100 protein-coding genes and 1 tRNA gene (1 of these 101 only partly in view) are annotated in these 115343 nt (G+C 64.9%); 36 read left to right on the top strand and 65 right to left on the bottom strand.

Features of this window, described 5'->3' with window-relative positions; all coding sequences use genetic code 11:
- Positions 1–597, bottom strand: partial view of a polyprenyl synthetase family protein gene (locus tag ATE59_RS08380; RefSeq protein ID WP_003039135.1) — the 5' portion only. Its footprint begins 417 nt before the window's first position; only the first 597 of its 1014 coding nucleotides appear in the window; the start codon lies at positions 595–597; the stop codon falls past the left edge of the window.
- A 104-nt stretch (positions 598–701) separates the two neighbouring features.
- On the opposite strand from ATE59_RS08380, the gene ATE59_RS08375 reads away from it, so the two are divergent.
- Positions 702–989, top strand: a complete 288-nt coding sequence (locus ATE59_RS08375; RefSeq protein ID WP_058812022.1) for a chorismate mutase — start codon at positions 702–704, stop codon at positions 987–989.
- Complete coding sequence (locus ATE59_RS08370) at positions 986–1684, top strand: glutathione S-transferase N-terminal domain-containing protein (protein ID WP_058812021.1); 699 nt, start codon at positions 986–988, stop codon at positions 1682–1684. The genes ATE59_RS08375 and ATE59_RS08370 overlap by 4 nt, the downstream gene beginning before the upstream one ends.
- A 112-nt stretch (positions 1685–1796) precedes the next feature.
- Here ATE59_RS08370 and rpoC read toward each other — a convergent pair whose 3' ends face one another.
- Complete coding sequence (gene rpoC, locus ATE59_RS08365; protein WP_058812020.1) at positions 1797–6077, bottom strand: DNA-directed RNA polymerase subunit beta'; 4281 nt, start codon at positions 6075–6077, stop codon at positions 1797–1799.
- A gap of 52 nt (positions 6078–6129) precedes the next feature.
- Positions 6130–10308: a DNA-directed RNA polymerase subunit beta gene (rpoB, locus tag ATE59_RS08360; protein ID WP_058812019.1), complete on the bottom strand. Its 4179-nt coding sequence runs from the start codon at positions 10306–10308 to the stop codon at positions 6130–6132.
- Positions 10309–10718: 410 nt separating this feature from the next.
- On the opposite strand from rpoB, the gene ATE59_RS08355 reads away from it, so the two are divergent.
- Positions 10719–11336 (top strand): hypothetical protein, encoded by a 618-nt coding sequence (locus ATE59_RS08355; protein ID WP_058812018.1) that lies wholly within the window; start codon positions 10719–10721, stop codon positions 11334–11336.
- A 66-nt stretch (positions 11337–11402) separates the two neighbouring features.
- Here the strand turns inward: ATE59_RS08355 and ATE59_RS08350 are convergent, their stop codons facing one another.
- The gene (locus ATE59_RS08350) at positions 11403–13202 is read right to left on the bottom strand and encodes a sensor domain-containing diguanylate cyclase (RefSeq protein WP_231737215.1); all 1800 of its coding nucleotides are present in this window, start codon (positions 13200–13202) and stop codon (positions 11403–11405) included.
- 91 nt (positions 13203–13293) lie between these two features.
- Positions 13294–13914, bottom strand: coding sequence for a TetR/AcrR family transcriptional regulator (locus ATE59_RS08345; protein WP_003039152.1), 621 nt, complete (start codon positions 13912–13914; stop codon positions 13294–13296).
- Positions 13915–13965: 51 nt separating this feature from the next.
- Between ATE59_RS08345 and ATE59_RS08340 the strand changes: the two genes are divergently transcribed.
- Together ATE59_RS08340 and ATE59_RS08335 are read left to right on the top strand one after the other, a co-directional pair.
- Positions 13966–15408, top strand: coding sequence for an 8'-apo-carotenoid 13,14-cleaving dioxygenase (locus ATE59_RS08340; RefSeq protein WP_058812016.1), 1443 nt, complete (start codon positions 13966–13968; stop codon positions 15406–15408).
- A gap of 144 nt (positions 15409–15552) precedes the next feature.
- The gene (locus ATE59_RS08335; RefSeq protein ID WP_058812015.1) at positions 15553–16572 is read left to right on the top strand and encodes a hypothetical protein; all 1020 of its coding nucleotides are present in this window, start codon (positions 15553–15555) and stop codon (positions 16570–16572) included.
- Positions 16573–16710: 138 nt separating this feature from the next.
- Here ATE59_RS08335 and rplL read toward each other — a convergent pair whose 3' ends face one another.
- Both rplL and rplJ read right to left on the bottom strand, forming a co-directional pair.
- Positions 16711–17085: a 50S ribosomal protein L7/L12 gene (gene rplL / locus ATE59_RS08330; RefSeq protein WP_003039166.1), complete on the bottom strand. Its 375-nt coding sequence runs from the start codon at positions 17083–17085 to the stop codon at positions 16711–16713.
- 56 nt (positions 17086–17141) lie between these two features.
- Complete coding sequence (gene rplJ, locus ATE59_RS08325; protein ID WP_003039169.1) at positions 17142–17657, bottom strand: 50S ribosomal protein L10; 516 nt, start codon at positions 17655–17657, stop codon at positions 17142–17144.
- A gap of 450 nt (positions 17658–18107) precedes the next feature.
- Between rplJ and ATE59_RS08320 the strand changes: the two genes are divergently transcribed.
- Entirely contained in the window at positions 18108–18674 is a 567-nt protein-coding gene (locus ATE59_RS08320) for a PadR family transcriptional regulator (RefSeq protein ID WP_003039172.1), read from the top strand.
- Positions 18674–19000 carry a DUF2218 domain-containing protein gene (locus tag ATE59_RS08315; protein WP_058812014.1) on the top strand — a complete coding sequence of 109 codons (327 nt, stop codon included), beginning with the start codon at positions 18674–18676 and terminating at the stop codon, positions 18998–19000. The genes ATE59_RS08320 and ATE59_RS08315 overlap by 1 nt, the downstream gene beginning before the upstream one ends.
- A 67-nt stretch (positions 19001–19067) precedes the next feature.
- Here the strand turns inward: ATE59_RS08315 and grxD are convergent, their stop codons facing one another.
- Genes grxD through ATE59_RS08300 form a run of 3 tightly spaced genes read right to left on the bottom strand, consistent with a single transcriptional unit; the run spans position 19068 to position 20032 of the window.
- Positions 19068–19397, bottom strand: coding sequence for a Grx4 family monothiol glutaredoxin (gene grxD / locus ATE59_RS08310; protein WP_003039178.1), 330 nt, complete (start codon positions 19395–19397; stop codon positions 19068–19070).
- Positions 19398–19445: 48 nt separating this feature from the next.
- The gene (locus tag ATE59_RS08305; RefSeq protein WP_058812013.1) at positions 19446–19679 is read right to left on the bottom strand and encodes a BolA/IbaG family iron-sulfur metabolism protein; all 234 of its coding nucleotides are present in this window, start codon (positions 19677–19679) and stop codon (positions 19446–19448) included.
- A 26-nt stretch (positions 19680–19705) separates the two neighbouring features.
- Complete coding sequence (locus ATE59_RS08300) at positions 19706–20032, bottom strand: DUF1476 domain-containing protein (RefSeq protein ID WP_003039183.1); 327 nt, start codon at positions 20030–20032, stop codon at positions 19706–19708.
- Positions 20033–20247: 215 nt separating this feature from the next.
- Between ATE59_RS08300 and ATE59_RS08295 the strand changes: the two genes are divergently transcribed.
- The 8 genes from ATE59_RS08295 (at position 20248) to ATE59_RS08260 (ending at position 39105) form a co-directional block, all read left to right on the top strand.
- Positions 20248–23358 carry a CHAT domain-containing protein gene (locus ATE59_RS08295; RefSeq protein WP_058812012.1) on the top strand — a complete coding sequence of 1037 codons (3111 nt, stop codon included), beginning with the start codon at positions 20248–20250 and terminating at the stop codon, positions 23356–23358.
- A gap of 4 nt (positions 23359–23362) precedes the next feature.
- On the top strand, positions 23363–25450 hold the full coding sequence (locus tag ATE59_RS08290; RefSeq protein ID WP_082657352.1) for an adenylate/guanylate cyclase domain-containing protein: 2088 nt from the start codon (positions 23363–23365) through the stop codon (positions 25448–25450).
- Entirely contained in the window at positions 25437–26201 is a 765-nt protein-coding gene (locus ATE59_RS08285; RefSeq protein ID WP_003039191.1) for a hypothetical protein, read from the top strand. Before ATE59_RS08290 ends, ATE59_RS08285 begins: the two co-directional genes overlap by 14 nt.
- 177 nt (positions 26202–26378) lie before the next feature.
- Positions 26379–28172: a ShlB/FhaC/HecB family hemolysin secretion/activation protein gene (locus tag ATE59_RS08280; RefSeq protein ID WP_058812011.1), complete on the top strand. Its 1794-nt coding sequence runs from the start codon at positions 26379–26381 to the stop codon at positions 28170–28172.
- Positions 28173–28174: 2 nt separating this feature from the next.
- Positions 28175–35674 (top strand): hypothetical protein, encoded by a 7500-nt coding sequence (locus ATE59_RS08275; protein ID WP_058812010.1) that lies wholly within the window; start codon positions 28175–28177, stop codon positions 35672–35674.
- A gap of 52 nt (positions 35675–35726) precedes the next feature.
- Complete coding sequence (gene cysS / locus ATE59_RS08270) at positions 35727–37202, top strand: cysteine--tRNA ligase (protein ID WP_058812150.1); 1476 nt, start codon at positions 35727–35729, stop codon at positions 37200–37202.
- A 108-nt stretch (positions 37203–37310) separates the two neighbouring features.
- The gene (locus ATE59_RS08265; RefSeq protein ID WP_003039200.1) at positions 37311–38270 is read left to right on the top strand and encodes a D-2-hydroxyacid dehydrogenase; all 960 of its coding nucleotides are present in this window, start codon (positions 37311–37313) and stop codon (positions 38268–38270) included.
- A gap of 73 nt (positions 38271–38343) precedes the next feature.
- Positions 38344–39105 (top strand): haloacid dehalogenase type II, encoded by a 762-nt coding sequence (locus ATE59_RS08260; RefSeq protein WP_058812009.1) that lies wholly within the window; start codon positions 38344–38346, stop codon positions 39103–39105.
- Here ATE59_RS08260 and ATE59_RS08255 read toward each other — a convergent pair.
- From ATE59_RS08255 to pyk, 6 genes are all read right to left on the bottom strand, one after another.
- Positions 39102–39950 (bottom strand): metallophosphoesterase, encoded by an 849-nt coding sequence (locus ATE59_RS08255; protein ID WP_058812008.1) that lies wholly within the window; start codon positions 39948–39950, stop codon positions 39102–39104. The genes ATE59_RS08260 and ATE59_RS08255 overlap by 4 nt on opposite strands.
- Positions 39951–39988: 38 nt before the next feature.
- The gene (locus ATE59_RS08250) at positions 39989–41926 is read right to left on the bottom strand and encodes a cytochrome c3 family protein (RefSeq protein ID WP_058812007.1); all 1938 of its coding nucleotides are present in this window, start codon (positions 41924–41926) and stop codon (positions 39989–39991) included.
- Positions 41927–41936: 10 nt separating this feature from the next.
- Positions 41937–42830 carry a hypothetical protein gene (locus ATE59_RS08245; protein ID WP_231737214.1) on the bottom strand — a complete coding sequence of 298 codons (894 nt, stop codon included), beginning with the start codon at positions 42828–42830 and terminating at the stop codon, positions 41937–41939.
- Positions 42830–45265, bottom strand: a complete 2436-nt coding sequence (locus ATE59_RS08240; RefSeq protein ID WP_058812005.1) for a cyclic nucleotide-binding domain-containing protein — start codon at positions 45263–45265, stop codon at positions 42830–42832. Before ATE59_RS08240 ends, ATE59_RS08245 begins: the two co-directional genes overlap by 1 nt.
- Positions 45266–45519: 254 nt before the next feature.
- Positions 45520–46293 carry an arginyltransferase gene (locus ATE59_RS08235; RefSeq protein WP_003039216.1) on the bottom strand — a complete coding sequence of 258 codons (774 nt, stop codon included), beginning with the start codon at positions 46291–46293 and terminating at the stop codon, positions 45520–45522.
- A gap of 205 nt (positions 46294–46498) precedes the next feature.
- Positions 46499–47953, bottom strand: coding sequence for a pyruvate kinase (gene pyk / locus ATE59_RS08230; protein WP_003039219.1), 1455 nt, complete (start codon positions 47951–47953; stop codon positions 46499–46501).
- A 113-nt stretch (positions 47954–48066) separates the two neighbouring features.
- Here pyk and ATE59_RS08225 point away from each other — a divergent pair, with 113 nt between their 5' ends.
- The 14 genes from ATE59_RS08225 to pal all read left to right on the top strand — a co-directional run bounded on the left by ATE59_RS08225 (position 48067) and on the right by pal (position 57527).
- Positions 48067–48387: a DUF1244 domain-containing protein gene (locus ATE59_RS08225; RefSeq protein WP_058812004.1), complete on the top strand. Its 321-nt coding sequence runs from the start codon at positions 48067–48069 to the stop codon at positions 48385–48387.
- 63 nt (positions 48388–48450) lie between these two features.
- Positions 48451–48693, top strand: coding sequence for a DUF2312 domain-containing protein (locus ATE59_RS08220; RefSeq protein ID WP_003039223.1), 243 nt, complete (start codon positions 48451–48453; stop codon positions 48691–48693).
- Between the two features lie 28 nt (positions 48694–48721).
- The gene (locus ATE59_RS08215) at positions 48722–49039 is read left to right on the top strand and encodes a YbjQ family protein (RefSeq protein ID WP_058812003.1); all 318 of its coding nucleotides are present in this window, start codon (positions 48722–48724) and stop codon (positions 49037–49039) included.
- Positions 49040–49121: 82 nt separating this feature from the next.
- Entirely contained in the window at positions 49122–49868 is a 747-nt protein-coding gene (locus ATE59_RS08210) for a YebC/PmpR family DNA-binding transcriptional regulator (protein ID WP_003039229.1), read from the top strand.
- Positions 49869–49973: 105 nt separating this feature from the next.
- A complete protein-coding gene (ruvC, locus tag ATE59_RS08205; RefSeq protein WP_058812002.1) occupies positions 49974–50447 on the top strand; it encodes a crossover junction endodeoxyribonuclease RuvC in 474 nt (157 codons plus the stop codon).
- A 113-nt stretch (positions 50448–50560) separates the two neighbouring features.
- The gene (gene ruvA, locus ATE59_RS08200) at positions 50561–51160 is read left to right on the top strand and encodes a Holliday junction branch migration protein RuvA (RefSeq protein WP_058812001.1); all 600 of its coding nucleotides are present in this window, start codon (positions 50561–50563) and stop codon (positions 51158–51160) included.
- Entirely contained in the window at positions 51157–51567 is a 411-nt protein-coding gene (locus ATE59_RS08195; RefSeq protein WP_058812000.1) for a GFA family protein, read from the top strand. The genes ruvA and ATE59_RS08195 overlap by 4 nt, the downstream gene beginning before the upstream one ends.
- A 267-nt stretch (positions 51568–51834) precedes the next feature.
- Entirely contained in the window at positions 51835–52917 is a 1083-nt protein-coding gene (gene ruvB / locus ATE59_RS08190; protein WP_003039239.1) for a Holliday junction branch migration DNA helicase RuvB, read from the top strand.
- A gap of 102 nt (positions 52918–53019) precedes the next feature.
- Positions 53020–53484, top strand: coding sequence for a YbgC/FadM family acyl-CoA thioesterase (locus ATE59_RS08185; protein WP_058811999.1), 465 nt, complete (start codon positions 53020–53022; stop codon positions 53482–53484).
- Positions 53478–54176 carry a protein TolQ gene (gene tolQ, locus ATE59_RS08180; protein ID WP_003039244.1) on the top strand — a complete coding sequence of 233 codons (699 nt, stop codon included), beginning with the start codon at positions 53478–53480 and terminating at the stop codon, positions 54174–54176. Before ATE59_RS08185 ends, tolQ begins: the two co-directional genes overlap by 7 nt.
- Positions 54176–54691, top strand: a complete 516-nt coding sequence (tolR, locus tag ATE59_RS08175) for a protein TolR (RefSeq protein ID WP_058811998.1) — start codon at positions 54176–54178, stop codon at positions 54689–54691. The genes tolQ and tolR overlap by 1 nt, the downstream gene beginning before the upstream one ends.
- Positions 54692–54749: 58 nt before the next feature.
- Positions 54750–55526, top strand: a complete 777-nt coding sequence (locus tag ATE59_RS08170) for a hypothetical protein (protein WP_231737212.1) — start codon at positions 54750–54752, stop codon at positions 55524–55526.
- A gap of 5 nt (positions 55527–55531) precedes the next feature.
- Positions 55532–56899: a Tol-Pal system beta propeller repeat protein TolB gene (gene tolB, locus ATE59_RS08165; protein ID WP_058811996.1), complete on the top strand. Its 1368-nt coding sequence runs from the start codon at positions 55532–55534 to the stop codon at positions 56897–56899.
- A 112-nt stretch (positions 56900–57011) separates the two neighbouring features.
- Positions 57012–57527 carry a peptidoglycan-associated lipoprotein Pal gene (gene pal, locus ATE59_RS08160; RefSeq protein ID WP_174531846.1) on the top strand — a complete coding sequence of 172 codons (516 nt, stop codon included), beginning with the start codon at positions 57012–57014 and terminating at the stop codon, positions 57525–57527.
- Here pal and ATE59_RS08155 read toward each other — a convergent pair.
- From ATE59_RS08155 to ATE59_RS08085, 15 genes are all read right to left on the bottom strand, one after another.
- Entirely contained in the window at positions 57514–58287 is a 774-nt protein-coding gene (locus tag ATE59_RS08155) for a prepilin peptidase (protein WP_058811995.1), read from the bottom strand. The two genes, pal and ATE59_RS08155, sit on opposite strands and share 14 nt — an antisense overlap.
- 1 nt (position 58288) lies before the next feature.
- Complete coding sequence (locus ATE59_RS08150; RefSeq protein ID WP_058811994.1) at positions 58289–59008, bottom strand: type II secretion system protein N; 720 nt, start codon at positions 59006–59008, stop codon at positions 58289–58291.
- Entirely contained in the window at positions 59008–59490 is a 483-nt protein-coding gene (gene gspM, locus ATE59_RS08145) for a type II secretion system protein GspM (RefSeq protein ID WP_003039264.1), read from the bottom strand. Before gspM ends, ATE59_RS08150 begins: the two co-directional genes overlap by 1 nt.
- Entirely contained in the window at positions 59487–60632 is a 1146-nt protein-coding gene (gspL, locus tag ATE59_RS08140) for a type II secretion system protein GspL (RefSeq protein WP_058811993.1), read from the bottom strand. Before gspL ends, gspM begins: the two co-directional genes overlap by 4 nt.
- A 1-nt stretch (position 60633) precedes the next feature.
- Positions 60634–61641: a type II secretion system minor pseudopilin GspK gene (gene gspK, locus ATE59_RS08135; RefSeq protein WP_058811992.1), complete on the bottom strand. Its 1008-nt coding sequence runs from the start codon at positions 61639–61641 to the stop codon at positions 60634–60636.
- Positions 61638–62249: a type II secretion system minor pseudopilin GspJ gene (gspJ, locus tag ATE59_RS08130; protein ID WP_269434527.1), complete on the bottom strand. Its 612-nt coding sequence runs from the start codon at positions 62247–62249 to the stop codon at positions 61638–61640. Before gspJ ends, gspK begins: the two co-directional genes overlap by 4 nt.
- Positions 62250–62362: 113 nt before the next feature.
- Positions 62363–62740 carry a type II secretion system minor pseudopilin GspI gene (gspI, locus tag ATE59_RS08125; RefSeq protein ID WP_058811991.1) on the bottom strand — a complete coding sequence of 126 codons (378 nt, stop codon included), beginning with the start codon at positions 62738–62740 and terminating at the stop codon, positions 62363–62365.
- The gene (locus ATE59_RS08120) at positions 62730–63218 is read right to left on the bottom strand and encodes a GspH/FimT family pseudopilin (RefSeq protein WP_058811990.1); all 489 of its coding nucleotides are present in this window, start codon (positions 63216–63218) and stop codon (positions 62730–62732) included. The genes gspI and ATE59_RS08120 overlap by 11 nt, the downstream gene beginning before the upstream one ends.
- Positions 63193–63672 (bottom strand): type II secretion system major pseudopilin GspG, encoded by a 480-nt coding sequence (gene gspG, locus ATE59_RS08115; protein ID WP_040589238.1) that lies wholly within the window; start codon positions 63670–63672, stop codon positions 63193–63195. The genes ATE59_RS08120 and gspG overlap by 26 nt, the downstream gene beginning before the upstream one ends.
- Positions 63673–63684: 12 nt before the next feature.
- The gene (gene gspF / locus ATE59_RS08110) at positions 63685–64902 is read right to left on the bottom strand and encodes a type II secretion system inner membrane protein GspF (RefSeq protein WP_003039285.1); all 1218 of its coding nucleotides are present in this window, start codon (positions 64900–64902) and stop codon (positions 63685–63687) included.
- The gene (gene gspE / locus ATE59_RS08105) at positions 64895–66397 is read right to left on the bottom strand and encodes a type II secretion system ATPase GspE (protein WP_156416738.1); all 1503 of its coding nucleotides are present in this window, start codon (positions 66395–66397) and stop codon (positions 64895–64897) included. The genes gspF and gspE overlap by 8 nt, the downstream gene beginning before the upstream one ends.
- Entirely contained in the window at positions 66394–68586 is a 2193-nt protein-coding gene (gene gspD / locus ATE59_RS08100; RefSeq protein ID WP_058811989.1) for a type II secretion system secretin GspD, read from the bottom strand. The genes gspE and gspD overlap by 4 nt, the downstream gene beginning before the upstream one ends.
- A 5-nt stretch (positions 68587–68591) precedes the next feature.
- Positions 68592–69470 carry a type II secretion system protein N gene (locus tag ATE59_RS08095; protein ID WP_082657350.1) on the bottom strand — a complete coding sequence of 293 codons (879 nt, stop codon included), beginning with the start codon at positions 69468–69470 and terminating at the stop codon, positions 68592–68594.
- 173 nt (positions 69471–69643) lie between these two features.
- Positions 69644–72394 carry a TonB-dependent receptor domain-containing protein gene (locus tag ATE59_RS08090; RefSeq protein ID WP_058811988.1) on the bottom strand — a complete coding sequence of 917 codons (2751 nt, stop codon included), beginning with the start codon at positions 72392–72394 and terminating at the stop codon, positions 69644–69646.
- Between the two features lie 79 nt (positions 72395–72473).
- Positions 72474–74096 carry a hypothetical protein gene (locus tag ATE59_RS08085; protein WP_003039299.1) on the bottom strand — a complete coding sequence of 541 codons (1623 nt, stop codon included), beginning with the start codon at positions 74094–74096 and terminating at the stop codon, positions 72474–72476.
- Between the two features lie 318 nt (positions 74097–74414).
- Between ATE59_RS08085 and ATE59_RS08080 the strand changes: the two genes are divergently transcribed.
- Positions 74415–74501: transfer RNA gene (locus tag ATE59_RS08080), tRNA-Leu, on the top strand.
- A gap of 352 nt (positions 74502–74853) precedes the next feature.
- Here the strand turns inward: ATE59_RS08080 and ATE59_RS18325 are convergent.
- The 13 genes from ATE59_RS18325 to ATE59_RS08020 all read right to left on the bottom strand — a co-directional run bounded on the left by ATE59_RS18325 (position 74854) and on the right by ATE59_RS08020 (position 86993).
- The gene (locus tag ATE59_RS18325; RefSeq protein WP_082657349.1) at positions 74854–75087 is read right to left on the bottom strand and encodes a helix-turn-helix domain-containing protein; all 234 of its coding nucleotides are present in this window, start codon (positions 75085–75087) and stop codon (positions 74854–74856) included.
- A gap of 4 nt (positions 75088–75091) precedes the next feature.
- Entirely contained in the window at positions 75092–75304 is a 213-nt protein-coding gene (locus ATE59_RS08075) for a DUF2274 domain-containing protein (RefSeq protein WP_058811987.1), read from the bottom strand.
- Positions 75297–76532, bottom strand: a complete 1236-nt coding sequence (locus ATE59_RS08070) for a TrbI/VirB10 family protein (protein WP_058811986.1) — start codon at positions 76530–76532, stop codon at positions 75297–75299. The genes ATE59_RS08075 and ATE59_RS08070 overlap by 8 nt, the downstream gene beginning before the upstream one ends.
- A complete protein-coding gene (gene trbG, locus ATE59_RS08065; RefSeq protein WP_058811985.1) occupies positions 76529–77380 on the bottom strand; it encodes a P-type conjugative transfer protein TrbG in 852 nt (283 codons plus the stop codon). Before trbG ends, ATE59_RS08070 begins: the two co-directional genes overlap by 4 nt.
- Positions 77377–78219 (bottom strand): conjugal transfer protein TrbF, encoded by an 843-nt coding sequence (trbF, locus tag ATE59_RS08060; protein ID WP_058811984.1) that lies wholly within the window; start codon positions 78217–78219, stop codon positions 77377–77379. The genes trbG and trbF overlap by 4 nt, the downstream gene beginning before the upstream one ends.
- Positions 78220–78222: 3 nt before the next feature.
- Positions 78223–79530 carry a P-type conjugative transfer protein TrbL gene (trbL, locus tag ATE59_RS08055; RefSeq protein WP_058811983.1) on the bottom strand — a complete coding sequence of 436 codons (1308 nt, stop codon included), beginning with the start codon at positions 79528–79530 and terminating at the stop codon, positions 78223–78225.
- Between the two features lie 136 nt (positions 79531–79666).
- Positions 79667–80419, bottom strand: coding sequence for a P-type conjugative transfer protein TrbJ (trbJ, locus tag ATE59_RS08050; RefSeq protein ID WP_017499932.1), 753 nt, complete (start codon positions 80417–80419; stop codon positions 79667–79669).
- A 6-nt stretch (positions 80420–80425) separates the two neighbouring features.
- Positions 80426–82894, bottom strand: coding sequence for a conjugal transfer protein TrbE (gene trbE, locus ATE59_RS08045; protein WP_017499933.1), 2469 nt, complete (start codon positions 82892–82894; stop codon positions 80426–80428).
- Entirely contained in the window at positions 82888–83118 is a 231-nt protein-coding gene (locus tag ATE59_RS08040; protein ID WP_051035683.1) for a VirB3 family type IV secretion system protein, read from the bottom strand. Before ATE59_RS08040 ends, trbE begins: the two co-directional genes overlap by 7 nt.
- Positions 83119–83168: 50 nt before the next feature.
- Positions 83169–83522: a TrbC/VirB2 family protein gene (locus ATE59_RS08035; RefSeq protein ID WP_017499935.1), complete on the bottom strand. Its 354-nt coding sequence runs from the start codon at positions 83520–83522 to the stop codon at positions 83169–83171.
- The gene (gene trbB, locus ATE59_RS08030; protein WP_017499936.1) at positions 83519–84541 is read right to left on the bottom strand and encodes a P-type conjugative transfer ATPase TrbB; all 1023 of its coding nucleotides are present in this window, start codon (positions 84539–84541) and stop codon (positions 83519–83521) included. The genes ATE59_RS08035 and trbB overlap by 4 nt, the downstream gene beginning before the upstream one ends.
- Complete coding sequence (locus tag ATE59_RS08025) at positions 84538–84963, bottom strand: hypothetical protein (protein WP_017499937.1); 426 nt, start codon at positions 84961–84963, stop codon at positions 84538–84540. The genes trbB and ATE59_RS08025 overlap by 4 nt, the downstream gene beginning before the upstream one ends.
- Positions 84964–84965: 2 nt before the next feature.
- Entirely contained in the window at positions 84966–86993 is a 2028-nt protein-coding gene (locus ATE59_RS08020) for a conjugal transfer protein TraG (RefSeq protein ID WP_038292469.1), read from the bottom strand.
- A 342-nt stretch (positions 86994–87335) separates the two neighbouring features.
- Between ATE59_RS08020 and ATE59_RS08015 the strand changes: the two genes are divergently transcribed.
- From ATE59_RS08015 to ATE59_RS07995, 5 genes are read left to right on the top strand one after another with little or no spacing between them, the layout of a single operon-like run.
- Positions 87336–87674 (top strand): hypothetical protein, encoded by a 339-nt coding sequence (locus ATE59_RS08015; protein WP_017499939.1) that lies wholly within the window; start codon positions 87336–87338, stop codon positions 87672–87674.
- Positions 87671–88045 (top strand): helix-turn-helix domain-containing protein, encoded by a 375-nt coding sequence (locus ATE59_RS08010; RefSeq protein WP_017499940.1) that lies wholly within the window; start codon positions 87671–87673, stop codon positions 88043–88045. Before ATE59_RS08015 ends, ATE59_RS08010 begins: the two co-directional genes overlap by 4 nt.
- Positions 88046–88048: 3 nt before the next feature.
- On the top strand, positions 88049–89059 hold the full coding sequence (locus ATE59_RS08005; RefSeq protein ID WP_017499941.1) for an ImmA/IrrE family metallo-endopeptidase: 1011 nt from the start codon (positions 88049–88051) through the stop codon (positions 89057–89059).
- A 6-nt stretch (positions 89060–89065) separates the two neighbouring features.
- Positions 89066–89746, top strand: a complete 681-nt coding sequence (locus tag ATE59_RS08000) for a C1 family peptidase (protein WP_017499942.1) — start codon at positions 89066–89068, stop codon at positions 89744–89746.
- Positions 89718–90497 (top strand): hypothetical protein, encoded by a 780-nt coding sequence (locus tag ATE59_RS07995; protein ID WP_017499943.1) that lies wholly within the window; start codon positions 89718–89720, stop codon positions 90495–90497. Before ATE59_RS08000 ends, ATE59_RS07995 begins: the two co-directional genes overlap by 29 nt.
- On the opposite strand, the gene ATE59_RS07990 is transcribed toward ATE59_RS07995, so the two are convergent.
- The 12 genes from ATE59_RS07990 to ATE59_RS07935 form a co-directional block, all read right to left on the bottom strand.
- Positions 90464–91168: a uracil-DNA glycosylase gene (locus ATE59_RS07990; RefSeq protein ID WP_017499944.1), complete on the bottom strand. Its 705-nt coding sequence runs from the start codon at positions 91166–91168 to the stop codon at positions 90464–90466. The two genes, ATE59_RS07995 and ATE59_RS07990, sit on opposite strands and share 34 nt — an antisense overlap.
- Positions 91165–92343 carry a nucleoside triphosphate pyrophosphohydrolase family protein gene (locus ATE59_RS07985; protein ID WP_017499945.1) on the bottom strand — a complete coding sequence of 393 codons (1179 nt, stop codon included), beginning with the start codon at positions 92341–92343 and terminating at the stop codon, positions 91165–91167. Before ATE59_RS07985 ends, ATE59_RS07990 begins: the two co-directional genes overlap by 4 nt.
- Positions 92340–92540, bottom strand: a complete 201-nt coding sequence (locus ATE59_RS07980) for a hypothetical protein (RefSeq protein WP_017499946.1) — start codon at positions 92538–92540, stop codon at positions 92340–92342. The genes ATE59_RS07985 and ATE59_RS07980 overlap by 4 nt, the downstream gene beginning before the upstream one ends.
- Positions 92541–92591: 51 nt before the next feature.
- On the bottom strand, positions 92592–94556 hold the full coding sequence (rlxS, locus tag ATE59_RS07975; RefSeq protein ID WP_017499947.1) for a relaxase/mobilization nuclease RlxS: 1965 nt from the start codon (positions 94554–94556) through the stop codon (positions 92592–92594).
- 346 nt (positions 94557–94902) lie between these two features.
- Positions 94903–96708, bottom strand: a complete 1806-nt coding sequence (locus ATE59_RS07970) for a ParB/RepB/Spo0J family partition protein (protein WP_058811982.1) — start codon at positions 96706–96708, stop codon at positions 94903–94905.
- An 85-nt stretch (positions 96709–96793) separates the two neighbouring features.
- Positions 96794–97228 carry a DUF2958 domain-containing protein gene (locus ATE59_RS07965; protein ID WP_017499954.1) on the bottom strand — a complete coding sequence of 145 codons (435 nt, stop codon included), beginning with the start codon at positions 97226–97228 and terminating at the stop codon, positions 96794–96796.
- Positions 97225–98196, bottom strand: coding sequence for an ArdC family protein (locus ATE59_RS07960; protein ID WP_017499955.1), 972 nt, complete (start codon positions 98194–98196; stop codon positions 97225–97227). Before ATE59_RS07960 ends, ATE59_RS07965 begins: the two co-directional genes overlap by 4 nt.
- Before the next feature lie 515 nt (positions 98197–98711).
- On the bottom strand, positions 98712–99155 hold the full coding sequence (locus ATE59_RS07955) for a hypothetical protein (RefSeq protein WP_136175471.1): 444 nt from the start codon (positions 99153–99155) through the stop codon (positions 98712–98714).
- 66 nt (positions 99156–99221) lie between these two features.
- Positions 99222–99524, bottom strand: coding sequence for a hypothetical protein (locus ATE59_RS07950; RefSeq protein WP_443029277.1), 303 nt, complete (start codon positions 99522–99524; stop codon positions 99222–99224).
- A 112-nt stretch (positions 99525–99636) separates the two neighbouring features.
- Entirely contained in the window at positions 99637–100383 is a 747-nt protein-coding gene (locus ATE59_RS07945) for a LuxR family transcriptional regulator (protein ID WP_017499962.1), read from the bottom strand.
- A gap of 86 nt (positions 100384–100469) precedes the next feature.
- Complete coding sequence (locus tag ATE59_RS17530) at positions 100470–100796, bottom strand: helix-turn-helix domain-containing protein (RefSeq protein ID WP_017499963.1); 327 nt, start codon at positions 100794–100796, stop codon at positions 100470–100472.
- A gap of 487 nt (positions 100797–101283) precedes the next feature.
- On the bottom strand, positions 101284–102429 hold the full coding sequence (locus ATE59_RS07935; RefSeq protein ID WP_026108913.1) for a CaiB/BaiF CoA transferase family protein: 1146 nt from the start codon (positions 102427–102429) through the stop codon (positions 101284–101286).
- Between the two features lie 80 nt (positions 102430–102509).
- Between ATE59_RS07935 and ATE59_RS07930 the strand changes: the two genes are divergently transcribed.
- Positions 102510–103511 carry a LysR family transcriptional regulator gene (locus tag ATE59_RS07930; RefSeq protein ID WP_017499965.1) on the top strand — a complete coding sequence of 334 codons (1002 nt, stop codon included), beginning with the start codon at positions 102510–102512 and terminating at the stop codon, positions 103509–103511.
- A gap of 164 nt (positions 103512–103675) precedes the next feature.
- Here the strand turns inward: ATE59_RS07930 and ATE59_RS07925 are convergent, their stop codons facing one another.
- The 9 genes from ATE59_RS07925 to ATE59_RS17780 form a co-directional block, all read right to left on the bottom strand.
- Positions 103676–105829 carry a TonB-dependent receptor gene (locus ATE59_RS07925; protein ID WP_231737209.1) on the bottom strand — a complete coding sequence of 718 codons (2154 nt, stop codon included), beginning with the start codon at positions 105827–105829 and terminating at the stop codon, positions 103676–103678.
- A 190-nt stretch (positions 105830–106019) separates the two neighbouring features.
- The gene (locus tag ATE59_RS07920) at positions 106020–106922 is read right to left on the bottom strand and encodes an SDR family oxidoreductase (RefSeq protein WP_011415065.1); all 903 of its coding nucleotides are present in this window, start codon (positions 106920–106922) and stop codon (positions 106020–106022) included.
- Between the two features lie 105 nt (positions 106923–107027).
- Complete coding sequence (locus ATE59_RS07915; protein ID WP_017499968.1) at positions 107028–108173, bottom strand: acyl-CoA dehydrogenase family protein; 1146 nt, start codon at positions 108171–108173, stop codon at positions 107028–107030.
- A 37-nt stretch (positions 108174–108210) separates the two neighbouring features.
- Positions 108211–109449 (bottom strand): thiolase family protein, encoded by a 1239-nt coding sequence (locus ATE59_RS07910; protein WP_011415063.1) that lies wholly within the window; start codon positions 109447–109449, stop codon positions 108211–108213.
- Between the two features lie 43 nt (positions 109450–109492).
- A complete protein-coding gene (locus ATE59_RS07905; protein ID WP_011415062.1) occupies positions 109493–110287 on the bottom strand; it encodes an enoyl-CoA hydratase/isomerase family protein in 795 nt (264 codons plus the stop codon).
- 66 nt (positions 110288–110353) lie between these two features.
- Positions 110354–111898, bottom strand: coding sequence for a class I adenylate-forming enzyme family protein (locus ATE59_RS07900; RefSeq protein ID WP_026108915.1), 1545 nt, complete (start codon positions 111896–111898; stop codon positions 110354–110356).
- 129 nt (positions 111899–112027) lie between these two features.
- Positions 112028–113662 carry a GMC family oxidoreductase gene (locus ATE59_RS07895; RefSeq protein WP_082657348.1) on the bottom strand — a complete coding sequence of 545 codons (1635 nt, stop codon included), beginning with the start codon at positions 113660–113662 and terminating at the stop codon, positions 112028–112030.
- Between the two features lie 76 nt (positions 113663–113738).
- Positions 113739–115163: an aldehyde dehydrogenase family protein gene (locus ATE59_RS07890; protein WP_067678632.1), complete on the bottom strand. Its 1425-nt coding sequence runs from the start codon at positions 115161–115163 to the stop codon at positions 113739–113741.
- A 1-nt stretch (position 115164) separates the two neighbouring features.
- A complete protein-coding gene (locus tag ATE59_RS17780; RefSeq protein ID WP_011415058.1) occupies positions 115165–115308 on the bottom strand; it encodes a hypothetical protein in 144 nt (47 codons plus the stop codon).
- Between the last annotated feature and the right edge of the window lie 35 nt (positions 115309–115343).

Here is a 115343-nt window from a genome sequence, read left to right as displayed (position 1 = left end):
GGCAACGACCGCGGCGATCTTGCACGCGCTGGCAAACAGTTCGGCGGTCTTGGCGTTGATGATCGCGAGATATTGGTCCTCGCTGGTTTCGACACGGCGCTGCGCCGAAAGCTGGTTCACTTCGCCTTCCGCGATCACCGCCGAAGCATGGCTGAGGATCTTGAGCACCTTGAGCGAGCCGTCCTCGACCATCAGTTCGAACGAACGCGCGAACAGGAAATCGCCGACGAGCACCGACGCGCTGTTGCCCCAGATGATATTCGCGGTCTTGCGCCCGCGGCGCAGGTCCGATCCGTCGACGACATCGTCGTGGAGCAGGGTCGCGGTGTGGATGAATTCGACCGCGGCGGCGAGCTTGCAATGGCGGCGCCCGGGATAGTCGAGCAACTGCGCGCAGGCGAGCGTCAGCATCGGGCGCATCCGCTTGCCACCGCCCGCGATCAGATGTCCGGCGAGTTCGGGAATGAGCGGAATTTCGGACTGCATTCGGTCGAGGATGACCGAATTCACCTCGTTCATGTCGGCGGCGACAAGCGCCATCATCGGATCGAGCGAGGGCGGACGGTCGCCGTGGAGCTGATGGATTTCGGCAGTCATGACACGGGCTGCCTTGGCCGTGCGCCTGCAATTTTGCAACGACTTTCGGCTTGCCACCCGCCCCCTGCCGGTGCCAAGCGTGCCCGACGCAAGAGGAGCCGCGCATGGACGATCAACTCAGCCGCTACCGCCAGAGCATCGACAATATCGACGCAGCGCTCGTCTACATGCTCGCCGAACGGTTCAAGGTGACGAAGGCGGTCGGCGAACTCAAGGCGAAGATCGACCTGCCCCCCGCCGACCCCGACCGCGAGGCACGGCAGGTCGAACGGCTGCGCGCGCTGGCGCGCGAGGCCGACCTCGATCCCGAATTCAGCGAGAAATTCCTGCGCTTCATCATCGACGAGGTGATCCGCCACCACGAACATCTGAAGCGGGAGGCCGGCGCATGACCGCTGCGCATCCCGTCTTCGCCAAATGGCCCGCACAGCATCCCGAGCGGCTGCAGCTTTTCACCGCGCCGACCCCGAACGGAGTCAAGCCCAGCATCATGCTCGAGGAATGCGGCCTGCCCTATGAAGCGCATCGCATCGACATCATGGCCAACGAAAGCCATGACCCGGCCTTTCTGGCGCTCAATCCGAATGGCAAGATTCCCGCGATCTACGATCCCGACGGACCGAACGGCACCCCGCTGGCGCTGTTCGAATCGGGGGCGATCCTGATCTATCTCGCCGACAAGACCGGCCAGTTCCTGCCCGCCGACGCGAACCGGCGCTACGAGGCTATCCAGTGGGTGATGTGGCAGATGGGCAGCATGGGACCGATGTTCGGCCAGCTCGGCTTCTTCCACAAATTCGCCGGTCGCGACTATGAGGACAAGCGCCCGCGCGATCGTTACGCGGCGGAATCGGCGCGGTTACTCAGCGTCCTCGACGCGCGGCTCGATGGCCGGGACTGGGTGATGGATGCCGATTACAGCATCGCCGATATCGCGATGCTCGGCTGGGTGCGCAACCTGATCGGTTTCTATGACGCGGCCGACATCGTCGGTTTCGATCGCTTCAAACATGTGCAGGCATGGCTCGACCGCGGCCTTGCGCGCCCGGCCGTCCAGCGCGGGCTGGAGGTCGGAGCGAGCTGTTAGCGGCGCAGGCGGCACCCGGCCTAAACCCTCAAGGATAAAGAAAAAGCCCCGCCGGATCGCTCCGGCGGGGCTTTTCTTCGGTGGCGTATCTGCAGCCCCAGGGCGCGAGGACTTAGTCCTCGTCGCTCTGGATCAGATAATCGCCGGCATCGGCGTCGGTGCCGTGGGTTTCCCCTTCGACCGCGCCGAGCGGATCGTCGCCCATCGCCGCTTCGGGGCCCTGCGCCAGTTCGGCGGCATGCTCTTCGGCCGCGGTTTGCGGCGCGATGAGATGCGCTTCATTGGCGGCGCGCATGGCGGCACGCAGCGCCGCGTCCTTCGACGAGGCGGTGACGCGGATGCGGTTCATCGCCGCGCCGGTACCCGCCGGGATAAGGCGGCCGACGATGACGTTTTCCTTGAGGCCCATCAGCGAGTCGACCTTGCCCTGCACCGACGCTTCGGTGAGGACGCGGGTCGTCTCCTGGAACGATGCCGCCGAGACGAAGCTGCGCGTCTGCAGGCTCGCCTTGGTGATGCCCAGCAGAACCGGGCGCCCTTCGGCGGGCTTGCCGTTCTTCGGCAGCTTGGCGTTATATTCCATCATCTCCAGATAATCGAGCTGTTCGCCCGGCAGCAGCGTGGTGTCGCCGCCGTCGGTGATCTCGACCTTCTGCAGCATCTGGCGAACGATCACCTCGATGTGCTTGTCGTTGATCTTCACGCCCTGCAGTCGGTAGACCTCCTGGATTTCCGCGACGAGGAATTCGGCCAGCGCTTCGACACCCATCACGTCGAGGATGTCGTGCGGGTTCGGCGAGCCCGAGATCAGCGCGTCGCCGCGCTTCACATAGTCGCCTTCCTGCACTTCGAGCACCTTGGATTTCGGGATCAGATACTCGACCGCATCGCCCTCTTCCGGAACGATCGCGATCTTGCGCTTCGCCTTGTAATCCTTGACGAATTCGATGCGACCCGAAAGCTTTGCGATGACCGCATTGTCCTTCGGAATGCGCGCTTCGAACAGCTCGGCAACACGCGGCAGACCGCCGGTGATGTCGCGCGTCTTCGACGCTTCGCGGGTGACACGGGCCAGAACGTCGCCCGCCTTCACTTCCTGACCGTCTTCGACCGAGATCATCGTGCCGACCGCGAGCAGATAGCGCGCTGCTTCACCCGACGCATCGTCGAGCAGGGTCAGCCGCGGCTGAAGGTCTTCCTTCTTGCCGCGACCGGTGGTGCGATATTCGATCACGACGCGCTGGGCGATACCTGTCGCTTCATCGACCTGTTCGGTCAGCGTCTTAGCATCGACCAGATCCTGATATTTCACGATGCCGTTCTTTTCGGTGATGAGCGGCATGGTGAACGGATCCCATTCGGCAATCCGGTCGCCCTTCTTCACCTTCTCGCCATTCTTGTGCATGATCTGCGCACCATAGGGCAGCTTGTGCGTCGCGCGTTCGCGACCTTCGCTGTCGATGACCGCGATTTCGCCCGAACGCGACAGCGCCAGACGGCGACCGCGCTGGTCGACGATCGTTTCCATGTCGCGATATTCGATCGTACCGTCCGAAATCGCTTCAAGGTTCGACTGTTCGTTGACCTGCGCCGCACCGCCGATGTGGAAGGTCCGCATCGTCAGCTGCGTGCCCGGTTCACCGATCGACTGCGCCGCGATGACGCCGACCGCTTCGCCGATGTTCACCGGCGTACCGCGCGCAAGGTCGCGGCCGTAGCATTTGGCGCAGACGCCCAGGCTGGCTTCGCAGACCAGCGGCGAGCGGATCTTCACCGCCTGCACTTCGGCTTCCTCGATCTTGGCGACCGTGGGTTCGTCGAGCAGCGTGCCGACGGGGGCAATGACATTGCCGTCCTTGTCGACAACATCCTCGAGCGTCGTGCGGCCCAGGATACGCTCGCCCAGCGAGGCGATCGTCGAACCGCCCTGGATGATCGCGCGCATTTCCATGCCGCGGGTCGTACCGCAATCATCCTCGATCACAACGCAATCCTGCGACACGTCGACCAGACGGCGGGTCAGGTAACCCGAGTTCGCCGTTTTGAGCGCGGTGTCGGCCAGACCCTTACGGGCACCGTGGGTCGAGTTGAAATACTCGAGAACGGTCAGGCCTTCCTTGAAGTTCGAGATGATCGGCGTTTCGATGATCTCGCCCGACGGTTTGGCCATAAGGCCGCGCATACCGGCAAGCTGCTTCATCTGCGCCGGCGAACCACGCGCGCCCGAGTGCGCCATCATGTAGATCGAGTTGACCGGAGCAAGCCGGCCGTCGTCGAGCTTCGGCGTCGCCCGGATTTCGTCCATCATCGCGTTCGCGACCTTGTCGCCGCACTGCGACCAGGCGTCGATCGCCTTGTTGTACTTTTCCTGCTGCGTGATCAGGCCGTCCTGATACTGCTGCTCGAAATCCTTCACTAGCGCGCGGGTCTCGTCGACCAGCTTTTCCTTGGCGTCGGGGATGATCATATCATCCTTGCCGAACGAGATGCCTGCGCGGAACGCGTGGCGGAAGCCCAGCGCCATGATCGCGTCGGCGAACAGCACCGTCTCCTTCTGGCCGGTGTGACGATAGACCTGATCGATCACGTCGCCGATTTCCTTCTTGGTCAGAAGGCGGTTGACGACGTCGAAGGGCACGGTGTGCGACTTCGGCAGGCATTCGCCGATCAGCATGCGGCCCGGCGTTGTTTCGAAGCGGCGCAGATATTCATTGCCGGCTTCGTCGGTCTGCGGAACGCGGCTGGTGATCTTCGAGTGCAGCGTAACCGCGCCCGTGTAGAGCGCCTGGTGTACTTCGGCCATGTCGGCCAGCAGCATGCCCTCGCCCGGTTCGCCTTCGCGTTCCATCGACAGATAATAGAGGCCGAGGACCATGTCCTGCGACGGAACGATGATCGGCTTGCCGTTCGCGGGGCTGAGGATGTTGTTGGTCGACATCATCAGCACGCGCGCTTCCAGCTGCGCTTCGAGGCTCAGCGGGACGTGCACGGCCATCTGGTCGCCGTCGAAGTCGGCGTTGAACGCGGCGCAGACCAGCGGGTGAAGCTGTATCGCCTTGCCCTCGATCAGCACCGGTTCGAACGCCTGAATGCCGAGGCGGTGGAGCGTCGGGGCGCGGTTCAGCAGGACGGGGTGCTCGCGAATGACTTCGTCGAGGATGTCCCAGACTTCCTTGCGTTCCTTTTCGACCCACTTCTTCGCCTGCTTGAGGGTCATCGACAGACCCTTGGCGTCGAGACGGGCATAGATGAACGGCTTGAACAGCTCGAGCGCCATCTTCTTGGGCAGGCCGCACTGGTGCAGCTTGAGTTCCGGACCGGTCACGATGACCGAACGGCCCGAATAGTCGACGCGCTTGCCGAGCAGGTTCTGACGGAAGCGGCCCTGCTTGCCCTTGAGCATGTCGCTGAGCGACTTCAGCGGACGCTTGTTGGCACCGGTGATCGTACGGCCGCGGCGGCCGTTGTCGAACAGCGCGTCGACGGCTTCCTGCAGCATGCGCTTTTCGTTGCGGACGATGATGTCCGGCGCACGCAGCTCCATCAGGCGCTTCAGACGGTTGTTACGGTTGATGACGCGGCGATACAGGTCGTTGAGATCCGACGTCGCGAAGCGGCCGCCATCGAGCGGCACCAGCGGGCGCAGTTCGGGCGGGATGACCGGAATGACTTCGAGGATCATCCACTCGGGACGGTTGCCCGATTCGATGAAGCTTTCGACGACTTTCAGACGCTTGATGATCTTCTTGGGCTTCAGCTCCGACTTGGTCGTCGCCAGCTCTTCCATCAGATCGACGCGTTCCTGTTCGAGGTCGAGCCCTTCGAGGAGCACGCGGATCGCTTCGGCGCCGATGCCGGCCGAGAAGGCGTCCTCGCCATATTCGTCCTGCGCGTCGAGCAGTTCGTCCTCGGTCAGAAGCTGGAACTTCTCGAGCGGCGTCAGGCCGGGTTCGAGAACGATATAGGCTTCGAAATAGAGGACGCGCTCAAGCTGCTTGAGCTGCATGTCGAGCAGCAGGCCGATGCGCGAGGGCAGCGACTTCAGGAACCAGATGTGCGCGACGGGCGCGGCGAGCTCGATATGGCCCATGCGTTCGCGGCGGACCTTGGTCACCGTGACTTCGACACCGCATTTTTCGCAGACGATGCCCTTGTATTTCATGCGCTTGTACTTGCCGCACAGGCATTCATAATCCTTGATCGGACCGAAGATGCGCGCGCAGAACAGGCCGTCGCGTTCGGGCTTGAACGTGCGGTAGTTGATCGTTTCGGGCTTCTTGATCTCGCCGAACGACCACGAGCGGATACGCTCCGGGCTCGCGATGCCGATCTTGATCATGTCGAAGGTTTCGGGCTTCGCGACCGGGTTCATGAAGTTGGTAATCTGGTTCATATTCTAGCTCCACTCTTCCCCCTCCACCGCCGGCGGAAGGGGGTGAGGAAAATCATTCGGCGGCTTCGGGAAGAGCGTCCGGACCATCTTTGTCGTCTTCGTCCGTATAGGACGACAGTTCGACGTTGAGGCCCAGCGAGCGCATTTCCTTGACGAGCACGTTGAAGCTTTCGGGAATGCCTGCCTCGAAGGTGTCGTCGCCCTTGACGATCGCTTCGTAAACCTTGGTGCGGCCGATCACGTCGTCCGACTTCACCGTCAGCATTTCCTGCAGCGTGTAGGCGGCGCCATAAGCCTGGAGCGCCCACACTTCCATTTCACCGAAGCGCTGGCCGCCGAACTGCGCCTTACCGCCCAGCGGCTGCTGGGTGACGAGGCTGTACGGCCCGATCGAGCGCGCGTGGATCTTGTCGTCGACCAGGTGATGGAGCTTCAGGATATACATATATCCCACCGTCACCTTGCGGTCGAAACGATCGCCCGTGCGGCCGTCGTACAGATCGACCTGACCCGACCGGTCGAGACCGGCACGTTCCAGCATCGTCGACACATCGCCTTCGCGCGCGCCGTCGAACACCGGCGTCGCGAACGGAATACCGAGCGACAGGTGGCCCGCCATCTCGACAATCTGATCATTGCTGCGACCCTTGATGTCGTCGGCATAATCGTCGCCATAGGCGGTGAGCAGCGCCTCACGTACCGCTTCGGGCGGCGCGCCCGCTTCGGGGTTCGGGTTTGCCGCACGCCAATCTTCGAGCGCCGCGGTAATCTGGCGGCCGAAACCGCGCGATGCCCAGCCGAGGTGCGTTTCGAGGATCTGACCGACGTTCATACGCGACGGCACGCCCAGCGGGTTGAGCACCACGTCGACATGCGTGCCGTCTTCGAGGAACGGCATGTCCTCGATCGGCAGGATGCGGCTGATGATACCCTTGTTCCCGTGACGGCCGGCCATCTTGTCGCCCGACTGCAGCTTGCGCTTGATGGCAACGAAGACCTTGACCATCTTGAGCACGCCCGGCGCGAGTTCGTCGCCGCGCTGCAGCTTTTCGACGCGGTCCTCATACTTCGCGTTGATCCGCTTGATCGCGTCGTCATACTGCGCCTTGATCGCTTCGAGCGCGGCCTGCGCCTTGTCGTCGACGACCGCGAGCTTCCACCAGTCGCCGCGATCGAGTTCGGCGAGCTGATCTTCGGTCAGCACGTCGCCCTTCTTCATGCCCTTGGGCACTGCGCTGGTGGCCTGGCCGACCAGCAGTTCCTTGAGGCTGGAGAAGGTCGCGCGGTTGAGGATCGCGCGCTCGTCGTCGGCGTCCTGCTTCAGACGCTCGATTTCCTCGCGTTCGATCGCGATCGCACGTTCGTCCTTGTCGATGCCGTGACGGTTGAAGACGCGGACTTCGACGACCGTACCCGACACGCCCGGCGGCAAGCGAAGCGAGGTGTCGCGCACGTCGCTGGCCTTTTCGCCGAAGATGGCGCGCAGCAGCTTTTCTTCCGGCGTCATCGGGCTTTCGCCCTTCGGCGTGATCTTGCCGACCAGGATGTCGCCCGGGCCGACTTCGGCGCCGATGTAGACGATGCCCGCTTCGTCGAGGTTGCGGAGCGCTTCTTCGCCGACGTTCGGAATGTCGCGCGTGATGTCCTCCGGCCCGAGGCGCGTGTCGCGGGCGGTGACTTCGAATTCCTCGATGTGGATCGAGGTGAAGACGTCGTCCTTCACGATGCGTTCGGAAATGAGGATCGAGTCCTCATAATTGTAGCCGTTCCACGGCATGAACGCGACGAGCACATTCTTGCCGAGCGCCAGTTCGCCAAGCTCGGTCGACGGACCGTCGGCGATGATGTCGCCGGTGCGGATCACGTCGCCCACCTTCACCAGCGGACGCTGGTTGATGCAGGTGTTCTGGTTCGACCGCTGGAACTTCTGGAGGCGATAGATGTCGACGCCCGACTTGCCGGGTTCGACAAGGTCGGTCGCACGGATGACGATACGCGTCGCATCGACCTGGTCGATGATGCCGCCGCGGCGTGCCGCGATGGCCGCGCCCGAATCGCGTGCGACGGTGCCTTCCATGCCGGTACCGACGACGGGCGCTTCGGCCCGCAACAACGGCACGGCCTGACGCTGCATGTTCGATCCCATCAGCGCGCGGTTGGCGTCATCGTTTTCCAGGAACGGAATGAGCGAGGCCGCAACCGAAACCAGCTGCTTCGGCGACACGTCCATCAGCGTGATCTGTTCGCGCGGCGCCATCAGGAATTCGCCGGCTTCACGCGCCGAGATCAGCTCCTCGACGAAGCTGCCGTCGGGGTTGAGGTCGGCGTTCGCCTGCGCGACCGTGTGCTTCGATTCCTCCATCGCCGACAGATAGACGACTTCGCTCGTCACCTTGCCGTCGACGACGCGGCGGTACGGGGTTTCGATGAAGCCATATTTGTTGACGCGCGCGAAGGTCGCGAGGCTGTTGATCAGACCGATGTTCGGCCCTTCCGGCGTTTCGATCGGGCAGATACGGCCATAGTGCGTCGGATGGACGTCGCGGACTTCGAAGCCCGCGCGTTCGCGGGTCAGACCGCCCGGCCCGAGCGCCGAGACGCGGCGCTTGTGGGTGACTTCCGACAGCGGGTTAGTCTGGTCCATGAACTGCGAAAGCTGCGACGAGCCGAAGAATTCGCGCACCGCAGCAACCGCCGGCTTCGCGTTGATCAGATCGTTCGGCATCACGGTCGAGACGTCGACCGACGACATGCGCTCCTTGACCGCACGCTCCATGCGCAGCAGGCCGACGCGATACTGGTTTTCGAGCAGTTCGCCGACCGAACGGACGCGGCGGTTGCCGAGATTGTCGATATCGTCGATCTCGCCCTTGCCGTCCTTCAGGTTCACCAGTTCCTTGACCACGGCGAGGATGTCCTCGCTGCGCAGCGTCGTCACCGTGTCCTCTGCGTCGAGGCCGAGGCGCATGTTGAGCTTGACGCGGCCCACCGCCGACAGGTCATAGCGTTCGGGATCGAAGAACAGGCCCGCGAACAGCGCGTCGGCGGTTTCGCGCGTCGGCGGTTCGCCGGGGCGCATGACGCGATAGATGTCGCTCAGCGCCTGATCGCGATCCTCGGCCTTGTCGGCCTTCAGCGTGTTGCGGATCCACGGACCGGTGTTGTTGTGGTCGATGTCGAGCAGCACCAGCTTGTCGATGCCGGCGGCGTCCATCTTTTCCAGATTTTCCGCGGTCACTTCGTCACCGGCTTCGATGTAGATCTCGCCGGTCGATTCATTGATCAGGTCATAGGCGCTGTAACGGCCGAAGATTTCCTCGGTCGGGATCAGCAGCGTTTCAAGACCGTCCTTAGCCGCCTTGTTGGCGAGGCGCGGGCTGATCTTGTGCCCAGCGGCGAACACGACTTCGCCGGTCTTGGCGTCCACGATATCGAACGCCGGCTTCGCGCCGCGCCAGTTTTCGAGGACGAACGGAATCTTCCAGCCATCGGCCGCACGTTCGAAGATCATGCGGTCGTAGAAGAAGTTCAGGATTTCTTCGCCCGACATGCCCAGCGCATACAGCAGGCTGGTCACCGGAAGCTTGCGCTTGCGGTCGATACGGACGTTGACGATGTCCTTGGCGTCGAATTCGAAATCGAGCCACGAACCGCGATACGGAATGACGCGCGCGGCAAAGAGATATTTGCCCGACGAGTGGGTCTTGCCGCGGTCATGGTCGAACAGCACACCCGGCGAACGGTGCATCTGGCTGACGATGACACGCTCGGTGCCGTTGATGAAGAAGGTGCCGTTCTCGGTCATGAGCGGCATGTCGCCCATGTAGACGTCCTGCTCCTTGATATCGAGAACCGAACGCGTGTCGGTTTCGCTGTCGACTTCAAAGACGATCAGGCGCAACGTGACCTTCATCGGCGCTGCATAGGTGATGCCGCGCTGACGGCATTCCTCGACGTCATATTTGGGCTCTTCGAGCTCGTAATGGACGAAGTCCAGCTCCGCGGTCCCGGCAAAGTCGCGGATCGGAAACACGCTGCGCAGCGTCTTTTCAAGGCCCGAGACGTAACCGACCGACGGATCGGAACGCAGGAACTGTTCATAGGATTCGCGCTGCACCTCGATGAGGTTGGGCATTTCCACGGCTTCGTGGATATTGCCGAACAGCTTGCGGATTCGCTTGGTTGCGGTTGCTTCGAGGGCCTTGCCCACCGACTTCGCCTTGGTCGCCATAAAGGATTGTCTCGCCTGTAAAAATTCGACTCGCGAGCGCGATAGAGACGCAAAAAAGCCGCAGGCAACCGTTGCCGGTTTACCGCAGCTTTCCAACGCATCTCGAAATCCCGACCGCCCTATTCGTGCCGCCTGCTGCGCAAAGTCAGGCCGCTTCCCGGACGGAAAGGTGTGAGGCGGATATAGGATCGGGGCCCGCCACTGTCAATTGTCGTCCCCCAATATAAGCTTTGCATCAGGCCCGCCGGCTCCATGACGTCGCCCCGCAGCGAATATTCCGTGCCGATTGCGCGCTGCGGCTCGCTTCGTCGCGGCTCTGCCACGGTTCGGCAGCTTTGGCATGGCCTTCGCGTCGCGGCATGCGTTCAAGGTCCATGTCAATCCGAAAACCACCAAGGAGAAAAGAAGCTATGCGCAAGATCGCAGGCATTGTCACGTCCCTCTCTCTCGGCCTCGCAATGGCCGCTGGCGCGCCGGCATTCGCGCAGGGCGCGCCCGCCGCGGCGCCGACCATCAACCTCGCGCCCGGCACGACGGTCTATGACTCGGCCGGCAAGGCGATCGGCCCGATTGCCAGTGTCGCCGACCCCAACGTCGTCATCACTGTCGATGGCAAGTCGGTCGCACTGCCCAAGACGTCGTTCATGGAAACCGACAAGGGCCCGGCGATCACGCTGACCCTCGAACAGCTCACCGCCTGGCTCGACCAGCAGGCCGCCGCCGCCACCGCGGCGCTGAACGCCGCGCTCGTCCCCGGCGCCGACATCCGCAGCGCCAAGGGCACCGCTATCGTTGGCAAGGTCAAGGTTGTCGAAGCCGACGCCGTCGTGCTGACGACCGCCGAAGGCGACATGCGCTTGCCGAAGTCGGCTTTCTTCCAGTCGCAGCAGGGTCTGGCCACGAGCTTCACCGCCGAGCAGTTTGCGGCGGCGATTGCCGAAGCCAAGGCTGCAGCGCAGCCCGCGGCGACCGCCGAAGCGGCAGCCGATCCGGCGCCCGCGGAAGCGACGGCAAAAGAAGCCAACTGATCGCAGCGCGATTGGTTAAAGGTGGGCGCGAGGGACATCCCTCGCGCCCTTCTTTTTGCCCGCGGATCAGGCCGCCATGCGGAGCCGGTTGCGCCCCTCGCGCTTGGCGAGATAGAGCGCCTTGTCGGCGCGGTGGAGCAATTCCTCGACGCTGGTGTCGGCAGCGTAGGCCGCGAGGCCGATGCTGATCGTGACATGCGCCGGCCCTTCGGCATCGACATCGGCCTTTTCGATCGAAGCCCGAATGCGCTCGGCGACCAGTTCCGCCGACCGGGCGCTCGGCCCCTGAAAGATGCACACAAATTCCTCGCCGCCATAGCGGCCGACGACATCCTCTTCGCGCAGCGTAGCCTTCGCGCGCTGCCCCACCCAGCGGATGACCTCGTCGCCCACTGCATGACCGTGACGATCGTTGATCTGCTTGAAATGATCGATGTCGAAAATCGCCACTGCGAGTTGCGTCCGCCCCTCGCCTGCCGCCAGCAAGGCGCGATTGAGCAGCGCGAGTGTCGAGCGCCGGTTGGGCAGCCCAGTGAGCATGTCGGTGTTCGCCGCTTCCTCGGCGATGCTGCGCGCGGCTTCCAGGCTGCGGGCATTTTCGACCGTTGCTGTGACATCCTGCACTGTACCGAAAATGCCGACGCTGCGCCCGCCGCGCCCGCGCTCGATCGAACCGTGCGATTTGACATAGCGTATCGCGCCGTCGGCGCGGATGATCCGTCCCTGATATTCGAAGGGTTCGCCGGTGCGCACCGCCTCTTCCAATATCGCCCTCACCGCGGGCTGATCCTCTTCGACATATTGCTCGACGCTGGTCGTCACGCTGACCGGCGCGCCGGGTTCCAGCCCGTGGATGCGATAGGTCTGGTCCGACCAGTGAATCGTCCAGCGCATCAGATCGACGCGCCAATGGCCCACCAGCGCAGCCGCTTCGGCCTGCACCAGCCAGCGATTGCTCTGCTCGAGCCGTTTGGCGAGCCGGCGCTGGACGACGAGCGATGCAGCGAGCGGCAGCGCGGTCGACTGAAGCGCGAGCAGATAGAATTGCAGGAAGAAGACCTGCTCCTTGACGCTGGCCTCCATCGCCGCGACCGGCCCGTGCCCCTGCCCGGTCAGCCAGGCCGCGATGCCGGCGATGATGAGCATGCCGGCCGCGGCGCCGAACGGACCGACGCGATAGGCGGCGACGATCACCGCGATGACCGGAAGGAATGTCGCCGGAAAATGCGATTGTTCGAAGCTGACCGCGGTGATCAGCGCCGCAAGCGCGAGCACTGCGATCGCTTCGATCTTCATGCGCATCGTCGCATTGTCGAGCGCTTTCGACGCGACAAGCCGCGTCAGCATGATCAACGGCGGCGCCACGATCAGCATGCCGAGCGCCACGGTCGTCATCCACGAGAGGAAGAAGTCGAGGCCGATGCCGCCGAAAGCCAGCATCGTACCGCCCCCCGCGATCAAGGCACTGGCCATGCTGGCCGCGATCACCGCAAGGCAGAAGCTGGCGACGGCGCGCGGCACCATGAACGAGAGGTCCTCGCCCTCGCGGCGGCGAACGATCCAGAAGGCGAGCCCCGCCTCGACCGAATTGGCGAGCGTGAAAATCGCCGCCATCAGGAAGGGCGCCCCGCTCAGCATGTTCGCGGCAAGGCTGGCCGCCGCTGCGGCGCCGATCGCCGCCGGTCGTGCGCGCCCCGGCATCAACAGCAGCAACGCCAGGAAATAGCCGCTCGGCGGCCAGATCGCGGCGATATTGTCCTCCCCCTTCGTCGTATGCAGCGACAGGCTGGCGAGCATGAAATAGCCAAGCGCCATCAGCAGCGACCAGAACGTCGCTTCTACTCGTGGGGGGAGTGTCCGCGTCATGCCCGTTATCTGGCAAAAACTGGAAAACAAATGGCTAACATCGCCACCTGTTTAGCCGGGAACGGGCGCGAAATCTCTGCAAATCATCGCGTTAGTCGAACCCGCCGAAAGTCATTGCGACGACCTGTTCGACCCGCGCTTCGTCCCATTCGATCCGGCGGTCGAGAATCAGCATTGCCAGCCCGTGCACCAATGACCAAGCGTGGAGCGCCGCGACGTCGGGCGCATCGAGCTGCGGCAGCGCCTGCGACACCCCGACGCGCAGCAGGTTGAAGGCGGTTTCGCCGCCATCGGTCCCCGCTTCGCGATAGCGTTCGGGCATCTGGCGCGTGAAGCTGAGCCGAAAGATAGCGGGGTCTTCGTGCGCAAAGCGGACATAGGCGATACCGATCGCAAGAAAGCCCGCCTTGCCGCCGCCCGCCTTGAGCCACGCCTGCGCCTGCAACGCCCCCAGCCGCCGCAATCCTTCGTCGGCCAGCGCGTCGAGCAGCGCCTCCTTGTCGGGGAAATGCCGGTAAAGCGCGGTGGCGCTGACGCCGACGTCGCGCGCCAGCGCGCGCAGGCCGAGTTCCGCATCGTCGCCCTCGGTCAGCCGCTTCATCCCGGCGGCGATCACCGCAGCGCGCAGGTCGCCATGATGATAGCCCTTGCCACGCGGCGTCGCCACCGCATCGACATTTTCCATGTTGACACTGTTATCTTCGTCGATCATGTTTGCACTGTAAACATCGCGAGTCGGTCGCGCAAGCGAAAGGAGAAGGGCATGGCGAGCAATATGGAAACGCTGATCCGCGGCGCGGTCACCAAGGGCATCGGCAAGGTCGCCGATTTCAACCGCAAGCGCCTGCCCCGCCCCACCGAAGCGCATCCCTATCTGACCGGCATCCACAAACCGATGACCGAGGAATTGACGATCGAGGCCCTGCGCGTCGACGGGGACATTCCCGCGGCGCTTTCGGGGCGTTATCTGCGCAATGGCCCCAACCCGGCTCTCCCCCCCGATCCCGCGAGCTACCACTGGTTCACGGGCGCCGGCATGGTCCACGGGCTGCGCATCGGCGACGGCAAGGCGCACTGGTATCGCAACCGCTGGGTGCGCGGGACCGAGGCGTGCGCAAAGCTCGGCGAGCCGATCCCCCCCGGCCCGCGCACCGACGGCTTCGATGCCCCCAACACCAATGTCGTCGGATTGGCGGGACGTACCTTTGCGATCGTCGAGGCGGGCGGCAAGCCTGTCGAGCTCGACGATCAACTCATGACGATCGCCCATAACCCCTTCGATGGCACGCTCGTCGGCCCCTATACGGCGCACCCGCATCATGACCCGCTCACCGGCGAGACGCATGCGATCACCTACCGCGGCGACGAAATGAACAAGGTCTGGCACGTCGTGCTCGACGACAAGGCGCAGGTGATCCGCGAGGAAGCGGTCGCAGTGAGCGACGGTCCGTCGATTCACGACTGCGCTATCACCGAACATTACGTGCTGGTGTTCGATCTGCCCGTCACCTTTTCGATGAAATCGCTGCTCGCCGGCTATCGCTTTCCCTATGCGTGGAACGAAGCCCATCCCGCGCGGGTCGGCCTCCTCCCCAGGAAAGGCCGTGGCGACGAGGTGGTGTGGGTGCCGGTCGATCCCTGCTATGTCTTTCACCCCGCCAATGCGTTCGAAACCGCCGACGGCAAGGTGGTGGTCGATGTCGTCGCGCACGACACGATGTTCGCGCGCTCGACGCGCGGCCCCGACAGCGAACGGTCGCGCATGGAACGCTGGACCATCGATCCGGCGGCGGGGACGACGACGCGCACGGTTCTACACGATCATCCGCAGGAATTTCCGCGCTACGACGAGCGCCTGACCACCCGCCCCTATCGCTATATCTACAGCGTCGCCATTCCGGGCGGTGACGCGGTCGAAATGGCGATCGCCGATACCCGGCTGTTCCGCCACGATCTGGAAAAGGGTGTGACCGAGGCGCGCGATTTCGGTCCTGGACGCCACCCCGGCGAGTTTGTCTTCGTCCCGCGCAGCGCCGCCGGGGCCGAAGATGACGGCTGGCTGATCGGCCTGGTGGTCGACATGACCAACGAGACCAGCGAGCTCGTCATCCTCAACGCCGACGAATTTACCGGCGCGCCGCAAGCGGTAATCCATCTGCCGCACCGGATCCCGCCCGGCTTTCACGGCAATTGGGTCGCTGACTGAGCCGCGGCGCGGCGGCCGGCCGCAACCCCGACTCGGTTCGCCGACGCGCCGAATCTTCGTCCAATCGCCGGGCCGCCACGGCTCGTCGTGAAAAGCGCTGTCATTTGGCAGCGCTTTTCACGCGCGGTTCGTTTTCCTTTCACTATGACGAAGAAGCTCCCCCTCCTCCGCCCTGCCACGAGCGCGATGGCCGCGTTCCTGGTCCTGCCCACCCCGGCCGCCTTTGCGCAGACCGCGCCGGCCGAAACCACGCCCCCCGCGATGGCGCCCGAACCCGTCGCGCCGCCGGTTGTGATGGTCCCGCCGGTCGCCGCACCGGCTCCGCAGACGACGCAGCCTGCGACGACCGCACCTGCGCCGGTCATCCGCGTGCCGCTCGACGTCGCGCCCCCCGCTACCGAAGCAACGCCGAAGGTGGCGGAGCCGCAGGCCGAGGCGCTCCCCGCGCCGCGCGCCGAACGTCAGGCGAAAGCCGCACCGGCCGAGCGGACCAGCGAGCCCGCCGCAGCCCCGGCCAGCCCCGCAACCGAACCAGCCGCACCGGCTACCGCAGCCGCATCGACGCTCGCCGAAGATAGCGCACTGACGCCGCCGCTCGCGGCGCCGGTTGCCGAACCGGCAGATCCTGTGGTCGCGCAGCCCGCCGATGCCGGCGGCGACGCCTTCCCCTGGGAAATCGCAGGCGGTGCCGCAGCGCTGCTGCTCGCTGGCGGCGCAGCGTTCGCGTTGATGCGTCGCCGCCGCGCCGACTTAATTGTCGAGGAAACGCGCTACGAAGATGGGCCGGTCGCGGCCCCTGCGCCCGAAGCCTATCGCGCGCCCGTTATTACGGTGCCGCCCGCCAAACCGCGTTCGACGCCCGCATTCGCCACCGCGCCGCACGGCAGCATGGGCCGCCATGAGGCGCTGGCCATGGCCGGCCCGAGCGAGGACAATCCCTTCCTGACGCTCAAGAAGCGGCTGAAGCGCGCGCGCTTCTATGACCGCCGCGAACGGATGGACTATGATGCGCTGCTCGCTGAACAGAAGGATATGCGCCGCCAGCCGGCCAGCGCGTGGGACATCGCCCAGCGTCCCGAACCGGCCCCGGCGCAGCAGGACGTGCATCGTCCCGATATCCGCCCCGCGCGCCCGGGCCTGCGCCCCGGTTTCGCCAAGGGCTGAGCCAGAGGCTGACTAGCCGCGCGCGCCAAGTTTGTTCGTCGCGCAAGGAAAAAGGGCGGCGCCGCAAGGCACCGCCCTTTTTCTTGTCGCCATGGTTCCGCCGGGAACCGGCGGAAACCGCTGCGAACGACAGCGAACTTACTTGAGTTCGACGGTCGCGCCGGCAGCTTCCAGCTTCTTCTTGATGTCTTCGGCTTCGGCCTTGTTGACACCTTCCTTGACAGCCTTCGGCGCGCCTTCGACGAGCGCCTTGGCTTCGCCCAGGCCCAGGCCGGTGATCGCGCGGACTTCCTTGATGACGTTGATCTTCTGACCACCGTCGCCGGTCAGGACGACGTCGAACTCATCCTTTTCTTCAGCAGCCGGAGCGCCAGCGCCAGCAGCCGGAGCGGCAACAGCGACAGCAGCGGCGGCCGAAACGCCCCACTTTTCTTCGAGCATCTTCGAAAGTTCAGCAGCTTCCAGAACGGTCAGCGCCGACAGGTCTTCAACGATCTTAGCAAGATCAGCCATTTTCATTCTCCATCAGAACCGGGATAGCCCGGTGAATTGGTAAGGGTAGGTAGGGTTTATGCCGCTTCCTTGGCGCCATAGGCACCAAAGACCCGCGCCAGCTGACCAGCCGGGGCTGCCGCAATCTGGGCAACCTTGGTGGCCGGAGCCTGAAGCAGGCCGATAAGCGTGCCGCGCAGCTCGTCGAGCGACGGCAGCGAAGCGAGCGCCTTCACGCCTTCCACGTCGAGGACCACATCCCCCATGCCGCCGCCAACGATTTCAAGCTTGTCGTTGGTCTTGGCAAATTCCACGGCGATCTTCGCAGCCGCCACCGCATCGGTGGAAGCGGCAATAGCCGTGGGACCGGTCAGATAATCGCTGATGCCGGTGTAGGGCGTGCCTTCGAGCGCGATCTTGGCCAGGCGGTTCTTCGCGACCTTGAAGCTCGCGCCCGCGTCGCGCATCTGCTGGCGAAGCACCGTCGACTGGGCGACGGTAAGACCAAGGTTGCGAACGATCACAACCGAAGCCGCATTCGACAGCGTAGCGTTCAGCGAGGATACGGCATCGGCTTTTTGAGCACGATCCATGCCTGTTTCTCCACTCTGTGCCCGGATGCGCGCAACAGGGCGCGCCGCCAGGCGGCTAACGAACGCAAAGGCCAGAAAGGACGCATCCCGTCTGTCCGTTGCGTGGCGATGTCCGATGGGGTCGGTCAAGCCGCGGGCGCCTGGATACAGGCGGGCGACCGAAAAAGACTGTTCCCCGTCTAGGCTGGAAATTAAGCGGAGCAAATCCCCCGCACCAACTGTCTCGGACGGAATTGCCAGGATCGGAACCCTGACAACACGGGGGCGCCTAATAGCGGCGAGCCGCAGCGAGTCAAGGGAAATAGCCGCTCCGGCCACAGAGCGCTCGCGCACAAAATCGCAAAACCCCTTGCGCAATTTTATTTAAGATATATCTTAGAGCTATCTAAAAACAGTCTGAAGGATTAAGACATGCACTTTCATGGACATAGAGGCGATCGCGGATGCGGCATGCGCCATGGCATGCGACACGGCGGGCGCGGATTCGGACCCGGCTTCGGCCGCGGGCGCGGCTTTGGCGGCCGTCACGGCCACGATGACGAGGGCCGCGGCCGGCGTCGCCGGATGTTCGACAGCGGCGAACTGCGCCTCGTCCTGTTGCGGCTGATCGCCGACGAACCGCGCCACGGCTACGACCTGATCCGGCGGATCGAGGAACTGACAGGCGGCGCCTACGCGCCCAGCCCCGGCGTGATCTACCCTACCCTCACCTTGCTCGACGACATGGGCCAGATTGCCGCCGCCGACAGCGAGGGCGCCAAGAAGCTCTTCGCGATCACGCCGGAGGGTCAGGCCGAACTCGACGCCAATGCCGCGCTCGTCGACGAACTGCTGGCGCGGCTGGCGGAAGTCGGCGATGAGCAGCAGCGCACCGACAGCGCTTCAGTGCGCCGGGCGATGGGCAATTTGCGTGCCGTATTGATGAACCGGCTGCGCGACCGCGAGCTCGACGAAGCCACGCTCCACGAGATTGTGGCGCGGATCGACGAAGCGGCACAGAAGATCGAGCGGCTTTGATGGAGGCTCAGACGACCCATACCGCCACCGCGCAGGTCCCCACGGCGCATGCGAGCAAATATCTGCAGCAGCTTTGCAAGCATTGGCAGCATAATCTGGCGGTCGCCTTCACCGCCGATCACGGCACCGTCACCTTTCCGCGCGACGCGCGCGGAGCGGACTGGCCCGGCGACGGGCTGGTCACCTTCGACGCCGGCGAAGCCGCGCTGTCGGTTCGCATCGATGCGAGCGCCGAAGGCCAGCTCGAGGCACTGAAGGGCGCGGTCGCGCGTCATCTCGACCGCTTCGCCTTTCGCGAAGCGCCGCTGCGTGTCGACTGGCAATAGGCAAGGTCGAGCCGGGCGCGCGGTCTATACCGCCGGCCCGGCCGGTCAGCCGATGGTCTGCGTCATGTCAGTCGGCGCGCGCGGGAAGACCGTTGACGAGCTGATGCAGCTCACCGGCTTCCCACATTTCCATCATGATATCGCTGCCGCCGACGAATTCGCCCTTCACATAGAGCTGGGGGATCGTCGGCCAGTCCGAAAATTCCTTGATGCCCTGCCGGATTTCCATGTCCTGCAGCACATCGACGCTAGCATATTCGACGCCAAGCCGGTCGAGCATCGCAATGGCGCGCGACGAAAAGCCGCACTGCGGGAAAAGCGGCGTGCCCTTCATGAAGAGCAGGACGGGATTGTCGGCGACCAGCTTGGCAATGCGGTCGTGAGTGGCTTCGGTCATAACAGGTCTCCGGCACGGGCGCGGGCGCGCCGCATTGGGGTCATACCCCTATGAAGGGATGGCGGTGGTCAATTGCAAGGCGTGAAGTTCGCCGCCCATGCGCCCACCAAGCGCCGCATAGACCGCCTTGTGCTGCGCGACGCGGCTCAATCCGCGAAAGGTTTCGCTGACGATATGCGCCGCATAATGATCATTGTCGCCGGCAAGATCGGTGATCGTCACCTCCGCGTCGGGAAGCGCCGCCTCGATCATCGCCCGCAAATCGGATTCGCGCATGCCCATGCCGGATGTCCTGCCTGGTTCCGCGATCAGTTCTGCGTGTCGATGAACTGGCGGCGCGCCTCGGCCGTCTTTTCGTTGAGCATCGAGCGGATTTCGGCGTCGCTGATCTCGACCGCGGCGGCGGTCAGGTCGCCAGCCAGCTTGCGGATCACATCTTCGTCGCCGGCCTCCTCGAAATCGGCCTGCACGACCGCCTTGGCATAGGCGTCGGTTTCCTCGGGCGTCAGCCCCATGCGCTCGGCGGCCCATTCGCCGAGCAGGCGGTTGCGGCGTGCGGTGATGCGGAACTGCACCTCCTGGTCGCGGGCGAACTTCGCCTCGAAAGCCCGTTCACGATCGTCGAATCCGCTCATTTCACCCTCTTTTGGAAATTGACCCTGTCGGGATGGCAGATAGGTGGCCGCGCCCCGGCGCGCAAGCCGCCTGTGCGGCAGATCACTTCCCTTTTCGCCACAAGGGGTTTAGGGTCCGCCGCAACGGGAATGGGTCGTACCGCAGCAACAGACTGCGCCTTGCCGCCAACCAGATGGCCAGGTGCCCGATGCCGTGACCCTGGGGGAATATCGTGATGACCGTACGACCTGCGTTTCGCCTGTCCTTGCTGGCGCTGCTCGCCACATCGGCGCCTGTCCCGGCCTGGGCGCAAGGCGAAGACCCGACGCTCCGCGACAGCTTTTCGATCGGCAGCCAGGGCGGCTCGCTGTGCGAGGTGCAGGCGACGGTCCGCGACGCCGTCGTCAAGGGCATGTTCGACCGCGCCTGGGTGATCGTGTGCCGCGACGCGAGCCAGCCCGTCGGCTATATCCGCGCGCTGCGTGCCAGCGAAGCCGACGCGGCGCAGCGGCTGGCAGCGGCGCGCGATCCGGACATCGTCTGCGGGGCCGACGGTCGCTGCACGATCAAGGGCAGCAGCGTCGAATGGGCGAGCCGCATCGAAATGGACGGCGCCACCGCATACACCGCCGAAGGCTTTGCCGCTTATGGCGACGCGCTGACGCTCGCGCTCCAGTCGATCCGCCAGCACAAGGTCGCACCGGGCGTCATCAAGGTCGCGACCACGTCGGTCGGCGGCGGCGACGAAGGCTTTGCGCGCACGCTCGCCGGGACGATCGACCTCGACCGGGCGCTCGCCGAAGGCTATCGCCGCAACCACAGCGGCGACTATGCCGAAGCGGCCGAATTTTTCGAAGCGCTGTCGCGCCGCACCGCGAACGATGCCTCCACCGGCGACATTGATCCTAGCGAATTCACGCTTAACCGCGCGCTTCAGAAATCGAACCTCGGCGAATTTGCCGAAGCCGCGCGCCTGTTCGCCAATGTCGATGCGATCCCGACGAGCGATCCGGTGCAATTGCGGCTGCGGCGCAATTTCCAGGCGATCGATGCGCTCAACCAGCGCGACTATGCGCGCGCCGCCGAAATCCTGCAGCGGCCGGTGCCGCCGACCACCGCATCGATCGAAGCCGCCGACGGCAGCGTCACGCTGACCCCTGCGATCACCGCGGGGGTCAACAGCGGCAGCAACGCCCGCGCCATCCGCCAGACATCGGACAGCGAGCGTCTGAGCCCGCTCGAGCGCGCGCAGATCATCGACGCACAGGCGACGCATCTGCTCGGCACCGTCGATCGCCTCCGCGGCGATGCGAAGACCGCCAAGCAGCTCCAGCTCAAGGGTCTGACCGACGCGCTGGCCGTGCGGCAGGGGCGTGTCACTTCGATCGTCCGGCTGCGTTCGCAGATGCTCGGCGAGCTTGCGCTGACCGAAGAGGCACTGGGCGACATGGGCGCGGCGGATGCGCGCTTCCGCGAATCGGTCGATGCGCTCGCGATCGAATATCCCGAAACCAATGCGCTCGCTTCGGCGCGCGCGCGCTACGCCGCCTTCCTGACCCGCCAGGGCCGCGACGACGAGGCGCTCGCCCTCTATCACGCGGTGGTAAAGGCGCTCGCCGACACGCAGCGGTCGTCGACCGGCATGGCGAATATCATGGCGCCCTATTACCGCCTGCTTGCGGCACGCGCGCCGACCGATCCCGCCGCCGTCGCCGATTTCTTCGTCGCCAGCCAGCTCCAGGTTCGTCCCGGCGTCGCCGATACGCAGGCTGTGCTGGCGCGCGAACTGTCGGGCGGCGACGGCGACGGCGCCCGGCTGTTCCGTCAGGCGACGACGCTCAATCGCGACATCGAACGCGCGCGGATCGAGGAAGCGCGCCTGATCCAGCTCCCCGCGACCGGCGAGGTCGTCGCACGGCTCGCCGATGTGAAGACACAGATCGACAATCTGTCGTTCCAGCAGGCCGAAACCGTCGCCAAACTGTCGGCGTTCCCGCAATACCGCGTCGTATCGTCGGGCAAGCTCGATCTCGGCGAATTGCAGCAGGTACTGCGCCCCGACGAAGCCTATCTGAAGATGCTCGTCGTCGGCGACGCCGTCTATGCGATGCTGATCGAGCCGGGCAATGCGCAGCTCTGGCGCGCCGACATCGACGCCGACGGCCTGGAAAATGCGGTCGATGCGATCCGCTCGACGATTTCGACGGTCGAAAACGGGCGCCGCGTCACTTATCCGTTCGACGCGGCCACCGCGCGCAAACTCTATGTCCAGCTGTTCGGCCCGGCCGCCGATCACCTGCCGGCGATCAAGCACCTTGTCTTCGAACCCGATGGCGCGATGCTGAAACTTCCCGTCAACCTGCTCATCACCTCCGACACCGGGCTCGCCGCCTATGAACAGCGGGTCAATGATCCCGCCGCCGACCCCTTCGACATGCGCGGCATCGCCTGGCTCGGGCGCTCGACCCGGCCGAGCACCGCGGTATCGGCGCTCGCCTTCCGCAACGCGCGCCAGGCGCCGCCATCGACCGCACGGCGGCAATATTTCGGGCTTGGCGAAAATCTGCCGCTCGCCGGCGGCATCCTGCCCTCGCTCGGCACCCGCGGTGCGGCGAACGACAGCGTCGACGGCACCTGCCAGTGGAGCGCCTCGCAATGGGCGCGCCCGATCTCTGCAGCCGAACTCGTGACCGCTAGCAGCACCATCGGGCGCGACAGCTCGACCCTGCTCACCGGCGGCGCCTTCACCGATACCGCGGTCAAGGAGCGCGGCGACCTTAGCGACTATCGCATCATCCATTTTGCAACCCACGGCCTCGTCACCGCGCCGAAGCCGTCCTGCCCGGCGCGCCCCGCACTTGTCACCTCGTTCGGCGACAAGGATTCGGACGGCCTGCTCACCTTCCAGGAGATCTTCGACCTGAAGCTCGACGCCGACCTGGTGATCCTGTCGGCCTGCGATACCGCAGGCGCCGCCTCGGTCGCCGCCACGCGCGAGGCCGGCGTCGCCAGCGGCGGCGGCAGCGCGCTCGACGGGCTCGTCCGATCGTTCATCGGCGCCGGGGGGCGTTCGGTCATCGCAAGCCACTGGCCGGCGCCCGACGATTTCGACGCAACCAAGCGGCTGATCGGCGGCTTGTTCGCCGCACCGCAAGGCGAAAGCGTCGCCGATGCGCTGTGGACGACGCAAAGCCAGCTGATGAACGACCAGCAAACCTCGCATCCCTATTATTGGGCCGGGTTCGCCATCATCGGCGATGGTGCGCAGCCGCTGCTGCACGGCCTCCCCACGACGACCGCAGCCGCACCTGCCACCGGAGTTTCGACCGGACGCGCGGCGCGCTGACCCGATGGCCGCGAGCATCGCCCCGGACGCCGCGCCCGACGCAATGCCGGCCGCCAACGGCCCGGCGACGATCCCGCTGCGCAAGCGGGTCCGGCGGCTGGTCATGCAGCTCGGTCCGTCGCGGATGGCGGCGACGATCCTGTTCCTGATCGTCGCGACGCTGTTCGCGCGCTTCAGTTGGGACATGCCGCTCGTCAACGATGCCGAACGCGCGCTCTACGATGCGCGCGCGACCCTGATGGCACCGCATGTCGCGCAGGATCAGCGCATCGTCATGATCACCTATAATGACGAAACGCTGTTCAACACCGGCATCCGCTCGCCGCTCGACCGGACGCTGCTTGCGCGCGCACTCGCCAATATCGACCGCATGGGCGCGAAAGCGATCGGCATCGATATCGCTTTCGATTCGCCGCGCCCCGACGACGATCTGCTCAAGACGCAGTTGCGCGCCATGACGACGCCGACATGGCTCGCCTATGCCGAACAGGCGAGCAATCCGAACACCATCTTCTACGAACAGCAGAGATTCCTTCAGTCCTTCATCGCCGACGTGCGCACCGACAAGACCCGGCCGACGAGCGTCCTGTTCCGCACCGACGGCGACGGCGTGATCCGCCGTTGGCCCGACCGGCCGAAGAATCTGCCGCCGCTGATGGCGAATGCGCTGGCGCCGGTCGACGCCGCCCACGCCGATTATCAGGGCAATATCCGCTTCCTCCTGCCCGCCCGCGCCAATGCCGGACAGGAGGAGCCGGTCTTCGCCAACATCCCGATCGACACATTTGCGGTGCCGATGGACGATGAAATGCTCGCCGGCCTCGCCGAGCTGGTGCGCGGACGCTATGTCCTGATCGGCGGCGACATCATCGACAACGACCAGTTCAACACGCCAATGAGCCGCTTTGTCGATCCGATCACCGGGCTGCACGAAACGATGATCGGGCTCGAAGTTCATGCGCATATGCTGGCGCAGCAACTCGACGGCGACTGGCCAGCGCCGGTGCCGGGGCCGTCGCTGTGGGTGCTGGCCATCCTCGTCGTCGTCGCCGGGGGACTGACCAGCCTGATCGACATGCGTGCGCGCTGGGTCGCGCTCGCCTTTCTGGGGCAGCTTGCCTTCTTCGTCGCCTTCCCTTTCTGGCTGCACCGCCACGGCATCGACACGACGACCCTGCCCGCCTTCGGCTGGGCGGTCGGCTGGCTGCTCGGCTATGCCGCGGTCGGCACCGCGGCGCGCACCATCGGCTCGCGTCAGCGCGCCTTCGCGCAGTCGGCGCTCGGCAAATATCTGCCTGTCGATGTCGCCGCGCAGATCATGCGCGATCCCGACCAGCTTTCGCTGCACGGCGAACGGCGCAACATCTATTGCGTCTTTACCGACCTCGAAGGCTTTACCAAGCTCAGCCATGCGGTGACGCCGGAGACGGTGGCCCGGCTGCTCAACGAATATCTCGACCGCCTGTCGGACATCGTCCTCGAACATGGCGGGACGATCGACAAGTTCGTCGGCGACGCGGTCGTCGCCTTCTGGGGCGCGCCGATCAGCCGCCCCGACGATGGCGCGCGCGCCGCGGCGGCGGCGGTCGCCATGTACCAGGCGGGTGAAGCCTTTCGTGTCGATATGGCGGAGGGCGTGCCGCCGATCGGCATGACGCGCGTCGGCCTGCATGTCGGCGACGCGATCGTCGGCAATTTCGGCGGTGAGGATCGCATCCAATATACCGCGCTCGGCGACAGCATGAACACCGCCTCGCGGCTGGAGGCGGCGAACAAGAGCCTGAAGACCGGCGTCCTCATCTCGGCCGAAGCCGCCGAGCGCTCGGGGCGCGACGATCTGGTGCCGATGGGCCGCGTGACGCTGCGCGGGCGGGCGCAGCCGGTCGACGTCTTCACCCCGCGCGCCGACCTCAGCCCCGATCAGCGCGCCGCGATCGCCGCGCTGGTTGCCGCGCATGCGGCGGGCGATAAAAAGGCCTATGTGACCTGCGCCACAGCATTGGCGGCCGAATGGGGTAAGGATTTGTCCATCATGTTCCTGATCGAACGCCTGAACGATACCGACAAGGGAGAAAGCTATGTCCTTTCCTGACTTCCGGACCCGCCGCCTGGGCCTGACCACCGCCGCAGCCGCCATTGCCTTCGCGGTTGCCGGCACCGCCGCAGCGCAATCGATGGTCGTGCGATCGACCGGTCCGTCGGCGTCCAAATATCCGACCGGCGCAAAGCTGAAGGCCAGCGACAAGCTGACCCTCGTGGCGGGCGACAAGATCGTGCTGATGCAGGGCGGCAAGACGCGCACCCTGTCGGGGCCCGGCACCTATGGCGCCAGCGGCCCGATCCAGTCGAACCAGACGATGGGCAGCGCGGTGACGCGGATGCTCGCCAGCGGCCCGTCGATGCGATCGCGCGGCGGGTTTTCGCGCGGTCCCGACGAACCCAAGCCCGCCGAACTGCGTGCGCCGAACCTGTGGTTCATCGACTATCGCGAAGCCGGCACCTTCTGCGTCGCCGATCCCGCGACGCTGATGCTGTGGCGCCCCTATATGGACACCGACGAGCTTCTGAAGATCGAACAGGACGGCAAGACGCAGACCGTTGCTTTCGTCGTCGGCGCCAATTTCCGCAAATGGCCGTCCGATGCGATGCCGGTCAAATATGATGTCGATTATCGCCTGTCGGGCGGTGGTCTCAGCGCCCCCGTCACCATCCGCTTCAAGCCGATGGGAGAGGTGCCCGCGACCCCCGACGCGTCGGTCGATGCGCTGATGGCAAAGGGCTGCACCCCGCAGCTCAACCGGCTCGTCGACACGATGGCGGAAGCCGAAGCGAGCGGCGGCTGAACGCACGGCTGGCGGGCATTGAAGGGGCCGCGCCGGTCTGATATTTGTTGCAGACTATGCGGCCGGATAGAGCCGCAAGTCCTTTCCTTGGGTCGATAAATTGGTCTAGCTGCCCGTGGGGGCGGCAGGATCGCTGGAGCGCGTTCGAAAACGCCTGCGCTCGGGGTTGGGGGTAATATGACGGTCAAGGGCGACAGGACAGGTTTCGGTGCGGCGCTCGCCGGTTCGGTGGCGATCGCCGCCTTGATGGCGCCGGCCGCCGCATCGGCGCAAAGCGCGCCGCCGGTCCCGACGCGCGAGGAAATCGACCGCAGCGCGCCGCCGCCGATCGCCCCCGCGGGCGAGCGCGTCGTGTCGGCCGACGACAGTATCGAACACGCCCCCTGCCCCCTCGCCGCGCCCGAATTCGCCAATGTCCGGGTGACGCTGCGCAGCGCCGAATTCTCCGCCGCGCCGGGGATCGACACCGCCATGCTCGCGCCCGCCTGGTCGGACAAGGTCGGCCAGGATCTGCCGATCGCGGTCGTGTGCGACATTCGCGACCGCGCCGCGACGCTGCTGCGCGCCAAGGGCTATCTCGCCGCGGTGCGCGTCCCGCCTCAGACAATCAGCGACGGCATCGTCCGCTTTGACATTCTCTCGGCACGCCTTGCGCGCGTCGAAGTGCGCGGCGATGCCGGCAGCAACGAGCGGCTGCTGCAACGCTATCTCGCGCATCTCGACGATGCGCCGATCTTCAATGTCGAGGATGCCGAGCGCTATCTGCTGCTCGCGCGCGACATCCCCGGCCTCGATGCCCGGCTGACCTTGCGTCCCGGCAATGCGCCCGGCGAAGTGATCGGCGAGGTCACGGTCACGCGCACGCCGTTCGCTTTCGACGCCAATATCCAGAATTTCGGGTCGCACGACGTCGGCCGCTGGGGCGGCATGGTCCGCGCGCGCGCCGCCGGCCTGACCGGCTTGGGCGACCTGACGACCGTCAGCCTGTATTCGACCGCCGATTTCGAGGAGCAGCAGGTGCTGCAACTGTCGCACGAAATGCGTGTCGGCGGCGAAGGTCTGCGGCTTGGCGGCAGCTATACCTATGCATGGACGCGCCCCGATGTCGCGACGCTGCCGCTGAAATCGCATACGCAGATCATCAGCCTGTTCGCCGGCTATCCGCTCGTGCTGACGCAGGCGAAGCGAATTCAGATCGGCGGCGGGCTCGACATCATCGATCAGGACATCGCCATCGGCGGCGTCCCCCTCAACCGCGATCGCGTGCGCGTCTTCAACCTTCACATGGATGGCAACTGGACCGATCCGGCATCGATCGCGGGCCGGCACGGCTACACCCCGGCCGAGCCGCGCTGGGCCTTCGGCGCCTCGCTCGAAGCGCGCCAGGGCGTCGATTTCCTGGGCGCCAGCAAGGACTGCGGCCCCGGCGGCACGGCCTGCTTCCTGCCCGGCGCGGTTCCGCTTACCCGGATCGAGGCGAAACCCGATGCCTTCGTGCTGCGCGCCAACGCACAGGCCGACTGGCGACCGACGCCCAAATTCACCCTATCGGTGGCGCCGCGCGCGCAATGGGCGAGCGATCCGCTCGTCGCCTATGAAGAATTTTCGGGCGGCAATTTCACCGTCGGACGCGGTTTCGACCCCGGCACGGTGATCGGCGACAGCGGCGTCGCGGTGACGACAGAGGCCCGCTACGGCTCGTTCGTCCCCGCCAATACCAAGGCGCTCGCCATCCAGCCCTTCGCCTTTTTCGATGCGGCATGGGTCTGGAACAAGGACAGCAGCTTCAACGGGCTGAATCCGCAAAAGCTGTTCTCGGCCGGTGGCGGCGTGCGGCTTGCCTACGGGACGCTCGGCCGGCTCGACATGACCGTCGCCGTGCCGCTGAACCGTCCGGCGCTGATGGCGCAAAAGCCCGACCCGCGCTTCCTGCTGTCCCTGACGACGCAATTTGGTGTGAGGGCTCGTTGATCATGCAATTCGAACCGGAAACGATCGCCATGCGAAAGACCGCAAACACCGGCATTCCCGCCGCACGCTCGGCGAAGCGCCACTTGTTGCAGGGCTGCGCAATCGCCGCGGGCCTTGCCGCGCTTGCCTATGGCGGGCCGGCGCTGGCGCAGGTGCAGGCGAACCCCGTGTTCGTCAATGTCGGGATCGGCTCTTCGGTGTCGAGCAATGCGGGTACCAAGACGACAACGGTCACCGTCACCCAGAATCAGAGCATCATCAACTGGGTGCCCACCGACACGGCACCGACCGGCGGGGCAATCGACCTCCTGCCCGCCGACAGCACGTGGAATTTCAACGGCAACGGCAATTATGTCGTGCTCAACCGCTTCGTGAACGGGTCGGGTGGATCGCTGAGTCGGCAGATCGCGCTGAGCGGCGCCATCAACAGCACCGACACCGCGACGGGCGCGACGGGCGGCAGTATCTGGTTCTACAACGCCGGCGGCATCCTGATGAACAGCGGCAGCGCGATCAACGTCGGCAGCCTTCTCCTCACCGCCAACGATATCGACACGACCGGCGGTCTTTTCGGACCGGGGGGCGAAATTCGCTTTCGCGGCGCGTCGGGCAGCACCGCCGCGATCCGCATCGACGCAGGCGCCTCGATCACCGCCGACATGGGCGCGGCGGGCGGCAGCTATGTCGCGCTCGTCGCCCCACGCATCGTCCAGGACGGCATCGTCAACGTCAACGGGTCGGCGGCCTATGTCGCCGCCGAACAGGCCGACATCCGCATCAATGCGGGCCTGTTCGACATCAACGTGCTGACCGGCGCCGAGGGCGGTCAAGTCATCAGTCACAGCGGCGTTACGACGGGACCGGAGCAGCAGGTCAGCGGCGGCGCCCAGCGCATCTATATGGTCGCCATTCCCAAGAATGACGCCGTCTCGATGCTCGTGTCGGGCCAGATCGGCTATCAGGACGCCGTTTCGGCGGTGACCGATTCCGACGGCGCCGTCATCCTGTCGGCGGGCTATAATATCACCGGGGGCGCGATCGACACGGCACCGGCGAACAGCGTCGGGGCCAATATCACGGTCAACGACACGCTGTTCCGCAGCAACACCATCGCACGCGCGAGTGGCGATTTCCTGGGCCAGCCCATCGATACGATTCCGCCGGTCGGCGGAGCCTTCGTCCCGCCGCCGCAGCTCGGGCGAATCCTGGTCCAGGGCAATGCCCTGTTCGAAGGCGACAACAGCGCGACGATCAACGTCGGCGCGGTTCAGGCGGTCGGTGCAACCGGTCAGTTCATCGTCCGTTCGAAAACGGCCTCGGCAATCACCGTCGACGGCGGACAACTCGCCGCGGGCACCGACATCCTCGTGACGGCCTCGCGCGATGCCAATAACGTGAACGGCGTTGGCGAGGGCGGCAATGCCAGCCTGACCGTCCTTAATGGCGGCGGCGTTTCGGCGAACAGCGTGACGGTCAGCGCGCGCGGCCTGGGCGGATTTACCGACGGCGGCGACGGCGGAACCGGGATCGGTGGAACCGCCAGCGTCAGCGTCAGCGGCCCCGGCAGCACGTTGAATGTCGGCTCGCTGATCGTCGATGCCGGCGCGCTCGGCGGCGGCGCCTATGTCGGGCAAAGCGGCCCGACCGTCACCGACGACAGCGGCGACGGTCAGGGCGGAACCGCCACACTCGACATCTCCGACGGCGCCACGGTTCAGGTCAGCAGCCTTGTCCGCGTGACCGCCGACGGCCAGGGCCAGACCGGCCTCGTCCGCTCGGGCGACGGCACGGGGGGGACGGCGCGGATCACCGCCGGCGGGCCTGGCACGACCTTCGTGTCGAGCTCGACCGACGTCAATGCGCAGGGTTTCGGCGGCGGAAGCCAGTCGAGTTCGAGCGGATCGATCTTCTCCGCCTCCGCCGGAAACGGCGCCGGCGGCACCGCCTCGTTCAACGCGAGCGGCGACGATTCGACCCAGATCGCTCCGGGGAACCTCTATCTGTCGGCAAGCGGCCTCGGTGGCGGCGCCAATGCGGCCACGGGGCCGCAGGGCGGCGACGGCACCGGCGGCGACGCGTCGGTTTCGGCCGATGGCGCCTTCACCCTCGATCTCAACTCGCTGATCGTTCTCGCCAACGGCGAAAATGGCGGCGCCTCGAGTTCGGGCGGCGATACGGGCGTCTCGGGGGACTCGCAGGGCGGCACCGTCAGCCTGTCCGCAAGTAACGGCGCGACGATCGCCAGCACCTTCTATATCCAGCTCGACGCCGGCGGCATCGTTTCGAGCAGCGAGAATATCGGCAACGGCCAGGGCGGCGGCGTCCGCATCGACGCGACGAGCGGCGGGTCGATCACCACCGACGGCATGCTGCAGATGACCGCCGACGGCGGCAGCTTCGGCGGCTTCACGGTGGCGACGAGCGGCGGCACCGGCGACGGCGGCAACATCCTCATCAACGCCGACGGCGGATCGGTCGGTGCCGACTATTATTATCTGACCGCCAACGGCAGTTCGGCCAATTCGGCGGGTGCGACCGGCGCCGCACAAGGCGGCAACATCGACCTTTTCGCCCGCGGCGGCGGTAGCATCAGCGCCACCGACCCCAGCCAGTTCAGCAGCTTCAATGCCGATGGGCAGAGCGGCTACAGCGTCGGCGGTGCCAACGGTTTCGGCGGCTTCATCGGGCTTCACGCCGACGGCGGCACGATCGATCTTGCCGGAACGATCCGGCTGTCGATGGGCGGCTATTCGGGCGGCAACACCGACCCCGCCGGTGGCGCGATCCCGGTGGGCCTCGGCGGCTATGCGCTGATCGAGGTGCTGAACGGCGGCACGATGACCCTCGGCGATTTTGCGGCCGATGCCGAGGGGCGCGGCTATGGCAATGTCGAATCGCCCGGCGGAGCGGGCACTGGCGCGGCCAATGGCGTCGGCGGCGATGTCGTCGTCACGCTGAGCGACGGCACGCTGAGCGCAAGCCGCTTCGCCCTGTCGGCCAACGGTTTCGGCGGCCAACCCGGGTCCGGTAGCGGCACCGGCCAGGGCGGCACCATCAGCTATACGCAGACCGGCGGCGATGCGAGCTTCGGCGACATGTCGATCACCGCCAACGGCTATGGCGGTTCGACGCTGACCGGCACCGGCAACGGTATCGGCGGCACCGCGACCATGACCCTGTCGGGCGGCAGCTTCGGCGCATCGACCGCAGCCGCCTATGCCGAAGGTTTCGGCGGCGAAGGCAGTTATGGCTACGACGATTTCTCGAACCCGGTTCAGCCTGCGGGCAATGGCGGCGATGGACAGGGCGGCACCGCGACGATCGTCATCGACGGACCGATCGCGATCGATACCGGCACGTTGGCGGCCTATGCGGGTGGCCGCGGCGGCAGTGGCGGGGATTTCAGCAGCATCGGCGTCGCGGTCGGCAACGGCGGCGATGGCGGCGCGGGTACGGGCGGTCAGGCATCGATCACCATAACCGACGGATCGATCGACACCGGCGACCTGATCGCGGACGCTGGCGGAATCGGCGGCAATGGCGGCAACAGTTACGATTCGGGCAGCTTCGGCGCCCCTGCGGGTATCAGCGTCGGCGGCCGCGGCGGATCGGGCACCGGCGGGACGGCGACGATCAACCTCGCCTCGGTGGTCGGGGTCGCGGACACGCTGACGGCGCGCGCGGCGGCGTCGGGCGGGCTTGGCGGCTATGGCTCGGTCGGTAACGACGGCGGCGCGGCGACGGGCGGCCTTGCCCAGTTGATCGTGACCGATTTCGACGCCGGGCCGCTCGGCGTCGTGCTCGACGCCACGGCGCTCGGCGGCGGCGGCGGAACCGGCTATGACGGCGCGGGCGGCGACGGCGGCGCGGCAACCGGCGGCACAGCGCGCGTCGAGGCGACCGGCGCCAATGGCGCGGCCTCGATCACCCAGGCCAACTTCCTGGCCAGCGGGACCGGCGGACGCGGCGGCGACGGCAATTCCACCTTCTTCCTCGACACCGTCGGACCCAATGGCGGCAACGGCGGCGACGGCACCGGCGGCACGATCGAAGCCGTCGCGAGCGAGAATGCGACGCTCACTCTCGCCGGCGCGAATGGCGGGCCGGTCACGCTGGCGAGCGGCGGCACCGGCGGCGCTGGCGGCAACGGCGCTTTCAACGGTGAAATACCGGGCAGCACCGGCGGCGATGGCGGCGATGGCGGGGCGGGCTCGGGCGGCGTCGTCCATCTGCTTGCCAATGGCGGCACGGTCAGTTCGGCGGGTGCGCCGGTCAACATCAGCGTGGCGGGCACATCGGGCAACGGCGGCATGGGCGGCGACGGCAATGTCGACGCGGGCGGCAACGGCGGCAATGGCGCAAACGGCGCGATCTTCGCCGACCGCGGCGGGCGTATCGTCATCGAGGCGCTGGCAACCCAATCGGGCCCCGGCGCGATGGACCTTGGCGACACGACGCTGGTCGCAAGCGGCGCGCTCGCTGGCCGGATCGAGATCCGCACCGACGGCACGATCGACTTCGCCAGCCTCGATGCCGAAACCTACGGCATCTCCGATCCGACGAACAATGACACCGACGTTGCGACAAGCGGTATCTTCGTCGCGACGACCGATGGCACCATCAATGTCGGCGGCAACGCATCGCTGCGCAGCGACGGTTCGGTCGGCGTCTATCGGCAGGCCGCAGGATTGTTCGACATAACGGGCAACCTGACCATCGAAGCCGGCGACCAGATCGATATCCGCCACGATTTCGGCGAAGGCACGCCGCCGACGATCCGCACCGGCGGCGATTTCACTGCGACCGCAGGATCGAGCATCAGCGGCGCCATCGGCTCGTTCCTGGTTGCGGGCGGCGACCTGTCGCTGACCGCGACCGACGGCCCGATCGGCGTCGATCGCCTGCAGGGCAGCAATATTTTCCTGACCGCAAGCGGTGCGGGATCCGTCGAACATGCCGAAGCGGACAATGATTTCATCGCCAGCGCGGCGAGTTTCCGCACCGGGCTCAATTCGATCATCACCGGCGGCAATATCATCATCACCGCGCCCGGCGCGGTCGACCTCGGCAACTCCACTGCCGGCGGCTATGTCTCGGTCGACGGGGAATCGATCCAGTTCGCGAACATCGGCGCGGGCGGCTTCGTCACGCTCAACGCCTCGGGCACTGCGCTTGGGGCCGAAGGCATCGCCGGCGGATCGATCGACGCGGGCAGCTCGATCAACCTCTCCGGCAACAGCATCGCACTCACCGGCCCCGTCACTGGCGCCGGGCCGCTGTTCGCGACCGGCACCGGCGGCGCGGTAAGCATCAGCGATGCCGATGTCGCGGGGTCGATCGTCGTCGCCGCGGTGGGCAATATCAGCGGTAGCTATGTCTCGGGCGGCGACATCCTGCTCACCTCAGACGCCGACATCAACGCATCGGCGACGGCCAATGGCGGCTATACCGATCCGGCAACCGGCGCGATCGCCGACGGCAATGTTTTCGCCGATGCGGCGGGCAACGCCACGCTGACCGACAGCGGTGCGGCGCGCATGTTCGGCGTCAACGCGGGACAGGCGGCGACCGTCACCAATGCGACCGCCGGCGAGGATCTGCTCGTCCTTGCCGGTACGACCGCCAATCTGACCAATGTCACGGCGGGTGACGACATCGACGTCCGCGCCACTGGCGCGATCATCGCGAACGGGCTCGACGCGACCGGCGCCGGGCTCGACGGCTTCACGATCAACTATGTGCCAGGCAACGGCTTTACCATCGGTCAGGGCGAAGGCACGTCGAGCATCGACGGGTCGGACATCGATATCACATCGTCGGCGGCCTCGATCGACGCCACCAACCTTTCGGCGGGCGACGATATCCTGCTGTCGGCGGCGACGACGATCGCCGTTGACGGCGGCACGACGCTGGGCCTCGGCATCACCGGCGGCGACAGCAGCATCCGCACGCAGGGAGGCGATACGGTCCTCACCAACCTCGACGCGTTCGACGACATCGTCGCGACTTCGGCGGGTGCGATCAGCGGCGACGCCATCGCTGCGGGCCGCAATCTCGCGCTGACGGCCGTCGATGCCATCGATTTCGGCGCCATCACCGTGGGCGGGACGACCACCCTCACGAGCAGCGGCGGCGCGGTCGGCGTCGATGCGCTCAACGCCGCCGGGCCGATCACGGCAAGCGGCGACAGCATCGACATTCGCGGCGGCGCGATGCAATTTGCGTCGCTTACCGCCAATGTCGGCAACGCGCTGATCCGCTCGACCGGCAATCTTTCGATCGCAAGCGGCAGCGTGGCGGGCAGCGCCGATCTCGCGGCGACAGGCGGCAGCATCGCCCTGACCGACCTGTCGGCGGGCGGCGACCTCAACGCGACCGCAAGCGGCGCCATTCAGGTGGATGGCATCGTCAGCGGTCCGCGCATCGCGCTAGCGTCGAACGACATCGTGATTGCCGGACAAGGCCGCGTCGGGACCGCCGGCACCACGCAGAGCCTGACGCTCACGAACAATGGCGCCGCGCCCACCTTCGTCGGCGGCAACGGCACACAGAACGGCTATCACGCCGACGCGACCGAGATGACGCGGCTGTTCGCGACGAACATCATCGTCAACGCGCCCAACGGTGCAGCGGCGACCGACCTGATCGTCGACAGCTTCACGCTGGCGGGCAATTCCAATCTGGGCGCGGCGGGCTCGCTGACGCTGCAGACGCCCGGGCGGGCACGCGTGATCGGCGCGGTCGAACTGACCGGTCTGACGAGCGCGAACCGGCTGACGCTTTCGGGCGACGATCGAGTCGAGATCATTCTGGGTCAGGGCAGCATCCGTCTTTCGGCTAATGGCGCTCCCGAAGGCGTGCTGGATCTGCGCGGAAACGATATCTTCGTCGCCACCGCGGCGGCCATCACCGATGTCGAAGCAGCGACCTCGACCAGCGCGATCGACACGCGCCTCGCACAGAATGACGGCGTCACCAGCGACGAAGGCGCTTTGTTCGCCGGCGGCATCAACGTCACGACGTCCCGCAGCTTCTATGTCCAGAACAGCGGTGCCGGGACCGACTACGCACAGCGGCGCGGGCTGACCTTCGCCGCGGGCGGGCTGAACGTGGATGCGCCCTCTTCGGGCGTGCGGATCGTCATCAACGGCGTCCGGCTCGGCGCCAACGGGCAAGTCACCGGGCTCGACACCATCCCGTTCCTCACCGTCAACGGTTCGGCCCCGACCAGCGGCACGATCGACATGCGGTCGACCTTCAACGGGTGCCTGATCATCAGCACCGGCGGCTGCACCTTCGTCGATCCGGGCAATCAGTTCCCCGTGCAGGATGTCGTCGAGGACGAGGTTGGCGGCGATGAGGACGGCGACGGCGGCGGCACCGGCCTGCCCGTGCCGCTCATCACGATCCGCGGCATCGATCCGCTGAGCGGCGCGCCGCTGCTCGACGATCCGGTTACCGGCGCGGGCAACGACGATCTGTGGACGCCAACGACGCCCTGACGCGCGTGTGCACAGTTGACGCCGACGGGCGGGCCGGGGCATGGGCGCGGTCATGACCGATACCCCCGCCCCCGCTTCCGGCGCACCGCTGCGGCTGTTCAACAGCCTGACGCGCCAGTTGGAGCCCTTCGCGCCCGTCCACCCCGGCGAAGCGCGCGTCTATTCGTGCGGGCCGACAGTCTATAATTATCCGCATATCGGCAACATGCGCGCTTATGTTTTCGCCGACACGCTGGGCCGGACGCTGACCTACAAGGGCTACAAGCTCACCCACGTCATCAACATCACCGACGTCGGCCACCTGACCGACGACGCCGATGCGGGCGAGGACAAGCTGGAAAAGGCGGCGGCCGAACGCGCCCAGTCGATCTGGGACATCGCGCGCCATTATACCGAGGCTTATTGGGCCGACATCAAGGCGCTGAACATCCGCCAACCAGCGCATTGGTCGATCGCCACCGACTATGTGCCGCAGATGATCGACTTCGCGAAGGCGATCGCGGACAAGCATTGTTACGAGCTTGCTGAGGGGCTGTATTTCGACACGACCACCGTCCCTGACTATGGCACACTTGCTGGGCGACACATGCTCGACAAGATCGAGTTCGAGGAATCCGCGCACATGCGGATCAGCGAAGTAGAGGGGAAACGCCACTGGGCCGATTTTGCGATCTGGCGCAAGACGCCGCCGGGCGAGACGCGCCAGATGGAATGGGATTCGCCCTGGGGGCGCGGCGCGCCGGGCTGGCACCTCGAGTGTTCGGTAATGTCGGAGGCGCTGCTCGGCTTTCCGTTCGACATTCACACCGGCGGCATCGACCATCGCGAAATCCATCATCCCAACGAAATCGCCCAGAACCAGGCGCATAGCTGCTCGGCCGACAGCGGCGCGCGGATGTGGATGCACAATAATTTCCTCGTCGAACGCAGCGGCAAGATGTCCAAGAGTTCGGGCGAATTCCTGCGTCTGCAACTGCTGATCGACAAGGGCTACCACCCCCTCGCCTACCGCCTGATGTGCCTGCAGGCGCATTATCGCAGTGAGCTGGAATTTTCGTGGGAGGGTTTGGGCGCGGCGCTCACACGGCTCAAACGGCTGGTGATGGGCGTCGCTCCCGTGCGCGACATTCCCGCCGCAGCGGTCGAAGATCGCCGACTGACCGACCTGCTCGGAAAGTTCGACGCCGCCATCTCGGACGACCTCAACACCTCGGTCGCGTTGACGCTGCTCGAAGACGTCATCGCGATGAAAAGGATCGACGCCGGACAAAAGCGCGCCGCGATCGGGACCATCGACGGCGTTCTGGGCATCAGTCTTCTGGACGTGCTGCGCGGAGATCTGCGCATCCGCCCCAAAGCGGCGGCCATCACGTACGAGGAAATCGAAACCGCCCTCGCCCGCCGCAAGGAAGCGCGCGCGGCAAAGGATTTCGCCACGTCCGACAAGCTCCGCGACGAATTGATCGCCGCGGGCGTCGAGGTGATGGACGGCGATCCGCTCGGTTGGGACTGGCGGCTGGAAAATTAAGTTCCCCTCCCGCTTGCGGGAGGGGTTAGGGGTGGGCATGAAGGGCCCGCCCGCAGTGCAGGACTGGCCCACCCCCGGCCCCTCCCGCAAGCGGGAGGGGAGATTTTTATGACCAAGACCGTCACCGTCCTGTCCGGCCTGATCCGCCCGCTGGTCGAAGGCCGCCTGCCCGATTGGGTCGAGCCGCGCTTCTTCACGACGAAGGACGAGGCGATGGCGATGGCGCCCGAGGCCGAGATCGGCTGGTTCGATATGTACGACAAGGACGACATGGCGGAAACGATCACCGCCGCGACGCGGCTGAAATGGCTCAACTCCATCTATGCCGGGGTCGATGGCATGCCGCTCGATCTGCTCGCGGAGCGCGGGACGGTCGTCACCAACGGCGCCGGGATCAACGCGATCACCATCGCCGAATATGTCGTGATGGGAATGCTGACCGTGGCCAAGGGCTATCGTGAGGTCGTGCGGGCGCAGGATCGCCGCGAATGGCTGATGGATTCGCCGGGCAAGGTCGAACTGTTCGGATCGAAGGCGCTGCTGCTCGGCTATGGCGCGATCGGCAAGCTGATCGAGGAGCGGCTGAAGGGCTTCGCGGTCGATGTGACCATCGTGCGCCGGTCGCCCCCTAAAGACTCAGGCGACCCCAACACGCTGACGCCGGACCAGTGGCGCGCGAAACTGGGCGACTTCGACTGGGTGATTCTGGCGGTTCCGGCGACGCCCGAAACCGATGGCATGATCGGCGCCGCCGAACTTGCCGCGATGAAGCCGACCGCCACGCTCGTCAACATCGCCCGCGGCAGCGTGGTCGATCAGGATGCGCTGGTCGCGGCGCTCGACGCGAAGCAGATCGCCGCCGCCTTCCTCGACGTGACGACCCCCGAGCCGCTGCCCGCCGACGATGCGTTGTGGAGCCTCGACAACGCGCATGTCACGATGCACCTGTCGGGCCGCGCGCAGGACAAGATGTTCGTCCGCTCGGCGCAGCGCTTCCTCGAAAATCTGGATCGCTGGCACAAGGGTGAAGCGGTCGAACCGCAGGTCGACCTGACCCTGGGTTATTGATCGCCCGCGCCGTCACCTTTCGATCCTTTCGCGCGAATGGGAAGAGGCCTCTCCCATCGTGCAAAGGATTGCCATGTTTCCCCTTCTTCCTCGCCGTACGTTGCTGATCGGCGCCGCGGCTTCGACCGTTGCGGCCGCCCTTCCCGCGCGCGCCGCAGCCGCCGCGCCGATCCGCGCGATCGGCTTCGACGGTTTTCCGATATTCGATCCGCGCGGCGTTGCGGCGCGCGTCAAAGCCATCGTGGGTGACAAGGGAGAGGCCTTTGCGGCCCAATGGTCGGCTAAGCTGTTCGGCTATAGCTGGCTTGAAACCGCCGCCGGCCGTTACCGCGATTTCCGCACGACCGCCGGCGCAGCGCTGCGGCACACCGCCGCAGCGATGCAGGTAACGCTGAGCGACGCCGAACGCGCGGCGCTTGTCGGCGCTTACGATGCACTCGACGTCTGGCCCGATGTTCGTCCGGCGCTCGAAACGCTGCGCGGCGCCGGAATTCGACTTGCCTTTCTGTCGAACCTCGGCGCCGACTCGCTCACCGCCAATATGCGGCGCAACGACATCGCCCATTATTTCGACCCGCCGCTGAGTACCGACCGCGTGAGCGCCTTCAAACCGTCGCCCAAGGCCTATGCGATGGCGCTCGACGCGTGGGACATTCCGCGCGAACAGATCGGCTTTGCGGCGTTCGGCGGGTGGGATGCGGTGGGCGCGACCTGGTTCGGCTATCGCACCGCCTGGGTCAATCGCTTCGGCGTCCCCGCCGAACCGCTGGGCGTCGAACCGGCGATCACGAGCCGGGGGATCGAGGGCGTGCTTGCCCTTGCCGGTCTCGCCTAAGCCGGCCTTTCCGCCTTCAGCTCGCGCACCAGCGGCTGCAGCCGCGCGTCATATTTAGCGAGCATCGTGTGCGCGCCGGCATGGTCATAAAAGCTGACGAGCTCACGGCCGTTCCAGCGATGGAGCGCATAGGCCGGATCTTCGGCCACGATCATCGGGCGGTCGTCGGGATGATTTTCGTCGATAGGGCGCAGGTCGAGCGACACTTGCGGCGCGGTCGACGAACAGATCGCGACCGTTCGCCCCTCCCACGCCACGGTAACGCTGCGATGCAAATGGCCGCATATCAGGCCGCGAACATGGGGATGGCCGCGCACGACATCGGTGAAGCGATGCACCCATGGTTCGTCGGGATGGGTGTTCATCCACTCGATGCCGCTCTCGACCGGCGGATGATGCATGACGATATAGGTCGGCTTGGCAGTATCGCGGCCGAGCTCGGCGTCGAGCCATGCGGCGCGCGCGTCGCAAAAGGCGCCGCCGTGGCGCCCTTCCTCCAGCGTGTCGATCGTGACCAGCCGCACGTCGGGCAATTCGATCGCATATTGCACGAAACCCTTGCCGTCGTCGAAGCCCGGAAACTGCGCGTGGAAATTGTCGCGCAAATCATGGTTGCCGACGCTCGGCCAGACCGGAAAGGGGCAGCGCGAAAAGGCGGTGGCGAGCCGGCGATAGCTGTCGGCATCGCCGCGATCGGTGATATCGCCGGTCGCGAGCAACAGGTCGGGCCGGTTCGGGCCCTCGATGAGCACGTCGAGCACATCGTCGAGCCGCTTGCGGTTATATTCGGCCGGATTGTCCGGATCGAACCCGATATGGATATCGGTGATCTGGGCGATCAGCATATCCGTCCCCTGCTCGGCCTCTGGCGGCCTTCAATATCTCACCCGCCCCGCCTTGCCCCGTGCAAGGAAGGTGTGCGCCACGTCACATCATAAAGGCCCCGCCCCTCGGTGCCTGTGATCAGGCTCACATCATAGATAGCAGCCAGAGGTTTATGCGTGATTGCCGCGCTGTTAACCTTCCGCTGACGGGCGGGCATCCAGGGTTTGCCGCCGTCCGAATGATATTCGTGGCACATGGCGCACGGCGATTCGGTCGCGGTCTCGACCTTCACCAGCCGCGCGCCGCCCTCGCCCACATGGCAGTCGCGGCACTGGCGCAGCCCCGGCACCAGCAGGTCGCTGGCCGCCTTCGAACCCGGCGCGGCGGCATGGCAGTCGGCGCATTTCGTCGCCTTGTGCGCATCGTGATCGAACCAGCCCTTTTCCAGATAGCGCGGGGTCTGATTCACCGCCATCACCCGCCAATTGTTGCCCGATACGGGGGCGAAAATGGTGTGGCAGTCGTAACAGGCCCCGCCCTTGGAAAAGACCGCGCGCACCGCATCGGCGGCGCGATTGGGCCGCACCGCGACCTCGCGGAAATAGATATTGTAAAGCTGACCCTCGGCATATTGGCCGGGCCGCCGCCGTTCCATGCCGCCGAGTTGCAGCGGCCGGCTCGGCGGGGTCGAGCGATAATAGGCGTAGAGGTCCGCCACGACCTGATCGGGCTCGCCATGACGCAGCGTCCGGGTAACGCCGCCGACGGTTTCGAAGGCCAGGCTGTGGCACATCGCACAGTCGCGTTCCATCACGACAGGTTTGATCCGCACCCCGTCGGCATCGGGGCGGTGGCAATTCTGACATTCGAGCTTCTTGCCGAAATCATATTGGCCGCGGAAACTTGCCGCCATCCGCGCCACCCCGCCGTTGGCGGCCAGATGGACGTCGTGCGGAAATTTCAGGCCGTCATAATCGACCAGCGGCCCCGTGCCGGGCATCGCGCGCGCCGGTTTGGCGCCCGGCGCCGCGCGGACGAGTGGGCGGAATTCGGGATGCGCGGTGCCGAAATCGCCGGCATCGGCGACATCGACCTTGAACCCCGCCGCCTTGAGCCGCGAAGCCATGCCATCGTGGCAATCGGCGCAGAATTTTTGCGGTGTCGGCGGCATCGGCCCCGCGCCCTCATGTTCGGTATGGCATTCGACGCAGCGCCCCTGCGGCTTGTTGAACGCCTTGGCGAAGCCGGCGAGGACTTTCTCGCCGACACCCGGCGGGTGCCGTGCGGCGAGCAGCATCGCGGTCGAGGCATCGGCATGGCTCGCGCTCATCGCCTTATGCTCGCCCGTGTGGCATCCGACGCACGCCTTGTCGGTTACTGCGACGAAGGCATCGACATGGCAGGCCTGGCAATCATTCTTCAGGCTGGCGTGCGCGCTCGACAGCGGCCCCGACAGCCACGCCTTGTCGGCATGATAGCCCTGCGGCCGGACATCGACGCTGCGATAGCTGTGCCAGGCCCAGATCGGCCCGACCAGAAAGGCGAGCAGCACGACCAGCGCAAAGGCCCAGGCGCCCATGCGGCGCCCCGGCATTACCGCGGCGAGCGAAAAGGCCCGGGCCTCGTCGACATCCTTCGACGATTGCGACAGTTCGTCGATCCGCTCGACGAGAAGGATGATATTCTCCCCTTCGCGCGCGATCGTCAGCCGGTGGCCGCCAAAGCGCAGTTCGGCCCCCGCCGCGCTGTCGATGTCGGCGATGTCGAGCGTCCGGCCGTTGAGGTCGAACCCCAGCCCCTCGCTCGCCTGCACCCGCACATGGCGGCCGTCGGCGCTGCTGATCGTCGCATGCTGCGGGTTCACCGCCAGATCGGCGACGTGGATCGTGTTGCCGCCGTCGCGGCCCAGCGTGATGCTGGCACCGGGCAGCGGCTGATCGCGAACGATCTGCTTGCCCGTCTTGGTCGTCGATATGCGGCGCAGGATGAAGCTCATGATCCCCGCCTCACCAATAGAAGAAGACGCTGATGATATGCGCCGACAGCGCCGCGATCAGCGCGAAGGTCAGCGGCACATGCACATAGAGCCAGATCTCCAGCATCGCCCGGATGCGCAAATGCGCGCGCAGACGCGCCAGTGCGGCTTCCTTTTGCGAAAGCAGTCCGATGACCTTCTGCCGCGCGTCGGCGTTACCGCCGTGCGCGAGCGACAGCGCGCGCAGCGCCACCGCCGTCGCGTCCTTCGGATAGCGCCCGGTCAGCCGCGCCCTGATGCCCCCCGCGAAGGGATCTTCGTCGAGCGAGGCGAGCACCGGCGCCGTGTCCTCCGGCGACAGCGGCTGCGCGGCGGCGTGCAACTGGCGGTCGAAGGCGCGGATCGCCTCCAGCATCTGCATCTGCGTCATCTCGTCGCGATTGTTCGACAGCGCCGCGGGCAGCGTCGCATAGACGATGACGCCATAAAGCCCCGACAATATGACTAGCATCATCAGCGCCCAAGCGAGCGTATGGACGTTCCAGCCGAGCTGGAAACCCGTGTGCCAGGTGCCGATGACGAGCAGGCTCAGCCCCAGATAGACATGCGCCGACGTCCACGCCTTCAGCGACCAGGCGTCGCGCGTCATCTTGCGCTTGCGATAGCCGAGCGCGGTGAGCCAGAGGATCAGCAGCGCGCCGATGGTGCCGAGCGTATAGCCGTACCAGCTTCCGCCATTGGGGCGCGGCGTCACGTCGATCAGCGCATAGGAGGTGATGACGAGCAGGCAGAGGCCGCCCGAAATCTTCGCCCAGCGGAAATTGGCGTAGCGCAGAAAGCCCTCATGCTTGCGCTCGCGGACGCGTTCGGTCTGCGTGGCTCGGTTGCGGCGGCCCAAAAGCCTTCTGGGAAACAGACTCGCCATCAGCCCGCATCCTCCTCGAGCCGCGCGATCGACAGAAACTCCTCGGGCGACACGCGGATCGCGGCCCCGGTCGGACAGGCGCGAACGCAGGCCGGCCCGCCGGCAATGCCCTTGCACATGTCGCACTTCACCGCGATTTTCTTGGGCTTTTCGTCGCCGAGCTTTTTCTTGGTCCATTTGGGCGACGGTTCGCCCGGCCCCGGCCCCTTGCCGAAGAGCAGCCAGCTAAGCAGCCCCGGCTTCGGCGGCGGCGCGGCCTCCATCCGGATCACGCCATAGGGGCAGTTGCGCATGCAGTTGCCGCAGCCGATGCAACCCGGCTCCATGAACACCTCGCCGTCGGGGCCGCGGTGGATCACGTTCGGCGGGCAGTCGGCCATGCAGTGCGGATGTTCGCAGTGGCGGCAGCTTGTCGGTACATGCAGATGCGCGAAGGTCTTGCCCGCCTCGCGGTCGAGCCGCGACAGTCCCTCGTGGCTGTCGGCGCAGGCCTTTTCGCAATTGTCGCAGCCGACGCACAGATTTTCGTCGATCAGCAGCGCGTCGGTCGCCTCGCCCAGCCCCTCCTTCATAATGAAGCTGGCGGTGTCCGAATAAAGGTCGACCGCGCTCGAATAGCTCGCCTTGCGCGATTCGATGAAGGCGTTCATCGCCGCGCGTTCGGCGACCGCCGCCTCGGTGGCGGCGCGCACCTGCGGCCGCGCGGCGAGCATCTTGCGAAAGCTTTCGCCGGTCAGCTTGATGACCTCGCTGCCGACCGCGGCCTTGACCGTCGCATTGCGCGGCTCGCCGCTGAGCACGCCCATCTCGCCGAAATAGCTGCCAGCGGGCAGATAGCGTAGGAAGATCGGCTTGCCGCCGATATCCTTTTCGACGACCATCGAGCCTGACCGGATGACATAGACATCGTCGCCCTGCTCGCCTTCGGTCACGACCACCTTGCCCGCGGGCACGCGCACGACCTCGGCCTGGTCGACGACCTCCTGCAGATCATCGACGATCAGGCCGCCCTTGAAGATTTGCAGCAACTGGCGTTCGAGCGAGATGCGGTTGATGACGCGCTTCGCTCCTGGCACCGCGGCCATCAGCTTGAGCGCGGCGGTGCGCGATACCTCGACGAAGATGCTGTCCTCGCCGGCGCGGATCGTCGCACCGCGCTTGCGGCCCGAGATCAGCCCGACCTCGCCGAAAATCGACCCCTGTTCGATCGGCACCGTGACACCGGGCGCCACTTCCACCTCGGCGTGACCGTCGGCGATCGCAAACAGCGACGATCCCGGCTCGCCCTTTTCGAACACCACCTCGCCGCGGCGATAGAAGGCGACCTTCGAATCGAGCATGAATTCGCGCATCTGCAGCGGCGACACATCGGCGAAGATGCGAACCCGCGTCCGCAGATAGTCGAGCCATTCGCTGACCGATTTCTTCTGCGGCAAATCGGCAAAGATCGCCGCCAGATCCTTTTCGTCGGCCGGGGTCAGCGCGCTGTTGCCGTTGATGAACTCGACGACGTCATAGCCCTGGTTCATGCAATGCTTGATCAGCGGATAGCCCGCGAGCGCGCCGATCACGAAAATGCCCGGAACGGTCGATTCAAAGGTTGGGGACAATTTGGGAAAGGCTTCGCGGTCCGGGCCGGTGAATTCGATCCCCATCGATTCGACGAAGCCGCGCGGCGCGACCGACCCCAGCCGCGCGACGATCACGTCGCATTCGATCCGCTCGTCGCCGTTCGGCGTTTCCAGCGTCAGCCAGCCGGGCTCGACCAGCTTGGGCTGCGTTTCGGTGCGGATCGACAGAAAGCCGTTCTCGCCCGCCTCCATCATGTCGGAGACATTCTTCGCCTTGGCGCGCGCGAAATCCTTCGACCGGTTCAGAATGGTGACGGTGTTTTCGAGCGCTTCCTCGGCGACGCCGAGCGCATTTTCGATCCCCGCATCGCCCGATCCGACGACCGTAATATGCTGGTTCTTGAAATCCTCGGGATCGTCGACCTGATAGATGATGTGCGGCAGATCATATCCGTCGCAGCGCAGGCGATTGGGATTGCCCTGCGTGCCGATGGCGAGGACGATATTTTCTGCCGCGATCACCGTGCCCTTGGCGGTCTTGATCGAAAAGGCGCCCTTCTGCCCCGATACCTCGACGACCTCCGCCTGATAGGCGACATTGACCCCGTTGTTCGCGGCATCCTGATCCCAATTGCCCAGGATCGTTTCGCGCGCGCCCTCGGCGAAACGGCAGTCGGACCGCAAATCGAGCCGTTCGGGCGTCGCAAGGACGCGCTTGCCTTTCTGATATTTGAAGATCGTATCCGAAAGATGGTCGGTCTTTTCCAGCAGCACATGCGCCAGCCCGAGCTGCGCCGCGCGCGCCGCCGCGCTCAGGCCGGCGGGCCCCGATCCGATGATCGCGACCTTGACCGCGTCGCTCATGCGCGATGGCTCCGCGACCCGTCGTCGCGCCCGTCGCCGTCGCTGCAGATGACCATGCGCACCAGCATCCCTTCCCCCTCTCGCCGGCCCCATTTGGCGATCAATTTACGGATGCGACCCGGACTTATGTCCTGGAAGGCGTAGCTATGCCCTTGAATGCGGGAAAAGGTCAATGCGGGAAAAGGTCGACCGGCGACGCGCGCACCGCGGCCGGCGAACATGATATTGAAGCGCTAAAGACGCGTCTCTGCCGGTCAGGCGATCTCGAACATCGCCGCAATGCGATCGGACGCCACCGGCTCGCACCGCGTCCAGCCCTCCGGCCCCAGCTTTTCCAGCGGGCGGAAGCGCGCCTTATACGCCATGCGGGCCGATCCTTCGATCCAATAGCCCAGATAGACATAGGGCAGCCCCGCCTTGGACGCGCGACGGATATGGTCGGCGATGATGAAGGTGCCCAGCCCCTCGCGCAGCGGATGGGCGGCATCGAAGAAGCTGTAGATCATCGACAGGCCGTCGCCCTGACGGTCGGTCAGGCAGCAGCCGACGAGCCGGCCGCGCGAACCATCGGTCGTCGGCTCGCGATATTCGATCATATAGCTGTCGACCGGAGTTTGCTCGACCATGTCGGCAAAATCCTGTTCGTCCATATCGGCCATGCCGCCATCGGGGTGGCGCGCGCCGAGATAGGATCGCAGCAGCGCATATTGCTCCTCGGTCGCCCAGGGTTTGCACGCCGTGACGACCAGATCGGCATTGCGGCGGATCGTCCGCTTCTGCGATCCGCTCGGCTTGAACTCGCCTGCACAGACGCGCACCGACACACAGGCGGTGCAATCGGCGCAGCTTGGGCGATAGGCGACCGACTGGCTACGGCGAAAGCCGATCCGGCCGAGCGCATCGTTCAGCTCATTGGCATTATTGCCGCTCAGTTCGGTGAAAACCTTGCGCTCGGTCTTGCCGGCCAGATAGGGGCACGGCGCCGGGCTGGTCACGAAAAAGCGCGGAAAACGGAACGGTGCGGACACGCGGGCTCAACCTCCGGATTTGCAGAAGCGCCCCCACCGCGGTGCGCCGTCGCCTTCGTTCCAGCGACTATGCCGCGCACGGTCAATGGTGCAAAGTCCATTTACCATTTTAAAGCGTCTCGAACTGAATCAGCGCGAAAATTTTCTGAATCCGCCGCTAACTCTTGTCTCGATTTGAATCGACTCGGCCGCGCCGGCGTCCGGTTCAGCTATAGCCGCGCAGTTCGTCGCCGGTCAGCGTCGCGACGTGCAGCACATTGGTCGAACCCGGCGTCCCGAAGGGCACCCCCGCCATCATCACCAGCTTGGCCCCCGCCTTGCCGATGCCGTGGCGTAGCGCCATGCGCTTACCCTTGGCGATCATCTCCTCGAAGCTGCCGATATCCTTGGTCGGCACCGCATGCGCCCCCCACAGCAGCCCCATGCGCCGCGCCGCATCGCGCTTCGGGGTCAGCACGAGCAAGGGCGCATTCGGCCGCTCGCGCGCGACGCGGCGCGCGGTCGATCCCGATGCGGTGAAACAGATGATCGCATCGGCGGCGATCGTCTCGATGATGCTGCCCGCGGCCTCGGCCAGCGCATCGGCGGTGGTCGCATCGGGCTGCGTCTCGGTGAAGTGCAGCCGCCGATAATAGTCGGGATCGCTTTCGACCGAGCGCGCGATCGAATCCATCATCGTCACCGCTTCGACCGGCCACGCCCCTGCCGCCGTTTCCGCCGACAGCATGATCGCGTCGGCGCCGTCATAGATGGCGGTCGCGACGTCGGACACTTCGGCGCGGGTCGGCGTCGGCGAGACGATCATCGATTCGAGCATCTGGGTCGCGACCACGACCGGCTTGCCCATCCGCCGCGCCGCCGCAACGATCCGCTTTTGCAGCGGCGGCACCGCCTCGGGCGGCAATTCGACGCCCAGGTCGCCGCGCGCGACCATCGCCGCGTCGGCGATCTCCAATATTTCCTCCAGCCGCGCGACCCCGGCGGGCTTTTCGAATTTGACGAGCAGCGCCGCCTTGCCGCCGATCAGCCGCCGCGCCTCGGCAACATCCTCGGGCCGCTGGACGAAGGACAGCGCGATCCAGTCGACATGCTGGTCGAGCGCGAAGGCAAGGTCGCGGCGATCCTTTTCGGTCAGCGCGGCGAGCGGCACGACCACGTCGGGGACGTTGACGCCCTTGCGGTCCGAAATCTTGCCGCCGACCTCGACCAGCGTCTCGATCCGGTCGGGGGCGACGCTCTTGACGCGCAGCACCAGCTTGCCGTCATCGACCAGCAGGCGCGTTTCGGGTTCGAGCGCGGCGAACAGTTCGGGATGCGGAAGGTGGACGCGGCTGGCATCACCCGGCGCCTTGTCGGTATCGAGAACGAAGGTGGCGCCTGTCGCCAGTTCGGCTGGCCCGTCGCGAAAGGTGCCCACGCGCAGCTTCGGCCCCTGCAGGTCGACCAGGATCGTCGTGGGCCGCCCCGTTTCCTTTTCCAGCGCGCGGATCGCCGCGATGACCTTGGCGTGGCCTTCATGGTCGCCATGGCTCATGTTGACGCGAAAGGCGTCGGCGCCGGCGCGGTGCAGTGCGGCAATCATTTCGGCATTGGCGCTCGCGGGACCGAGCGTGGCAAGAATACGCACCTTGCGCTGGCGGGGGGTAAAGCTCTGGACCACGATTGCTCCGCTTGTCTCTTGATCTACAATATCGCTACGGCCGCGTGGCATGGCGCGTTGCCTGCCGAAGCGCAACCGCCGTATAGCTATTCATCCACAGACCGGAGAATGTCATGTCGTGCAGCGATGACCAACCGATGACCGCCGACCCCCTCGACAGCATCGACGATGCCGTCGCCGCCGCGGCCTTCCGCCGCCTTGTCCGCCTGCTCCGCCACCGCAGCGACGCGGCGAATATCGACCTGATGGGCCTCGCGGGTTTTTGCCGCAACTGCCTCGGCGACTGGATCGCCGAAGCGGGCGACCTCGACAAGGAAAGCGCCCGCGCCATCGTCCACGGCATGCCGACCGCCGAATGGAAGGCGCGCTTTCACGTTGCCGTCACCCCTCAGCAGCTTGCCCGCATGGAAGAAAGCATGGCCAAGAATCCCTGACCCCGCTAATCGGACGCCCGAGGCGATTCTCGCCACAACCATTCCTATCCATCGGAGCATAAAATGAGCGAAGCCACGACTGCCGACGAACAACTGCGCCTTTTCATCGAGCGCATCGAGCGGCTGGAAGAAGAGAAAAAGGGCATCGCCGACGATATTCGCGACGTGTATCTGGAATCGAAGTCGCAGGGCTATGATCCCAAGATCATGCGCCAGATCGTGCGACTGCGTAAAATGCCGGTCCATGACCGCAAGGAAATGGAAGCGATCCTCGACGTTTACAAATCGGCGCTCGGCATCGTCTGAGCCCGCCCCCAAGCCAAGGAGAGTGACGATGTTCAGCACCACGACCAACGCTGTCGAAGGCCATCCGGTCCGCGAATATCTGGGCATCGTCACCGGTGAGGTGATCGTCGGCGCGAACCTGTTCCGCGATCTGTTCGCCAGCATCACCGACATCGTCGGCGGCCGCTCGGGCAAATATGAAGATGTCCTCGCCCGCGCCCGCAAGGAAGCGATTGGGGAAATGGAAGCCGAAGCCGCGCGCCTTGGCGGCAACGCCGTGATCGGCGTCGATCTCGACTATGAAGTGCTCGGCCAGAACGGATCGATGCTGATGGTCAGCGCTTCGGGAACCGCCGTGGTTGTCTGATCGGCGCCGCCGCCCGTAGTTGTCTGCGACCGCGCTTCGCGCTAGGGGCGGCCCCAGATTTTTCCGTTAAGGGAGGTAGGCCGTGGCCGGCCATAGCAAATTCAAGAACATCATGCACCGCAAGGGTGCGCAGGACAAAAAGCGCAGCAGCCTCTTTTCGAAGCTCAGCCGCGAAATCACGGTGGCGGCAAAGATGGGCCTGCCCGATCCCGACGCCAACGCCCGCCTTCGCGCGGCGGTCAACGCCGCCAAAGCGCAGTCGATGCCCAAGGACAATATCCAGCGCGCGATCGACAAGGCCGCGGGCAATGACGGCGAGAATTACGAGGAAATCCGTTACGAAGGCTATGGCCCCGGCGGCGTGTCGCTGATCGTCGAAGCGCTGACCGACAATCGCAACCGCACCGCGACCAATGTCCGCACCGCGTTCAGCAAGAATGGCGGCAACCTCGGCACGTCGGGCAGCGTCAGCCACGGCTTCGACCGGCTCGGCATGATCAGCTATGCGGCAAGCGCGGGCGACGCCGACACGGTCTTCGAAGCCGCGCTCGATGCGGGCGCCGACGATGTCGAATCGACCGAAGATGGCCATGACATCTGGACCAGCGTCGATTCCTTGCACGAAGTCGCAAAGGCGCTCGAAGCCAAGCTGGGCGAAGCCGAAGGCGTGAAACTCGCGTGGCGCCCGACGCTGAAAAGCGAAGTCGCCGACGAAAGCGTCGCGCAGACGCTGTTCAAGCTGATCGACACGCTCGACGATGACGACGATGTGCAGACCGTGTGGGGCAATTATGAAATCCCCGACGCGGTGATGGAAAAGCTCGGATGACAAACCCCTCCCCTCCCGCTTGCGGGAGGGGCCGGGGGTGGGCCGATGCACGGCGCGCCGCTTGCCCACCCCAAACCCCTCCCGCAAGCGGGAGGGGCTTCTAACATGATCATCCTCGGTCTCGACCCCTCGCTCAGCTGTACCGGCTGGGGCGTCATCCGCGTCGAGGGCAGCCGGCTCAGCCACATCGCCAACGGTCAGATCAAGACCGACGCAAAGGCCCCCCTGCCCGACCGGCTGGCGTATCTCGATACTGCACTCGCGGCCGTGATCGCCGACCATGCCCCGGCGCAGGCAGCGGTCGAGGAAGTGTTCGTCAACGACAATCCGCAATCGACGTTGAAGCTCGCGCATGCGCGCGGCGTCGTTCTCCTCGGCTGCGCGCGCGGCGGGCTCACGGTCACCGAATATGCCCCGCGGCTGGTCAAGAAGGCGATCGTCGGCACCGGCGGTGCGGCGAAGGAGCAGGTGCAGGCGATGCTGCGCGTGCTGCTCCCCGGCGCGAAGGTTGCAGGCGCCGACGCGGCCGATGCGCTGGCGGTCGCGATCTGCCATGCGAACCACCGGCCCAAGGTTTAAATCCCCACGCCGTTCGCCCCGAGCTTGTCGAAGGGCCGTTCTTCTCTTAAGGAGAACAAAAGGGGAAGGACAGGGCTTCGACAAGCTCAGCCCGAACGGATGTTAGAAACCAGATGATCGCCAAACTCACCGGACGGCTCGATTCAAGCGGCGCAGGCCATGCGGTGATCGACGTCGGCGGCGTCGGTTATCTGGTCGAGGCATCGGCGCGCACGCTCGACGCGCTCGGCCCGGTCGGCGGCGATGTCACCATCCACACCGAAATGCTGGTGGGCGAGGATTTCCTGCGCCTGCTCGGCTTCGCCCGCGCCGAGGAACGCGACTGGTTCCGCCTGCTCACCAGCGTCCAGGGCGTCGGCGCAAAGGTCGCGCTCGCGATCCTCTCCGCGCTCGAAGTCGCCGACCTGCAGCGCGCACTCGCCAGCGGCGACAGCGCGATGATCGCGCGCGCCAACGGCGTCGGGCCGAAGCTCGCACAACGCATCGCGCACGAACTGAAGGACAAGGCGAGCGCACTGGGCGGGATCGCCGGCACCGGTCCCGCGGCCGTCCCGGCCGCCGGCCCGCTCGGCGATGCCGTGACCGCCCTCACCGGCCTCGGCTTCAAACCTGGCGAAGCGAGCGCCGCCGTCGCCGCGGCGAGCGAGGAACTGGGCGCGGGCGCCACTCTGGATGCGCTGGTTCGCGTCGCGCTCAAAAAGGCGGCGAAATGACCGCCCTCACCCGCCACGCCTCGTGCCGCTGCGGCCAGATCCGCATCGCCTGCACCGGTGAGCCGATCCGCGTGTCGGTGTGCCATTGCCGCGAGTGCAAGGCGCGCAGCGGCAGCGCCTTTGCCGCGCAGGTCCGCTTTCCCGTCGAGCAGGTCCGCATCGAGGGCGAAGCGAGCGCGAAGATGTGGCAATATACCGGCGAGAGCGGCAACACCGCCGACTTCTTCTTTTGCGGCACCTGCGGTTCGGGCGTCTGGTATCGCGCGCGCCCCTATCACGACGCCTACGCCATCCCGCTCGGCAATTTCGCACCCGGCCACGGCTTCGTCCCCGACTATTCGGTGTATGAGGAGCGCAAGGAGCCTTGGGTTTCGATCACCGGCGAGGGGATCGAGCATTATGATTGACCGTCGCCTCATCCATCCCGTCACCCTGAACTTGTTTGGCATATATCGCGCTCAAACAAGTAAGTGTTCCCCCGCGAAGGCGGGGGTCCAGCTTCGACGCGAAGCGTCGAAGGCCGCGCTGCCGCGCGTCTCCCTGTTGGAACTGGACCCCCGCCTTCGCGGGGGAACGCACCTTTCTTGTCGCAAGGGGATAATCGCCAACTTGTTTCAGGGTCCATGGCCTGCCCCTTCCTTCGGCGCAGTGCCGGACGAGAGTTCCGCCCGTGGATGCTGAAACAAGTTCAGCATGACGACAAATATGGGTATCGCCGTATCGTGACCGAGCTCACCACCCCTGTCCGCACCCCCGAGGATGCCGATGCCGCGCTGCGGCCGAAGTCGCTCGCCGAATTCGTGGGTCAGGCCGCGGCGCGCGAGAATCTGCGCATCTTCATCGAGGCAGCAAAGGCGCGCGCCGATGCGCTCGATCATGTGCTCTTCTTCGGCCCGCCGGGGCTGGGCAAGACGACGCTGGCGCAGATCGTTGCGAAGGAGCTGGGCGTCGGTTTCCGGTCGACCAGCGGCCCGGTCATCGCCAAGGCGGGCGACCTTGCCGCGCTGCTCACCAATCTGGAGGATGGCGACGTCCTCTTCATCGACGAGATCCACCGCCTGTCGCCCGCAGTCGAGGAAATCCTCTATCCCGCGATGGAGGACCGCGCGCTCGACATCATGATCGGCGAAGGGCCGTCGGCGCGCAGCGTGCGGATCGACCTGCCCAAATTCACCCTCGTCGGCGCGACCACGCGGCAGGGGTTGCTGACGACGCCGCTGCGCGATCGCTTCGGTATCCCGGTGCGGCTCAATTTCTACACCCATGCCGAACTCGAACAAGTGATCGGCCGCGCCGCGCGCTTGCTCGGCCTCGGCATCGCGCCCGACGGCGCGCTCGAAATCGCGAAGCGTTCGCGCGGCACACCGCGCATCGCCGGGCGCCTGCTCCGCCGCGTGCGTGATTTTGCGACAGTGGCGGGGGCGCAGATCGTCGACGCGCGGGTGGCCGACGCGGCGCTCAACCGGCTGGAGGTCGATGCGCTGGGCCTCGACGCGATGGACCGCCGCTACCTTGCCATGATCGCCGACATCTATCGCGGCGGCCCCGTGGGGGTCGAAACGCTGGCCGCGGGCCTCAGCGAGCCGCGCGACACGATCGAGGATGTGATCGAACCCTACCTCCTCCAGATCGGCCTGATCGCCCGCACGGCGCGCGGCCGCTGCCTCAACGCCAGCGCATGGAAGCATCTGGGCCTCAATCCGCCCGCGGGGGTGCAGGACGGACTATTCGATTCTGGCGGCGGCGCGGCAAAATAGGACGGAAAAGTGCGGCTTTGAATCCGTCAACCGGCCCCGCGCTGCGACGAACCGTTCAAGAGGGCTTTGCGACGAGTCGAAGCATCGCTATCGCTCGCAACTATGGTTGACGTTCCGCCTCCTTTCATCCCCGGCGCCTTTGTCGGGGCCGCGCATCACTACCGGCTGCGCGTCTATTTCGAGGACACCGACCTCAGCGGCATCGTCTATCACGCCAATTATCTGCGCTATATGGAGCGTGCCCGGTCGGACATGCTGCGCATCGCCGGGATCGACCAGCGCGCGGCGATGGAAGCGGGCGAAGGCGCCTGGGCCGTCACCGACCTTGCGATCAAATATGTACGCCCGGCCAAGCTCGATGATGATTTGCTGGTTATCAGCACCGTCGAGGCGGTGCGCGGCGCGAGCGTGATTATCGCGCAACGCATCCTTCGCGGTCAGGACGAGTTAACCAACGGGCGTGTTACCGCAGCTTTTCTGTCGCCCGAGGGCCGGCCGCGCCGCCAGCCCGCCGGGTGGGCCAGCCGCTTTACCGCGATCATGAATGGAGAGACCATCCCTTGCTAGACAATATCAAGCTGGCCGCCGACGCGGCGACCTTGTCCCCCATCGCGCTGTTCCTGCAGGCCGATATCATCGTGAAGGCGGTAATGATCGGGTTGCTTGCCGCGTCCATCTATGTGTGGGCGGTGATCTTCACCCACGGCCGCGGCGTCGGCAAAATGATGAAGGCGTCGGACAGCTTCGAGCGCGATTTCTGGCGCGCCGACAATATCGACAAATTCTATGACAAGAATGGCAATGAAGAATTGCCGAGCGCGAAGGTGCTGGCTGCGGGGATCGGCGAGTGGCGCCGTTCGACGCGGAGCAAGGTCATCGACCGTGAAGGAACGCGCGAACGGCTGGGCATTGCGATGAACAGCGCCGTCGCCGGTGAGGTCGACCGCCTCGCCGAAAAGATCGGCACGCTGGCCACCATCGGTTCGGTTGCGCCCTTCGTCGGCCTGTTCGGGACGGTGTGGGGGATCATGCGCAGCTTCACCGCGATCGCCGCATCGAACAACAGCAGCCTCGCCGTCGTTGCGCCGGGGATCGCCGAGGCGCTGTTCGCAACCGCGATCGGGCTGTTCGCGGCCATCCCCGCGGTGATTGCCTATAACGCCTTTTCGCAGCGGCTGAACCGGCTCGAATCGCGGCTCGGCCGCTTTGCCGATGGCCTGCACGCGACCTTCAGCCGCGAACTGGAGGTCGAAGCCTGATGGCGATGACCGGACCTTCGGGCGGCGTCGGCGGCCGGCGTCGCGGGCGCGGCGGGCGCCGGGCGCCGATGTCGGAGATCAACGTCACCCCGCTCGTCGACGTTATGCTGGTGCTGCTGATCATCTTCATGATCACCGCGCCGCTGCTTGCCTCGGCGGTGCCGATCGACCTGCCCGAAAGCCGGGCCAAGCCGATCGAAACCGAGGAGCAGGAGCCGGTGCAACTGTCGATCAATGCCGACGACACGCTGTATATCGGCGATCAGGTCGTCCCCGAGGCCGAACTGTCGGCCCGCCTCGATGCCATCGCGCGCGAAACGAAGGACGGCGACAAGCCGCGACAGATCATGCTGCGCGCCGACAAGGGGCTCGACTATGGCCGCGTAATGCGGGTGATGGGCGAACTCAACCGCGCCGGCCTGTCGCGTATCGCGCTGGTGACGACAGGCGCCGACACCGATACCGCCGCTGCCGCCGAAAGCGCGGTCACGGACGGTTCAGAAACGCGGCCATAGGGTCAAGATCATGGCCGAAACGCGGGCATTTGGGGGGACACAAGGACGCGGCATCGCCGTGGCAGTCGCCGCGCATGTCGTGATTATCGTACTGTTGTCAGTGCAATGGACCGCGGGCCAGCGCCGCTTCGACAATCCGCCGATGGAGGTCGACCTGATCGCCGAGACGGCGCCGCAATCGACTGCGCCGATCATCAGCGCCAATCCCCCCGCCGCACGGCTGGGCGACGAAGATGCGGCCGATATCGCCGCACCGCCCGAACCGGTGCCGACGCCGCCGCTGCCCGAGCCCGTCGTCCGCCCGACGCCCGCCCCCGCACCAAAGCAGGTGGCGAAGCCCGTTCCGGCCACGCCCAAGAAATCCCCGCCAGCGGCCCAAAAGGCGCCGCCGCGGCCGACACCAAAAGCCGAACCGAAAAAACAATCGTCGCGCCCCACCGGCCGTCTCGACGGCATCGTCGACGGGCTGAGCCGTTCGCAGCCAAAGGCACCGGCTTCCAAGGGCGCACCGGCCGCCGCGACGGCGGCCGAGGTCAAGCGCTCAATCGACGTCAGCATCAAGGCGGCCGTCGGCCCGCGCTGGAACGGATGCCGCATCAGCGGCGTCGATGTCGATCAACTCAAGACCGTGGTCAAATTCCGCCTGACCCAGTCGGGGGCGCTCGCCGGATTTACCAGCGTCGAGACGAGCGGCCAGAACGACAGCAACAAATTCCAGGTCCAGCGGCATCAGGAATGCGCCAAGCGTGCCATCGAACTCGCCGCCCCCTTCGACCTGCCCGAGGAAAATTACAGCTTCTGGCAGAATTACACGCTCGATTTCATCAAGAGGTAAGAGAGATGCCGCTTCGCTCCATCGCCCTCCCGCTCGCGCTCATGCTGTCCGTCGCCCCGGCGTTGGCGCAGGTCGCATCGCCCACACCCGCCCCCGCAGTCCCCACCGAACCGCGCGAAACGATCGAAGGCACGCTGTCCCAGGACCGCACGGTCATCGCGGTTCCCGCTTTCGCCACGCCTGCCGTTACCACCGTCGCCGGGCTGCGCACCGACAATCTGGGGCGGCAGATCGCCGATGTGATCGCCGCCGATCTTGAACGCAGCGGGCTTTACGCGCCGCTCGGCCCCGGCAGCGTTCGCGCGATCAGCATGGCCGAAGTACGCGCACCACGTTTCGCCGACTGGCAGGCGCGCAACGCCGAAAATGTCGTCCATGGCTTCGTCCAGACGAACAGCACCGGCGGCTTCGTCGTCGGCTGCTATCTCTACGACACTCAGCTCGGCAGCGAGCTGGTACGGCAGGGTTTCGAAATCCAGCCGGGCGACTGGCGCCGCGCCGCGCACAAATGCGCCGACGCCATCTATTCGCGCCTGTCCGGGGAATCTCCCTTCTTCGATAGCCGCGTCGCCTATATCGCCGAGAGCGGCCCCAAGGGGAACCGGATCAAGCGCCTTGCGATCATGGATTCGGACGGCGGTAATCACCGCTTCATCACCAACGGCCAGGCGCTGGCGCTGTCTCCGCGCTTCTCGCCCGATTACAAGAAGATCGTCTATGTCAGCTATCTGAACGACCGCGTCCGCGTCTTCATCTACGACGTCAATGCGGGGACGCAGAAGCTGGTGACCGAAAGCCGCAACGCGACCTTCGCGCCGCGCTGGTCGCCCGATGGCCGGCAAATCCTCTTTTCGATGGCAGTCGGCGGCAACACCGACATCTATCGCATCTCGACCGAAGGCGGCACGCCGGTGCGGCTGACCAACGCACCGGGCATCGACGTCGGCGGCAGCTTTTCGCCCGACGGCAAGAAGATCGTCTTCGAAAGCGACCGGTCGGGCAGCCAGCAAATCTATACGATGAATGTTGACGGGTCCGATCAGCGCCGGATCAGCTTCGGCGGCGGTCGCTATGCGACGCCCGAATGGTCGCCGCGCGGCGACCTGATCGCCTTCACCAAAATGGGCGGCGGCGAGTTCCGCATCGGCGTGATGACCCCCGGCGGCAGCGGCGAGCGGCTGCTGACCAACAGCTGGCAGGACGAAGCGCCGACCTGGTCGCCCAACGGCCGCGTGATCCAGTTCTTCCGCACCACATCGGGCCGCGAGGGCAAATCGACGATCTGGCAGGTCGACCTGACCGGCGTGAACCTGCGCCGGTTGCCTACGCCGCAGGACGGGTCCGACCCGAGCTGGGGCCCGATCCTGCCCTGAGGCGCGCCGGCGCGCGCGGAACCAAAGGAAAACCGCGGGGTTCAATCCTGTGTTAAATTGACGTTCATCGCATTTCGCCACGACTGAAAACGCAACAAAAAGGACAGACGACATGACGATACGCAAAACCACCGCGATGATCGCGGCGATCACCATGCTGACTGTGGGTGCCTGTTCGAAGAAAGCCCCCGAAACGCTGCCGCCGGCCCCCGAAGGAACCGACACGGGGACCGGTACGGGAACCGATCCCAATGCGGTCGTTCCGGGGTCGCAGCAGGACTTCATCGCCAACGTCGCCTCGGACCGCATCTTCTTCGGCTTCGATCAATATAATGTCGATGCAGAGGATATGGCGACGCTGCAAAGCCAGGCGCAATGGCTGCAGCGCAATCCCGCGGTGCGCGTGACGATCGAAGGTCATGCCGACGAACGCGGTACCCGCGACTATAATATCGCGCTCGGCGAACGCCGCGCCAACGCTGCGAAGAATTATCTCGCCTCGCTCGGCATCGACCCGAGCCGTATGAATGTCATCAGCTATGGCAAGGAACGGCCGGCCGAACTCGGATCGAACGAGGAAGCCTGGGCGAAGAACCGCCGCGCGGTGACGGTCGTTATCGGCCGCTGATCAACGGCCAAAGCGGCACCGTCGCCCAAGCGGCGGTGCAAGCGAACACACCGAAGGGGACGGCCCGCATCGACAGCGGGCCGTCCCCTTTTCGCTGCGCACCAAGCGCCCAGACCAGCCCGCCCAGACTGGCAAGCAGCAACAGCAGTGGCAGCGTCTGCCACCCGATCCAGCACCCGATCGCCGCGACCAGCTTGGGATCGCCGCCCCCCATCCCCTCGCTCCCGCGCACGTGCCGGTAGGCGGCAGCGATGCCGGCGAGGACCAGCCCGCCTGCCACCGCGCCGATCCAGCGATCGAGCAGACTTACTTCGAGCAGCGGCCCGGCGAGCAGCAGTCCGGCGAGCGCCAGCACCACGTTGAGCGGATCGGGCAGCCACATATGCCGCGCGTCGAGCAGCGCGAGCGGCAGCAACAGCCAGCCGAACAGCGCCCATAACCAGCCCGCCGTGCCGGGCATCAGCGCGAGCGCCGCTGCCCCGATCGCCGCCGACAACAATTCGACCCGCCAATGCAGCGCGTCAATCGGCGCGCCGCAATGACGGCAGCGACCACGCGCCGCGATGGCCGACAGCAAGGGTATAAGGTCGCGCGCGGTCAGCGCCGTGCCGCACGCATCGCAATGCGAACGCCCGCGCAACACCGACCGCCCCAGCGGCCAGCGCAGCACCAGCGTCGCCAGAAAGCTACCGAGCAGCAACCCCGCCAACGCGGCCAGACCGACGCCCATGCCAAAGGGCAAGGCGTCGAGCGCCGCCATGTCAGAATCGGCCCGTGGTCGCCAGCACGTAGCCGTCCGCCGCCGGACGGAAGCCGAGCATCGTCAACGCCGCCGCCATCGTCGGATCGTCGTCAACGGTGATCGCGAACTGCGCGCGCCACGCGCCACGACCGTCAAACCCCAGCGTCAGCCGCTCCATCCCCGACTGGCTGCTCAGCGCCGCCTGTGCACGCCCGTTCGCACAGCTCAGCGGGCCCGACAGCCCGCGCGCCAGATCCAGACCGGCGATCGGCGCCGCGATCGAAAGCTGCACCCGTCCGCTTGCTTCCACGCATTTCCCGTCATTGTCGAAGCGTGTGGTGGCGCCTTCGAAGCGGATGGTGTCGACGGGGATCGCGCCGAGGCCGCCCGCGAGCGTCGTGACGCCATTGACGTCGGCGGCGCCGCGCGGGTTTGTGCCGTAGAGTCGGCCCGACAAGGCGCCCAGCTGATCGTCCTGGCGCGCAAAGGCGAGTTCGGTGCCGCCCGTCAGCAGCGCGAGCGGCGACAAGCTGGCTTTGACCGTGCCGAGCGGCAGCGCGCCCAATCGCGCGTCGACAAGTTCGCCCGACCAGACCGAGCCGCGCACCGTCCGCGCGCTGAAGCCCGCATCGGAGACCCCGGCGAGCGACAGCGCCAGCCGCATCGGAAAGGTCGCGGCGATCAGCAGCAGCGCGAACAGCGCCGCGGCCGCGATCCAGAGGCGGTGCGAGCGGGCCATCACTGTCCGCCCTTGCGCAGTTCGGCGGTCATGCCCACCGTGCCGTCGGCAGCGGGGGTGACCGTGAGCTGATCGACAACGAACCCCTGCGTCTCGAGCGCCGCGAGCCAGTCGTTGAGGACGGGCGCCTTCGCGGTCGCGATGGCGATGGTTGCCTGCGCCGTTCCGCGCGCTTCGTTACGGTCGAGGGTCAGGCCGATCTCGCCCGCCGATTGCGCCAGAAACTGGTCGATCGCTACCGCATCGGTGGCGGCAGCGACCGCCTTCGCCGGACGCTGCGACAAAAGATGCACCTTGGCCGCGACGCGCCCTTCGCGCTCGATTGCCGCGGCATGGTCGCTGCCAAGATCGACCAGCGCCGCATAGGCCGGACGGGCGAGCGCCCAGACGAGCACCGCCAGCGCCAGCGCCGCTGCAATGCCGACGAGCCAATGCTCGCGCCGCGACAAACCCGCCCACCAATTGCGCATCCTGTCGATCATGGCACCGCCCGAACCGTGATATTTGCCATCTGCTGGCCATCGGTGCCCGCCATCGGCTGCGCGGTCACGCGATAGCCGCGCGCCTGTAGCGCCAACAGCACCTTGTTGAGATCATCGACGCGCGGCCCCGCCAGCGTCGTCGTCAGCGTCCCGTCGGTGCGGTGCGACAACGTCTTGAGCGTCACCCCCGGCGTGTCGCGCATCGCATCGAACAGAGCCGACGCCGGAACCGAAAAGGCGAGCGGCCCGCCGCCCGCGCTGGCCAGCCGGCGATCGACTTCGGCCTCCGCCGCGGTCGCATCGGGAGCTTCGATCCCCAGCGTCGCCGCAGCCGCAACAACTGCGGCATCGGCGCGGCGGGTGTCAGCGGCAAGGCGCACCGCATAAACGACCGGGACCAGCAGGCTGACGATCAGCAACGCCGCGAGCAGGCGCTTGCCTATCCGCACCAGATCCGGATCGGCCGCCCAGCGGCGCTTCGGCTTCCAGCTTCCGCTCAGCAGATCGAGCGGCGGCGCGGCGAGCGAGATCAGCAACGCTTCCCGCGCCGCATCGGCGCCCAGCGGGACGATCGTCCGCTCCTGCGCGACCAGCGCGTCGATTTCCGGATCGGAGCGCCATGCTCGATCGGCCGAGCGCAGGATCGCTTCGCCGCCAAGTTCGGCGGTCCACAAATGATCGGCGTCGGGCGGCGGCAAGATGGCGGCGGCGGGAAGGATCGCCGCAGCGGTCAGCCCCTCTGCCGCGAGCCAGCCGGTCCAGGCCCTCATCGCGGCGTGGGTGGTGACGGCCACCGGCACCGCCTGTCCGGTCTCGGCCGGCTCACCGGCCACGATGTGCAGTCCGGCCGCGTCGCCCAGACTGTCGCGCAGCGCGTCGATCCGCGCCGCCGCTGCCGCCTGCGCGGGGGCAGCATCGGGATAGGCGCGCCAATGGATCGGCACGTCGCCTGCAGGGGCGAGTGCGATGAGCCGATCGTCGCCCGCGTCGTCCTGCGGCTTTTCCCAGGCGTCGACCCAGCCGTCGTCCTGCCCGCTGTCGACGATCACACCATCGTCGACGCGCAGCCAGGCAGGCCGTGCGGCTTCGTCGCCACCGAGCGCCGCCGCCGACGGCAGCCAGAGGATCAGCGTCCGTGCCACGTCAGTCGGCCTCGCCCCAGTCCCGGCGGACGATGACCGGCGGCGCCTGACCGGCGCCCGGCGCGCCGCCATTGACGTCGATAAGCGAATGTGCCGTCAAAAACCCGTCCCCAATCGTCACTTGCGTCGTCAGCGTGAGCCACCGGCTGGTCACCGCGGCCTGTTCGCCCACGTCGGTGGGCGGATCAAGCCGGGTGAGCGAGCGCGCCTCCCAGAATCGCACGCTGCTGCCATAGCCGCCAGCGGGTCGGGCCGCCAGCGCCGCCCGCGCATCGGCGATGCTGATCTGCCCCGGCATCAGCATCGCGATCAGCGGCGCCTGTTCGGGACGCAGCGTGTTGACGTTCAGCTTCACCGGTTCGGCGCGCGGCAAGGCGCATATCCACGGCTTCAGCCGCGCATAGATTTTGGGCGTCACGCCGCGCACCGCGCGCAATTCGCTGACATCGGCCATCTTGCGGTTTGCGGGCAGGTAGGCGCCGGGGAGCGCGCGATAGACGCCATCTTCGGCGCCGAGCGGCCCGTCGTTGCCGTCGCTGTCGATCCAATCCGCGGCCGCGCCGGAAATCGCCATCGCCTGTCCGCGGTCGATACCGAGCAGCACCATCAGCTCGGTAAATTGCGTGGTAGCGCCCGACCGCTGACTGAGCTTTCCCGGCGCGGTTTCGGCGGCCAGGCTGTTGAGATTGAAGCAATTGTCGGCATCGCTCAGCCGCGCGCTCCCCTGCCCGCCCGGCAGCGGCAGGATAAAATCGCGGTCGAGCCAATCGCCCTCATTCGACAGTCGCGACGGATCGCGCGCCACCAGATTGGCGACGCGCCGCAGCGCAATCTGTTCGGCGGCAAAGGCGTAGGCGCGTCCCTGATCGACCGTCGCGGCGCTGGCCGCGATCCGCGTCGCAAGCGTCAACCGGTCGAGCGCGGTCGCTGCGATCACCGCCATGACCGCGACGAGCAGCAACACGCTGAGCAGCGCCGCCCCGCGATCGTCCCGTGTCGGCCCGGTCATGGCGTCGCCCCAGTCGGCGAAGGCGGCGGCGGTGGGAGCGTCGGCGCGGTCAGGAACAGCATCGTCAGCGGCGGCCGCCCGGCTCGGGTCAATCGCACCTCGACCGCGCGCGGCAAACGGTCGTCGGGATCGCTCGACCAGCTTTCGCTCCAGTTGCCGCTCTCGTCGCGGTAGCGCACCGCAGCCGCCGAAACGTCGCCGACCAGCCGGTCACCGTCGCCGAGCGTCGTGCCGTCGAGCGTCGGCTGCACCGCGCGGCGCCACTCACCTCCGATCAGGGCATAGCCGACGCGTTCGACATCGGGCCGCGCGCCCCCCTCGATCGTAGCCGCACCCGCATGAACGAAGGCGAAGCCGTTCGCCGAGCCGGTGAAGGCCGGAACCGCCTCGCCCGCCGCGCCGCGCGTCGACCGCTGCACCGCCTGCGCCAGATCGTTCGCCATGACCGCGCGGATGCGGTTCATCCCGCTCATCGCCTTGAGCCGCGTCTGTACCGCCTCTTGTGTGTCAACGCTGCTGCGTAGAAGGCTCACCCCCATCGCCGCGATCGCGGCAAAGAGCGAGAGCGCAACGAGCATTTCGACGAGGGTGAAGCCGTGCTGGCCTATCGCAACCTCGGTTCGTGCTGAGCCTGACGAATCACCTCTCTTTTCTTTGACGCCGAAGAAAGGACGGCCCTTCGACATGCTCAGGGCAAAGGGAGAGGAAATGCGAATGTGCCTCATCGCGACGCCCGAATGATCGTCAGCACCGCCTGCCCGCGCCCCGCCTCGGGCCGGACGATCAGGTCGATACGCAGCAGGCTGTCGTCGGCTGTCGGGGCGACGCGTTGTTCGATCCGCCAGTTGCGCCCGGCATTGGTCACGCTGGTCGTACTGGCGCCGATCGTCGGTGGCGCCGGATCGGTCCAGAGTTCGACGGCACGATTTTGCGCGACGATGCCCGCGACGGTGCTTTCGTCGAGATCGCCCGCGGTTCGCACCGCATAGGCATCGAGCCGGACAAGCGTCAGCGCCGCAATGCTGATGATGCTGAGCGCAACGAGCATTTCGAGCAGGGTGAACCCGCGCTGGCCGGCGATCGACGGCCTAGCGATCACGGCTGACCTCTCCGGTTGCCGAAACGCGGACCACTTCGCGCGCCTCGCCGCCCGCCAGCACCACCGCCTGCGGCGTCGGGCTGGTACCGACGCGGTCGAACAGGATGCGCGCCGCGCCCTGCCCGTCGCCAGCGGCGAAGCGAATATCGGCGGGCCAATTGCGCTGCGCAAAGGCCCGGCCGGGCAAAGGCGCCCAGGCGCCGTCGATGCGACGTTCGAAACCATAGCCCGACGGCGCGAAATTGACCGCGACACTGCGCCCCTCGACCACCGCGACGTCGCGCGCCGCGGCGAGCCGCGCCGCCAGCCGGTCGGCCTCGCTGCGCACGCTGCGTTCCTCGCCCGGGATGGTCAGCACGACGGCGGTCGCGGCCAGCGCCAATATCGTCAGAACGACCATCAGTTCGACCAGCGTGAAGCCACGCGCCTTGCCGCGCCGGAGGCGACCGCGGTCAGCTGTCCCCGTGGATGTCGGCATTTTCGTCGGTCCCGCCGGGCGCGCCGTCGGCGCCGAGCGACCAGACGTCGAACGGCTTTCCGTTCGCGGCGGGCGCCTGATAATTATAAGGGCGTCCCCAAGGATCGCTCGGCAGTTTCTTGATATAGCCGCCGCGGCGGTAGCGTTCGGGCTGCGCCAGCGACGGCGGCGGCGTCGACAGCGCGTTCAGCCCGTCGGTCGTCGCCGGATAAGTCAGATTGTCGAGCCGATATTGTTCGAGCGCATTCTCCAGCGTCGCAATATCGGCCTTAGCCTTCGTCACCATCGCCTTGTCCTGGCTGGGCAGGACGTTGATCAGCACGACCGTTGCGAGCAGCCCGATAATGAAGATGACGACCATCAATTCGGTAAGCGTGAAGCCGCGCTCGTCGCGCTTGCGGCGGCGCCGCGGCGGGCGTGAGGGATCGAGCATCAGGCGAAGGAAAAGCTGCATCAGCGACATCTATTATAGCCCTGCAAGGTTCTGCAACTGGAGGATCGGAAGCAGGATGGAAAGGATGATAAGCGCGACGCAAGACCCCATAATGACAATTATGACAGGTTCGAGTAGCGCCATCGAAGCGGCGGTAAAACGGTCGAATTCGCGTTCGAGATAATCGGCGGCGCGTTCGAGCATCTGTTCGAGTCGACCCGCGCTTTCGCCGCTTGCGGTCATGTAGACGAGCAGTGGCGGAAACACCCCGGCATCGCGCAGCGCCGACGACAGGCTGCCGCCCGCGCGCACCTGATCGACGATGCGGTCGGTTGCACTGGCAAGCGCGGCGTTGCGGATTGTCGGCACGGTGAGCCGCAACCCCTCGACCAGCGGCAGCCGGCTCGACACCATGGTCGCGAGCGTCCGGGCGAAGCGGGCGGCATAGAGGTCGCGCAGCAGGCGGCCGAGCAGCGGCAGGCGGAGCAACCGGGCATCGACCCCGGCCTTGAAGGCCGGGCGGCGCATCGCGCTGACCCAGCCGAAAATCGCGCCCGCGATCAGCAGCAGCATCAGCCACCACCAGTTCGCCGCAAAGCTGGAAACCGCGATGACCGCGCGGGTCAGGAAAGGCAGTTGCTGACCGACGTCATCGAATTGTTCGACGACGCGCGGGACGACGAAGATCATCAGCGCCGCGACAACCCCTACCGCGACAATCGCGAGCACGACTGGATAGGCAAGCGCGGCGATCAGTTTGCCGCGCACCTGCGCCTGGCGTTCGAGCAGGTCGGCGAGCCGCGCGAGGATGGTCGTCAAGCTCCCCGTGGTTTCGCCCGCCGAGACCATCGCACGGTAGAGCGGCGGGAAACTGGCCGGCTGCCGTGCCATCGCGTCGGCAAGGCGGCGTCCTTCGAGCAGGCCTGCGTGAACGTCGCCGATCACCGCGCGCGCGCTTTCGGCCTCGCTCTGGCGCGTCAACGTGCGCAGCGCCTCTTCGAGCGGCGCGACTTCGGCGAGCGTCGCAAGCTGGCGCGTGAAGAGCGCCAGTTCCTTCGCGCTCAACCGCGCGCTGCGAAAGGCGAAAAGCGACCGCGCGGGCGCGGCGCGCGTACCCGCTTCCTCGACCGCGACGATATGGAATTTTCGCGCGGCAAGATTGGCGCGCGCAGCGTCGTCGTTGGCCGCGGTCAAACGTCCCTTGCGCTCGCGGCCCTGGGGATCGATCGCCACATAGCGATAATCAGGCATCGACATCCTCGCGCCGCGCGATGCGGATCGCTTCCTCCGGCGTCGTGATCCCCTTTGCGACCATCGCGCGGGCCGCGCTGGCGAGCGTCGGCGCCTTCAGAAAGGCGTGCTTCGCGATCATCGACTCGTCGCCGCCAGCATAGATATAGCGACGCACCGTCTCGTCGACCTTGATCGCTTCGAACACGCCGATCCGGCCCTTGAAGCCCGTGTGTCCGCATTCGTCGCAGCCCTTGGGCCGCCAGATCACGGTGCCGATGTCGAGGCCGAGCATCGCGGCAATGCCATTGTCGGCCTGCACCGGCTCGCGGCACGTCGGGCACAGCTTGCGCACCAGACGCTGCGCGAGCACGGCACGCAGGGTCGAAGCGAGCAGAAAGGGTTCGACCTTCAGATCCTTGAGGCGCGTGATCGCGCCGACCGCGTCGTTGGTGTGGACGGTCGACAGGACGAGGTGGCCGGTAAGCGATGCCTGCACCGCAATATCGGCGGTTTCGCGGTCGCGGATTTCGCCGATCATCACGACGTCCGGATCCTGGCGCAGGATAGCGCGCAGTCCCGCCGCGAAATCGAGTCCGACCTTCGCATTGACCTGCGTCTGACCGACGCCCTCGACCGCATATTCGACCGGATCTTCGACGGTGAGGATATTGCGCTGACCGTCGTTGAGTTGCTTCAGCGCTGCATAGAGCGTGGTCGTCTTGCCCGAACCCGTCGGCCCGGTGACGAGAATGATGCCATTGGGTTCGGCCAGCGCCTCGCGCAGGATGCGGTCGGCTTCGCCGGACAGGCCGAGGACGTCGAAATCGATCCCCGCGGTATCCTTGTCGAGGATGCGCATGACGACGCGCTCGCCCGCGCGACTGGGCAGCGTCGACACGCGGACGTCGATCGCCTTGCCCGCCAGCGTCAGCGCGATGCGACCGTCCTGCGGCACTCGGCGTTCGGCAATGTCGAGCCGCGCCATGACCTTGATGCGGCTGACGACGACGGGCGCGACATGCGGGGGCATGCGCAGATGTTCGCGCAGCACGCCGTCGGCGCGCATCCGCACGACAAGGCCGCTCTCATAGGGTTCGATATGGATATCGCTGACCCCCTGGCGCACCGCTTCGGCGATGATCGCGTTGATGAGGCGGATCGCGGGGGCATCATCGGCGCTGTCGAGCAGATCCTCGGCGCTCGGCATGCCGCTCGCAATCAGATCGATGTCGCCGCCATCGAGCGAGCCTGCCATTGCCGCCGCCGACGCGTCGACCGCATAATGGTCCGAGAGAAGCCGGTCGAAATCGGCGACGCTTGCCGTCACGACCCGCAGCGGGGCGGCGAGGTAGCGCTTTACCTCGATCAGCACCGCCGGGTCGCTCCCCTCGCGCAGCGTCGCGAGCCAGCCTTCACCGTCGGGTGCGATAACGACGCCGTGACCGCGCGCGAAGCTATAGGGGATGTCGACCGGCACCGTCTGCGGCGCGGCGGCCGGCACAGCGTCGGTCACGGTTGGCCTCCCTCGGACGGCGGCACATCGACGGGCGTGACGCTGCCGTCCGGACGGCGCAGCGCAGGCTGCTCGCCCGGCCCGACCGTCACGTCGGCGGCTGTCGCCGCGCTCGGCAGCGGCGGCGTCGTGCCCATATAATCGCGCACCAGCGTGTCGATCGCGGGTTCCTCGCCCGGATTCCGGCGCAACTGGAAGTCGCGGATATAGCCATAGCGGCGCGCCGTCAGTGCGGCGTTGTCCTCGGCATTTTTGAGGATCGTCGGGCGGATGAAGACCATCAAATTGGTCTTGGCACGGCTGCGGCTGCGTGATTTGAACAGTTCGCCGATCAGCGGGATGTCGCTGAGCAGCGGAATCCGCTCGATCGTCTTGCGTTCGTCGTCGTTGAGCAGCCCCCCGATCGCGAGGATCTGACCGTCGTCGACAGTCAGCGTCGTTTCGAACGAGCGCTTGTTGAGGATGAGGTCGCTGTTGCGCGACGACACGGGGCCGGCGACGCTCGACACTTCCTGACGCAGGAACAGCTTGACCTCGCCCGCGCCATTGACCTGCGGCGTGACTTCCAGCTTGATGCCGACTTCCTCGCGCTGGACGGTGCGGAAGGCATTGTCGAAATTCTTGCTCAACGCCTCGCCGGTCGTGATCGGCACTTCCTGCCCGACCAGGAATTTCGCGGCCTGATTGTCGAGCGTCACGATGTGCGGCGTCGCGAGCAGGTTCGACGTCGTATCCGATTTCACCGCATTGATGATCGCGCCAAACACCGTGTTCTTGCCGATGTCGCCCGCGAAGCCGGCGAATCCACCGGTTGCCGAGAGCAGCGACGCGGCCGCGGCCTCTTGCAGGCTGCTGCCGAGCGCGCTCGACGTCTGGGTCACGACGGTCGTGCCGTCGACGGTCGTCGAATCCTGCGTCAGCTTGGTCGCGGCATAAGCGCCCCCCAGCGTCAGGATATTGGGCTGGGCATTGCCATAGCTCGTCGCGGCGAAGGGGATATTCTTGCCGCCGAGCAGGAACTGGACGCCGAGGCGCTTTGCCGCATCGTCGCCGATTTCGACCACGATCGCCTCGACAAGCACCTGCGGACGGCGCGCGTCGAGCTGGCGGATCAGTTCGCCGAGCATCCGCTGCACATCGGCATTGGCGGCGACGATGATCGCGTTGGCGCCTTCGTAGCGGGTGACGATCGCCGGACCGCGCGTCGCGATGCTGCCGCCCGCCCCGCTGACCGTGGTCGGCGCGGCGCTGGCGGTGGTCGTGGCCGCGGGGGCCGGAGTGCCGCCGCTGCCACCCGACGAAGACGATGAGGATGCCGGCGGCAATCCCGCCTTCTGCGCCGGGTCGCTACCGCCGCCAACAAGCTGTTGCAGCGTCGGGAGCAGCGTTTCGGCATTGGCATGTTCCAGCCAGTAAACGCGCAATTCGGTCCCGCCCGCCGCGCGCATGTCGAGATCGCGCGCCATCGACACGAAGCGCGCAACCATCGCCTGATCGCCGCGCAGCGCCACCGCGTTGCTGCTGTCGATCGGAACGATCGCGACCGGCGCCTGCGCGCCCTCCCCCGCCGCCGGGACCAGCGCCTGAAGCGCGGCGGCGATTTCGCGCGCGCCAGCGTTTTTCAGCGCAACGACCTCGCTGGTCGAGGTATCGCGGTCGATGCTCGACGCGAGCGCACGAATGCGCCGGATATTGTCGGCGAAATCCGCGACAACGAGGCTGTTCGCATTGCGGTTGGCGGTCAGCGAGCCCTGCGGGCTGACCAGCGGGCGCAGCGTTTCGACAGCCGCCATCGCGTCGATATGGCGCAGCCGGATGATTTCGGTGACAAACTGGTTCTGCGCCGCACCGCCGCTGCCGATGCGCGTCGGCTGCGTCGCCGCGCCGTCGATCGGCTGGATGCGATAGCTGCCGTTGGGATTGGGCACCGCAACCAGACCGTTGGCGCGCAGCGTTGAGAGGAAAATTTCGAAATATTCGCTGCGCGACAGCGGCCGGTCGGTGACGACCGATACCTTGCCGTTGACACGCCCGTCGATCACGAACGTCCGCCCCGTGATCCGCGCCGCATCCTGGATGAAGGCGCGAACGTCGGCGTCGCGGACGTTCAGCGTATATTGGGCCAGCACGGGAACGGGGGTCGCCGAAACAAGGGCGGCGGCCAGCATGAGAGAGAGTTTGAGGCGCATAAAACCTATTGTTTCGAAAGGAACAGGGCGACGGGAACGACGCTCGCGCCGCGCTCGACCTCGAGCGAGACGCGCGCACCGGGCGCAAATTGGCTGGCGAGCGCGGCGGCATCGGCGGCCGATCCGATCGGACGGCCGTTCACCGAACGAATGACATCGCCGGGGCGCAGGCCCGCGGCGCGGAAGACGGCGCCGTCGCCCTGCGGCTGGACCGAAAGGCCGGTGACCTTGCCGCCTTCGGTGCGCGGCGCGAAGCCGATGCCGGCCTTGAGCGCGGCGGGCGACATCTCGCCGCTCGCCGTGGTGCCGTTGGCCGCCGCGCCGGGGGATCCGACCTCGGGCGTCGGGGCGGGCAGCGGCGTCGCGGGATTGGCGACCGGCGCGTCGCCGCTTTGATCGAGAAACAGGCTTTCGCGCGTGCCGCCGCGGTCGAGGAGCACATGGTCGAAGGCGACGCCGACCAGCTTGACGCCCGGCGCGATCTCTTCGCCGACGGCATAGCTGTTCTGCAGACCGTCATCGCCCGCGATGATCGCGGAGCCCCCGCCGGTCGCTTCGTTGAGATTGATCCCGAACAGCGTCAGGCCGAGCGACGTGACCGTCGCGCTGACCGGCCCTTGCGGCCCGCTGCGGAAGAAGGGGTCGAAGCTCGAGAAAATCGCGCGGCGTTCGGCCGACGATGCGATGACCGCGGTCTGCGGCTGCCACGCGCCCAGCGGGGCGAGCGGAACGATCAACGCCCAGAGGAGATTGACGCATTGCCAGATCAGCAGTGCGCCGAGGATGACGACGCCGATCAGCGGCGCGGCATCGCGCGGCGCCCGCCTGCCGGCACGCAGCCAGCGCGGCAGCCGAACGGCCGATCCCCTCATCAGCGTCGCCATGACCCTATCTGTCCCCCAGCTGAAACCTGTCTCGCGAATCGCCTAGGCGCCGTCCGTGACAATCAGTTGACGGGAAGATTACAGTTTTTTGTCAGAGGGGCGAGTCCGGGCTGGCGCCGGCACCCGCCAGTGCCGCCCCGGCGCTGCGGCCGGGGCGGCTGGCAAGGGATGCCTCAGAATTTCAGCGACCCGCCCAGCGAGAAGGTCGTGCCGGTCTTGTACAGGTTGTAATAGATGCGGTTGTCGCCGCTTTCCTGCATTTCCTTGTATTTCGTACCGAAGATGTTGCGGGCCTCGAACTTGAGTTCGAGTTCCTTGCCAAACAGCGGGATACCCTGGCGCGCGACGAAATCGACCTGGATTCCCGGCCGTTCGAAGATGTCGGGCTGACCCGACGGGCCGCGCCGCGTGACGCGATCGGATGCATAAGAGATCAGGAAAGTCTGCTGCGACAGCTTGTCGGTGTCTTCGAGGCCGAATTCCAGATTGACCAGATGATCCGACTGGCCGGTCAGCGGCGCGCCGTCGCGGAAGAACTGACTCGCCAGCGTCGCACCGGTGAACGGATAAGCCTGAACGGGATCGTTCGGCCCGACCTTCAGCTTCGATTGCGACCAGGTGTAGTTGCCGATCAGCACTGCGCGGCGGCTGGCCCAGAAAGCCCCGTTCATACCGCTGAGGTCGAAATATTTCTGCGCCTCGAACTCGACGCCATAAAGCGTCGCCTCGGGCGCGTTGGCAAAGCGCGTCGTCACGCTGTTGCCGTCGAAGCTGGCGTAGGTTTCGATCGGATTCTTGATCTTTTTCCAGAAGCCGCCGAGCGACACGCGCTGTTCGGGTGCGAAATACCATTCGAGGCGCGTTTCCGCGTTATAGAGCTGGCTGTCGACGAGCTGCGGATTGCCCTGGAACGTGCGGTTGCTGTCCGGATCATAATAGGTCTGGAATACCAGCTCGCGGAACTGCGGCCGCGCGATCGTCTTCGACCCGCTCAGGCGGAATTGCAGCTGCGGCGAGATTTCGTAGGTCAGCGTCGCGGCAGGAAGCAGATAGTCGCGCTTGAGGTTGGTCGCCGGCGGCAGCGTCGGGTTGACCGTATAGACCTGCACCGCGCTCACGCCCTGATTGGCGCTTTCGTAGCGCGCGCCGATGTTGAGGTTGAGCTGGTCGGTCAGATCGGCCTGGAGCTGGACATAGCCCGCATGGTTGCGCAGCGTCGCCTTGAAGGTCGGGTTCGACCCCGTGCTGTCGACGAGCGCGATCCCCATCGCAACGGGGTTCGCCGGACAATCGGGCGCAACCGTCGCATCGACGCCGGGGAAGCAGATCACCGCCTGCGAGAGCAGCAGGTCGGGGCGCAGCAGCGAAATGCCGAGCGGGATGTTGTTGTTGCCCTGGAACAGGAAGTCGCGGCGTTCGGTGACGCGGCTGGTATCGCTGAAGGCATAGCCGAGGATCAGCTTGACCCGCGCCGCCAGATCGTAGGTGACGTCGATACCGGCCGAATAGAGATCTTCGTTGAGGTCCGAAAAGGCGATCGTCGCGCTGCCCGGCCGCTGGCCCGTGTTCAGCGTGTTGGTGAAGAACTGCCCATAGGGATCGGTCGGGCTGTTTGAACGGCTGTACATGAAGCTCAGCTCGAACGGCGCCTCGCGCTGCGAATTGGCGTAGCCGGCGCGGATATCGACATCAAGGCCGTCCATCGGCTTGAACTCGCCGACAAACTGCGTGTCGATCAGCTGGCGGGCGTACCAGGCAGTGTCCTGATACTGGAAGCTGACGCCGGGGTTGGCGTCGGCGGTGTCGGGCCGGTCTTCGGCACCGAGGCGCGCCTGTTTGATCGTGTCGCGGATATAAAGGTTGGTCCAGCGGATCTTGTTATCGCCGAATTCGAGGCTGAGACCGAGCAGCGCGTTGGCAACGACACGGTTGTCGGTAACGACGCGGCGGACATTGGTGTTGAGCGACGACAGGTCGAGCGCGTTCGCAGTCTGCTGCGCAATATCGCGCGTGCGCCATTTGGTCGTGTAGCCCGCGGTCGCGATCAGGCCGAGTTCGGCATCGCCGATCGTCCACGATTTGCCGCCGGTGACGTTCACGCCCCAGTTGACCGGCATATTGTTGTTCTGTTGCAGCACCGCATTGCTGGCGTTGACGAACTGGCCGGCGATCGCCTGCTGGTTGACACTGGGATCGTTGATGCGCAGCCCCGATGCGCGCCACGCCGCATAGGCGGGCGGCAGATTGCGGCCGCCGTCACCGAAGCCGGTCCAGTCGCTGCCGGTGCCATAATAGGTGTAGCCGAGCTGTCCGGTGGTTTCCGAATTGCCGCCGATGCTGCCGCCAATGGTCAGAAACGGCTCTCGCGGGACCGCCTTGGTCGTCAGGTTGATGACGCCGCCGCCGAATTCGCCGGGGAAATTCGCCGAATAGCTTTTCTGCACCAGCGAAGAGGCGATGATGCTGCTGGGGAAAATGTCGAGCGGGACGACGCGCTTGAGCGGTTCGGGGCTCGGCAGCGGCGAACCGTTGAGCAGTGCGAGCGAATAGCGATCGCCAAGGCCGCGAACATAGACGAAGCCGTTGCCGACAACGCTGAGGCCGGTGACGCGGCCGAGCGCGCCGGCGATATTGCCTTCACCCGTGCGCGCGATGTCGGCGGCGCCGAGCACCGAGACGACCTGCGGCGCGGTGCGCTCGATATTGGCGCTGCGGCGGCCGGTGACGACGATCTCCGCGCCGGGGATCGAAATGTCGGTATCGTCCTGCGGCGCTGCTTCGGCAGAGTCTGCGGGCGCGGCGTCCGCGGCAGCTTCTGCCGCGGGTTCGGCCGGAGCGGGGTCGGTCTGCGCCATCGCCGTGGCGGGCGCGACGAGCGCCGTGGTGATCAAAAGCAGGCTGGCGAGCCGGTACGGCTTGGACATGGCGGTTTCCCCAGAATCCGGATCAGATATGCGGGAGGGGACGGCACGCGCCGCCCCCTCCCCGGTCGACGTTTCAATCTCAGCTGGTCGGCAGCGAGGTGCAAAGACCGCTGTTGCCGGTGCCGAAGCTGGCGGTGCCGCTGTTGCAGGTCCAGCCCTGGTACCAGGTGTCGTTGGCGTCCTTGACCGCACCGATATAGGTCGTCTTGTCGAAGAAGCCGGCGCGGGTCAGTTCGATGCTGTTGAAAGTCTGGCCGTTCAGCGTCGACATATCGAACGGCGTCACCGCGGTTTCGGTCGCACCATTGACGAAGAGGCTGGTCAGCGTCGGAACATATGTGTCGCTGTTGCCGTTGCTGCCGGCGCCGAAGATCGCCTGCACCTCGGCCGCGGTTACGCCGCTGCCGATATATTTGGTCGCCGAACACTGCATGAGCACCGACTGAAACACCGGCGCGCCATATTCGTCGATCGCAGCATTCTGCGTCGCCGAAGCCGTCTGCGCGCGGCTGATGCGCAGGCAGGGGTTGTTCGGGCTGAGCAGCACGCTGTTGTAGATGCCGTAGTCGGTGCCGCCGCGCAGCAGGATCGACGCCTGGTCGGACGAGGCGTTGGGCGAATTCTGGTAGAAAACATAGTTGGCGACGCGCGTGTTCTGGCGCGGATTGTCACCGTCGAGCGCATTGTCGGTATCGGCTTCGATCATCGCGTCGCCGATGTTCGCGCGCTGGACGACGATCCCGTACTGGAAGTTCGCCTTGGTCCCGACGTCGGTGTCGAGATTATCGTCCTCGGCGCCGACCGCGATGAAATATTTCATGTGCGCATGGCCACCGAACACTTCGACTGCGTCGTCGGAGCTGTTGTACGACATGATATGGTCGAGCTGGGTGCCCGAACCGACGCCCTGCAGCGTCAGCGACTGAAGCTCGCTGTTCGCCGACAGGATGTAGCCCGAATAGCGGATCTGGACATAGCTCATCCGGCCGCTGCTTTCGCCATTAGTGGCACCGCCATAGAGCGCCGGATCGACGGCGCCTTCGGTCTGGCGTTCGCACGCCGTCGTGCCCGGGGCCGCACCGCTGGTGCCGCAATCGGTGATCTGCGCGCGGCCGCTCAGCACGACGCCGCCCCACTGGCCCGACGAATTTTCGGTGTTCAGGCCCTGGACGTTGTCGCGGCTGGTGAAGATGATCGGCAGCGTCGGGGTGCCGACCGCCTGGATCGAGTTGCCGCGGTTGACGTTGAGCCACGACGGACCCGATTCGCCGTACAGCATCACGCCCGGCTCGATCGTCAGCACGACGTTGGTCGTGCCCGACGTCGCCGCGCCCTGATCGGTGCCGACATCGACGCGGCCGTTCATGCGATAGACGAGACCGGCGATCTTGGGCAGCGTAACGCTCTTGTTGATGCGCGACGGCAGCGTGCAGACGCGGAATTCGCCGACGGTCGGATTCTTGATCGTGCCGCTGTCGGTCAGGCCCTGCGGATCGGAAATCGTGGGGCAGCCCGCGGCCGGGGTCACGCTGGGCGTCGGGGTCGGCGTCGGGGTCGGCGTCGGCGTGGGGGTCGGCGTGGGATTGATGATGATGGTGCCGCCCTCACCCGGCGACGCGATATTGTCGGCGCCGCAGGCTGCCAAGACAGAACAGGCCACGCCACTGAGCATGACCAAACGAACGCGCGCAAAAGCCGCCATGAAAATCTCCGTTCCCCGTGTGCGCGCCCTCGGCACGCTGCTGAACATTCATCCGCGAACGAGAAAAGGAATCGCCCCTCGCCCCCGGTGACGCCGCCACTAGGGTGATTCGATGACGGTCTGACGGTAGAGCCGTGACAGTTGAGTGACTCTTCGGAGTCGTTTCGATGACATGGCGCGAACGCGCGCCTCTGCGCCGCCGCGCCGATTGCGCGATCCCGAAAAATAATTGCGCGGTGCTCGCTTGCATCGCCAACAAAGCTTTGCTAGGCGCCCGCTCCTACCTGGTGCCGGACCCGATCCGGACCATCATGATGTGCGGTCGTGGCGGAACTGGTAGACGCGCAACGTTGAGGTCGTTGTGGCCGAAAGGCCGTGGAAGTTCGAGTCTTCTCGACCGCACCATTATGTTTTGAGTTCATTGAATAATTTTTGGTCTTGCGCCGACTTTGGCGCAGTCCTTTTCTTAATCGCGGCCAACGAGGCCTTCTTCGCTGCATTCAAATGTGCTGACAATCAACGATTGTTCATAAACCAGCGAAAATCAGGAAATTTTTCAACCTTTGACGACCACCGTCAAACAGAAAAATGGTAGCGGAGGAGGGATTCACACGGAAAACATAAGAAGCTGATTTTCAATCAATTTCTTGGCCAAGATGCTGGAAACTGTGCTGAATCCACCCCCCATTTTACCCCTTAGCGACAGGCCGTGCCGAAATATAGATAAACTGACCATGCTCGCCATCCGCAATCCCAGTCACGCCCGCGAATGCGGTTGTTTACGGCGTGATCGTAGGAAAGACTGCAGACTATCGACGAATACCACGGTTGCGCGACCAATCTTGGCTGCCTCGATGTCGCCGGACGCGATGAGCTGGTAGATCTTGGATTTGCTAAGCCCCGTCATTCGCACAGCGTCGGGAATGCGAACGCTTATCGGCCCAATCGGGGCCACTTCGTTGCCATTCGTTGTCGGCTGCCGGGCGGACATCGGACTATTTCTTACGTGCACGGCTGAATGAACGGTCGCTCGCCAAGAAGCCGCTAAGCATGAATGGAATGAGGTCCGGCACGGACTCGCGTCGGCCGTAGGCCACCTCATAGGCTTCGGCGTAGGCGTTCAGCGCTTCGATGAGGTCCGGCATGACGCTGATCGTAATCTTGATCGGCCTCCGATCGGGCAGCCTTGGCAGCTTCAATTCAGCCACGGCCTCCTCCCCACGGTCCGGGCAATATGATGTCTTTGTGCACGACCACCCGGAGCGGCCAGCCGGGGCGAACGCGCAAGGTCGGCTGGATATTGAGATTGCGAGTGACGAGCTGATCGCCCGCGCGCGCGCCGCTCTGCTGCGCTGACTCGCGGATCGCCCGGACCAGGTCGCTTTCGGTGCTGCCGAAGCTCAACTCCGTGCCGACGCCGAGCAACGTTGACAGCGCGACACCCTCCAAAAGCTGCCACGTATGCTGGTCGATCCGGTCGGACAGACCCGCATAGCCCTGGGTGTCGGTCGCCGGCACATTGTCGATACGAATCGACGAGCCATCGGGTAAAATGATCCGCTGCCACACCACGAGCGCACGGCTCTGCCCAAACGCCACCACGCTATCATAGCTGCCGACCAGCCGCGCCCCTTGCGGAATGATCAGGCTCCGCCCGGTCACGCTGTCATAGACGTTCTCCGTAATCTGCGCGGTGACGAGCCCAGGAAGATCCGAGTTGAGCCCGGTAATCAGGCTCGCGGCAATGATGCTGCCGGCCTGCAAGGTCCAAGGCGATACGGGCCGCGCCAGCGCATGCGGGTTGATATCGTCGTCCCTATTGCCGCGGCCGACCAGCTCATTCTTGCGCCCTTGGGCATTAGGATCGCGGTCGGGGTCGAGGAACGGCCTGGCAGTCTCAGCCGATGGTGGCGGCGCGTCTGCATCGGTCGGCACCGGCGCAGGTGCAGCGCGGGCGCCGCCCGCCAATTGCAGCATGACACCAGACTCGCGTGCGGCTTTCTGCTCGGCGGCGATACGCTGGCGTTCACTTTCGGCTGCCTGCGCGGCCCGGCTCGCCGCATCGGCGGCGGGATCGGCGGGAGCCATCCCGCCAAGCTGTCGCTGGTGCTCGAGGATCGGCCGCCCGAGATCACCGGGAAGCGGTGGCCCGAGCTTCGGCACGTCGCCATAGCTCGCCGGCGCGCCGGCGAGTGCATCAGGCGGCGCTTTCGCGCCGACCAGCTTGTCATCGCTCGGTGCGATCAGGCTTAGGGTCGCGGGCTTGAGCGCCAACCAGGCGACGCCGATGATCGCGGTCGAGCCGGCGGCAGCGATGGCGACGATCGCGCCGCGGCGAAAACGGGTGACGCGGCTCGGCGCCGCGCGCAGCACGAGCGTTTCAGGGTCTGCCTTGGGCGCCGCGCTCGGCACGGGCGAAGCGGTCGGATCGGTCACGCGCCCCTCCCGGGCTTGCGCTGCCGGCTCTCCGGCTGGGCGGCAGTGATTCGAACAATCTGCTGTTTCTTGCCGCCAAGGCGCAGCTCGGCGGCACCGAACAAGCGGTCGACGACATAATAGCGACCGGCGACGCGATAGTTGACGAGCTGGGCCTCGCCATCCTCGCCGATTACGAACAGCGGCGGCGCTTCGCCGACCGCGATCGCGGGCGAGAACTCGATATAGGTCTGCCGCCCATCATCGAACGCGCGCAGCGGCCGCCAAGCCGGCTTGTCACCCGAGATCGCATAATTGAAGTTGAGGCTTTCGACCGAAAGGCCGGACGCGATAGGCGTCGCCGCCGCGGCTGCATCTTGCTGACGCCGGAGCGCGATCAGTTCGTCCTGCGGATAGATCCAGGAGATCGCGGCCATCGCGGTTGCGAGCGTGCTTTCGAGCTGGAGATGGTATGTCCGGCGATCGGTGGTGATGACAAGGTTTGTGCGTAGGCCCGCCGAAAACGGCTTGACGAGGATGTGCACGCGCTTGCTTTCGCCGGTGCCGCTGGTGGTATCGCCGACAGTCCAGCGCATGGTGTCGCCAGCGGCAACGGACACGATCGTCTCGCCCGGTTGCAAGGCAATGTCTGTGATGCGCTCGGGCGCGGCATAGAGCCGGTAGAGCACGCCTTCGGACCAGGGATAGACCTGAACGGCATTGAGGTAGCCCGCGCTCGACGGCTCGCGCAGTGCCGCCCGGTTGGCGGCGGTCACGCGCGCGGTAGGCGACGCGGGTTCGCGGGTCTGCGCGGCGGCGGGTATGGCAAGCGCCGTCGCGCTCGCCGCCAGGATGAGGACACGGATCATTGGGCGTTCCTTTCGGGAGATGGTGCGGCTGCGGGCTGCGCAAGGGTCGGATCGAGCGGCGAGCCCAGCGGAATGTCGGCGGGCGGCGCGACCGGGAGTGATTGTGCAGGATCGGGCACGGGCGATGGTTGTGGCGAAGGCGGCCGGTCCGCCGGGGTTTCCAGTTCGCGGCTCCAGTCGATCGCGTCGATATAGAGGCCGAGCGGGTTCTTTCGGAGCACATCGGCCGAGCGCGGCGGCTTGACCTTCACCGTCAGCATCGCCGTCCAGCGTGACGTGCTGGCGAGGCTTCCCCGCTCATATTGCTGCTCGGTCCATTTGACCTGGAAGCTCGTATCCGACGCGCGGACGACGCTCGTCACCTGTACTGAAACCGTCTTGCGCCCGACATCCGCGAACGGATTGGAGGTGCGGGCATATTCGCCGAGGAATAGTGACGCGCGTTCGGTCGCGAAATCATAGGCCGACAGCCAATTCTCGCGCATCAGCACCGGATCGAGCGAGCGCGCTCGAACGTCGGTGATGAACCGGCCGAGGAACCATGCGATCTGCGGATCGGTCGGCTGATAGTCCTTGGCGGCAGGCGCGACCGCCTGTGCTTGCCCCAGTGCATCGACCTCGACCACATAGGGCACGACACGGCTCTGCGTCGACTGCCACACCAGCGCGCCCGACAGGCCTGTGGTCAGGAACAAGCCGCCGAATGCCATCAGCCGCCAGTTCTTCGCCTGCGCGCGGGCCGAGCCGATGCGCTCATCCCAAAGCTGGCCCGCCCGTTGGTAGGGTGTCTCGGGTTCGGGCGTTCGCCCATAGCGCTGCAATGCGCGTCGAAATTTCATCGCTCAGTCCCTTTCCTTGATGTCTGGAGTGGCGCCCGCGCCGCCGCGGTCACCGCCCTGGATTGCGTGGATCGCCATCTGGCGGCGGTGGCGGGCATTCTGGCTGGCATGAAGCTTCTGCGCCCAGGCGGGTGTTCCTTCGGCTGCGCCTGTCGGCGCGGCTGCGGGGGCGGTGCCGCCGGCACGGGTGGTTCCCGCTTCCCATGCGGCGCGCTGCCCACGCTCGGCGGCGGCGCTAACGCCGAGACCGCTGCTCATCCGGTTGGCAGCCGCGCCGCGCATGGCGGTCGCAACGCCGCCGAGGCCCGCGCCGACGCTGGTCGAACCCGAGGTTTCCTGCCCGAGCTTGTAGGCGGTGGATGCGGCAGACCCCATCGACGTGCCGGCGCGGATCGCGCCGAGACCGGCGCCCGCGAGACCGCGTGCCGCGCCGACGGCGCCAGCACCTGCCATCGCAAGACCGCCGCCGGCAAGCGCGGTGGTGGCGATGACCGATCCGGCGCCGAGCTGCGGGGCACCCGCAACAAGGCCGGATGCGATTCCGGGGCCGAAGATGGAGAGTCCGAAGATCGCGAGGCTCGCGAGCATGAGCGACACGGCTTGCTCGATCGACACCTCGTCACCGGTGATCGCGCTGGTGAAGTCGGCGAAATAGTTGGAGCCGATACCGACGATGACGGCCAGCACCATGACCTTGATGCCTGAACTGACGACGTTGCCGAGTACCCGTTCGGCGAGGAACGACGTGCGGTTCCACAGCGCGAAGGGCACGAGCACGAAGCCGGCGAGCGAAGTGAGCTTGAATTCGAGGATTGTGATGAAAAGCTGGATCGCGAGGATGAAAAAGGCGGCGATGACGACGACCCAGGCGATCACCAGCACGGCGATCTCGATGAAATTGTCGAAGAAGGCGATCGGGCCAACCAACTCCTTCGCCTGCTCGAGGAGCGGCCATGCTGCCTCGAAGCCGGTCCCGGCCAGCTTGCCGGGTCGCAATAAATCGTCAGCCGTAATCGCGCTGCCCCCTGCGGTGAGGCCGAGGCCGGCGAAGCTGCGAAAGATGATATCGGACAGTGTCGAGAAGCTGTTGAGGATCAGGGCGAAGACGCCGACATAGAGGATCTTTTTGAGGAACTTGGCGATGACGTCGTCTTCGCCGCCGAGCGCCCAGAACAGCCCGGCGAGCGTGATGTCGATGCCGATCAGGATCGTGGTCAGGAAACCGACGTCACCGCCCAACAGGCCGAACCCGCTGTCGATGTAGGAGGCGAAGGCCTCCATGAACTGATCGATGACATTCAGGTCATCCATATGGGCGGGTTCCTGCTTGAAGTTGAAAGGTGTCGCGGGGACCGGCGGCCATGAGAGGGGCAAGCCCTACGGCCCCCGCGACGAGACAGGTTCGGACCCGGGGGGAGCTGGGGGCGCGGTCCTCGCCTGCCTCAGCTCATTGGCGTGGCGTGTAAGCCTTGCCGTCGCCGAGGAAGCGGCGCGTCGACTCGCGTGCCTCGCGCGCGATCTGGCCCCGCTGCGCCTGCTCGACCGATTCCGCCCGGAACTGCGCCGCCATCATTTGCTGAAGCTGGAGCTGCTGCTTGGCGGTGAGCGCGAGAAGCTGGTTCGTGGCCTGCTGCGCCTGAAGCGAGCCTTCCGCGCCCTGGCTGCGCGCGACGATGTCGGCGAGCGCCTGCGTGTCGCTCCGTACGTTGTCGACGATGCGGTTCTGGACCCCCATCGTCTGGCGAAACGCGGACATCGCGGTATCGAGTTGATCGCGTGCGCGAGCCACACGCTGATCGCGGCGGAACACCTGATCGAACTCCTGCGGGTAGAGCTGGCGGAAGCGCTCGTCGAGCTGATCGATGCGGAAGTCGACGCCCTGCGCCTGGCCCATGAGCTGGTCGATCTGCTGGAGGCGCTGGCGAAGCTCCTGAAGTTGCGGGAAATCGATCCGGGACAGGTTCTTGCCCTGGTTGATCAGCATCTGCGCTTCGTTCTGGAGACTCTGGATCTGGTTGTTGATCTGGGCAAGCGTGCGCGCGGCGGTGAGCAGGTTTTGCGAATAGTTCGATGGATCGAACACACTGAGCTGGGCCGCGACGGGCGTCGAGGTCAACGCGATGCCGATACCGAGCGAGCCGACGGCGCCGAGCGCGAGAGCGGAGAGGCACGCATATTTGCGGATAGGGATACGGGGCACGGGAAATTACTCCTTGTCTTCTGGGGGGCGGGCGGCAGGGTGACGCCCAAGCAGGTCGGCCGCCCAATCGAGGCCGGCTTGGGAGAGAAAGGTCGCGGCGAAGTCGGCCTGGCCCTTTTCGGCCAGCACCGCGTCTATGCGCTTCTGGCTGTCGGGATCGGACGCGCCGCACAACGCCAGCGCGATCGGGCCTAGCCCAAGCTCGAACAGCCGGTTGCCGCGCGCTGATTGCAGATAATATTGCCGCTTGGGCGTCGCGCGGCTGACCAGTTCGATCTGGCGCGCGTTGAGACCGAAGCGGACGTAGACCGTCTGGCCCTGCGGCTCGATCGCCCGATCATTGGGCAGCAAGATGCGCTGCGGACAGCTTTCGATGATGGCCGGCGCGATCGTGCTGTCGGCGATATCGGCTAGGCTCTGTGTCGCGAACACGACGCTGACGTTCTTCTTGCGCAGCACCTTCAGCCACTCACGGATGCGCGCGGCGAACAGCGGGTGGTCGAGGAACACCCAGGCTTCATCCAGTACGAGAAGCGTCGGCCGCCCGGTGAAGCGCTCCTCGAGACGATGGAACAGGTAGGTCAGCACGGGCGCAACGACGCCCGCCTGCCCCATCAGCGCTTCAGTCTCGAAGCACTGCACGTCGGCGATCGCTAGATCGTCTTCGGCGGCGTCGAGCAGGCGGCCGAACGATCCTTCGAGCGTATAGGGCGCGAGCGCCGATCGCAGCGGTGCCGATTGCAGCAGCAGCGACAGGCCGGTGAGCGTGCGTTCCTCGATCGGGGCGGTCGCGAGATTGGTGAGCGCCGACCAGACGGCCTCCTTGATCTCGGGTGTGACCAGTACTTTCTCATGGGCGAGCAGCGCGCCGATCCATTCGGTCGCCCAGGCGCGTGCGTTGGAGCGATCGATGTGGCGCAGCGGCTGGAAGGCGATCGTTCGCCCGCCCACGTCATCGGCATGACCGCTCTCACCGCCAAGCCCGAGCGCGTGATGCGCGCCGCCCATCGCCAGCACGGCCGCGCGCGCCGAAAATCCCTTGTCGAAGACATAGACCTGGGAGTCTGGATATCGCCGGAACTGAAGCGCGAGCATTGCGAGCAGCACCGACTTTCCGGCCCCGGTGGGTCCGACGATCAGCATATGACCGACGTCGCCGACATGCGTGCTGAGACGGAACGGCGTCGAGCCGCTGGTTTCCGCATAAAGCAGCGGCGGACCGTCGAGGTGCGGATTACGCGCCGGTCCTGCCCATACCGAGGACAGCGGCATGAGATGCGCGAGATTCAGGGTGTGGACGATCGGTTGCCGGACGTTCGCATAGACATGGCCCGGCAGGCTCGACAGCCACGCCTCGACCACATTCATGCCCTCGCGGATGCAGGTGAAGCCGAGCCCGTTGACGATGCGCTCGACCGCGCGGACCTTTTCCTCGACGCGGGCGCGGTCGATATCGGCAACGGTGATCGTCGTCGTCAGATAGCCGAACGCGACATGATCGCCGCCGAGCGCCTGCAAGGCGAGGTCGGCATCGACCACCTTGTTGTCGGCATCGCTGTCGAGAAGCTGGACCGGCTGGTTGTAGATGACTTCGCGCAGCAGCGCGGTGATCGACTTGCGCTTGTTGAACCACTGCCGCCGCAGGCGAGTGAGCGCTTTGGTTGCGTCGGTCTTGTCGAGCGCAATGAAGCGCGTCACCCAGCGATAGCCAAAATCCTCATGGTTGAGTCCGTCGAGGATGCCGGGACGGCTCGCGTTCGGAAATCCGAGGATGGTGAGCGTCCGCAGATGCTCGTCGCCGAGCATCGGTTCGAGCCCGCCGGTCAGCGGCGTGTCGGCGAGCAGCCCGTCCAGATAGATGGGCGTTTCGGGCACGGCGACGACATGGCGGCGCGCGGAGATCGCACCGTGGAGAAAGGTCAGCATTTCGCTGTCGCCGAGCGCGCGCACCTCGGGCATGAAGCCTCTGAACAGGTCAAGCGCACGATCCGTCTCGGCGATGAAGCCGGCAAGCGCTTGTCGCCAGTCGCGGCCCTTCGCGTCGTCGCTGCGCTCGATCAGCGCTCGGCCCGCCGTGTCCGCCTGATCGGGCGGAGGCAGGAGGGTGAGCGTCAGATAATAGCGGCTCTCGAAATGCGCGCCCGCGCTTTCGAACGCCGCGCGCCGTTCCTCATCGACCAGCCACGACGCCGCATCGGGAAAGCTGCTGTCGGGATAACCCAGCGCTTCGCGCCGCTCGGCCTCGAAATGGAGTGCCCAGCCCGAGCCGAAGCGCTTCAGGACATTGTTCGCCCGCGCGCAGGCGGCGACAAGCTCGGCTTCGGTGGCGGATTCTAGATCGGGGCCGCGGAACCTGAGGACGCGCAAAAAGCTGCCGTCCTTGTTGAGCACCACGCCGGGCGCGACAAGCGCCGCCCATGGAAGATGATCGGCGAGCCGGTCGGCCTTCTGACGGTATTCGCGCAGATTCAGCATGACAGATGCCCCTTCTGGCGAAGGTGGCGGACAAGGACCGGGGCGAAGTCGGGATCGCGCTTGGCGGCGAACACCGCGAGAGTGTGCCCGAACGCCCACATGGCCAGCCCGGCGATCCACTGCTGGAGACCGAGTCCGAGCGCGGCCGCGATCGTACCATTGACGATCGCGATCGCTCGCGGCGCCCCGCCAAGCAGGATCGGCTCGGCAAGCGCGCGGTGCATCGGCGCCTCGAACCCCTCGATATGGCTGGCGCCATAGGAATTTGGCGCGTTCACGAGATGAGCGCCCCGCCGCCGAAGCTGAAGAAGCTGAGGAAGAAGCTCGACGCCGCAAACGCGATCGACAGGCCGAAGATGATCTGGATGAGGCGCCGGAACCCGCCTGCCGTCTCGCCGAACGCGAGCGTCAAACCGGTGACGATGATGATGATCACCGCGACGATCTTGGCGACAGGACCCTGGACCGATTCGAGGACCTGCTGAAGCGGTTCCTCCCACGGCATGCCCGAGCCGGCGGCCTGCGCGGTGGCGGCGAGCGCAAGCCCGAGGCCGATGGCGGCGCCGGTGAGGAAGATGCTCCGACGATCGGGAATACGGGCAGGAATACGGGACAAGCGCATGGTCATTCTCCTTGGGGTTCGAGGGCGTGGTCGGGAGTAAGGTCGAGGACGGCGTAGCCGCCGTCGGGATCGAGGCCGGCGACGCGCGCGATCGTGTCGACGCGGCGCGCGAGGCCGCGCCCGGCGATGAACACGATCATGTCGATGGCGTCGGCGATCAGCCGGCGCGGAACGGTGACGACGCTTTCCTGCACGAGCTGCTCGAGCCGGTAGAGCGCCGACACTGCCGAATTGGCGTGGACGGTTGCGATGCCGCCCGGATGCCCGGTGTTCCAGGCTTTGAGCATGTCGAGCGCTTCGCGCCCGCGCACCTCGCCAACGACGATGCGATCGGGGCGGAGCCGCAATGTCGAGCGGACAAGATCAGCCATCGTGACGCCGCCGGCTCCGGCAGTGCCAATCGTACGCGTGCGCAGCCCCACCACGTCGGGCGCGGCGCATTGCAACTCACGCGTGTCTTCAATGATGATGACGCGTTCGTCGAGGTGCGCCATCTCGGCGAGCAGCGCGTTGGCAAGCGTCGTCTTGCCCGAACTGGTGCCACCCGCGACCAGGATGTTCTTGCGCTCGACCACGGCCATCGACAGCAGTCGCGCCGTGTCGGCGGGCATGATGCCGTCCCGCACATAGTCGAGCAAAGTGTAGATGCGCGCCGCGGGCTTGCGGATCGAGAAGCACGGCGCGAGGCTGACCGGCGGCAGGATACCCTCGAACCGCTCGCCCGCGCCTTCGCCGTGCGGTGGCAGCTCGGCTGACACGATCGGCGCATTGCCATGAACCTCTGTCCGTGCGTGGCTGGCAACCAGGCGGATGATCCGCTCGACCTGCGCGGGCTCATATTTGGTGCCGGTATCGATCCGGCCTTCGCCGAGTCGATCAAGGCGCAACACGCCGTCCGGGTTCACCATGATCTCGATGACCACCGGATCGGCCAGCGCTGCGGCGATGGTCGGCCCCATCGCGGTGCGCAGCATCGCGCGCCGACGCCCTGCGGAATTATCGGAGCCGAAAAGCGTGTCGCTCATCGCCCACCTCCATTGTCTTTCGCGGAGGCAGCAAGCGTGCGCTGGCCGCTGGCGAGCGCTTCGCCGACGCGGGCAATGAACGCCTCGAAGCGGTCTCGGCCGATCGCACGCGCCGCTTCGTCGGCTTCGGCCAAAGGGGCCTGCACCATCAGTTCATAGCGGATGAACAGCGCCAGGCTCTCGAGCAGCACATGCCCGTCACGCTCGACACGCCCCAGCGCGAGCGACATGCGATCGAGCCGCTGGCTGAACTTGTTCTCCAGCTCGCTCGCCGCCTGCCGGTTGAGCCAGGCGGTGAGCGCGTCGGTGAGGATCGCCGATTTGGACGCGCCGGGCTGGCTCGCCAGCGCCTCGAAGCGGTGGCTCAGATCTTCGGGCAGGAAGAGCTGGTAGCGGACGCGGTTGGGTTTGATCGCGGCCATTGTCAGAAGTCCGGCAGCATGTCGGCGCTGCGACCCTGATTGATCGCGTGAGCGCGGATCAGCGTGCCGGTGGCGCCGGCGCGGTCCATCGCGTGCTTGTCGGCGATCGTGTCGGTGTCGTCGCTGTCCAGGCCGAGCAGGTCGAGCTGCTTTGGCGGCTCGGGTTTTTTGGCGGGTTCTTCGCCGAGGCCGGGGTGGCGCTGCTGTTGCAAGCCGCCGTCCTCATCCGCCTTCGCATCGTCATCGGGCTTGCCGAGCCGGGTATCGGGCGCGCGGACCAGTCCGCTCCAGTCGTTGGGGCGTGCCTGCGGCCGGTCGGGATAGTCTCCGGGCGCGGGCTGCGGCGGCGGTGCGATCCGCTCGCGGAAATTGCGGTCCTCGTAATAGCGCAGCTTCCTCGCGCGGATCGGGGCCATGCCGGAGACAAGGACAAGCTCATCCTTGGGCGGGAGCTGCATCACCTCGCCGGTGGTCAGGAGTGGCCGGGCGGTCTCCTGCCGGCTGACCATGACGTGCGCCAGCCAGGGCGCGAGCCGGTGGCCGGCATAGTTGCGCATCGCGCGCTGTTCGGTGGCGATGCCGAGCGCGTCCGAAATCCGCCGCGCCGTGCGCTCGTCGTTGGTCGCAAACGCGACGCGGACATGGCAGTTGTCGAGGATCGAGTTGTGCTCGCCATAAGCCTTCTCGATCTGGTTCAAGGACTGCGCGATCAGGAAGGCGCGCACTCCATAGCCCGCGAGAAAGGCAAGACTGGTCTCGAAGAAGTCGAGCCGCCCCAATGCCGGGAACTCGTCGAGCATCATCAGGAGCTTGTGCTTGCCCGCCCTGGCGGGATCGGCATCGAGCTTTTCGGTGAGGCGGCGGCCGATCTGGTTGAGCACCAACCGCACCAGCGGCTTGGTGCGGCTGATGTCCGATGGCGGGATGACAAGGTAGAGCGAGACCGGATGGCCGGCCTCGACGAGATCGGCGATCCGCCAGTCGCAGCGCGATGTCACCGCGGCGACGGTCGGGTCGCGATAGAGCCCGAGAAACGACATTGCGGTGGAGAGGACGCCGCTGCGCTCGTTCTCGCTCTTGTTGAGCACCTCGCGCGCCGCCGAGGCGACGACGGGATGGATCTGCGGCGCATCCTTCGTGCCGAGGTGATTGGTGGTCATCATCCGCCGGAGCGTGGCGGTGAACGGCCGCTGCGGGTCCGACAGGAATGTGGCTACCCGTGCGAGCGTCTTTTCTTCCTCCGCATAAAGGACGTGGAGGATCGCGCCGACCAGGAGCGAATGGGAGGTTTTCTCCCAGTGGTTGCGCCGTTCGAGCGCGCCTTCGGGATCGACCAGGATGTCGGCGATGTTCTGGACGTCGCGGACCTCATGCTCGCCGCGCCGGACCTCCAGCAGCGGGTTGTATTTGGCGGAAGCGGGATCGGTCGGATTGAACAGCAGGACGTGGGAGAAGCGCGCGCGCCAGCCGGCGGTGAGCTGCCAGTTCTCGCCCTTGATGTCGTGAACCACGGCGCTGCCGGTCCAGCCAAGCAGTGTCGGTATGACCAGCCCGACGCCCTTGCCCGAACGGGTTGGCGCGAACGCCATGATATGTTCGGGGCCGTCATGCCGGAGATAGCGGCCGCGCGAGCGGCCCAGGAATACGCCGGCATCACCGTAAAGGCCGGCCCGCTCGATCTCGTTCGGCCTGGCCCAGCGCGCCGAACCATAGGTGGTGACGTGACGCGACTGCCGCGCGCGCCAGAGCGAGCCTGCGATCGCCGCGCCGCAGCCGATGAAACCGCTCGCGCCGGCGAGCGCGCCGGCCTTGTCGAAAACATGCGGCGCATAGGCATCGTAGTGATACCACCAGGGGAAGAGCGCCCAGGGACGATAGACCGGCGTGCTTCCAGCCATGAACCAGGCCGGACCAAGTTCGGGCTGGTAGGCGAGCATCGCCGCCGCCCATTGGGTCGCCGCCCAGAGGCCCGCGATCACGATTGCGAACACGACAAGGATCTGGCCGATGAGCAATTTGGTCGGGGTCACGTTGAAGCTCCCGCCCATACCGCCGGATGCGGTCGGGGCGCGGCTTCAAGACTCGGCTATGGGCCGCCCGAAATGAACGGAGCCGCTGGGGGCTGGTGGGTGACCGAAGGAGATCACTCGTCGGCGACTGACTCAATATTCCAGCTCTGTTCTTTTGATCGAGCTATGACCCGAGTTGATGATTCTGCCCTGTCGTTGTCCCTCGAGGTGGCACTGACCACCACACCGCACCGCCGATGACCCGCTACACCCTGCAAAAATCCGAGCTGCAAATTCGGGCTTGCGTGTCGGATTATCAGACATTATATCGCATTTAATGTAGTGAAATCGTGCGAGGCATGCATGGCGACAATCGCTCCTCCGCAGCCCGCGGCAACCGCGTTTCCCAAAGCCGACGCCATTAGGGCGTTGGTCGACGAACTGCTGCAAGTGGCCAGGGCTGAGGCACAGGTGCGCGGAATTGCCCTGCCTCCGGAAAACCCGAAGATCATCCAGGCGCCCGTGCCACTCGACTCCTTGTCCGTGGTCGACACGCTTTGCGCGGTGGAGCAGGTCCTCGACATCGAGCTTCGCGACAGCATCGTCCGCACCGGCGGCTACAATTCGATCGAGAAGGCGATTGACGACCTCCTCCCTAAGATCGAACGCGTCTGGGTTAAGAAGAAAGGGTCGAAGCCATGACCAATCTCGCACTCCGCCAGGAAGGCGACGAGCAGGAGCGGCGGCGCTTGGGCGACCGTCTGCGCGAAGCACGGAAATATCTCGGCCTCAAGCAGGAAGAAGTTGCTGCCTATCTCAAGATTCCCCGGACCGCGCTTACCGATATCGAGAATGGCCAGCGCCGCGTTGAAGCGATCGAACTGACGCGGCTTGCCCGTCTTTACCGCCAGTCGGTGGCCTATTTTACCGGCGAAGACGAGGCCTCCGCGAGCCTTCCCGCCGATGTCGCCCATCTGGCGCGACGCGTTGCGGCCTTGTCGACTGAGGACCGGGCCGAGCTGAGCCGGTTTGCCGAATATCTCCGCTCGCGGTCTGGCGGCGAACGGAGCTGATCGATGGCGTCGGATTATGCGAGCGCGGTTCGCGCTGGTACGATGGCAGCGGGCCGCCTGCATCGCGAACTCGATACGCGCGCACTGATCGAGACCCAAGGCGGCAGCGTCGATGTCTTCGGCGCGATCCATGCCGTGGGTCTACCCTTGCTGCTTCGTCCTCTGAAAGGCCTGCTCGGCGCCTATCTCAGCGCACCTGCTCCTGGCGTTCTCGTCACGACGGAACGACCGATGAGCATCCAGCGCTTCACGGCCGCGCACGAACTCGGGCATTTTTCGATGCGACACGAGCCGAGCCTCGACGATGAGAGCATCCTGCGCCGGATGCCGATGTCGCCCGAACCGGGAAACAACTTCGAGGAAACCGAAGCCGACGCCTTTGCGATCGCCTTCATGATGCCGAAATGGCTGGTGCTCGCGCACAGCGCGCGACAAGGATGGCAGATCGATCATTTCCGGCGCCCCAATGTCGTCTATCAGCTCTCGCTGCGGATCGGCGCCAGCTATGAGGCGACGTGCCGCACCCTGGTTCGCTACAATCTGATTTCGCCATCGGTGATGACCGACCTGCTCCGGACGCAGCCGCGCAGCCTGAAGGTCGATCTCCTCAAGGACTATCGGCCCGACAACTATCGCGGCGACGTCTGGCTGCTGACCGAGCGCGATGCCGGCTCGCGGATCGATGGCAGTCGCAATGATCTTTTCGTGCTGCAGCTCGAAGAACATAGCGGCGGTGGGTATCTCTGGGATCTCGACCAACTGATCGCCAGCGGCTTCGCCGTCGTTCGAGACGAGCGTGAGGCAATCGACGGCGATGGCATCGGTGGTCCCGTTGTCCGCCGTGTCACCGCGGCGCCCGATGCGCCGCGGCGCGGCCGCATGTCGCTCGACGAGCGGCGGCCGTGGCAGCCTGCGCCGGCCCTCACCAGCCTGACGCTCGATTTCGACCTCACCGGCCCGGAACAGACGGGCCTGTCGCGCGCCGAACGGCGGCACCTGCTCGAGGCCGCCTGACGCCCCATGATCGATATCGTCCGTGACCTTCGGCCGCTGTTCGGGCCTGCGCGCGATCAAGGCGCGCGGCCGACATGCCTCGCATTCGCCGCGAGCGACACCCACGCCGGGCTTCGCGACGGCTGGGCACCGCTGTCGTGTGAATTCGCCTTTTATGCCGCGCAGAAACGGGCGGGCAGACCGCCGACGAGCGGCGCACTGCTATCCACAATGCTGGACGCGCTACGGCTCGATGGCCAACCCGACGAGAAAGGCTGGCCGTATCTGGCAGCGGTTCCAGCCGATCATCGACTGTGGACGCCGCCGGCGACCGTTGGCCCGCTCTATGGCCGCAACGGACAGAGGGATGGAACCGACCTGTCATCCATCCTTGCCGCGCTGGATCGTGACACGCCGGTGCTCATGCTGACGATGCTGTCACGGTCTTTCTTCCAGCCGCGCGGTGATGGCGTCGTCGATCCGGCGAACGACGAACTCCCCGAGCCAGCGCAACGGCACGCGGTCGTCGCGGTCGGGCATGGAACCGTGGACGGCACCCCGGCCATTCTCATCCGCAACAGCTGGGGACCAGGTTGGGGCTTGGAAGGCCACGCCTGGCTTACTGAGCGCTTTCTAGCGCCGCGCCTTTTCGCCACGGCAAATTTGACGGAGGAAGTCGATGTATCTTCCCATACCGCCGCAGCCTGACTGCGTTGCTGGCTGGCGCGAGGCGGTCCGGCTCGTCGACCTCGCCACCGGACACCAGGCGCAGAATGTCGTCATCTCCGTGGCCGAGCCGACTGCGCGCGCAACACTCGCCGATCCCGTCGTGGCGGAAGTCGATGCCTTCCTTTCGGGCCATGGCAAGAAGCCCATCGAGACGGTCGCCAACACGATTTTTCCGGCAGCGCTGTACAGGCGCTACGGCGCGCCGCAATTCTTCGACCGGTTTCGCGACAACGTGCTGCCGAAGGTCCGGAGGTCGGGCGCTTGGTCGGGCTATTATTTCGAACGGATGATGGAATTGCCCCGCGCCGACGGCCAGCCAATCAATCAAATCTGGGGCATCGTCGAGCGCCTGCGCAACCCGAACGTCCGAGCGCTCAACAAATTCGAACTGCTGATCTTCGACCCCGCCCGCGACGTGAATGACTCGCCCTACGGCGGTCAGTGCCTGAGCTTTGCCAGTCTCAAGCTGATCGGCAAGGGCGACGATCGTCGCCTCGGCATGACCGCGCTCTACCGCAATCACTACTATATCGAAAAACTGCTCGGCAATCTGATCGGCCTCGGCCGTCTGCTCGAATTCATCGCCAAGGAAGGCGGGGTCGCGCTGGGTCCGCTCACGATCGTCTCGACCAACGCCACGGTCGACACCGCCAACTGGAACCGCGGCGATCTTAAGCAACTCTTTGAACGCTGCGATCAGGCGAGCGCACATCTCCGTGCTGCGGCGTGAGGCGCGCCCAACGGCAGTTCTAGCGGCTCATCGTTGTCATCCGCGACACCGTACAGGCTGAACATGCCCTCGATGAACTCGCGCTGCCCGCCGTAGCTCGGATGGCGGACCGCGGTGGTCGGAATGTCGAGACCGTCCAGCGCCAGGTGAGCGTCGCGCCCGATCGCGACGATCTGGCGGGGCCGGATCATTGACACGAGGGCTTGCAATATCGGCCAGGTCGCCTCGCGCTCGCTTCGCGTGTGGCATCGGTTCGACATCGGATCATCCGCTTCATGGGGATGGAACGGGAAAACGTTCCAGAGCATGACAGGCTGACCGATCCGCTCTAGCACACGCCAGACGATCGCCGCGGTGCGCTCCGCCACGGCGGGTCCCTGCGTCGCACGTTCAAATGCGATGCCGCCCATCAGCGTGCCGGCATGTCCGAGGTGAATTTCGTCGGTCAGCGGTACGCCCGTACGCCGCCCCCCGCGATAGCCGAGATCACGCGCGATCCAGATCGTTTCGACGCGATGATCAAGCGCCGCGGTGAGCAGCATTTCGAGATTGTCGCGGCGCCGGGCGGCGGCGTCGCTGCGGTCATGGACCGTGCAGCGATCGCGCCAGGGATTGAACACTGAGGGAAGTTCGGTCGCCGCCAGGGTGGACACAAAGGATTTCGGGGTCATGACGGCAATTCCTTGATACGCAGGCGGCGATTGGCGAAGTCGATCAGGACGCGGCCGCGCCGATGCTCCTGAAGGAAGCGGAAAGCCGTATAGCCCTGGAGGATCGCTTCCTCCCAAAGCCACAGCGGACAGCGTTCTGATTCGTAGCCGGCGACGAACTGGCGGACATGCTTCAGCATGTCCAGCGGAAGGCCACCGCGCTTCACGTTTTCAAAGTACCGGAGTTGCTGCGCTTGTCCGAAAATCCAGGAAGTTATGCCCTCTTCGATGAGAATCGCCCGAGCACCGTCTTCGGCGTCGTCGAGTTTCGGATCGCTCTTGCGCTTGAGACGGAGCAGCGCACGCAGCACTGGCGACCAGCCAAGCACCGCGACATAAGCGTAGTGAAAGACATCGTGGAAACGATAGTCGTCGGGTTCGAGCGCGTTGTCGGTGAGCCGGTCGCCGACATACACACCGCTTGAGCGTTGATACACGAATGTCTGCCCGCGAACGGTGCGTTCATAGACGTCGATCGCCATCCGCCGCGGCAATTGCTCTTCTGGGTCGAGCGCCGCATCGGTCGGCGCCGGATAGATGCGCTCGCGCGGCCAGCGATCGAAGATCTTGTGAAGATTCTTCACGGCGGCAGCCTCGATGGTAACACCGGATTCGTTTGCCGCCTGGATCAACCGGCGCATGACCGCGACCAGCCGGCCCGCGAGTGCTTCGCGGTCCTTCGCAAGACCGCCCGCCTGGAAATCGTTGATGAGCAGCCCAACGTCGCCTGCCAGCGCGAGCAGGCTATGCTCGAACTGCGGCATCGGTGCCTTGGCAAGCGGAATGTGCTGCGGCTGCAGCGCATGGAAACTGAGCGTTTCGTTGCCGCCCGTCTGCCATTGTCCGCCGTTTGTCGCCGCGGCGGCAGCGATGTCGCTGAGCGCCATGCGGCTGCGCCGTGCGATCGCCGCCAGATACCAAAGGACGTCACCAAGCTCTTCCGCGACGGCGTGAGCGTAACCCAGGTAGGAGGCATCGTCGCGCTGCTTTTTCTTGGCCTCACTGAGCAAGCTGCCGACTTCGCCGAAAAGGCCAAGCATCGAGAAGCCCAGTGCGCGGCCACCGCTGCGTTGATCAGTCCGCGCGGCCTGCTTCGCATAATCCGCAACAGTGAGAGCTTCGAAATCCTCGCTCATCGCCTGCCCTTCCGGCGATCCGATATCGCGTCTGCGGGGACGCTCACGCCATAGGCTTCAAGTGCCCGCAGTACGATCATCCGGATCGGCTCGCGGGAATCGAGCGACCGTTGACCGAGATCGCGTTTCGTAACGGCAGGAATCTGCACCTGAAGATGCTCGTCGCCGACATCGGTTTGCGCTGCGATATTTTTCATGAATCCATGAAAACATAATTTCATGAAAATAGAAAGCCCGAATCCTCCGGATCAGGAGACGCTCGGCCCGCTGCGCTGCCGCCCGAGTGTCCAGTTGATCCCGCCGTCGCGCATGATGCCCGAGACCGATTTACCGACATGGCGATCGAGAACAGAGCGCCACGGCACCAGCGTGAAATCGCGCGACCGTTCGATGAGCGCATGGCGACCACTCGTCATCTCGACTGCGCGCACGAGCCTGCCTTGAACAGCCTCCCCCTCTCTGGCCTCGGCGAACGGAACGCCTAACTTGTCGGAGAGCTGGCGGGCGACACGCAGCAATTCTCGCCGCTGGAGCGCGGCGAGCATCCCTCGCCGATAGACCGTCTGCCCATCCTGTTCGTCTGCAAGCTGTTCGGTGATCAGCCATTGCCGTCGCATCGCCTGCGCTGAACGAACCTCGTGCCCGAACCCAGCATCGCGCACTGGCACCGGCGCTTCGGCGACCAGCTCGCGATCGAGCCAGGTCGCGGCATCGGTTCCCGGTAATTTGTCGAGCGGGATCGCCGACAGGGTTTCAATGGCAACGGGGTGGTCGCGGAACTGCATGGCTTCGAACCTCTCGACCCTGGCGAGATGGTCCGGCGCGATGATCCAGCTTCCGTCGGGCTCGCGCTCGACGACGCCCGAGATTTTTCGCATCGCTTCAAGCCGCCGGACATGCGTTTCGGCGAAGCGTTCGCTGGCGGTCGGATCGTGCTTCAGATGGGCGTCGATCGAATAGCGCCCGCCGTTCGCCGCCGCGATCTCGTCGATCGTCCGATCGACGGCGCGAATGCCGCCCTCGCGTGGCGCGATCCGGACGATGGCATTTTCGGGGATCGTGTCGACCAGCTCGCCCTTGCCGATCTCGGCATAATGGGTGCGCCCGTCGATGCCGTCGACCAGCAGATAATGACGGTCTTCATGTTCGTCGGCGAGCCCGCGCATCACGACGCGGCCGATGATCGGCGTCGCCTCCTTCGCGACCGGGTCGTAGATGACGCGATCGACCGCAGCACGATCGAGCTTCCGCGCGGTCAGCTCGCGCTGCATGGTGCGGATGATGTCGCCGCGCTCGCCGATCTGGCGCAGTGTGTTCGCAAGGTCGGGCTCAAGCCGCCAGGTGCCGTTGCCGACATGCGAGGCGAGTCCCATGCGCCCGAGTTTCTGCAGGCGACCGACGCGAAGCGATTGCTGGAAGGGATCGCCATCGCTCGCGCTGACCAGCCGCGCGGTATCCATGTCGCGGATCAGCCGTCTGTCGATCGCGGTCAGCCGCTCGGCACCCGTATCGCTGCGAAGCCGCTCTTCGATTTCAAGGTCGGTGCGCGGCCCCAGGTCGAGGTTGACGATCTCGATCGCCCGCTGCCGGCTCCCGTGCGAGATATACTCGCGCGCGATCAGCAGATTCTCACCCCGATCGTTTACGCCGCGCACCACGATATGCGTGTGCGGATGGCCGGTATTGAAATGGTCGACCGCCACCCAATCGAGCTTTGTCCCAAGATCCTGCTCCATCTGCGTCATCAGCCGGCGCACGAACGGCTTCAAGTCGGGATACTGGTCGGCGTCCTCGGCCGACACGATGAACCGGAACTGGCGGCGGTCGCCGTCACACCGTTCGAGGAACGCCTTGCCATCGGCGACGTCGCTGTCGGGCGAGTAGAGCGCACCAGCCTCGCCCTCACGGGTCACGCCGTCGCGCTGAATATAGCGAAGGTGCGCCTTCGCACCGCCCATGCCTTTCCCGCCAAGGCCGACAGGCCGTATCTTGACGATCACGCGGCGCGACCGGAACGCGCCCAATCGGTCGCGCGATCTGAGCACCCGCGCAACACTCGCGCCGCGCCCGATCCGGCTGCCGTCGAAACGGCCGCGCCTGCCCGTTTTCATGCCGGCCCGCTTTGCCGCTTTCACGACGCGGCTCAGGTAGCGCTGCTCCTTGCCCCGGCCGCGCATCCGGCCCAGCTGCGGTTCGAACTCATCATCGCGCATAGCGGCGTCCTTCCATGCCGGAATGACGCTCCCCGCCGATAAGAATGGCGCGTCCTCGCCAGAGCGCAAGGAGTCTCGCGATTGGGATCGGAAAAGCCCAGAAAACCGCCACTCCTGGTAACCCTGTCTCGCACTCAAAGGGCGAGTCTCGCAAAAGCCTTCAAAAAACGATGTGCAGACAAACACTTACAAAATCGCGAGATTTTGCCTCTATCTTGCCATCGAGCCCGACTGCCACCTGCCGCCCCAGACGCCCGCTTTGCCTTCCCGCCTTCCCGATCAAAAAAGGGGAGCGGCGCCATGCGGCACCACTCCCGCGAACCTGCCCCTTCAACAGCGCATCGCCTTATTGCCAGCCTGCCTGTTCCTGCGGCTCGGCCTTGGCAGGGGCCGGAAGCGCAATCACCGCGCCGGGGCCGGTCGGTTCCGGCTCGCGGTCGGGGCGCGCCGCGAGCACCTTGGCATGAGCCGCGACGGTGCCGACGCCGCCGCGCGCCGTATAGGTAGCGGGCGGGAACGCCATCCATTTCGGCACCCAACCCTCGACCTTGGGCCGCCCGTTCGCACCCTCCAGATGGTCGCGGACGATGCGCTTCAAGACCTTGCCCGGTTCCTTCGCATTGGCGGCGGCGACAGGTTCGCCCGCCACCTCGGCGACGATGCGGGTCAGCACCTCCTTGTCGCGGACACACTCGAAAAAGGCGTCGTCGGCCTGCCAGTAGCGGGCCATATCGACGCCGATCTCGCCGCCGACCGCCTCGATGGCGGCGCTGCCGCTGGCGAGCGTTTCGCCCATGACGATGACGATCACGTCCATTACGGCGCGGTCGGGCACGTCGAGCAAGCGCAGGAACACGCCGACCAGTCCGAAGTCGTCGCCGTTGCCGCCTGTGACGGTCGGTTCCTCGGGCGAGAAGCCGAGAAGGTCCAATACGGCGCGGCGCTTCGCGTCGAAGTCGGTTTCCGCGCGGCAAGTTTCGACGCTTTCGCGCACATCGTCGTTGCGCGCGGTCTGCGGCTCGGGCTTGACCGTCCACAGTGGCGACCCGACGATGACATGGGCGACCATCAAGCGCAGCGCGACCTTGGGATGACGGGTCAGCGAGGCGCGGACAGCGGCATGACGGTGCAGGTTGATATAGGTCTGCATCGTGCTCGTCACTTCGGGGCGCGGCACTTTGGGGCCGGTTTCGATTGCCTCGCCGCGTTCGAGCCGCTTGGCCTCCTTGCTCGTCACATAGCCTTCGTGGACCTCGACCTCGCCGCTTTCGCGCACATCTATATACACGCGCCCGCCCTTGCGCTTGGGTGCCTTGGCGAACTCATAGCGGTAGAAATATTCGCCGGGCGGGACGATCACCACGTCGAACCATCCGGCATCCAGATAGTCCTCCTTGCGCGCGTCGATTACGGCGTTCTGCGCGGTCCAGAACGCGTCGGCATCTGCAAAATAGCGGTCTTCGCCGAACAGATCGGCGACGATCGCAAGGCCGCTCGCATCGACGTCGAACAGGGCATGTTCGACCTTGATCGACTGCCCGCCGAACAGCCATGCCTTCAATTGCTGGCCGGTCGGGCAATAGGCGTCGTCATCGTCGTAGAGCGCCAGCCATGCCTTCTGCTGCTGCTTGCTCGCCAGCGTCAGATGCCGGACGGTCGCCGCGTTGATCTTCTCCTTGCGGTAAAGATCGCGGATGCGCGGAAGCAGGTTGCCGAGCGCTAGGATACGCTTCACGCCAAGCTCGGGAATGCCGAACGTCGCGGAGATATCCGCAATGTCGCGGCCCTCCTTGACCAGCCGTGCGAAGGTTTCCCATCGCGTCACCTCGTCGGGATCGAGCCGGGTGTTCTCGAGAAGCGATGCCTCGATGGCGTCGGCGTCGTCCCCGGCGTCGAGGATGGCGACGGGAAGCGGGCCGTGGTCGATGCCCTCGACAAGCGCGATGGCGTTCGCCGTCCAGCGCCGCCGCCCGGCGACGATTTCGTGGACGCCATTATCGTTGCCCGCCTGCGGGCGCACGATCAGCGGCACGATGACACCGCGCTTGCGGATCGAGGGCAGAATGTCGCCCACGTCCGGGGGCTTGGGTCCGTGCCGCATGTTCACCTTGGACGGAACCAGCTTGCTATGGTCGATAAAGTCGAGTTTCATTGGTCTGCTCCTTCTGGAGCGCCGGTCCCGTTTGTCTTGCTGGATGGGCGGGACCGGCACTCAATGCGGCGAAACGCGCCGCGCGTCATCCGGCCCCTCGATCATCAAGAGGCGGCGGAAGCTCGTTGCCGTTCCGGCTATCGGTGATGCGGCGAAGTTCGGCTTCGGCCAGAACGATTGCACCCATGCGCCGCGCGGTATCGGACCATAGCGAAAGCGGGGCCAGCGGCTCGAAATGCTCGTCGCGCTCGATGAACAGGCCGAAGGGCAAGCGGACGCCCGCAATCTCGGTAAGCGAGAACACGCCCATTTCCGGGCATCCGAACCCCAAGTCGGCGAGGCCGAACAGCGTGTCTCCATCGTCGTAAAGCTCGGTGGCGATCCACGTCGCCGCGCCGACCGGATTGAAGAATTTGACCACCGGGAACGGGTCGAACCGTTCGTCGCGCTGCTCGTGGAGGCGGCTGGCGCGCGCATTCGCGCGCAGCGCCGAAAGGATCGCATGGGGGAGCGTAATCATGCCGCTTCCCTCCCTTCGTCCTGCGTCTCGGCGTAGCGGGCAAGCAGCCAATCGGCGGCCTTGCTCGCCTGACTGGCCGCGCGAAAGATCGCGCGATTGTCCTCGCGCAGCACGTCGAGCCATGATGCCAGATAATCGGCGTGACGAACGGTCGGCACGATGCCGAGCGCGGCGCAAAGGAAGGCCGATCCCATCTCGGCGATCAATTCTTCGCGCGCATAGTCCTTGCTGCCGAACGCATTGCGCAGATTGCGATTGAGGCGCGACGGGTGGCCGCTGGCATGACAGAGTTCGTGCAGCGCCGTCCGGTAGAAATTGATCTGTTCGTGGAAGGCCGGTTGCGGGGGCACCTGCACATAGTCGGCGCTCGGGACATAGTAGGCCTTGTCCCCACCGATGCGGAAATCGACGCCCGATGCCGCAATGACCGCTTCGGCGATCGGCACGACTTGGCGTTCGGGAAGCGGTGCGGGGTCGGTGGCAAGGCCGGGGCGCAAGCCTTCGCACTGTGCGACGTTGAACACGGTGAAGCGTTTGAGGAACGGCACCGCGCGGGCTTCGCCGCCGGTCTGGCGCGCGCGTTCCTTCTCGGCTTCGGGGGTGAAGCGGTCGGCATAGACAACCCTTGTCCCGCGCTCGCCTTTCCTGACATTGCCGCCCGCCTCCAAGGCTTGGCGGAAGGTCAGCCACGATTGCGACGGATAGCCGTTCTCGATCACTGCTCCCCACAGGATCAGGACATTGACGCCGCTGTAATTGCGGCTGGTGAGCCCGTTGCGCGGGAGGCCGGGGGCGGCGGAGAAGCCTTGACCATTGGGGCGGCCCCAAGGCTGGACCCAAGGGAAGCGGCCCGCCTCAAGTTCGGAAACAATGCGGCCCGTCACCTCGTCGTAAAGATTGGCGCGCTCCGCCGGGGGCTGGCGTTTGCTGCCCTCTGCGCGCGCGCGTTGGCTGCCGGTCTGGTGCATGGCTATCCTCCAATGCCGCCCCAAAAACCCCAGGGCCTCCCCCGGAGCGGGGGTGGGCGGCGAATTGCGACCTGCCGGGCGCGGCCAGGAGGCGGTCCGCACCCGCAGGGCCGAAATGCAATGGAGGAGCCGGACCCGAGCGCAGTCGAAGGCCGGCTTGCGGGACGCCGGGCCGGGCCCAGAAGGGAGCGCCGCCCACCCGCGCGACGAGGGGAAGGCCCAACGAAAAATGCCGCCGCGCCGGTCAGGCGCGGCGACGACAGGCCGGAGCAAGGCTCCGGCATCCCGCCAGTCCGATCGTCACCTTTGGCCGGGACGCGCGAAGCGTGGCCCGGTGGAGCTTGGCGAACGGATGTGAGCCTAGCGGAATAGAGCGGCGGTCGCGCCGCAGGCGCGAGGCGCCTGAAAACCCGGATGCGTCAGGTCAGACCCTGCCGTCTTGAAGCACTCTCGTCGTGGTCGCCATGCGCGCGGTGACACGAGGAGCGAGCACTCGGCCCACTGGCCCCAACAGATCAACCGTGCAGCGGGGATCCGTTCGAACCGGTGCAAGCGGTCATCGCGGGCAACAGGCTCATCATGGCGGCACCGGCGATGATGATCGCGCCGACCGCCGCGGCGATGCCGGTCGCGGTCGGCCCCGCACCGCCGAGCTGCATCAGGCTGGAGACGACACTGCCGCCGGCGATCCCGGCGGGCACGGCGAAGAGAAGCGCGATCGCTCCGCGAAGCGGAACGGGCAACCGCGACGCGATGAGCATGCGTCCGATCAGCAAGACCGCGACGCCGACGACGAGGCCGAGAAGCAGACCGAGCAACGGCCCCAGTTCGCCACCCCCCGCCCACAGAAATGCGGCCGCACCGAGCCCGACCGGGAGTGCGAAGACGGCGAGCCGGAACATCGCCCAGGCGAAGAGGACGATGCCGGTGGCGGACAGGATCAGACCGAGCAACATCACGACCAACTCCATAGGCTCGGAACATAGCAGAAACACGATTCGGCATGAAGCCCCGATCGGCTCGCACTATGGGCGGTCTGGCGCGTTCTTCTCGGGCGACGTCGATCGCAGCGCGACGAACAGCGTGGCCGCACCGGCTTCGCTCCGGCCGGCAGGGGGCCGGTCGCCGATCGCGAAGAAGATGGCATTGACGGTACGCGGCGTTGCACTGGCGGCCGTGACAGCCGACCGGGAATTGACGGGCACTCCGGCGACGCTCGCGAGATAGGCGCGGGTCTCACCGGGCAGCGCGCGGCCGGTCCGCACGTGCTCGGCATAGCGTGCCGGTCCCGCGTTATAGGCTGCGAACAGTCCGGGATAAGCGAGCACCCTTTGACAATATGGATCATGGCAGTAGCTCCCGTTCAAATTGAACAGTCGCGAAGGGAGCAGAGATGAAGGGCTCAAACAGTCGTCAATATTGAGGATGCGGCGATCCCGCTCAGAACCGCGGGACGATCTCCTCGATGCAGACGATTCCGCAGGCGAGCGCGATCGCCGGGAGCTGCGCGCGGGAATAGATTCCGAAATGTTCGCGCAGGTCACGCATGTAGGTGCGCACTGTCGTCGGGGCGATGTTCATCATGATCCCGATCTCGACGTCGCTCTTGCCCATCGCCGCCAAGCGAAAGCATTCGAGCCGCTTTGGGCTGAGATGGGGTAATTTCAGCGGGCGCGCCGGAAAGCCGTGCAAGCGCCGCGCCTCGGTAAACGCCTCGCTCGCCATCAGCGTCGCGATCCGGCAGATATGCGATGGCGGCAATTGCCCGTCGCGCGTTGCGAACGTACAGCATCCGGGCGGCTCGCCGGCGACGCCAATCGGAACGGTGAGGCCGTTGCGCAGGCCATGACGCGCGGCTTCGCGCACGATGCGCGCCTGTCGCCGCGTGAAGCCGCCCAGCAGTCGCTCCATTTCGTGCCAGCAGAACGCCCGGCTTGTCGAGCGCGCCGCGAGCAAGGCGGGATCGTCGCGGTAATAGCCTTCGGCGACGAAAACGTCGCCCCAGCTCTGGAAATTGTCCATGCGGAAATATCGCCCACCGGGCTGAAAGAAGGCCATGCTCTGGACGATCGCGAGCCATGGGAGGCCGAGCTGGCGTGCGGCGGCCTCGCTGCAACTGAACAGCTCGCGATCACTGTTCGCGCGCCTGGCCTGCTTAATATAGGCATCGAGGTCGCGAAACGGCACCGAGGGGCACTCCTTTCGACGCGCGCGTTGCGGGCGCGTCTATCGGGCGCGTGGTTCCAGCCCACGCGCGTGCAGCCCCCGATGATTTACTTGGTCTTGCTCGGCCGCCCCGTCGGCTTGTGCGGATGGCGCCGGAGCGTCACCGCCGGGCGCGCCAGTATCGCGCCGATTTCCAGTTCGTCGTCCGAAACGATCGAGATCGATATCCGGCCGGACAAGAGATAGACGGCATTAACGCCGAGTGCCTTCGCGAGCCGCTCCATTGCTTTCAGCGTCGGGCTCGACCGGCCATTTTCGATCGCACTCAGATAAGAGCTGCTCGTGCCCGCATCATGGGCGAGCGCTTCTTGCGTGATGCGCATCGCAAGCCGCAATTTCCTGAGATTCAAACTGAAGGACTTCGACGCATCCATAAGGGCGTAAGTTCACGCCCTGCGACCATTACTCCACACTGGATACAGGTTGGAGTTATTATCTATATTATTACGTTTTTACAAATATTTAAATGAGATTCCCGAACAACGCGCACTCAACTCTGATGCGGATTCTCAGGCGCGCCAAAAGACCGCATTCGGACGGTCGAATCGGTCGATGACCGAAGCCCTCACGCCAGGACATTGGCCGTGGACGCCGCAGTGGAAATCCCATCGGCGTCGTCACATCCGGGGCGAGCATTGATTTCAAGCGCCGAGCGAATCACGATGCGAACAACGTCCCGTGGACACGTCCGCAATCGCCGTTCCGGCGTGGCGTACAGGAATCATCGGATAGTTTGACGTGCCTGTGTGTCGTTGTCTCCTTTGATTTGAATGCAGCGCAGCGAAGCGGAGCGTCGCATTGGTTCATAGTTATGAAATCACCGTTCGTGTCGGGCCGCTGGCCGCCCACCATGCCAACCGACTACTCGCAACAGTCGGTTCTGGCGGTAATCCCGCAGCGGTCCGGTTTGCTCCAGCCCCGCCGAATTGTACTCGGATCTTCATGATGCAGCGGGATCGGTCCGGGGATCGGTAGTGACGAGCCCGAAAAACGTGGCGCCGGCATTGCCTGGAGGATATTGTCGATCTCCCGATAGACGCCTCGCGCTGCCATATGAGGATGGCGCGCCGCTTCGTCCGGATCAAGCACGGGGGCAAAGCAGGCATCGCTGCCTTCCAGCAGTGTGCGCCATTCTTCCCGTGTCCGCATGGCGAATATCTCGCTAAAACGCTGCTTGAGCTCGGGCCAGGCATCACGATCATAGCCGTCGTCAAAACTGCTATCGCCGGCCAACCCCAGCTTTTTGCAAAGCAGCGCATAGAACTTGGGCTCGAGTGATCCGACTGAGATGAAATTCCCGTCGGCGCACCGATAGGTCGAGTACCAGTGAGGGCCGTCAAGGATGCTGCAGCCGCGTATGCTGGCAACCTGGCCGGCGGCCTTCAGGCTCAGGAGCAAGTTCATCATGTGAGCGCTCCCATCGACGATCGCGGCGTCAACCACTTGCCCATTCCCGGTATCCCGCGCGTGCATTGCCGCTGCGAGGACGCCGATGGCCAAATAGAGCGCTCCACCCCCAATATCGCCTACCAGGCTTGGCGGCGCCATTGGCGGTTCACCGGGATGCCCAGCATACCAAAGGGCTCCTGACAGCGCGATATAGTTGATGTCATGGCCGGCCGCTTGGGCGAGAGGTCCCTGCTGCCCCCAACCCGTCATGCGACCGAATACAAGGCGGGGGTTACGCGCTAGGCAAACCTCGGGACCAAGGCCGAGCCTCTCCATCACCCCAGGCCGCATGCCTTCGATCAGTACATCGCCCCTTTGGACGAGATCCAGGACATGCGCGACGCCTTCGGGGGACTTCAGATCCAAGGCAATTACACGTTTCCCGCGGTTCACAATGGCGCCGCTGCCAAGATCGATATTTTCGGAGTTAGGGCTTACGCGTTCAATGACGACGACATCGGCGCCAAGGTCGGCCAACAGCATTCCGCAAAACGGCGCCGGGCCGATGCCCGCAATTTCGAGTATTTTGAGGCCTGCAAGCGGACCAGTTTTCGTCATTCAGGCATACCTGCGTCTGAGACCTTGGCGCTTTGATCCAGGCCGTTTCGCCGCTCCAGATTTCGAGACGGGTTGCAGTCGTGCTGGGCGGCAGTGTCGAAAGTAAGATTGGCAAAATGACCTTGATTCGCCTAATTCATTCTCTGGAGCAATTATTCCTGTGGGGCATGTCCATGCTCGATTCTCGCCTCAAGCATGCCGTCGCGGTTGGTCAGCTTCGTTCCTTCTCCAGGGCAGCGGATGCGGTTGGTGTCACGCAGTCGGCGGTGACCAAGAGTGTCGCTGAACTCGAACGGCATCTTGGCTATTCCCTTTTCCATCGGACCTCACGGGGCGCGATGCCGACAGAGGAGGGACGCGAATTTATTGATCGCGCAGCGCGCTTGCTTGCCGACGCAGCTGAACTACTCGGAGATACAGCCCGCCGCGCCGACGCCTATGCGGGCCCGCTTCGAATCGGACTGTTCCCAGGGTCAATCGACTGGTTGCTCACCCAACCTCTGGTTTCTTTGCTGCGGCGCCATCCGGCAGTGCGCGTCGAAGTCGTTTCGGGCAACAGCGAAAGGGGCGTGCGACTCCTGTCGCGCGGCGATATCGATGTCGCCTTTGGACTTGAAGCGGCCTTTGCACGCTGGCCGGAATTCAAGTGCGAGCGGGTCGCCTCGATCGAAATACTGCCTTTTGTGCGGAACAATCATCCCATTCTGGGGATAAACCCGACCAGCAAGGAGCCGCTGGTCCAGTTCGAATTCGTAGTGCCCTCATCTTCCGAACCCTACACATCGATCATTCAGCAGATGTACGAAAAAAGCGGTAAGCGTCCCGCTGACTGGATCCACATGACAGACTATTTTCAATTGGTTCGACGGATCGTTGCCACATCCGATGCTATCGGGATGGTTGCAAAACAGTTCACCGAGAACTCATGGTTTCGCGCCAATTTCGTGGCCTTGGAGGGAATCGGTTTATTCGATCCATTGACGCTTTGTTATGCTGTGCGTAGCCGCTGGCAGGTAAAACCGGCTGGCCGTGCGCTCGTCAGCCTTGTTCGTCAGGCATGGCGCACCGCATCATCGGATTAACGGCAAGGGGGCGGGGTGCGATCGGAAATCCGCTGCATCCGTCGCGATCAGCTAGAGCATTTCGCGCAGAAGTGGGAACCGGCTTTCCGGCAGGAAATGCTCTAGCAAATTGATCTTGGGCATTTTCCGAGTTGGCGGGTGATTCCACTCGCCTCGAAAATGGCCTAGAAGCTAATCGCCACTTCTCCGCCGATGACGCGCCCCCTGTTTAGCGGTGAAAGGCTTGCACCCGTGCCCCCGAAGGCCGCCGGCAAAGGTGTATCGCCGCCAATCGTCACCTCATTCAGGAGGTTTCGGCCATAGATGGAGAAGCGCCAGTGCTTGTTGTCGGTCGCCAATGTGAGGCTCGCATCGAGCATATCGGCGCCCTGAAGGAAGCCGACGTTGTTGTCGGTGAATGCCGCCTTGTCGCGATGCGTGAAGCTGACACGCGCCGTTGCTGTCCCCAATTCGCCAAGCTGCTGATCATAAGTCAGCCCCACGCCATAGGTCCATGGCGACAGCCTTGGCAATTTGAGCGCACGATCCACATCGTTGATGACGCCATCACCGCTGAGGTCGAACTGGACGTTGCGATACTGGCCATTCACGTAGCCGAGCTGACCCGAAATCACGAGGTTGGACAAAAGAAAAAACTGCCCCTCGGCCTCGACGCCTTTGATTGTGGCGTCGGCGGTGTTCCGTATGACCTGGCTGACGCCAAGCGGTCCGGGCAGGTTGATCTCGCGCTGCAGGTCCTTCATGCGATTGTAGAAGGCCGCCAGGTTGATCCGGTGGCGCCCGAATTGCTTCTTGGCGCCGAGTTCGAAACTGTCCTGGGTCTCTTGATTGAATGGCCCCGGCGGCACAGCGGGATCGGTGTTGCGCAAATTATATCCGCCGCTGCGGAACCCGCGCGTGTAAAGGCCATAAATCTGCGTGTCGTCATCCGGCTTCCACTGAAGGCCGATTTTCGGCGTAAACCCTCGCCATTTTGCCGCGTCGGCGAAATTGGTTGCACAGATCAGCGTGTCTAGATTGCAACCATTTGCGCGTAAGGCCGAGACCCGAACGGCTTTGCGTTCCCAACTATACCGCGCGCCGAGATTCAAGGTCAGCGTATCGGTGAAATGCCAGTCGGTCGAAGCAAAAATGCCCCATGTTGTCTGGTCTTGCGTACCCCCACCGGAAACGATCCGAGCACCGCCCAAAAGATTCCGCAGCTCGGCGTAACGAAGATCCTGGGAAAAATAGTATAGACCGGTTGTCAATTCGACGTCACCGAACCTTCCGGCATAACGAAGTTCGTCGCTGAGTTGATCCTGGTCGATTTCGAAAAAGGCATGAAAGAAGGACTGTGGTGTTCCATCGATATCAGCGCCCGCGGAGGATCGGAATTTCCGATAGCCAGCGATGTTGGTGAAGACGCCTTCGCCCAGACCGACATCGATGTTGGTTTCCACGATCGCCTGGTCCCATTTGGCATCATAGAAACCTGGGAAATTGATCGAAAACCTGAAGCTGTCGCGGGGAAACAGCGCGTGACTCTGGACAGGGGCTCCATCGCTTTCGACATCGCCATGCTCATAGCGGAGATCCATTCGGAAGCGGTCGCCACCCTTGAGCGAAAGTGCCGGGCGAATGATAAGGTCATGTGATTTACCGAAGCTGCGATTGTCGAAGCGGTTGCGAAACCAGCCATTGTCGTCGCTGTAGTAGACGGCCAATTTGGCAGCCAAAACGTCATCGACGATAGGTCCGGTAACCGTGCCGCTTACGGTCTTTTTCAGTCCCGTTTCAATGGATAGCTTGGCTTTGGCTCCAAAATCGAAGCTGGGCCGCGTGGTCCGCACAACCACGGCACCGCCGGTAACGTTGCGACCGAAAAGCAAGCCTTGCGGTCCACGCAGAACTTCGATCCCCTCAAGGTCGAAGTTGTCCAGCACGACACCAGCGTTGATGCCGAGGTAAATACCGTCAGTGAAAACGCCTACGGTGGGGTCGATCGATGGGATCGTGCTGTTGATGCCGAGGCCCCGGATAGTGAAATTGGCATAGCCCGGTGCCGTACCCACATCCTCGAGCTGGACGTTGGGAACGTCGTAGCTCAGACTTTGAAGATTCTGGACGAACTTGGCATCCAGCTGCGCTTCACCAAAAGCCGTGACCGCCATCGGTACTTTCTGCACGCTTTCGCCATAGCCCTTTTTGGTGGCGGTAACGACAATGTCCTCAGCCAGCGCTTCCGTGGCGCTCCCGGTTTGGTCGTTCGCCTGGGGCGTGCTTCCTGGGCAAATGCTGTTCCCGAGCACAACAACGCGGCAGAAGCCAATAGACATCCTCTCATGGCTGATCCTCTCTTCCCAGGAGATATTGTGTAGTTCATGCCGTTTGGCGGCATTTGAGGGCCGTCGTCCAATTCAATTCGCTGCAGAACTATTCCTGCTGCTCATCGATATCTGGCGGCAGCACGACGCCATCGGCAGCCCGACGGCCGCTCAAAAATATCATGGTAATTCATCGGGTTGATTACGCTCTCAGCGCCCGTTCTACCGCCTCAAGGCTGTCATTCAGCCCGAGCGGGTGCTCGGCATCCGTGAAGTCGACAATTCTACCCCAGTGCCGGGCGACATCATCGAGCGTGAACGCCCTGTCCGCTCCGAAGGCGTGCCCAAGCGCGCGCTCCCACCTAAGCTTGGCGATATAGCCGGCTCCAACTTCAAAAAGCCCTTTGGTTTCGCTGCAATTCTCGTGCGCAAGCCAACCGACCAATGGACTGATCGCTTCCGCTCTGAGATTGGCGAGAAACTCTTGTGGAAAGGCAGTCGCGGTCATACGCGATGCGGCGATTGGGGCGATCGTATTAACCTGGATGTTTCTGGACCGCCCCTCCTCCGCCAGCGCGTTCGCAAGCCCCAATATTCCGAGCTTGGCTGCGGCATAGTTGGCCTGACCGAAGTTGCCGTAGATTGCGGCTGCAGACGTGGTCATGACGATGCGGCCATAGCCCTTGTCGCGCAGTATCGGCCATGCTGCCTGCGTCACTGCCCGCGTCCCATTCAGATGGACCCGCTGAAGCAGTGTCCAGTCTTCGTCGGTCATTTTGTGGAAGCTCACATCGCGCAGGATGCCGGCATTGTTGATGACGACGTCAACGGTTCCGAAGTTGTCAACCGCGGCTTGGATGATCAGCGCGCCCTCCTCGACCGACGCATAATTTGCCACCGCCTGACCGCCCGTGGCTCGAATTTCGTCGACCACATTGTCAGCGGCTGTGGAGCAGCTGCCGCTCCCTTTCTCGTCGCCACCCAGATCATTCACCACCACCTTGGCTCCGCGCCCGCCAAACATCAGCGCGTACTGGCGCCCAAGTCCGCCTCCGGCTCCGGTCACAACCACTACCCTGCCATCGAAACGAAGCTCTTCGTCCATCGCTTGTCTGCCTCTTTTACCTGAGCGACGCATCTGCGCATTTGATCCTGTGCGAGTCAGGCACGCGGCTCCATTTCCGTCGACGCTGTCGTTTTCGTCTGAGCCTTACCGAAAGGCTTGAATGCCGGTCAGGGCGCGCGAAACAACAAGCTTTTGAATCTCCGTCGTGCCATCGGGGATGGGGCAAATGATCGCCTCACGCACCAGCCGCTCAACGATGAATTCGCGGGTGACGCCGTTGCCGCCATGGATCTGAAGCGCATCGCGCGTCGCTTCGATCGCCATTTCGGTGGCGTACCACTTGGCCATCGAGCATTCCGTCTCTGCGCGCGTGCCCGCCTGGACGAGGGATATTGCCCGGTGCGTCAACAGACGGGCTGCGTCGATCTTGGTCGCCATGATGGCGATCTTGTCGGCGATCAGCTGATGGCCGGCGATCTTCTTGCCATGCTGCGCGCGATCGCGAGCGTACGCGATCGCCTCATCCATTGCTCGCCGTGCGATGCCGATACTCCACATCGCCATATGGCAGCGGGCAATCTCGAACACTTGCAACGTATTGCGCAATCCATCGCCGACCCGGCCGATCGTGTTTGCCACCGGTACGCGGCAATCGGACAGGAATATCTGTGCAGTCGATTGGCCGTTGAGCGCCATCTTCTGGATATCGCGCACCTCATACTCACTCTCGTCACGATCGACCAGGATGTGAGTGACTTCATTTTCGCCAGTCTTGCACGTACAGATGAAGATGTCCGAGTAGGCTCCGTTGGTGATCCAGGTCTTTTCGCCATTGATGACCCAGAAATCGCCGTCTCGTACGGCGCGTGTCTTGATGGCGGCGACGTCCGAGCCGACATCGGGCTCCGAGATGCCGAGCGAAACGAACTTCTCGGCCGCGACGAGGTCGGCAAGATAGCGTTGCTTGATCGTCTCCGGGGCGAAGCGGCGGATGAGTTCTGCGCCAACCGCGTTGATGAAGCCGGGTATGGCCACATCGAGCGAGGAATAGGCGATCTCCTCGAAAATGAGCAGATGAGTGAGCCATCCCATATCAAGCCCGCCCCATTGCTCCTGATGCGGTGCGGTAATATGGCCATAGCCGGTCAGTGCTTGAGTCCATTCCTTCATGAGCGGTTTGGGGATGAATCGCTCCCCATGCCGGCGGATTTCCGGCTCAAGCTTGTTGTCGAGAAAGCGGCGGACGGTTTCCACCGCCATGCGTTGTTCATCGGACAGCTCAAAGTTCATATCGTGACCCCGTGTTTCCCTAGGCGCGCTCTGACAACTACCGGCCCAGGATCGTGACGGCGACCACCGCCTCTTCCACCCCGATGACACCTCCGCCGTTCTGCGCGATCGCGAACCGGGCATTCGGAACCTGTCGATCTTCCGCCTCGCCGCGCAATTGCAGCGCAAGCTCGTAGATTTGGCCGAGCCCGGTGGCGCCGATCGGATGTCCCTTGCATTCAAGCCCGCCCGACGTGTTTACCGGAATACGCCCACCCAGCGCCGTCTCACCGCGCTCTGCCGCGAGTCCGCCCTCGCCAGGCGGCGTCAGGCCGAGCGCCTCGATTTCAATGATCTCGCCAACCGCCGTGGCGTCATGCACCTCCGCGACGCCAATATCTTCTGGCCCCACGCCGGCCATCGCATAGGCCCGGTTCGCCGCAAGGCGGCTGACATGGTGGTCATAATCAAAGGGATCGCGCGCGGCGCCGGTTTGCAGCACAGACGCCAGGATTCTTAGCGCCCTGTCCGGGGCTGCCGACAGTTTGCGCCGACCGGCTTCGCTGCAGATGATCGCAGCGGCGGCGCCGTCGCTGATCGGGGAGCACATCGGCAGTGTGAACGGGTAAACGATCGGAGGCGCAGCGAGTACACTTTCGACGGTATATGGGAGGCGATACTGGGCAAGCAGATTGCGCGTCGAATGCATGTGATTTTTCGCCGAGACGGCCGCGATTTGCGCTTGCGTCGAGCCGTAGGTCTTCATGTGCGCGCGTGCCATCGCGGCGTATACATCCATGAAAACGCTGTAAGGCTGACTCGATGTCGTTCCTTCCGGAACATCGACGCCATTGCCCATGGCCAGCAGCTGCGCGCGGCCCGACTCGGTTTCATGCACGTCCCAAGCGCCATCGAATGCACTGAACATGAGCGCCTTGTCGGGCGAGTACATCTTCTCCGCGCCGAGCGCGAGTACGACATCCGCTGCCCCCGATCGAACATAGGCGGCGGCCATGTGCAAGGCCGTGGAAGCCGTCGCACATGCGTTTTCGACATTCACCACGGGAACGCTTGAGATGCCCATCGCTCGCGCCACGATTTCGCCGCGGATCATGTCCTGGCCCTCCATATGCCCCTGGACGCAATTGCCGAAGAAGATGGCTTCGACATCGCCGGCGGTGCATCCTGCGTCGGAAAAGGCCTGCGACGAAGCTTCGGCGCAGAGCATTTTCAGGCTCTTGTCGAACTGTTTTCCGAACGGGGTCATCCCAACCCCCATGACGAATATGTCGGTCATTCGTTGATCCATTCTTCCAATGTGTTCCGCATCCGATCAGGTCTCACCGGTCGGAAAAATCGGGCTTCCGCTTCTCCCGGAATGCCGCCAGTCCTTCGACAATGTCGTTGGACAAGGCGTAAGCAGCCATGGTTTCGAGTTCCTGACGCAGCCCGACTTCGAGCGAGCTATCCTGCGCAGCGCGGACTAGCTGCTTCATGTAGGCGAGCCCTGGCCGGCTCTTTTCTGCAAGAGATTCTACCAGCGCTTGCGCTGCCGCAATGAGATCCTCGGGAGCAACCAGTTGGGTCACGAGTCCGGCTTCCTTCATCTCGGCAGCCGAGATGGTCCCGCCGGTCATCATCAGATGTTTCGCACGCGCTTCGCCGATCTTCCTAGGGAGTCGAACCGACCCTCCACCGCCGGGCAACAGGCCGTAATTTGCATGGGCGTCGCCAAATCTGGCCGGGTGCGCGGCAATGACGAGATCACAGCACAACACCAGTTCCAAGCCGCCGGCGAGCGTAAGGCCGTTGACCGCCGCAATTATCGGAAGGCGCGACGTCTCGATCCTGTTAAAAGCCTGACCGAGCGGCGGCAGAAACAGATTTAAGCGTTCGGCGAGAGTTTGTCCGCCTGTTCCATCGCCAATTGCGAGCAGATCCGCGCCAGCGCAAAACGCCCGTCCGGCGCCGGTAAGAATGCAAGCGCGCACCGTCGCATCTGCTTCCGCTGCCTCGATCGCTGCGGCGAGTTCCTCGGCCAAAGCCAACGACAGACTGTTCAACGCTGCCGGCCGGTTGAGGGTCACCCAAAGCGCTGGGCCGCGTTGCTCAACCAGGATGTATTCATAGTCCATTGCAGTCTCCCGCGCGCCGGCAGGCGGTCACCGGAATAGAGGATGTGGCTAGGATGGCTGCGTCGGTCATGCCCCCGAAATGCGCCGGTCCTGGCCCGCCCAATAGGGCTCTCGAAGCTTTGAACGAAGCACCTTTCCGACATTGCTCAACGGCAGTGGCTCGGCGGTAAAAACGACCTTGCTTGGCTTTTTTGCGGAGCCCAGACGCTGGCGCACCAAATCTATTATCTCGGTCTCCGTGATTTGTGCTCCGGGCTTGACACGCACCATTGCAAGCGGCGTTTCACCCCATTTTTCATGGGGCACGCCAAAGACCGCGACCTCGAGTACACCGGGATGGTCGGCAATTACGTTTTCGATTTCGGTGGGATAGATATTGAAGCCGCCTGACACGATCATGTCGTTGTTGCGATCGAGCAGATACAAAAATCCGTTTGTGTCGATCATGCCGACATCGCCGGTTTTGACCCAGCCATCTTCCATGCGCCGGGCGGTTTCCTCCGGATCGTTCCAGAATTCCTCCATCTGGCCATTTTCGAACCGTGCGACGATCTCGCCGGGCTCGTTTGGTCCCAGCACCTTTCCGTCCTCGTTACGGATTTCGATATCGGCGCCACTCATGGGACGTCCGACCGCCCGAATTGGGGCAGAACCTTCAAATTCGCCGAACCACTCGTTGGGCCCCATAGACGCGATGGGCAGGATTTCGGTCTGTCCATAGCCCGAATGAAGAACATGATTCCCGAATATCTGGCACGACTTGCGAAGCGTCGGCTCGGAGATCGGCGCTGAAGCACTCAGCAGAAACTTCAAATTCGGAAAGTGGCGGCCATATGCCCCGTCGTGATGCACTATGGCATTGAGCATGGTGGGGGCTACAAAGGCATGGCTGATCCGTTCCTGCTCGAGAGTGTCAAGAAAGGACGCTGGATCGAAGCCGTCCATCATCACGTTGCGGGCGCCGCAATACCAGGCCGGCACGAACAGGAAGCCCGATGCATGGGACAACGGGCCGACATGCAGAATGGCATCCCCTGGGGCCACTTGGGGGCCGATGCTGAAAAATGCGGCGGAGATCGTCATCCATGAACGGTGCCGATAGGCAACGCCCTTGGGTTTGCCCGTCGTGCCGCCGGTGTGGCGGATGACACAATAGTCCTCCGGCGCGACGACGGGATCAGGATCCCGGTCCGAGGCTGTCGCCAACCAATTCTCATAGTTGTGATCGCGGATAATGATCCGCTCAAGCGTCGGAGCTTGGGCATCCAGCCCCGCCAACTCCGAAGCCAATGCCTCATCGACCAGCGCCAACCGAGATCCGGTACTCGCGATCATATGGGCGTGCGCTTCACATCGGTTGCGCGCATAGAGAGGAACACGCGTATAGTTTCCAATGGCAGCCGCCAGTATGATGTCGGCGGCCTCGATGGAGTTCTTCTCCAGCGTAGCAATCCGGTCACCCGGTTGAAGGCCGCACTCCGCAAGAGCATTTGCGAGCTTCACGCCGCGCAACCAGGCTTCCGAGAAAGTCAACCGCCTGTGGCCGTGAACGAGAGCCTCTTGCTGGGCGAAATAACGTGCGGCGCGACGTATTTGCGTACGGACGTCCATCAGCCGCGCTCCTCTAAGGCGCTCGCCCACAATGGCGCAGTCGACACATAATAAACTGACATGCGATAGGCCTCTCCGGACTTCTTTTCGTAAGCATCTGTGTCTGCAGCATTGATCCAATCGTCCAATTCAATATTCTGCGATGCTATTCTTGCTGCTCATATTATCGTGCCGGATCATGTCGGCGGCTTTCTCGCCGATCATGATGCAGGTTGCATTGGTGTTGCCGTTGACGACTGATGGCATGATCGAGGCATCGGCCACGCGGATATTTGCGAGGCCGTGAACGCGCAGGCGGTTGTCGACCACCGCCATCTCGTCGGTGCCCATCTTGCATGTTCCCACCGGATGATAAGCATGATTGGCTTCTGCCCGGATATAGGCGTCGATCTCTTCATCAGTTTCAAGGTAGCGGTCAGGATAGAGAGGCCGTTTCATCATCGCCTTCATGCGATCCGAATGCAGGATCTCCTGCACGACACGGAAGGCATTGCGCAACGTCTTGAGGTCGTCGGGATGACTCAAGAGATTGAGGTCCATCTTGGGATCGGATTCGGGGTTTGAGTCATGTAAGGCAACCCAGCCGCGGCTCTTTGGGCGCCCAATATTGAGAATGATCGTATAGCCCCATTTCGTCATCAGCTTGTAGTCGCGCGCATGGTCGCGATAGGCGAGCGGCACGACATGGACCTGGCAATCCGCCCGGTTCTGCCCCGGCGCGGATCGCAAGAAACCGCCTGCAGCCGTGGGCGGCGATGCCAGCCAGCTTTTCCTTTGCGTGAGATACTGGAATAGGTCTCGCACGGTCTTGATCGCGCCAACGACATTGAGTGCGATCCCGAGCCGCTTCTTCGACTGGTAGACCAGCATCAGGTCAGGATGGTCGTGAAGATTCTGGCCGACACCGGGAATATCATGAATCACTTCGATTCCATGCTTCTCCAACTCATCACGCGGTCCGATACCGGAAAGCATCAACAGTTGGGGCGAATTATAGGCGCCGCCGCTGACAATGACTTCCTTTTCGCACGGGATCGTCTTCAACTGCCCGTCCTGGGAATACTCGACTGCCACCGCGCGGTTGCCCTCAAACCTGATACGATGGACGCGGGCATGTACTTCGACGCGGAGGTTGCCGCGCCTGCCCATCACCGGATCAAGGTAACACGCCTTCACGCTGGCGCGCTTCCCGTCCTTCACGGTAAACTGATAGATGCCGACACCTTCCTGGCTGGCCCCATTGAAGTCCGGATTGGCTTGATGGTCCAGTCCAGTCGCCGCCTCGATGAAAGCATCATAGACATCGAATTCGCGCTTGCCGTTGGATACGTGAAGCGGTCCCGACGAGCCGTGAAACTCATCCTCACCGCGCTCATTATTCTCAGCCTTGCGGAAATAGGGCAGGACATCGTTGTAACCCCAGCCGTCGTTGCCGAGTTCGGCCCAGTGGTCGAAATCCGACCGGTCGCCGCGGATATAGACCATCCCGTTCATACCGCTCGATCCACCCAGCATCTTCCCGCGCGGATTGTAGAGGCGGCGGTCGTTGAGCGCCTTTGAAGGGTCGGTGTTGAACCGCCAGTTGAGCGTATTGATCCGATAGTCTTGGATCAGCGCCGCAAAAGCGCCGGGCGTGGACACAAGCGGCGAGGTGCCTGGGCCGCCTGCCTCGAGCAGGCAAACGGTGACATCGGGGTCCTCGGACAACCGGCTGGCGATAACGCCGCCCGACGACCCACCTCCAATAATTACATAGTCAGCCATTTGCTTCCCTTGTCATTCGACCCATGCTGGCGACCCGGCGTCATGCAACATGCCAGCATCAACCGCCGCAGCCACGTCAGAGGATCTTTTCGAAGATGTTGAGTAGTCCTTCGGTCTTGCTCGAATAGGGTGGCAGAAGTTGACCAAGCAGGCTGAGTTTCGGCTGAGAGAACACCGGCTTGTAATGAGTGAAGCGCTCGAAACTGGCGACGCCGGTATAGGCACCGATGCCGCTCTGTCCGATGCCACCGAAAGGCAGCCGGCGCTGGAAGACGTGCATGACCGTGCCGTTGAGAGTCACGCCGCCAGCGTGCGTTTCGGAAATGATCTTGCGCCGTTCCTCACTTTCGTCGCCAAAATAATAGAGCGCCAGCGGGCGCTCATGCCGGTTTACGTAGCGAATGAGATCGTCTTCGGAGCGATATGGCATGATCGGCAGGATCGGTCCGAAAATCTCCTCCTGCATCATCGCCATGTCATCGGTAACGTCGAGAACCGCCAACGGCACGATCCGATGCCGTTCAGGAAGCGTTCCATCGCCGTTGTCCGAGAGGTTGAGCACCGTCGCGCCCTTGGCTTCGGCATCATCGAGCAAACCTTGGAGCCGCGCGAACTGTCGGTCATTGATGATACTGGTGAAATCGGGGTTGCTTGCCGCGTTGGGGTAGCATTTGGCAACCTGAGCGCGGAGTGCGGCGACGAAGCTTTCCATCTGATCGACATGGACGAAGGCATAGTCAGCGGCGATGCAGGTCTGGCCGGCGTTGAGCAGCTTGCCGAACACTAAGCTTTCACAGACTTGTGCAAGCGATGCACCCTTGCCCACGATGGCAGGGCATTTGCCGCCAAGTTCCAGAGTAACAGGTGTAAGGTTGGCAGCCGCCGCTTCATAGACTTTGCGGCCAACCGCGGGTGAACCGGTGAAGAGAATATGGTCGAAAGGTAGGGCCGTCATCGCCTGTGCCATGTCGGGCCCGCCCTGGACAATCGCGAATTCCTCTTCGGCGAAATACCGGCGCACAAGCCGCTCGCTGGCTTCGGCGGCGTTGGCGGAAACTTCGCTCGGCTTTGCGATCACGCGGTTGCCGGCCGCCAATGCACCGGCCGCGCCAACGAATATGGTGCCGAGCGGATAGTTCCACGTGCCGAGAACGCCCACCACACCTAGGGGCTGGGGGACCAGGCGCGATGAACCGGGAAGGCCGAAGATGTCAGTCTTCACCCGCCGCGGCCTCAGCCACGTCTTCAGATTGCGGCGCGCAAATTTAATTTCCGATATGCCAAGCATCAGGTCGAGCAGGATAGTCTCGTAGCGGGATCGAATGCCGAAATCGGCGGCAACGGCATCGACCAATTCGTCTCTGTGCTGCTCAAATATCCGGCCAAGGCGCCCGAGCAGGTCCATGCGTTCTTCGTAGCTGCGCGAAACCTGCTCACGCGTCCCTTCGCGTTGGGTCGCGAAAATTCGTTCCAGCTCAGTTCTGTTCCAAGACGCATCCACGTTAAATCGTCCGGAGGCGCGCCGGCCGCTCGGCGCTGCTCGCCTGGGCGGTGCTTTCAGCTGCGCCGATCTCAGTGATCGCAGCGCGCTCGATTCTGTACGCCGTGCCGATGAATGAGGGACCGTTGCCGGTGGAACGCATCATGGATACTCCTCGGTCTGAAAGTCAGGTCGAAAAAT

It is taken from the genome of Sphingopyxis sp. A083, assembly GCF_001468495.1.
Lineage (GTDB): Bacteria > Pseudomonadota > Alphaproteobacteria > Sphingomonadales > Sphingomonadaceae > Sphingopyxis > Sphingopyxis terrae.
This window is presented reverse-complemented; position numbering and strand designations above follow the sequence as displayed.

What these genes read in the sequence shown, in the direction of transcription:
- trbF (WP_058811984.1), bottom strand. Translation starts at nt 78,219, where the DNA reads ATGAAATTTCGACGCGCATTGCAGCGCTATGGGCGAACGCCCGAACCC.
- ATE59_RS07985 (WP_017499945.1), bottom strand. Translation starts at nt 92,343, where the DNA reads ATGAGCGAGGATTTCGAAGCTCTCACTGTTGCGGATTATGCGAAGCAG.
- ATE59_RS08225 (WP_058812004.1), top strand. Translation starts at nt 48,067, where the DNA reads ATGTCGTGCAGCGATGACCAACCGATGACCGCCGACCCCCTCGACAGC.
- ATE59_RS08010 (WP_017499940.1), top strand. Translation starts at nt 87,671, where the DNA reads ATGACCAATCTCGCACTCCGCCAGGAAGGCGACGAGCAGGAGCGGCGG.
- ATE59_RS08320 (WP_003039172.1), top strand. Translation starts at nt 18,108, where the DNA reads ATGCGCCATGGCATGCGACACGGCGGGCGCGGATTCGGACCCGGCTTC.
- ATE59_RS08095 (WP_082657350.1), bottom strand. Translation starts at nt 69,470, where the DNA reads ATGGCGACGCTGATGAGGGGATCGGCCGTTCGGCTGCCGCGCTGGCTG.
- ATE59_RS08220 (WP_003039223.1), top strand. Translation starts at nt 48,451, where the DNA reads ATGAGCGAAGCCACGACTGCCGACGAACAACTGCGCCTTTTCATCGAG.
- ATE59_RS07915 (WP_017499968.1), bottom strand. Translation starts at nt 108,173, where the DNA reads ATGAACTTTGAGCTGTCCGATGAACAACGCATGGCGGTGGAAACCGTC.
- ATE59_RS07920 (WP_011415065.1), bottom strand. Translation starts at nt 106,922, where the DNA reads ATGGACGAAGAGCTTCGTTTCGATGGCAGGGTAGTGGTTGTGACCGGA.
- gspF (WP_003039285.1), bottom strand. Translation starts at nt 64,902, where the DNA reads ATGCCTGATTATCGCTATGTGGCGATCGATCCCCAGGGCCGCGAGCGC.
- trbB (WP_017499936.1), bottom strand. Translation starts at nt 84,541, where the DNA reads ATGAGCGACACGCTTTTCGGCTCCGATAATTCCGCAGGGCGTCGGCGC.
- ATE59_RS08025 (WP_017499937.1), bottom strand. Translation starts at nt 84,963, where the DNA reads ATGGCCGCGATCAAACCCAACCGCGTCCGCTACCAGCTCTTCCTGCCC.
- rlxS (WP_017499947.1), bottom strand. Translation starts at nt 94,556, where the DNA reads ATGCGCGATGATGAGTTCGAACCGCAGCTGGGCCGGATGCGCGGCCGG.
- ATE59_RS08345 (WP_003039152.1), bottom strand. Translation starts at nt 13,914, where the DNA reads ATGATCGACGAAGATAACAGTGTCAACATGGAAAATGTCGATGCGGTG.
- ATE59_RS18325 (WP_082657349.1), bottom strand. Translation starts at nt 75,087, where the DNA reads ATGTCCGCCCGGCAGCCGACAACGAATGGCAACGAAGTGGCCCCGATT.
- ATE59_RS08280 (WP_058812011.1), top strand. Translation starts at nt 26,379, where the DNA reads ATGACGGTCAAGGGCGACAGGACAGGTTTCGGTGCGGCGCTCGCCGGT.
- gspM (WP_003039264.1), bottom strand. Translation starts at nt 59,490, where the DNA reads ATGATCGACAGGATGCGCAATTGGTGGGCGGGTTTGTCGCGGCGCGAG.
- ATE59_RS08255 (WP_058812008.1), bottom strand. Translation starts at nt 39,950, where the DNA reads ATGCTGATCGCCCAGATCACCGATATCCATATCGGGTTCGATCCGGAC.
- ATE59_RS07910 (WP_011415063.1), bottom strand. Translation starts at nt 109,449, where the DNA reads ATGACCGACATATTCGTCATGGGGGTTGGGATGACCCCGTTCGGAAAA.
- ATE59_RS08350 (WP_231737215.1), bottom strand. Translation starts at nt 13,202, where the DNA reads ATGACGCGGACACTCCCCCCACGAGTAGAAGCGACGTTCTGGTCGCTG.
- ATE59_RS07990 (WP_017499944.1), bottom strand. Translation starts at nt 91,168, where the DNA reads ATGACCCCGAAATCCTTTGTGTCCACCCTGGCGGCGACCGAACTTCCC.
- ATE59_RS07900 (WP_026108915.1), bottom strand. Translation starts at nt 111,898, where the DNA reads ATGGACGTCCGTACGCAAATACGTCGCGCCGCACGTTATTTCGCCCAG.
- ATE59_RS17780 (WP_011415058.1), bottom strand. Translation starts at nt 115,308, where the DNA reads ATGATGCGTTCCACCGGCAACGGTCCCTCATTCATCGGCACGGCGTAC.
- ATE59_RS08150 (WP_058811994.1), bottom strand. Translation starts at nt 59,008, where the DNA reads ATGGCCCGCTCGCACCGCCTCTGGATCGCGGCCGCGGCGCTGTTCGCG.
- ATE59_RS07935 (WP_026108913.1), bottom strand. Translation starts at nt 102,429, where the DNA reads ATGACGAAAACTGGTCCGCTTGCAGGCCTCAAAATACTCGAAATTGCG.
- ATE59_RS08040 (WP_051035683.1), bottom strand. Translation starts at nt 83,118, where the DNA reads ATGCACCGCGCGCTTGCCGAGCCGATCCTGCTTGGCGGGGCGCCGCGA.
- trbL (WP_058811983.1), bottom strand. Translation starts at nt 79,530, where the DNA reads ATGGATGACCTGAATGTCATCGATCAGTTCATGGAGGCCTTCGCCTCC.
- cysS (WP_058812150.1), top strand. Translation starts at nt 35,727, where the DNA reads ATGACCGATACCCCCGCCCCCGCTTCCGGCGCACCGCTGCGGCTGTTC.
- ATE59_RS08085 (WP_003039299.1), bottom strand. Translation starts at nt 74,096, where the DNA reads ATGGCGGCTTTTGCGCGCGTTCGTTTGGTCATGCTCAGTGGCGTGGCC.
- ATE59_RS08000 (WP_017499942.1), top strand. Translation starts at nt 89,066, where the DNA reads ATGATCGATATCGTCCGTGACCTTCGGCCGCTGTTCGGGCCTGCGCGC.
- rplL (WP_003039166.1), bottom strand. Translation starts at nt 17,085, where the DNA reads ATGGCTGATCTTGCTAAGATCGTTGAAGACCTGTCGGCGCTGACCGTT.
- tolR (WP_058811998.1), top strand. Translation starts at nt 54,176, where the DNA reads ATGGCGATGACCGGACCTTCGGGCGGCGTCGGCGGCCGGCGTCGCGGG.
- ATE59_RS07965 (WP_017499954.1), bottom strand. Translation starts at nt 97,228, where the DNA reads ATGATTACGCTCCCCCATGCGATCCTTTCGGCGCTGCGCGCGAATGCG.
- ATE59_RS08090 (WP_058811988.1), bottom strand. Translation starts at nt 72,394, where the DNA reads ATGTCCAAGCCGTACCGGCTCGCCAGCCTGCTTTTGATCACCACGGCG.
- gspG (WP_040589238.1), bottom strand. Translation starts at nt 63,672, where the DNA reads ATGCAGCTTTTCCTTCGCCTGATGCTCGATCCCTCACGCCCGCCGCGG.
- pal (WP_174531846.1), top strand. Translation starts at nt 57,012, where the DNA reads ATGACGATACGCAAAACCACCGCGATGATCGCGGCGATCACCATGCTG.
- ATE59_RS08250 (WP_058812007.1), bottom strand. Translation starts at nt 41,926, where the DNA reads ATGAGCTTCATCCTGCGCCGCATATCGACGACCAAGACGGGCAAGCAG.
- ATE59_RS08195 (WP_058812000.1), top strand. Translation starts at nt 51,157, where the DNA reads ATGACCGCCCTCACCCGCCACGCCTCGTGCCGCTGCGGCCAGATCCGC.
- gspD (WP_058811989.1), bottom strand. Translation starts at nt 68,586, where the DNA reads ATGCGCCTCAAACTCTCTCTCATGCTGGCCGCCGCCCTTGTTTCGGCG.
- ATE59_RS08300 (WP_003039183.1), bottom strand. Translation starts at nt 20,032, where the DNA reads ATGAGCGGATTCGACGATCGTGAACGGGCTTTCGAGGCGAAGTTCGCC.
- ATE59_RS07895 (WP_082657348.1), bottom strand. Translation starts at nt 113,662, where the DNA reads ATGGCTGACTATGTAATTATTGGAGGTGGGTCGTCGGGCGGCGTTATC.
- ATE59_RS08245 (WP_231737214.1), bottom strand. Translation starts at nt 42,830, where the DNA reads ATGGCGAGTCTGTTTCCCAGAAGGCTTTTGGGCCGCCGCAACCGAGCC.
- gspK (WP_058811992.1), bottom strand. Translation starts at nt 61,641, where the DNA reads ATGACCGGGCCGACACGGGACGATCGCGGGGCGGCGCTGCTCAGCGTG.
- ATE59_RS08305 (WP_058812013.1), bottom strand. Translation starts at nt 19,679, where the DNA reads ATGGGCATGCGCGAATCCGATTTGCGGGCGATGATCGAGGCGGCGCTT.
- ruvB (WP_003039239.1), top strand. Translation starts at nt 51,835, where the DNA reads ATGCTGAAACAAGTTCAGCATGACGACAAATATGGGTATCGCCGTATC.
- ATE59_RS08335 (WP_058812015.1), top strand. Translation starts at nt 15,553, where the DNA reads ATGACGAAGAAGCTCCCCCTCCTCCGCCCTGCCACGAGCGCGATGGCC.
- ATE59_RS07905 (WP_011415062.1), bottom strand. Translation starts at nt 110,287, where the DNA reads ATGGACTATGAATACATCCTGGTTGAGCAACGCGGCCCAGCGCTTTGG.
- ATE59_RS08240 (WP_058812005.1), bottom strand. Translation starts at nt 45,265, where the DNA reads ATGAGCGACGCGGTCAAGGTCGCGATCATCGGATCGGGGCCCGCCGGC.
- ATE59_RS08005 (WP_017499941.1), top strand. Translation starts at nt 88,049, where the DNA reads ATGGCGTCGGATTATGCGAGCGCGGTTCGCGCTGGTACGATGGCAGCG.
- ATE59_RS08215 (WP_058812003.1), top strand. Translation starts at nt 48,722, where the DNA reads ATGTTCAGCACCACGACCAACGCTGTCGAAGGCCATCCGGTCCGCGAA.
- ATE59_RS08260 (WP_058812009.1), top strand. Translation starts at nt 38,344, where the DNA reads ATGTTTCCCCTTCTTCCTCGCCGTACGTTGCTGATCGGCGCCGCGGCT.
- ATE59_RS07960 (WP_017499955.1), bottom strand. Translation starts at nt 98,196, where the DNA reads ATGCACCAGACCGGCAGCCAACGCGCGCGCGCAGAGGGCAGCAAACGC.
- rpoC (WP_058812020.1), bottom strand. Translation starts at nt 6,077, where the DNA reads ATGAACCAGATTACCAACTTCATGAACCCGGTCGCGAAGCCCGAAACC.
- ATE59_RS08035 (WP_017499935.1), bottom strand. Translation starts at nt 83,522, where the DNA reads ATGACCATGCGCTTGTCCCGTATTCCTGCCCGTATTCCCGATCGTCGG.
- ATE59_RS08340 (WP_058812016.1), top strand. Translation starts at nt 13,966, where the DNA reads ATGGCGAGCAATATGGAAACGCTGATCCGCGGCGCGGTCACCAAGGGC.
- ruvC (WP_058812002.1), top strand. Translation starts at nt 49,974, where the DNA reads ATGATCATCCTCGGTCTCGACCCCTCGCTCAGCTGTACCGGCTGGGGC.
- ATE59_RS07980 (WP_017499946.1), bottom strand. Translation starts at nt 92,540, where the DNA reads ATGAAAAATATCGCAGCGCAAACCGATGTCGGCGACGAGCATCTTCAG.
- ATE59_RS08275 (WP_058812010.1), top strand. Translation starts at nt 28,175, where the DNA reads ATGCAATTCGAACCGGAAACGATCGCCATGCGAAAGACCGCAAACACC.
- trbE (WP_017499933.1), bottom strand. Translation starts at nt 82,894, where the DNA reads ATGCTGAATCTGCGCGAATACCGTCAGAAGGCCGACCGGCTCGCCGAT.
- ruvA (WP_058812001.1), top strand. Translation starts at nt 50,561, where the DNA reads ATGATCGCCAAACTCACCGGACGGCTCGATTCAAGCGGCGCAGGCCAT.
- tolB (WP_058811996.1), top strand. Translation starts at nt 55,532, where the DNA reads ATGCCGCTTCGCTCCATCGCCCTCCCGCTCGCGCTCATGCTGTCCGTC.
- trbG (WP_058811985.1), bottom strand. Translation starts at nt 77,380, where the DNA reads ATGATCCGTGTCCTCATCCTGGCGGCGAGCGCGACGGCGCTTGCCATA.
- ATE59_RS08015 (WP_017499939.1), top strand. Translation starts at nt 87,336, where the DNA reads ATGGCGACAATCGCTCCTCCGCAGCCCGCGGCAACCGCGTTTCCCAAA.
- ATE59_RS08285 (WP_003039191.1), top strand. Translation starts at nt 25,437, where the DNA reads ATGTCCTTTCCTGACTTCCGGACCCGCCGCCTGGGCCTGACCACCGCC.
- ATE59_RS08290 (WP_082657352.1), top strand. Translation starts at nt 23,363, where the DNA reads ATGGCCGCGAGCATCGCCCCGGACGCCGCGCCCGACGCAATGCCGGCC.
- ATE59_RS17530 (WP_017499963.1), bottom strand. Translation starts at nt 100,796, where the DNA reads ATGGATGCGTCGAAGTCCTTCAGTTTGAATCTCAGGAAATTGCGGCTT.
- ATE59_RS07970 (WP_058811982.1), bottom strand. Translation starts at nt 96,708, where the DNA reads ATGAAACTCGACTTTATCGACCATAGCAAGCTGGTTCCGTCCAAGGTG.
- ATE59_RS08355 (WP_058812018.1), top strand. Translation starts at nt 10,719, where the DNA reads ATGCGCAAGATCGCAGGCATTGTCACGTCCCTCTCTCTCGGCCTCGCA.
- ATE59_RS08370 (WP_058812021.1), top strand. Translation starts at nt 986, where the DNA reads ATGACCGCTGCGCATCCCGTCTTCGCCAAATGGCCCGCACAGCATCCC.
- rpoB (WP_058812019.1), bottom strand. Translation starts at nt 10,308, where the DNA reads ATGGCGACCAAGGCGAAGTCGGTGGGCAAGGCCCTCGAAGCAACCGCA.
- ATE59_RS08265 (WP_003039200.1), top strand. Translation starts at nt 37,311, where the DNA reads ATGACCAAGACCGTCACCGTCCTGTCCGGCCTGATCCGCCCGCTGGTC.
- ATE59_RS08155 (WP_058811995.1), bottom strand. Translation starts at nt 58,287, where the DNA reads ATGGCGGCGCTCGACGCCTTGCCCTTTGGCATGGGCGTCGGTCTGGCC.
- ATE59_RS07925 (WP_231737209.1), bottom strand. Translation starts at nt 105,829, where the DNA reads ATGTCTATTGGCTTCTGCCGCGTTGTTGTGCTCGGGAACAGCATTTGC.
- rplJ (WP_003039169.1), bottom strand. Translation starts at nt 17,657, where the DNA reads ATGGATCGTGCTCAAAAAGCCGATGCCGTATCCTCGCTGAACGCTACG.
- grxD (WP_003039178.1), bottom strand. Translation starts at nt 19,397, where the DNA reads ATGACCGAAGCCACTCACGACCGCATTGCCAAGCTGGTCGCCGACAAT.
- ATE59_RS08120 (WP_058811990.1), bottom strand. Translation starts at nt 63,218, where the DNA reads ATGCCGACATCCACGGGGACAGCTGACCGCGGTCGCCTCCGGCGCGGC.
- ATE59_RS08295 (WP_058812012.1), top strand. Translation starts at nt 20,248, where the DNA reads ATGACCGTACGACCTGCGTTTCGCCTGTCCTTGCTGGCGCTGCTCGCC.
- ATE59_RS07995 (WP_017499943.1), top strand. Translation starts at nt 89,718, where the DNA reads ATGTATCTTCCCATACCGCCGCAGCCTGACTGCGTTGCTGGCTGGCGC.
- ATE59_RS08315 (WP_058812014.1), top strand. Translation starts at nt 18,674, where the DNA reads ATGGAGGCTCAGACGACCCATACCGCCACCGCGCAGGTCCCCACGGCG.
- ATE59_RS08185 (WP_058811999.1), top strand. Translation starts at nt 53,020, where the DNA reads ATGGTTGACGTTCCGCCTCCTTTCATCCCCGGCGCCTTTGTCGGGGCC.
- ATE59_RS08375 (WP_058812022.1), top strand. Translation starts at nt 702, where the DNA reads ATGGACGATCAACTCAGCCGCTACCGCCAGAGCATCGACAATATCGAC.